The sequence below is a fragment of the Mycobacterium sp. 236(2023) genome (genome assembly GCF_029623955.1).
In the GTDB taxonomy this organism is placed as follows: Bacteria; Actinomycetota; Actinomycetes; order Mycobacteriales; family Mycobacteriaceae; genus Mycobacterium.
This window is the reverse complement of sequence record NZ_JARSBP010000002.1, coordinates 1025590-1140932: the sequence shown is the minus strand read 5'-3', so window position 1 is coordinate 1140932 and position 115343 is coordinate 1025590. Positions and strand designations below refer to the sequence as shown.

Here is a 115343-nt window from a genome sequence, read left to right as displayed (position 1 = left end):
TGGAAATGCGCGGGGTCGGCGATCACAACCCTGCCCCAGCGGAATGCCGCGATGTTCACTGCGACGGCAACGCCGTTGATCTCGATGGCCTCCTCGACCGCCGACGCCGGAATCCCCAGTGCCCCGGTCTGATACGCAGCGCCGATCAGCAGGAAGTTCGCGGCGGCGGTGTCGCCGAACAGCGTTTGGGCTGCGGCGAGCGCGTCGAACGACTGCACGGTGCGGGACACGCGGCCCAACCGTTCGAGCAGGTAGGCCGTTTCGGGGTAAGCGATCGACTTGTCGTACACCATGTCCCCGGTGGGCGTCTTGCTGGTGGAGGCGATCGACACCGTCCTGGCGGGGTCTCCGTAGCCGAGGTTCTTGACGTCGGCGGCGGCCAGCAGGTCGAAGGCCACGATGCAGTCCGCGCTGCCAGGGGTGATCCGATTGGCCGGATCCAGCTTGGCTGCGGCGAACCGCAGATGCGAGACGACCGGTCCGGCCTTCTGGCTCAGCCCGATCTGGTCCAGGCTCTCCACGTCGTAACCCGCCCGCAGCGCCGCAGTGGCGAGCACCTGGTTCACGGTGACGATCCCGGTGCCACCGATTCCGGCGAAGAACACGTTGTGCGTCGACGTGACCGGTTCGGTGTCGAGCTCCGGTAGCTCGGGCGGATTCGGCGCCGGCGCTGCGGGCTTCTTCGCGCCAGTGACCTCGACCGTCACGAAGGACGGGCAGTCGCCGTCGAGGCAGCTGTAGTCGGTGTTGCAGGAGGTCTGGTCGATCCGTGTCTTACGGCCGAACTCGGTGTCGACCGGTTGCACGGAAAGGCAATTCGACTTCACGCCGCAATCGCCGCACCCTTCACAAACAGCCTCGTTGATGACCACACGGGTGGTGCGCGTCGGCAGGCTGCCGCGCTTGCGTTGCCTGCGGGCGTCGGCGGCGCAGTGCTGGTCGTAGATAAGGACCGTGACGCCCTTGACGTCGCGCAGCCGCTTCTGCGCCTCGTCGAGACGGTCCCGGTGCCAGACCAGAGTTCCCTTCGCCAGAGCGCGCTTGGCGTGCCGCTTCGGTTCGTCGGCGCAGATGATGATCTGTTGGACGCCTTCGTATTTCAGCTTATGGGTGAGCGTGGCGACCGCGAGCGCCCCTTCGGCGTGCTGAGCGCCGGTCATGGCGACGACGTCGTTGTACAGCAATTTGTAGGTGATGTTGACCCCGGCGGCGACACAGGCCTGGACGGCGAGTTGGCCGGAGTGGAAGAAGGTTCCGTCGCCGATGTTCTGAAACAGGTGAGGAATGTCGGTGAACGGAGCCTGCCCGATCCACTGGCTGCCCTCGCCGCCCATCTGCGTCAGCCCGGTAACGGCGCTGTCCTTGCGGCCCGACATCGTGACCATCGTGTGGCAGCCGATCCCGCCCCCGGCCAGCGAACCTTCGGGGACTGCTGTCGACCGATTGTGCGGGCAGCCGCTGCAGAAGTAGGCGGCACGCCGCACGGAGAGATCCTGTGCGGGAAGGACTTCGAGCGTCAGCGCGGGCGGCGGCGGCTTCTTCAGGTCGAGGCGGCCGCCGAGCACGCGGCGCAGCGGGGCGAGCAGGCGCCCAGCGGTCAGCTCGCCCCCGGCGGGCACCAGCAGCGCACCGTGGGCGTCCTTCTTGCCGATGATGCGTGGCGCGTCCGCCGTGCCGTAGAGGATCTCGCGCATCTGTGTCTCGACGAACGCGGTCTTGTCCTCGACCACCAGGATCTCATCGAGGCCGTCGGCGAAAGCAGCCACCGTATCGGGCCCGAGCGGCGTGGGCATGCCGATCCGCAACAACCGCACCCCGGCGCGGCGCAGCTCGAAGTCGTCGGCGCCGAGGTCCGCGAGCGCCTGTCGTACCGAATCGAATGCCGTTCCGGTGGCGGCGATTCCGATGCGTGCAGCCGGCGGGTCGATCTCGACGACGTCGAGGCAGTTGGCCGCGCCGTAGGCGCGGACCACCTCTGCGCGGGGTCCGTAGAGATCCGCCTCGGCAAGCAGGCTGTCCGCGGGAGCGGCCATCGGGCGCTGCCGGTAGACGAACGGCCTTCCTTCCCAAAGGATTTCGGGAACGACGATGTCGACGTCGACGTCATGGCCGTCCACGGACCAGGCGCCGTCGGCGACATCGGCGACGATCTTGAGCGCCACCACACAGCCGGACGCTCGCGACAACGCGATGCCGTGCATCACCATCGTGACGATCTCGCGCGCGTTGCGGGGGAAGAGCACCGGAATGCCGAGCGCCGCCAAGGATCGTTCGCTGACCGCCGGGACCGTCGACGATTTCGACGCAGGATCGTCGCCGACCAGCAGAAGCATCCCGCCGCGGGCGCTGGCGCCGTACATGTTGGCGTGCCGAAGGGCATCGGTCGCCCGGTCGAGGCCCGGGCCCTTGCCGTACCAGACGCCGACGACACCGTCGTGGGTCGGCGTGCCCGCGCCGAGGTCGGCTTGGCTCCCCCACACCGACGTCGCCGCGAGTTCCTCGTTGAGGCCGGGCACGAACGTGATGTCGTTCGCGGCCAGGACGTCGGGCATTCCGGCCAGCATGCGGTCGACGCCGCCCAGGGGGCTGCCCTGATAACCCGACACGAACGTCGCTGTGCGGAGTCCGGCGCGGGCGTCGCGCTCGTGCTGTTCGACGAGCGCACGCGCGATCGCCTGCACACCGGTGAGCAACACCGCGCCTGATCCGGAGCGATACCGGTCGCCGAGTTGGTAGTCGCCGCTGTCGGGTCGGCGGACGTCGAGATCGGTCACCGGGTTTCACCACCTCAGCTGTCGATTAGCGTATTGCTCTATCAAGGGTGGCAGTCGACTACAGAGTGAGCAAGCCAACCACTTCTTTTTGAGCATGTTGCGCATAATTTGGCTAGTGTGACGTGGGATACTGCGCGACATGGCAAAACTGGACCGCACCGACGCCCGGCTGCTGCTGGCGTTGTGTGACGCACCGCGAGCCACAGGCGTTCAGCTGGCGGCGATGCTCAACCTGGCACGCAACACCGTCCAGGCGCGGCTGGCGCGATGGGACCAGGACAAGGTGCTCGCACCGATCGATCGTTGCGTCTCACCGCGCGATCTCGGCTATCCGCTTAAGGCATTCATCACCGTTGTGGTGGATCAGCACAAGCTGGAGAACGTGATCGCCGAGCTGGAAACCGTCACCCAGGTCACCCAGGTCACCGGTCTGTCCGGCGCTGCGGACCTGCTCGTCGGCGTCGTCGCGACCGATGCCGACGACCTGTACCGCGTCGCGGGCCTGATTCTCGCGGTCCCCGGCGTCGAACGCACGACGATGTCGGTGGCGATGCACGAAGTCGTCGCCTACCGCACACGCCCGCTCCTGGAGGAGCTCGCGCGGCGGGGGTGAGCCGCCGCTACAGGCGTCCGAAGCAGGGGTTGGCGTCCTCGTTCGGGATCGACGCATCCTGGCTGGAGAACGTTCCCACGACACCGGCTCCAGTGACCTCGACGCTGTCCGCGTGGATCCCGAGCGGATAGTTGTCGTTGAGCTTCTTCGTCAGATCGTTGAGCGCCGACTGCACCACATCCTTGGAGAACGGGCCGCTGACGTCGAGCACCTCCAGGTTCAGATCGCCATCCGTGACAACGGGTTTCGCGGTGATACTGGTGTCTCCGGCGTCCATCACCAGGGTTCCGGCCGCCGGGTCGGCGCGAACGCCGGTGACCAAACTGCCGACGCCCGGCAGGTTTTCGGCCACAGTGTCCTTGATGCCGGCCGACGTCCAGGTCAGCGTGGCATCCAGCGCCCCGATCGTGCCCTTGGAGTCGCCGGAATCCGCAAGCCTGACGTCACGGAGGGTGACGTCTGCCGTCATCCCCCTGGCGGACTGCACCCGATCGCCCGCCGTCTCGACGGAGATGTTCGTGTAGTGGCCGGTGATGTGCTGCCACAGGAACGGCGGATTGACCCCGTACGAGATCGTCGCGCCGTCTTCGACAACACATTCAGCAACCGCGACGAGAACACCGTCGGCGCGGTGCCGGGCGTAGAGTTCGGCCCCCGCCAATCCGCCAGCGAGAACCGCGATCACGAGGATCGCGGTCAAGACGATCGTCTGCCGATTGAAAAACGGTGCGCGACGGGGCTTTTCGGCGGGACGCTGCGCAACGGGGCCAGGTGCAGGCGGGCTCGGCAATTTGGGCGGTCCAGGCGGCCTGGGCGGAGGAGGTACGGGGCGCTGCTGCGGAGGCGGCGGGCGCCGGATCTGTTCGGTGGGGACCGCGTCGGGAGGCCGGACGGGACCGGCAGGCCGGGCCCGGATCTTCTCGGTCGGCGAATCCGGCCCGCTCGGCCTGCGCAGTCGCCGCGTCGCAGGATCAGGCGGCGGGCCCCCAGGGCCGCGCCCGCCAGGCTGTCCGGGTCGTCGCGGCGGGATCGTCACCTGCGCAATTCTGCCCCATCGCACTGGGACCGCGAGGAAAGTCCTGCAGCGCGGCTATTTTGAGCGGATGGATTCTGGACCGAGCCCATTCATCAGCACGGTGCCGAGGCCGCACCCCGCGCGACTCGACGTCGCGTCGTATCCGGTCCGCCAACCCATCGACGCGCGGTTCGGCGACATGGACGCCAACGGCCATCTCAACAACGTGGCCCTCGAATCACTGCATGAGAACACCCGCGCGACACTCAACCGGCAGGTCTTCCCGAACGTCTACGACCGGACTGAACGTCGCCTGCGCATCGTCACATCCACGATCGTCGTCCACTACCTGCGCGAAGCGCCGTGGCCATCGGTGATCGACACCGCGATCGGCATCGGCCACGTCGGCCGCACCTCGTTCGTCGCATCGACGGGGCTGTTCCACAGCGACGCGTGCGTCAGCCTGTGCGACACCGTCCTGGTCCTGCTCGACGATGACGGACCGACGCCGATCCCCGCCGACGCCCGGCAGCATCTCGAATCCCTGAGACTGCGGATCTGATTACCGCCAGCAGGTAGCACGAAGGCGTGGCCAACGTCCATGACAGCGCACCTTCGAGGGAGAAGAGTCACCTTCGACGGAGCCCACCGGTCAGGAGGACAACATGACAACGTCGTTCGCGCACAGCAGCCACACAACGTCATTGCACGAAGGAGAGATCGTCGAGGAGTCCTACCTCGGCTCCATGCGACGCGTCACCGCCGACAACCTGCCGATCCTCAAGGGTTTGTCGATCAAGCGCGTTCTGCTCAACCCCGGCGCGATGCGGACGCCGCACTGGCACGCCAACGCCGACGAACTCACCTACTGCGTCTCTGGAACCGCGCTCGTGTCGATCCTCGACGACGGCAGCACGTTCTCGACGTTCGTCGTCACCGCGGGGCAGATGTTCCACGCGGCATCGGGGTCGCTGCACCACATCGAGAACATCGGCGACGACGTGGCCGAGTTCATCATCGCCTTCCGCAACGAGCGGCCCGAGGATTTCGGGTTCGGCGCCACACTCGGAGCGTTCTCCGACGCGGTCCTGGGCAACACCTACGACCTGCCGTCCTCGGATCTGGCCAAGATTCGCCGCGACACCCGCGATCACAAACTCGCGGCCCGCAGCGGCGCCCCCGAGATCCCCGGCACCGCGTACTTCAGCAATCCGCACAAGTTCGACATCGAGGCCCAGGAGCCCGGCCTGAACTACGTCAGCGGCAACGCCCGTTTCGCGCGCAGCCAGTACTGGCCTGCGCTGAAGGACATCTCGATGTATTCACTGCGCGTCACCGAAGAAGGTATGCGCGAACCACATTGGCACCCGGTGACAGCCGAGATGGGTTACGTCCGCCACGGCGACGCCCGCATGACCATCATGAATCCCGATGGAACGCTGGATACCTGGACGATGACGACCGGGGATATGTACTTCATCCCTCGCGCGTACCCGCACCACATCGAGAACATCGGCACCGACGACTGGCATTTCCTGATCTTCTTCGACCAGCCGTTCCCCGCCGACATCGGCTACCGCGCGTCGGCGAGCGCGTACTCGCGCGAGGTTCTCGCCGCCGCGTTCAACACCCACATCGACGAGCTGCCTCAATTCCCTTTCACGCCAGCCGATCCGCTGATCGTCTCACGCAGGAACCCCGTCGACTGACCTCGTGGCCTACCAGTTGCTCTTCGCGTAATCCTTGAGGAAGCAGCCGTACAGGTCCTCGCCCGCCTCGCCGCGCACGATCGGGTCGTACACGCGGGCTGCCCCGTCGACGAGATCCAGCGGCGCGTGGAAACCTTCGTCGGCGAGCCGCAGCTTCGTCGGATGTGGCCGCTCGTCGGTGATCCAGCCGGTGTCCACGGCGGTCATCAGAATGCCGTCCTTCTCCAGCATCTCCCCCGCGCTGGTGCGGGTCAGCATGTTCAGGGCGGCCTTGGCCATGTTGGTGTGCGGGTGGCCGGGCCCCTTGTAGGCGCGGCTGAACTGGCCTTCCATCGCCGAGACGTTGACGACGTAGGTGCGGCGTGCCGCTGCGGCGGCCATCGACGGACGGAGCCGGCTCACGAGGATGAACGGCGCGGTCTGATTACACAGCTGCACCTCGAGCAGTTCCAGCGCGTCGACCTCGTGCACGCGCTGGGTCCAGCTGTTCACCGACGCGGTGTCGGGCAGCAGGCCGCCCGCGTCGATCGCGGTGCCCGCGGCGATCCGCTCCGGGGATGCGCTGCGGGCGGCCAGCGCCAACTCGGTGACGGCGTGCGGGGCGTGATGCTCGGCCAGACTTCCCGCCAGAGCCGACGGGTGGGCATCGCTGACCCGGTCGAACGTGACCACGTCCACGAGTTCCGGCGGCGGGGTGCGCTCCGCCTCGACGAGCGCCGCGTAGGAACCGGGCGATCGGCGCACCGTCTGGGCGGCGTTGTTGATCAGGATGTCCAACGGCCCCTGCGCGGCCACATTGTCGGCGAGCGCAACGACCTGGGCCGGGTCCCGCAAGTCGATGCCGACGATGCGCAACCGATGCAACCAGTCGGCGCTGTCCGGCATCGCGGCGAAGCGGCGGACGGCGTCGTTCGGGAACCGGGTCGTGATGGTCGTGTGCGCGCCGTCGCGGAGCAGTCGCAGCGCGATGTACATGCCGATTTTGGCGCGACCACCGGTGAGCAGGGCACGCCGGCCGGTGAGGTCGGTGCGGGCGTCGCGTTTCGACCGGTTCAGCGCGGCGCAGTCGGGGCACAGCTGGTGGTAGAACGCGTCGACGACGGTGTGGTGGTTCTTGCAGATGTAGCAGGCGCGGGAGCGCAGCAGGGTGCCCGCGGTGGCACCCGGCGCCGTGGAGACCAGCGGCAGGCCTGCCGTCTCGTCGTCGATGCGGCCGGGCGCGCCGGTGGCCGTGGCGGCGATGACGGCGCGGTCGGCGGCAGCCACCGCATCGCGTCGGGCGGTCCGGCGGGCCTTCTTCACCGCTTTGAAGACGCCCGCCGTGGCCCTGCGCACGGCGACGGAATCGGGGTGCTCGGGAGGCAGCCCCTCGATGTCGGCGAGCACCTGCAGACACGTGCGGAGCTTGTCGGGGTCGATCGCTGTCACCTGAAAAGGGTAAAGCCTGTTCACGCGCATCTTCACCACGCCGCATCGGACGTAGGCGGCGAACACTCGTTGAATGCGGATGCGTAACAGACTGCTCCTGGACGTGCTGCCGTGCCGCAACTGTGTAACCATCGAAACGTGGGACTGAAAGCCTGTCTAACTGATGTCACACGCCCCGGCCTCGCTGTCGCCGTCGCCGTGATGCTCTCGCCTCTTGCCGCGCCGCACGCTGTCGCCCAGCCTGCACCCGGCCCCGTCGCACCGCCGGCACCAGGGCCGGCGGGCGTCGGCCCCGCCCCTGGCCCGGTGGCCGCACCGGCGCCCGGGCCCGTTCCCGATCCGGCTGCGCCGCCGCCTCCTGTCGTGCCCGCGCCGCTGACAGCCCCCACTGCTCCTGGCTGCCCCGACGTCGAAGTCGTGTTCGCGCGCGGCACCACCGAAGCTCCCGGCCTCGGCGCGATGGGCCAGGCGTTCGTCGACGATCTGCAGGCCAGGCTGAGCGGGAAATCGGTCCGGGTGTACGCGGTCGACTACCCGGCCAGCCCTGACTTTCCCACCGCCGTGCAGGGCGTCTCCGATGCCAGCACGCACGTGCAGGAGATCGCGATGAACTGCCCCGACACCAAGCTGATCCTCGGCGGCTATTCGCAGGGCGCGGCCGTCATGGGTTTCGTCACAACGGAATTGATCCCGGACGGGGTTTCGGCGTCGCAGGTGCCCCAACCGATGCCCGCCACCATCGCCGACCACGTCGCGGCGGTCGCGTTGCTGGGCACCCCGTCCAACCGGTTCATGGACGTGATCAAGCAACCGCCCGTGACCATCGGTCCGCTGTATCAGCCCAAGACCATCGAATTGTGCGTACCCAACGACTTCGTCTGCTCGGCAGGCAACGACCTCGGCGCCCACGCGCGCTACATCTCCGACGGTCTGGTGATGCAGGCCGCCGACTTCGCCGTGAGCAAACTGGCCGAGACCCCGGCGTCCTCGTCGACGACAGAGCAGCAGCCGGGTTGATCCCGAAGCCAACCGCTTGTCTCCTCGTCCCGGTACCGCGCAAAGCCCTCGACCCCCACCGCGCGGTGATGTTGCGCGCCGTGACGGGGATACTAGCTGCGCCGGGCGTCCGCCCCGCGAACGATGAGTGCCGCCGCCGCCAGTAGTTCCCACGCGATGATCGGGTACACCGAACCGCGCTCCACCACGCCGGGCGGCAATGCATGAGAGCCGTCGGCGGCGTCGGCGATCAAGACGACCAGGCAGATGATGCCGAAGCTGCCCAGCACAATGCTGGCTCGGCGGAAGCCGTGGCCGGCACCGAATGCCCGGCTGCCGATGCCGCCGGTGATCACCGCAGCATTGCCGCCGAGGATCGCCAATCCCGCTCCGAGAACATGCCATTGCGCCTGGGCCGTCCCGCTGTGGAACAGGCCGACCATGACGTTGCCGACCATGTTCGCGGTGGCCGAAGCGACGAAGGCCCGCCCGACGCCGCTCCCCCACGCGCCCGCCCCGGCGATCACGAGGGCGCCCACCAGGAACAGCACCCCGTGGACGATGAATCCCCCGATGTTCATCACCGGGACCACGCCGAGGTCGCTGATGAAGTCGCCGGCGTAGCTGTAGCCGCCGGCGCGTGCCGCGGAGACCGCCTCACTGCCGAGATAGACGGTGGCGCCCATAATCCAAACGATCGCGGCCAGACGCGCAGAAGTCACCCAGCCATCTTTGCGTACCAAACTCGGGCGACTGTCCACTCGCGCTCCGCCGCCTGTCAGCGGTTGTCGGTGACTCGCTGTGCCCGCCGATCGAGCTTCTCGGTATCGGCCAGTTGTTCAAGTCGATCAGCCTGTACCCGTTTACTTTCGGCTACCTGGCTCTTGTTCCGGGCATTGTCGAGCTTGGTTTCGGCCGCCGAGGTGGCCTTCTTCTCCTCTGCCTGAATTCTGGACTGCTCGACGCGCCTGGCATCTTTCACCGACTTGGCGCGTGTGGCAGCCTTCGCATCGACCTGCTTCTTTGCTGCCGCTGTGCGTTTGTCAGCGGACTCCCCGCCATCTTCCTTCCGTTCCTGTGCACGTATCTGCGCATCCCGGAAATTGTGTTCCTTGTCATCGCTGGCCTGCTTCTGGTCTTTGATTGCCTTGTCGCTCTTGAACTTCAATTCAGCGTCGGCGCGCAGCTGCTTCGTCGTTGCCGCCGCGTCGAGTTTGGCGGCCCGGCTGAGCGCGTCGCTACGCTCGGCCATCGCCGCGCCACGCTGGCGCAGGCGCGGATCCCCCAGCGCGCTGCCGACAGCCGCGTCGAGCATGCCCAACATGCGCTCGTAGAACAGTCGAGCGGGAGCCTCCGACTCCATACGAGCCATCACCCCGTCTTCAATCAGATCGAGCGGGAACCTGGCGATCTTGTACTGAAATCCTAGAATTGCGAAGGGAACTGTGGTGATCTTCATCGTTGACTCCTGTGTCGCGCCGGTGCTCAAGGCAGGTCGGCTTCGTCGGTCAGACGGGCGGCGCGCGCCCTGATCCGGTCTGCTTCGTCGTGGGCGTTCTCGGCGATGTGCTCGGCGGTCTGCCGCTCGGCTTCCGCCTGGGATGCTTCGTCAGCGGCCGCTCTGATGTCGACGCGTTCCTGAGCCTCCGCCTGTTTCATCTCACGTTCAGCAACGAGTTCGGCCTGCGCTGTGGCCGCGGCGGCCTCCTCTGCTTCGGCAGTCTCCACCGCACGCTTCTGCGCGGCCTGCTCGACTCGTATGGACTCCTCGAGCGCCGCCGTTTCAGCCTGCAGCTCAGCGCGCTCCCGCGTGCTTTCCAGTCTCGCGTCAGCGGCTTCCCCGCGGGCCTGCTCCGCCTCGGCATCGGCCACCGCTTCGGCGCTGTTGGCTTCCTTGCGTTCCCGAGCCTGAGCCTGCTCAAGTTGGCCCTCCGCGGTCAGAGAGTCATTGCCGGTCACGGCCCCTGCAAGTTCCTTCGCCTTGCCCTTCACCGAGTCCATCAGTCCTTTTCGGGCCTGGTCCGCCGTGTCGCGGTTTGTCATGTGAAATTCCTGTCTCGAGTTGTTGTTGAAAGGTCGCGGCGCCCGCGCGTCGCCCACGTACGCGGCGCATCCCTCAAAGGATCTGGCCATCGTGGAAGTCGAGGGCTGCGGGCGATAACGCAACTGCGACCGTGCTTCTCGGCACAGCCGTCGTCAGCGAGGCAGGCGTGGAACGCGCGGGTTGTCGGTCGATCTAAATTACTTGTTGCTCAACATCATTGCGTCGGGAATCTCCGGCAGCGGCCGTTATCCGACCGGTCTGTTCGATGAGCTGCGCCGACCGGTGATCCCTACGTACGCCGCGATGAGAGCCATGGCGACGATGATGCCCACGAGGAACGGGATGATCTTGAATCCGCCGTTCTGGTTGGAATATCCCAATTTGTACGAAATCCAGGCCCCGAGGAAAGAGCCGACCGCGCCCAGCACCACCGTCATGATGACACCGATATTCTGCTTGCCCGGCATGATCAGACGCGCCAGAGCGCCGACTATGAGCCCGACGACAACGGCGCCGATAATGGTTCCGATCATTTTTTTCTCTGCTCTCGTTAGTGTTTGCCCGTCAGGCCAGAGAGCCTTCAAAGTCTGTTGTGATGCGGTTACCCGCATGTGCGGCGCGTAATCACGGTTGCGGGAACGGGTTTCTGGGGTCCCGATGAGTGCGGTTTCACAGAGTCTGTGCGGCAACCTCACCGTGCGCGGCTCAGCGCATCGGTGGCGGGATGGCGGCCGGGCCGAGCAGATCTTCGCTGCCGTTGGAATGGGTTCGCCGCCACCGCCCGTACAACCGCAACCCGCGCATCGGTTCGGCAACCGACCACCGGCGGGCGATGAACCGGATCACGGTGCGGATGTAGCGGTTCGTCTCGGAGTACCAGCGCCACTCGTAAAGCCAACCGCCGCAAAGGCGTTGGGCCAGCGCCTCGGATTCAACCCCCTGCAGGTAAGGTCGCACCCAGGTCACCATGACCCACGCCGCCTCGGCGTCGTCGTCGCAGAGTCGGAACGTCCATTCGACGGGGGCGTCCCCCGCGGCCATCGTGTGCCGCAATGCGGGCCGTTGCTGCGCGACACCGTCGGCGGATTCGGGCACATCGATCAGTTGCACGACGGTGTTGTGGAATACCCCGGGTCCGCCGACCTCGAACCGCACCCGGTAGTCGCGATGACCCTCAAGATCGGTGGAGTCGTCGCGGTCGATCGAAAACGCCACCAGCCCGCCCACGGCCACATACCGGGCGAACACCACATCGCCCAGCATTGTCAGGACCCGGCGTACCGCGATCAGCACTGTGAACGTCGCGACGGTCAGCGCGACCACACCCCACATCAGGTCCACACGCACAGAGTGTCAGAAGCCGACGAAGTTTCGGTGACGAACTCCTGACACTGCAGCGATCACATATCGCAACACCATGGTGCGGCGGTCCGTCAGGCGGCATCAGGTGATCGAGTAGATACGCGCATCCCACCCGAGCAGGTCAAGCGATGTCGACAGCAACGCGGGCGCAGTGCCGGGCAGGTTTCCGAGCAGCAATTCGGCCGAAACCCATCCTGGGTCGATGTCGACCGTCCGCGGCGCGCGGCCGCAGTTGGCGATCACCAACAGCTTTCGGTCCTCGGCTGTTCTGGTGTAGGCCCAGATCTGCGGGTCGTCGGCCATCAACGGGGTGAAATCGCCGTCAGCCAGGACCGGCAATTCGTGGCGCAGCCGGATCAATGCCCGATAGTGCGCGAATACCGTTTCCGGCGAGTCGATTTGGGCAGCGGCGTTGAGCCAGTGGTAGTTCGGGTTGACGGGCAGCCAAGGCTCCCCGGTCGTGAAGCCTGCGCACGGTTCAGCGTCCCACTGCATCGGTGTCCGGGCGTTGTCGCGGCTCACTCTTGCCATACCGGCCAGCGCGGCACGCTCGTCGCCGCCGAGCGCAAGCACGCTCCGGTAATAGTTGACGGCCTCAAGGTCCTTGTGGTCCTGCGGAATTCGGAAGGGATAGTTCGTCATGCCGAGTTCCTCCCCTTGATAGACGAAGGGCGTGCCGCGCATGCCGTGCAGAATCGTTGCCAGCGCTTTCGCCGAGACTGCCCACCAGCCCGGGTCGTCGTCGCCGAACCGGGACACGACGCGGGGCTGGTCGTGGTTGTTCCAGTAGAGGCTGTTCCAGCCGCAGTCCGCCAGCGCCGCCTGCCACCGGTGCAGCGCTACTTTCAACGCGACGAGGTCCAGACCGACGTAGTCGAACTTGTTCGTCGGGCTCTGGTCTACGGCCATGTGCTCGAACTGAAAGACCATGTTGAGCTCACCGCGCGCCGGATCCGTGTAGAGCCGCGCCTGCTCGGGCGTCACGCCCGGCATCTCGCCGACGGTGAGGTACTCGCCGGTGCGACTACCGAACACCTCGCGGGTCAATTCGGCGAGGTACTCGTGAACGTGGGGCCCGTCCGCGAAACCGTCGAAGGCGAGGACGAAGCGCTGCCCGGGGACGACCCGGGTGTCGGGTAGTCCGTCGACTTTGGAGATGAAGTTGATGACATCCATGCGGAACCCGTCGACACCGCGGTCGAGCCACCAGCGCATCATCTCGTGCACGGCCTGACGCACCTGCGGGTTGTCCCAGTTGAGGTCCGGTTGCTTGCGGTCGAACAGGTGCAGGTAGTACTGGCCGGTGGCCTGATCCCACGTCCACGCAGGACCACTGAAGAACGAGCCCCAGTTGTTCGGTTCGGCGCCCTCGTGGAGATCGTCACCCTTGCGACCGTCTCGCCAGACGTACCAATCCCGCTTCGGGTTGTCCCGCGACGACCGCGACTCGACGAACCATGGGTGCTCGTCGGAGGTGTGATTGACCACCAGGTCCATCACCAGCTTCATGCCGAGACCGTGCACCGTGGTGAGCAGCGTGTCGAACTCTGCGAGCGTGCCGAACATCGGATCGATATCGCAGTAGTCGCTGATGTCGTAGCCGTTGTCGATCTGCGGTGAACGGTAGATCGGCGACAACCAGATGACGTCGACCCCGAGCGCGCGCACATACTCGAGGCGATCGATGATGCCGCGCAGATCGCCGACCCCGTCGCCGTTCGAATCCGCGAAACTCCGGGGATAGATCTGATAGACGACCGCAGACTTCCACCACTCGGCGTCTGGGGTCACCTCCGCTCCCCGAGGACTTCGCGGTACACCGCGACGTACTTGTCGACCATCGCCGAGACGGTGAAGCGCTCGGCGGCGAGCGCGGCGATCGCGGCTCGGTCGAGATCACCGACCGCCGCGACCGCGGTGACCGCCGACTCGATGCCGTCGACCAGAAATCCGTTCTGGCCGTTGGCAATCAGCTCCCCCATCGAGCCTCTCGCGTTGGCAATGACCGGTGTACCGCAGGCCATCGCCTCGACGACGCTGAAGCCGAACGGTTCCTCGAAGTCGATCAGGTGCAGCAGGGCATGCGCGCCTCCCAACACCTCGGCGCGCGCATTCGCGTCGACGGCGCCGAGGTAGCGCACCCGCTCGCCGTCGACGTGCGGTGCCACCTCTTCACGGAAGTACGCCTCATCCTGAATGATCCCGGCGATGTCGAGCCTGCGACCACATCGGCGGGCGACCTCGATGGCGTGAGCCGTTCCCTTGTCCGGATGGATCCGACCGAAGAACAGCAGATGCTCACCGGGACAGGGATGTACCGCGAAACCACGCACATCGATGCCGTGGTGCACGGTAGCCGAGTAGTGCAGGTCCGGATGTCGATCCGCATCACTGATCGATACATAGGTGGTGCTGTTGCCGTAGCGCGTGTAGACGGGAACGATCCGTTCCGAGGAGAACCCGTGGATCGTGGTCACCACGGGTGTTTCGACCAGATCGCTGTACGTCAGCGGCAGGAAGTCGAACCCATTGTGGATGATGTCGAATTCGTCGGCGCGCTCGAACACCGATGCGATGTGGAGGCATTCGGCGACCTTGGCGTCGATCGTCGGGTCTTCGGACCAGCCGCCCGGCGCGGTGGCGGACAACTCGGCAGTGGTGATCGAGTCTGCGGTGGCAAACAACGTGACGTGGTGACCTGCAGCCACCAGCCCCTCGGTGAGCAATGACGCGAACAGTTCCCACGGCCCGTAGTGCCGCGGAGGTGTGCGCCACGCGATCGGCGCCAGCACAGCCACCCGGATCGGTTTGTCGGCCGCGCCTCGGATAGGAATGAACTCAGGCTACGCCCAGGCGATTTCCGGTGACGCCGGGTCTACACTCCGCGCTCTACCGGAATGCGGCCGCTGTCGACTGCGGCCACCAGCGCAGCATGGTCGGCTTCGGTCTGGTCGGCGTACCGGCGCGCGAAGGTACACAGGGCGTCGTCGACCTTGTCCGACCGACCCATGTAGCCGGCGATCATCGATGCGCCGCTGGTTCTGGCGTGGCCCTTGGCGAGCAGCTGGCCGACCACGCTCGTGTAATCGATCAGTGCCTTCGGGTGCATCGCATCCAACGGGATGGTGCCCTTCATATTGCGGAACTGACGCACGTAGAACTGCAGACCGTTCATTGTCGTCCAACCAAGCAGCGGGTCACTGACCGTCTGCAGCGCCTGCTGATACTCGACGACCCGCTGACCCTGATGTGCGTGCCACGCGGACTCACCATGCACGTAGCGCGCCAGCACGGATCGGCGGGCCTGCTTGAGTTGCAAGAACACGACATCTTCGGATGAAGAACCTTCCAGCAGAGCCACATAGGCGCGCAAGCCGACGCTGCCGACACCGACCACTTTGTGTGCGACATCGAGGAGGGTGTAGCCGCCGAGCACGCGACGCCAGTGTGTGGACAGGGTGGGGAGGTAGTCGTCGAGCGCCTCGGCCAGCGCGTCGGCCTCCTGAGAAGGCAGTCGGGTGATCAGCGGCGCTTCCTCGATGATCCTGCGGACCCCGTCGACCTCTTCGGTGAACCGAGGCAGCGCACGGTCGCTGGTGCGGTTGCGCGCCCTCTCGGCCGACCGCCTGACTTCGTCGGCCAGCGGACCCTCGGTCTCGCCTGTCAGCCGGTCGACATCGAGACGGGTGAACGACCGAGAGAACAGCGGCTGGTCTGCCAGCCTGCGGACCTCCGCCCGGTACGCCGACACACAGGAGCGCACCGCCGCGCCGCAGTCTTCCTCGGGCGCACCGTTGTGGCGTCCCGCTACCCAGATGCTGGCGACGAGCCGGCGGAGGTCCCATTCCCAGCTGCCTGGGTGCGCCTCGTCGAAGTCGTTGAGGTCGATGACGAGGTCACGCTCGGGCGAGGCGTAGAAGCCGAAATTGCCGAGATGCGAGTCGCCGCACACGACTGGCATGATCCCCGTTGCCGGCAGCCGCGCGACGTCCTCGGCCATCACCACGGCCGTGCCGCGGAGAAAGCCGTAGGGCGAGGCGATCATCCGCCCCACCCGGACCGGGATCAGCCGCTCCACCCTGCCGCGGTGGCTGGCCTCGATGAGCCGTATCGGGTCGGGCCGGCCCGCCTGCGGTGCCCAGTCGGCGAGCGTCCTACGGGGCACCCGTTTGCGCAGGCTCCTCCCGAGGGCGTACCGCTCGGCACGCGTTACGGGGCGCTGACGCAGCGAATGGTAGGCCGCGGCGTCCGCCTCAGCCAACACGGTATGTCTGGTCGGCTCGGGGGTCGCCATGCTCACCGGTGCCATGTTCCGCTGGTCGACACTGATGAGGGGCGCCTTTGGGGAATCGCTGCTGGAGATGCCAACACCGACTGTGCCGGGCCTCCATCGATGAGACTGGGTGTTGTGACGGAATACGGCGCGACCCGCGTTGCGGTGTATCTTGACTTCGACAACATCGTGATTTCGCGATATGACCAGGTCAACGGACGCAACTCCTTCCAGCGCGACAAGAGTAGAGACTTCGAGGACGGCGACAGGCTGGCTCGCGCCACCGTCGATGTCGGCTCCATCATCGACTTCGCGTCATCCTTCGGCACGTTGGTGCTGACTCGCGCGTATGCCGACTGGTCTGCCGAGATCAACGCGGGCTACCGCGGCCAGCTCGTCGGACGCGCGGTCGAGCTCGTGCAGTTGTTCCCGGCGGCGGCATATGGGAAGAACGGCGCCGACATCAGGCTGGCTGTGGACGCGGTCGAGGACATGTTCCGCCTGCCGGATCTGACCCATGTCGTGATCGTCGCCGGCGACTCCGACTACATCGCGCTGGCGCAGCGGTGCAAGCGCCTCGGCCGGTACGTGGTGTGCATCGGGGTGGCCGGTTCCTCGAGTCGGATGCTCGCCGCGGCGTGCGACGAATTCGTCACCTACGACGCGCTCCCCGGAGTGCCGGTATTCGAGCCCGACCCCGTCATCGAGGAGAAGCCCGCACCGAAGCGGCGGTCCTCGCGGGCCAAAGCCGCCGAGTCGACGGAGACGCCCGAGGAGCCTGCACCGCCGGATCCGCAGGTCACCGCGACCGGGCTGCTGACCCGCGCCCTGCGTATCGGGCTGGAGAAAGACGACGCCGACTGGCTGCACAACTCCGCGGTCAAAGCTCAGATGAAGCGGATGGATCCGTCCTTCAGCGAAAGTCCTTGGGCTTCCGGTCTTTCAGCGATTTCCTCCGCTCGCGCTCGGACATCGTCGAGCTGGACGAGAGCTCCACCACCCGGATGGTGCGTTTGCGCGACGCGGCGCCGTAGCCCGCGCAGAGGAACGACGCGTCCATTCTCACCAGCTCCATCGTGCCGCGATGCCTGCCCGGCCCGCGACTCAGACCGCGGTGCGCCCGGGGTCGGAGTGCGAAAAGCGCGCCATTCCGCGCAGGATCCACGGCGCGCGTTTCGCGACGGCGCCGACAGCGCGGTCCGCCGGTTGCATCGACACCCGGGGACCTGGAGTCGGCGTCGAGGCCAACTCCGCTTCGTAGGATCCCGCGCGAGGACCGTTGCGGTCGACGGCGAGAAGTTCCCAAACCCCGGGCACTCCACGCAGTTCCACGGTTCCGCGGTCCGCGAAGCTGGTCCCCGAGCCGACGACGAGGTCACGGACCGTCCGCGAGACGATCACGTCGCCTGCGCCTGCGTGCCCGAGAATCCGTGCGGCGATATGGACGGCGATGCCGCCGATGTCGCCGTCCATCAATTCGCACTCCCCCGTGTGTATTCCGGCACGGATGTCGATTCCCAGCTTGTCCGCCTCGATGTGGAGCGCCTCGGCGCACCGAATCGCCTGCGTCGGACCGTCGAACGTGGCGAGATGGCCGTCACCGGTGCTCTTGACGACAGTGCCGCCGAAGCGTTGCGCGAGTTCGGTGGTGATCTGACTGAAGCGCTCAAGCACTGCACGCCACTGTTCGTCGCCCACCGATGCGGCCCGCCGTGTCGAGGCGACGATGTCGGTGAACAGCACTGAGCGCAGCGCGCGATGCGACGGCGACGGGGCGGCGTGGCTTCCGGTGAGAAACTCCTCGATGCCCACCAGCACTCTGCCGGGCTCGGTGTACCAGGGGGCGTGATCGACACCCTCGACTTCGAGATACCGCGCGCCGGGAATGTGGTCGGCCAGGAACCGGCTGCACTGCACCGGCATCGTGTCCGCGCGCGCGTGGACGACCAGGGTGGGCGCGGAAATCGTTGGTAGCACCGGCCTTACGTCGATGTGCAGGTTCGACTCCAGCGTCGCCCGCGCCATCCCGGGGCTTGAACTCATCCGCTCGAACACGGCGAGCTGCCGCACCGAACGAACGGACGGGAACATGGCTTTGGCGGTCCCGCCGCTGCCCCAAGCCGATTTGGCGACCCGACCGAATTCCTGAAGGCGCGCCACCTGCTCGACCGATGGCGTGTACTTCTCCCCCAGCTCGCCGAACAACTGAGCGCAGACCTCAGCCGGATCTTTCTCGACGTCGGCCCACCCACCACCGATGAGGTAGGCGAAAGCACCGAACGTGATCAGCGCGCGCGTCCGCTGCGGACGCTTGGCGCTGAAGTACACCGATTGCGCGCCGCCTTCACTCATCCCGAAGATGACCGCTCGATCGAGACCGACGGCGTCCATCACCGCTTCGATCTCGGTCACCCGGTCGTCGAGTGTGCGCACCTGAGGGACCGGATCGGACAAGCCGACCCCCGCCTTGTCGAAGATCACGACGCGGCAGAACGTGGCGAGCTGGTCGAAGAACGACTTGAATTCGGGCACGGTCCAGAAGAGCTCGATGTGGCTGACCATCGGCCCCACGAAGACAAGGTCGACCGGCCCGTCGCCGAAGACCTGATACGCCAGGCTGAGCTCGCCGCAGGCCGCGTACGAAGTATCCGCCATGCCGCAAAAGCGTAATTGACGGGCGGGCAGACCTCGGGTTTTCTGCAGGAGTGCATCGCTACTGCGCGAGATATCCCCCGTCAACGGGCAGTACGGCGCCGGTGATGAACGAGGCGTCGTCGGACGCGAGGAAGACGACCGCACTGGCGACCTCGGCCGGCTCGCCGATGCGGCCCATCGGATGCATCTGCTCGATCGCCGCCAGGTATTCGGAGCCTCCGGGCTCGTCGGGCAGTCGCTGGACCCGTTCAGTGCGGATCGTCCCGGGCGCGACCGCGTTGACTCTGATGCCGCGATCCGCCCACTCCACAGCCAGATGCTGGGTCAGCCCGGTGGCGACGAACTTGGCGGGCCCGTAGGCCGCTTGCCGCTTCTGGCCCGCCACGCCCGAGATCGAGGACAGACAGACGATGGCGCCGCCGCCGGCCGCCGTCATCGCCTCGATCGCGTACTTGCAGGTGAGGAACATGCCGCGGCCATCGATGGCCATCACCTCGTCCCAGTCGGCGACCGTCATCTCTGTCACGTCGCCGAGCGGGATGATGCCGGCGTTGGCCACCAGGATGTCGAGTCGACCGAACCGCTCGACCGCTGCCGCGATCATCCGGCGCGCGTCCCCTTCGACCGAGACGTCGCCGACCACAGTCTCGACCTCGGCACCGGCGCCACGCAGTTCGTCGGCCACGGCCAACAAAGGGTCACCCTGGATGTCGGTCAGGATCAACCGTGCCCCCTCGCGCGCGAAGGCTTCGGCGGTTGCCCGTCCGATGCCGAACGCTGCGCCGGTGATCACCGCGGATTTCCCGTCCAGGCGTTTCGATGCGTTACTCACAGTGTCCTGTCGCCTTTGTCCACCGCCGCACGCGCTGGGCGGTGTCATCGTTGCACTGCCCGGCGCCCCCTCGTCACCTCTTGGCGCGAATCACGGTTGGCCGTCGATGACTCCGGCCAGATGTGGATTTCCCGCGGTTTGCAGCCTGCGCAGAATATTGGCGAGAACCGTCTTCTTGACTTGGACGCAACCTGCCGTGTTGTTGTTGACCCCGTCGGTGCAGTGCAAGAAGATCGCGCAGCTCTTGCCGGGTGTGTTGGTGGGGTTGTGGTCGACGAAGATCGCGAGGTCGTAGGCAGAGTTCTGTTCCTCGCCGGGCTTGGCGTTCCGGTCTTCAGGTTCCAGCGACTCGGTCTCACGTTCGGGCAGAGCATCCCCGAATTTCTTGACGCACTGGGGATTGCGGTCGGGCAGATTCCGCGATGTGACCCATTGGGTGTACGTCGATGCCGATTCAGGGACGCCCTTGCCGAGAAGAAAAGTCCAATAGTCGATGCCGGTGTCCCACCACGCATCCGCATCGGCCCACCGGTACTCGACGTGGACGGGGAACGGAAGGTCCTCTTCCAGGGTGTGCCCGAACGCGAGGCCCAGAAAAAGATTCCCTCCGGCGTACGCGACTTATTGTCTTCGACGTCTTCGAGCGGCCACATCCCGTTCTCGCCTATCTGGGCGGCTATTCCCGAGATGATCTTGTGCCAGACAGCAGGTCTGTGAACGTCGCGCTCCCAATACTCGAGAACGGCTTTGGAGCTCGTGTAGTTCGGCTTTTCCTCTTCGTCGTAGTCCGCTGTGACGACGACAAGCTGCTTGCAATCGTCTGGCGCGTTCGGAACGTCTGGCGCTTCCGCCGCTTTGGTCATGACGGAAATCGTCGCCGCAGGATGGCACTACCGTCTACAAATAGGCTGTGACGTGCATCACTGCGGTAACGAAGTCCGTTCCACCGCAGGGTAATTGGATTTGATCAATTTCGACGGCGGGCCCATGGTGACGAGGATCGGCACACAAAGGCCTTCGGCGCGGGGTTCGAGAAGTGGCACGGAGAGCGACGCATGGTTCCCAACGACCGCGTCCGCCTCCTGCGCACGCCTCCTGCGCAACGACTGCCGAACAGCCCCTTTGCTCTCGTATGTGCTTTCTATCGTGCTAGCATCTAGTGCACTATGGAATCGCGCGCTGGCTATTCATCTACGGCAAGGGCGAAGGGCCGAGACGACCGACTCGGTGAACAACTGTCGTTCGCGCTCTACGGTGCTGCGAACCGGATGGTTCGGCTACACAAGCCGTTTCTCGAGCCGCTGGGACTCACCTTCCCGCAGTACCTGGTCATTCTGGCGCTGCTCGACGGAGCACCCCAGACCGTCGGCGCGCTCGGCGCCCGATTGGACATGGACACGGGCACGATCACGCCCCTGGTGAAACGCCTGGAAGCCGCCGGAATGGTGTCGCGGGTACGAGATCGCACCGACGAGCGGCGGGTGCTGGTCGACCTGACCGAAGCGGGGCGCGGGATCGAGTCGGAGGTCCGCGGCGTCACCGACCAGATCAAGTCAGCGTGTCAACTCGACGACGCAGGCCTGCACGACCTTCGGCGCACGCTCGAAGGCCTCGCCTACCCGGCCGCCGACTGACAAACACACAACCACGAGGGAGCAAGTATGAGGATCGGCATCGTTGGCGCCGGGAATATCGGTCGGACGTTGAGTCGCAAGTTGAGCGCAGCGGGTCACGACGTCAAGATCGCCAACTCCCGTGGTCCGGGAACGATCGACCCCGAAGCGTTGTCCACCGGCGCACGCGCCGTCGACGCGGCCGACGCGGTTCGCGAGGTCGAGGTCGTCATCTTGTCGATGCCGCTGAATCGCATGCCGGCCTTCGCATCGACGCTGTCCGCGGCACCGCCCGACGCGGTTGTCGTTGACACCTCGAACTACTACCCGCTGCGCGATGAGCGGATCCGAGCCATCGACGACGGCGAGGTCGAGAGCGTGTGGTTGTCCGAGCAGATTGGACGGCCAATCGTCAAGGCGTGGAACGCCATCGGGTCGGCATCATTCGCCGAGAAAGGTGCACCCGCCGGGACGCCCGGCCGTATCGCTATCCCGGTCGCCGCCAACGATGCCGCGGCACGCCAGCTGGGAATGACGTTGGTCGATCAGACCGGGTTCGACGGCTTCGATGCCGGCCCGCTGTCGGAGTCGTGGCGTCAGCAACCCGGGGCCCCGTGCTACTGCACCGACCTCACCAGCGAGGAGATGGGCGATGCACTCGCCACGGCCGAGAAGGATCGGCTGCCCAAGCGCCGCGACATCTCCATCGCGGCCATCGCCGAACGCGTCGGCGACGGCACGACCAATCCTGATTCGGACTACGCCGTCCGGCTGACGCGCGCGATCTTCCTGTGAGCGTGCACCTAAACCATGAACAGAGGTACTGACGATGACTGAGAAGCCTGGCAACATCGATTTTTCGTCCAAGGTCGGCGTGTTCTGGAACAGCGAGCCCTGGCCGATCCGCGACGCGCAGAACATGGTGCGCGAGATCGAGGAGCTCGGTTACGGGTCGTTGTTCATGCCCGAGGGCGGCGGCAAGGACGCTCTGGTCGAATCCGCAGCCATCCTCGGTGCTACCGAGCGCCTGGTGGTCGGTACCGGCATCGCCAACATCCACGTGCGGTTGCCCTTGATGGCCGAAAGCGGCGCCCGGATCCTCACCGCCCTGTACCCGGGACGGTTCGTCCTCGGCCTGGGCGTCAGCCACGCCCCCCATGTCGAAGGCACCCTTGGCGGCGCCTATCGCAAGCCGCTGGCGATGATGCGCACCTATCTCGACGCCATGGACTCGGTGCCGGCCGACCTCGAACCCGGCGCGCGACCGACGCGTCTGCTGGCGGCGCTTGGACCCAAGATGATCGAACTCTCCGGCGAGCGCGCCGACGGCGCACACCCCTATCTTGTTCTGCCCGAACAAACCCGAACCACCCGCGCCATCCTCGGTGCCGACCGGTGGATCGTCACCGAACAAGCCATCGCCATCGGCGGCAGCACCGAAGACCAACTGCGGCGCGCCCACAACCACCTGGATCTCTACTCGCGGCTGGACAACTACCGAAACTCCTGGCTGCGACAAGGTTTCGACGAGACCGACCTGGTGATCGGCGGGTCCGATCGGCTGGCACGTGCCCTCGTCGGTACAGGAACAGCCGAGGAGGCGGCCACCTCGGTCACCGCCCATCTGGACGCCGGCGCCGACCACGTGGTGGTGCAAGTCGCCGTCGACGCGCCGACCGACGACCCGCTTCCCAACCTGCGCGCACTCGCCGAAGCATTGGACCTGTAATGCGTGTCGGAGTCACCTACCCCCAAACCGAGTTCGGCGGCGACCCCGGTGCCATACGCGCCTACGGACAGCGCGTCGAGGAACTGGGGTACAACCACATCCTGGCCTACGACCACGTGGTCGGCGCCGATCCAGAGGTCCACACCGGCTGGGACCGCGCATACGACGTGCACACCACGTTCAGCGAACCGCTGGTCATGTTCGGCTACCTCGCCGCAGTCACCCAGACGGTGGAACTCGTCACCGGGGTGATCATTCTGCCGCAACGTCAGACCGTCCTGGTGGCCAAACAAGCAGCCGAGGTGGACCTGCTCAGCGGCGGCCGTCTGCGACTCGGGGTCGGCGTCGGCTGGAACGCCGTCGAATTCGAAGCGCTCGGAGAGGATTTCACGAACCGGGGTGAACGATCAGACGAGCAGATCGACCTGCTGCGTCGCCTGTGGTGCAAGCAAAGCGTGACCTTCGTCGGCGAGTATCACCGCATCATCGGAGCCGGCATCGCTCCGCTGCCGGTGCAACGCCCGGTCCCGATCTGGATCGGCGCAGCATCGGCACCGGGTTACCGGCGGGCCGGTCGGATCGCCGACGGCTGGTTCCCGCTGATCGAGCCCGGACCCGAACTCGACGACGCGCGCGCCATCGTTGCTCAGGCTGCGCTCGACGCCGGCCGCGACCCTGCGGCGATCGGCATGGAGGGCCGCATCGTCTACGCCGGCGACCTCGAGGCCGTGGCACGCGAGCTTTCGGCGTGGAAAGACGCTGGTGCGACGCATGTTTCGATCAGCACCATGGACGCCGGCCTGGCGACCGTGGACGACCACCTCGCCGTCCTGACCTCGGTGGCAGAGTCGCTGCTCTGATGTTCGGCACACCTCCAACGGAGAGATTGACTCGTGGGAACTGACATCGATTCAACGAAGCCCCTTGTGCTCGTCGTCGGGACGACCGGCCAGGTCGGCAGACTGATCATGGCGGAGTTCGACCGCGACCCAGGCGACGTCCGAGTCCGCTACGCCGCACGCAAACCCGACCAGGTCGACAAGTTGCGCGCCGCAGGACGTGACGCGGTGCGCCTCGACCTCGATGATCCGAGCACCTTCGCTCACGCGTTGCACGGTGTGGACCGGGTGTATCTGCTGACCGGCTACACCGTTGCCATGCTGACGCAGAGCAAGACACTCGTCGACGCCGCAGTCAAAGCAGGTGTCGGCCACATCGTGCATCAGGGTGTATTCGCCAACTGGGACGTCACCGACCCGCACTTCGTCTGGCACCAGATGATCGAACGCTATATCGAAGGAAGCGGCCTGCAGTGGACACATCTGCACCCCAACGTGTTCATGGAGGGGCTCGCGTCCATGACACCGGTCGAAGACGGTGCCTTCTCCGTCTTCTGGGGTGACCGCCGCGTCGGATGGATCGCTGCACGCGACATCGCGGCCGTCGCCGCAACAGTGCTACGGGAAGGCCCCGTACGACACGGCAGCAAAGAATACTGGCTGTCCACTGAGGTCGCCTCGGGCCCTGAGGTGGCGGCCATCCTCTCCGAGGTCCTCGGCCAAGAGATCCGCTGTGACATCCGTGGGCCAGAAGAGTTCAAGGCATCCATCGCCAACGGCAGCACGACGGTGGAGTCGTGGTACGCCGACGCCGGTGTGGAATTCACCCGACAGGTCATCGATGGAAGGATGGGCTACATCGGCACCGTGCGCGACGACGTGGAGTTCGTGACCGGCCGCCCCTCGACCTCACTACAGGGCTGGGCGATCGAGAACCGTGACCGGCTCACCGCCGGCTCCTCCACATAGCGTTCGAGTCCGGCAACACGAGGTTCGCCCGCCGCCGGTGAGAGCTTCGGTCCACCTGGCTACGTGCTCACGGGTCAGCGGAAGGTCACCCAGTGCCGGTCCGATGTCTATTCAAGTACGACCGGTAGTCCCAGAGCAGCAGTTGACGGAAAAGAAAGCTGGCCAGAGAAAATTGCTCTGACCAGCTTTCTTGGGTGGAGCTGCCGGGAATCGAACCCGGGTCCTACGGCATTCCCTCGAGGCTTCTCCGTGCGCAGTTCGCTATGCCTCTACTCGGATCTCCTGATCACGCGAACAAGTCAGGATGACGATCCCAGTCGCTGTTTGATGTCCCCACGGGTCCCGCGACCGAACCCGTGGGTGGGTCCCTCTAGATGACGCCAGGGTCCGGGCCGAGGGCCCTCCCGGTCTGACGGATTAGCTTCGCTTAGGCAGCGAGAGCGTAATCGCGCTGATTGGAATCGGCGCTTAATTGGTTACAACGACGCTTACGGTGGTCAGTTGTCTGCACCGGCACGCTTCCCTTGATTCGATGCGCGAAGTCGAAACCGTTCAGCCCCTTGTCTGTGAAACTTCGTGCACAACCCCGCCGATTTCGACGGGATGAACCATCATACCGAGCGTTTCAACGCGGGCCAGTGATTAATTCATCCCCGACGAGCATGGCGAGTCGCACATCGTCGATCGACATGGGGCGCCCGAACATGTGCCCCTGCCCCAGATGGCATCCGGCGGCGAAAACGGACTGGGCCTGAGTTGGCGTTTCGAGGCCCTCGGCGATGACCGACATCCCGAGTTCACTGCACACGCCGACCACGGAACGGTAGATCGCGAAGTCACGCCCTTCGTCGGTGCCCAGCAGCAGACTGCGGTCGAGCTTGACGAACTGCACCGGCAGGGCGTGCAGGTAGGTCAGCGAGTTGAAGCCGGCCCCGAAGTCGTCGAGAGCGAACTGCACGCCGAAAGCGCTGAACCGCGCTATCTGCGCTGCGGCGTCGTCGAGATCCACGATCGGAACGGTCTCGGTGATCTCCATGACCACTCGTTCCGGCGGGATGGCGTAGGTGTCCAGGGCGCGACGCACGTTCTCCTCGAACGACGGGTTCCCCAGCCGGGCGGCGCCCACGTTCACGTGGATATCGAGTTCCAGTCCCGCCTTTGCGACCTCGGCGCACGCCATCTCCAACACCAGCGCGTCGAGCTTGGCGCCCAGTCCGGCCGCTTCGGCCACCGCCACGAACGTCTCCGGCGAGATCTGCAGCCCGTTCGGCGCTGTCCAGCGTGACAGCACCTCCACGGCGGCGAGCTGCCCTTTCGGCAGCTCCACGATCGGCTGGTAGACGAGGCTGAATCCCGCGAGGCTGCCGGTGCCCGCATTGCGCAGCGCGGTCGGGAAATCCACATGGACCCCCGACTGGGGCTGATAGACGACGGCAGTGTTCTTGCCCAGCCGTTTCCCGGCATACATCGAGACGTCGGCCTGCCTGAGCAGATCGTCGGAGGTCTGTGCAGGGTCCAGATCGGGACGGACCAGCCCCATGCTGGCGCGCACCCGGACCGACGAGCCGTGAACGGAGAACGGTGCCCGCAACGCGACCCGCAGGCGGTGCGCGACGACCTCCGGCTCCTCGACGGCATCGTCGACCAGAATCGCGAACTCGTCACCACCGATCCGCGCGAGGGTGTCGGAACCGTTGAGGCACCGCGCGAGCCGCTCACCCACCGCACACAGCAACTCGTCGCCTGCCGCGTGTCCGAACCGGTCGTTGACGTCCTTGAAGTCGTCGAGGTCGACGAAGATCAGCACAAACCGGCGATTCACCATGGCGGCGTCGAGGCGCCGCGCAAACGCCAGCCTGTTCGGCAGCCCGGTCAGGGAGTCGTGCAGGACCTGGTGGGCCAGGCCTCGCTGGGCGGTGATCAGCCGCTGGGTCAGCAGGTATTGCGCGCGCATGGCCACGACCTGTCGCACGGCGACCAGCAGCACCATCACGACCGTCACCCAGATGACCGCCGGCGACAACGCCTCGCCGATGAGCACGTGGAACGCGAAGAGCACGGCGGTCCCCAGGAAGCCGACGTAGGGCAGCAGCAGCTGCGCCCAGTCCATGCCCGTTGTCTCCGCGGTGGTCTCGGCCTGCGGTCGGGACAGATCCAGCATCGCGAACGCGATCAGCAGTGGTCCGATCACATAACCGATCCCGGCCCACAGCGCGGCGTCCACGTTGACCGACGCGAAGTAGGCGGCGATGCGTTCCGAGGACGCCACGGCGACGCAGCCGCCTGCCAGGAGCAGATAGTTTGCCCGGTCGGGACGTTCCGGGTTGTAGATCATCGCAAGGACGACGACGGCGACGATGACGATCAGTTCGGTCACGGCGTAGCCGGCGGAGATGATCGGAATACTCGTCCGCGGCAGCGATTCGAGTTCTTCGCCGACACCGAACTCACCCATGGCGACCAGGATGAAGAACGAGCATCCCGCCACGATGCCGTCGATGAGCGTGGTGACAAACGTGTAGCGGGGCCGGCCTCCCGACGGTGTCCCCACTCCCCCGGAGGCCCGCAGCAGCGTGAGGACAGCGGCGAATGCGAGCAGCGGAGCGGTGACGTAGGCGACGACGCCGACGGGTGTCGGCTCCCCGTCGCCGGCCCACCACAGGATCTGCCCGAGGAGGAAGCCCGTCATCCCGGCCACCATCAGCAGCCGCCACCGGCGTTCCAGACCGGTCATGCGGGCCGCCACGACCAGACCGCAGATCACCGCCCCCAGGCCTGTCATGAGCTGGAGTGCGATCTCGCCTCGGTGCGCCACATCCTTGCCCCACAGAGCCAGCGCGTTCACCAGCGTCAACGCGATGGCCGAGACGAGCAGCCCGACACGTATGCGGTACCCGGTTACTCCATCACCCCCTGTTACGCCAGACTTCCCGTGCCTGTCGTGTGCCCCCTCTGAGACGGTAGCTAACCGGCGGCGATCATTGCGACAGATCCGAGCGCCAAGACCATTCCGAGCGCCTGCAGTCGGCTGACACGCTCGCCGAGCACCGCGATCGCGAGCAGCACGGTCGCTGCCGGATACAGCGCGATCAGCACCCCGGCCAGCGACAGCATCGACGACTGCAGGGCGATCAGGGTGGCGACGTTGGCGACGGTGTCGAGCACGCCCGCGACGACGGCCAGCCGCATCGGTACCCCACGTTCGAGCACCAGGTTGGCGGTCACCGCCGCCGCGATCACCACGATCGCGTTGGCCGCGACCCGGCCGAGGACCAGCGGCCACAGCTTCGCCTCGGGGGGAACCTGATGCAGGATCACGAAGTTCAACCCGAAGGCGACGCCCGCTCCGACGGTCAGAGCGGCCACTTTCGGGGTGAACCGGGGCGTCGTGGCCTCGGTCCCGCCGCCGGAATCCCGGCTCACCAGCACCACCGCGAGCAGGGCCAGCGCCACGCCCGTGCCGGCGAGAACGCCCGGCTGTTCGCCCAGCGCCAGCCCAGTGGCGACGGGGACGCCGGCGACCAGCAGCGCCGTCAGCGGCGACACCACCGAGATGGGACCGGAACCCAGCGCCGCGTAGAACCACCACACGCCGAACGCCTGCCCGACCCCGGATAACAGGCCCAGCACGATCGCGGCGGTGCGGAGCTGCCCGCCCATGGGGATGGCCAGCGCGACGAGCAGAACCAGCGCGATCGGGTACGAGACGATGACAACCCGCAGCGCCGCCACGCGCCGCGACGCGATGCCCCCGACGAAATCGCTGATGCCGTACCCGAGCGCTGCGACGAGCGCGCTGAGGATGCCCGTCAGGAGGACATGCCCTTGACCCGGCGCCCGAGCTCGCGGGTCACTTCTCGCTCCGCGTCGCGGCGGGCCATGTCCTGGCGTTTGTCGTGCGCCTGCTTGCCGCGGGCCAGCGCCAGTTCGACTTTCACCTTGCCGCCGGTGAAGTAGAGCGACAGCGGGACGAGCGTCAGGTTGCCGTCACGGATCTTGCCGACCAGGTTGTCGATCTCGTTGCGGTGCAACAGCAGCTTGCGGTTACGACGAGGCGTGTGGTTCGTCCAAGTGCCGTGGTGATACTCGGGGATGTGCAGGTTGCGCAGCCAGATCTCGCCGTCGTCGACGGTGGCGAACGCATCGGCCAGCGACGCCGTCCCGTCGCGCAGAGACTTCACCTCGGTGCCCATCAGCGCGACCCCGGCCTCGTAGGTCTCCAGGATCGAATAGTTGTGCCGAGCCTTGCGATTGGACGCGACAACCTGGTTGTTGCTGTCCTTGAGGGTCTTCTTTTTCTTGGCGTTTCCCGCCATCCCGCTACCTTCGTACGTAGAGCCGCAGCGTGACGTATGACGTGATGCCCGACATCGCCAAGCCGAGGAACAGCATCCACGGCGCGCTGTAATAGAGAACGTCAGCGTAGTCGACCTTGGCAATCAAATTCGCCTGATAAAACTGGTCGAGCGCGCTCTCCAGGAACAGCGCCCGCACGAGTATCAGGCCCACGATGGCGATGGCGACACCGATGAACGCCGCCAGCATCGCCTCGAGCAGGAACGGCAACTGTGTGTACCAGCGGGTGGCACCGACCAGTCTCATGATGCCTATCTCGGTACGTCTTGTGTACGCCGCGACTTGAACCATGTTGGCGATCAACAGGACTGCGCCGACCGCCTGGACGAGAGCGATGGCGAACGCCGCGTTGCTGATGCCGTCGAGGACGGCGAAGAGTCTGTCTATCAAGTCTTTCTGATTGAGCACGTTGAGCACGCCGGGCTGACCGACCATCGATTCGTCGAAGGCCTGGTGCTGCTCGGGGTCGTCGAGCTTGACGACGAACGACGCGGGGAACGCGTCGCGACCGGCCACATCCTTGTACTGCGGGAACTTCCGGATCGCGTCCTCGTAGGCCTCGTCGCGGTTGAGGAACCGCACCGACCGCACGTCCTCCCGATCTTCGATCGTCTGACGCAACGCCTTGCACGGATCGTTGTCACATGTCGGGTCGTTGGCCGACACGTCGTCGGTGAGGAAGACCTGGCTCTCCACCCGGTCCAGGTAGATGGCCCGGGACTGGTCGGCCAGCCGCACCACCAGCAGTCCGCCACCGAACAGGCCGATCGAGATGGCCGTGGTGAGGATCATCGCGACCGTCATGGTCACGTTGCGTCGAAGCCCCGTGAGGACTTCGTTGACGAGAAAGCCGAAGCGCACTTAGCGATCCATTCCGTAGACGCCGCGCTGTTCGTCGCGAATCAGCCGGCCGAGTTCGAGTTCGACGACACGTTGGCGCATCGAGTCGACGATGTGGTGGTCGTGGGTGGCCATCACCACCGTGGTGCCCGTGCGGTTGATGCGCTCGAGCAGGTCCATGATGTCCTTGCTGGTGTCCGGGTCCAGGTTGCCGGTCGGCTCGTCGGCCAGAAGTACCAGCGGCCGGTTCACGAACGCCCTGGCGATGGCGACGCGTTGTTGTTCGCCACCGGACAGTTCGGCGGGCAGCCGGTTCGCCTTGCCGGACAGGCCCACCATCTCCAGCACGTCGGGCACCACGCGGTTGATGGTGTCGGCGCGCTTGCCGATCACTTCCAGGGCGAATGCGACGTTCTCGAACACGGTCTTCTGCTGCAGCAGTCGGAAATCCTGGAAGACGCAGCCGATGACCTGGCGCAGCCCGGGGATGTGGCGACCCGAGAGCTTGTTGACATGGAACTTGGACACGCGGATGTCGCCCGAGGATGGGTTGTCCTCTGCCAGCAGAAGCCGCATGAACGTGGATTTGCCGGAGCCGGACGGGCCGATGAGGAAGACGAACTCACCCTTGTCGATCTTGACCGACACGTTGTCGAGCGCCGGGCGGGCGGACGACTTGTACTGCTTGGACACGCGGTCGAGGGTGATCATCACGGCACGCCAGTGTAGCGGGGCCGCCTGCGCTCACCCCGGCACTAGGGGCGTGGCTGCGTCGTCGGCGGTGTCGCTCCCGGTGGGGCGACCGTTGTCGGCGTCAGGGTGACGGGTGCCTGGGTGAACGTCTGAGGGCTCAGCGGGCCGGGGCCGTCGGGGTCGATGACGGTCGTCGTCGGCCCGAACGGGACGACGGGCCCGACCGGTGTGGACGTCGGATCCTCCGGGGAGGTCGGGCTCGTCGGTGACGTCGTCTCCGGAGGCGTTGTGGTGGTGGTCGTGGTGGTCGGCGCGGTCGTCGTCGTGGTTCGCGGGTACTCGGTTTCGCGGGGCGCGACGTTGGTGCGGGGCACCCAGGTGTAGTTGGGGTCGGGCACGAAGCCGGGCGGCACCACCTGCTGCGCCGGATCGACTGCGGGTGTGGGCGGGGCGGGCTGGTAGTTCTGGTTCACCCAGAACAGTGCGACGAACGCCAGGATCAGTCCGGCCGTCGAGACGCGCATGCGTCCGCCGAGAAGGTAGTGGGGCCACACACGGTTCTCGCCTTCGCGGCGCTTCAGGGTGAACTTCACTTGTCTGCAGCCTCCGCGCGCTGCGTTTCCTTCTCGACATCGGGGGTCGAGGCGGAATGCGGGATGGCCCCCAGAACCGGCGGGGCCATCTCCCCCGGCGCGACGATGCCCGCGATACGCAGTGCCCGGATCACCAGGATGCGCAGGCGCCGACCGACCTCGAACTGCTTGCCGGGCAGGGTGCGGGCGACCATCCGCAGGTTGACCGTGTCCAGTTCGATGCTCTCCACGCCCATCAGCTGGGGTGCGTCGAGCAGCAGATCTTTCAGCTGCGGGTCGTCGATGGCCTTCTTGGCCACCTCGTGGAGCACGTCGTTGACCGCGTTCAGATCAGCCGACGAGGGCACCGGGATGTCGATGACGGCCCGCGCCCAGTCCTTGGACAGGTTCACGGTTTTGACGATCTGCCCGTTGGGGATGGTGAACATCTCCCCCTCCGCCGAGCGCAGTTTGGTGACGCGCAGCGTGACGTCTTCGACCGTGCCTTCGGCGGGTAGTGCGATACCGGAGACGGTCAGCGCTACGAGGTCACCGAAGCCGTACTGCTTCTCGGTGATGATGAAGAAGCCCGACAGGAGGTCCTGCACCAACCGCTGGGCGCCGAAGCCCAGCGCGGCACCGATGACGGCGGCGGGGGCGACGAGCGAGCCGATCGGTATCGCCAGGATGTCCGTGATCTGTACCGCCACCATGACGAACAGCAGTGCGACCGCCAGCCACGAGATGACCGAGGCGACGGCCTGGCGGTGTTTGGCGCTCTCCGAGCGCACCAGCTGGTCGCTCTCCTGATATTCGGCGTCGATGCGACGGGTGACCCGCTGGGCAACCCAGTTGATGAAACGGGCCGCCAGAAGCCCGCCGATGAGCAGGAGCGCGATCCGTACGCCGCGATCGAGAATCCACACCCCGATATCGCCTCGCCAGAAGCCGTGCCACCGCGAGGCGAAATCGAATGCCAGAAGAGTGCTATTCACCGTCGTCTTTTTGGTTGCGCCATCGGATGCCGGCCTCGAGGAAACCGTCGATGTCACCGTCGAGCACCGCGGCCGGGTTGCCGACTTCGTACTCGGTGCGCAGGTCCTTGACCATCTGGTATGGGTGCAGAACGTAACTGCGCATCTGGTTGCCCCACGAGCTGCCGCCGTCGCCCTTGAGCGCGTCCATTTCGGCGCGCTCTTCCAATCGCTTGCGCTCCAACAGCTTTGCTTGCAGCACGCGCATCGCCGAGACCTTGTTCTGCAGCTGCGACTTCTCGTTCTGACAGGTGACGACGATTCCGGTCGGGATGTGGGTCAGCCGGACCGCCGAGTCGGTCGTGTTGACCGACTGCCCGCCCGGACCGCTGGACCGGTAGACGTCGACGCGGACGTCGCCTTCGGGGATCTCGATGTGGTCGGTGGTCTCGACCACCGGCAGCACCTCGACGTCGGCGAACGAGGTCTGCCGTCGGCTCTGGTTATCGAACGGGCTGATCCGCACCAGCCGGTGGGTGCCCTGCTCGACGGACAGGTTGCCGTAGGCGTAGGGCGCATGGACGGCGAAGGTGGCGCTCTTGATCCCGGCTTCTTCGGCGTAGGACGTGTCGAACACCTCGACGGGATAGTCGTGCTGCTCGGCCCACCGGATGTACATCCGCATCAGCATCTCGGCCCAGTCGGCGGCGTCGACACCGCCCGCGCCGGAACGGATGTTGACGAGCGCCTCACGCTCGTCGTACTCACCCGAGAGCAGGGTGCGCACTTCCATCGCCTCGATGTCCTCGCGAAGCTTGTTCAGCTCGGCGTCGGCCTCGGCGAGCTCGTCCGCCCCGCCCTCTTCGGCGGCCAGTTCATAGAGCACCGGAAGGTCGTCGACCCGGCTGCGCAGCTCTTCGACACGCCGCAACTCGTTCTGGGCGTGCGACAGGTCGCTGGTGACCTTCTGCGCGTGCGTCTGGTCGTCCCACAGCTTCGGGTCGGACGCCTGTTGCTCGAGCTGTCTGATCTTCTCGCGAAGCTCGTCGACGTCGACGACGCGCTCCACTGTGGTCAGCGTTGCGTCGAGGGCGGCGATGTCGGCTTGGCGGTCGGGATCCACGGGAGATCAGGGTACTCACTCCGCCGACGGTGCTGGTCGTGTCCTCTTCGGAGACTGTTTTCGCCGCGACCTCGCCGAATGCCGTCGATCGCGATCTTGGCGTTCTAGAGTCGGGGCTGGAACCTCGTCCGGCCGCGGCGCGACAGCCCCTTGCGCGCAGCCGGGCAGCGACAGAAGGCGTATAGATGCCCCCTTTGCGGCCGTATTACGTGGCCATCGTCGGCTCGGGACCCTCCGGGTACTTCGCCGCCGCTTCCCTGCTGAAGGCCGCCGGCCCGGATGCCGAGCGCGACGTGCGGATCGACATGCTCGAGATGCTGCCGACCCCGTGGGGTCTGGTGCGTTCCGGCGTCGCCCCGGACCATCCGAAGATCAAGTCGATCAGCGGCCAGTTCGAGAAGACGTCGCTGGACCCGCGCTTCCGGTTCTTCGGCAACCTCGTCGTCGGGGAGCACGTGCACCCGTCGGAACTGGCCGAACGCTACGACGCCGTCATCTACGCGATCGGGGCCCAATCCGATCGGGCGCTCGGCATTCCCGGTGAGGAGCTTCCCGGCAGTGTGGCCGCCGTCGATTTCGTCGGCTGGTACAACGCGCACCCGCACTTCGAAGAGATGGCGCCCGACGTGTCGGGGGGCCGGGCCGTGGTGGTGGGCAACGGCAATGTCGCCATCGACGTGGCCCGCATCCTGGTCAGCGATCCCGACATCCTGGGCGAGACCGACATCGCCGACCACGCGCTGGAGTCGCTGCACGCCCGCGGCGTCGAGGAGGTCCTCGTCATCGGCCGGCGCGGGCCCCTGCAAGCCCCGTTCACGACGCTGGAGCTCCGCGAGCTCGGTGACCTCGAAGCCCTCGGCGACGTCGATGTTGTCATCGATCCCGCCGACTTCGCCGACATCACCGACGACGATCTCGAGGCCGCCGGGAAGACGGTGCGCAACAACATCAAGGTGTTGCGCGGATATGCCGAAAGGACCCCGAAGGGCGCCAAGCGCCGGATCGTCTTCCGGTTCTGCACGTCGCCGATCGAGATCAAGGGCGATACGCGGGTCCAGTCGATCGTGTTGGGCCGCAACGAGTTGATCAGCGGCGCCGACGGTCGGGTGTCGGCCAAGGACACCGGCGAGCGGGAGGAGGTGCCTGCGCAGCTGGTCGTGCGCGCGGTCGGATACCGCGGGATTCCGACGCCGGGGCTTCCGTTCGACGAGCGGTCGGCGACGATCCCGCACACCGACGGGAAGATCGAGGGCAGCCGCAACGAGTACGTGGTCGGCTGGATCAAGCGCGGTCCCACCGGCGTGATCGGCAGCAACAAGAAGGACTCGCAGGACACCGTCGACACGCTGCTGGCTGAGCTGGGCAGCGCGGAACTCGCCGATCTCGGCGCCGATCAGCCCGACACCGTCGAGCGGTGGCTGCTGGAGCGTCAGCCGAAGCTCGTCACCAACGAGCACTGGAGCCTGATCGACGCGCACGAGCGGTCGTCGGGTGAGGGGTCGGGCCGGCCGAGGGTGAAGCTGACGAGTGTCGCCGAGCTACTGCGGATCGGACACGCTTAGCTGTACGGCTGCTGATCGGGCGGCGGCGGCAGCGGCTCGGGGCGGGAACCGAACGCCCACTTCTCCGGGTTTCCCGGCGAGTACATGACGGGGATCAACTGCCCCATCGCCGGCCACTCGGTGACGTCGACGGCCATCCGGGTGTAGACGGTGTACTCGTTGACCGTGGGTCCGTTGATGACGCCGGTGATCGTCACGTACTGCGCACCGGTGACGCCGTCTGGTCGGGGGCTGACGCCGGTGATCAGCAGCGTGCCCTGCACCCAGTCATTGCCTGCACCGCGCTTGCGCATGATCCTCGGCCCGATCAGAAGCACGAACGCGCCGAGGATCAGGAGGAGTATCGCGAGTTCGCCCACAACGACATGGTAGGACGACACCTATGAGTACCCCCGTGGACGACGTGACCCTCGCGCTGCAACTCGCCGACGAAGCGGACGCGCTGACGATGCAGCGCTTCGGCGCGGTCGATCTGCGGGTCGAGACCAAGCCGGACATGACGCCGGCCACCGATGCGGATCTCGACACCGAGAAGCTGCTGCGCAACCGGCTCGGCGAGTACCGGCCGGACGACTCGGTGTTCGGTGAGGAGTTCGGCGGGACGAAGGAGTTCACGGGCCGCCAGTGGGTGGTCGATCCGATCGACGGCACAAAGAATTTCGTTCGTGGTGTTCCGGTGTGGTCGACGCTGATCGCGCTGCTCGTCGACGGTGTGCCTGTTGTCGGCGTGGTGAGCGCGCCGGCGCTCGCCCGTCGGTGGTGGGCGGCGGCCGGGCAGGGGGCGTTCACGTCGTTCGGCGGTGTGACGCGGCCGATTTCGGTCTCGGGGGTGGGCGACGTCGCGTCAGCGAGCGTGTCGTACTCCGACCTGACCACAGGGTGGGATGAGCTGCGCCCCCGGTTTGTCGAACTGCTCGACACCGTGTGGCGCGTGCGCGGCTATGGCGATTTCTGGTCGTACTGTCTGGTGGCCGAGGGTGCCGTCGACGTCACGGTGGAACCCGAGGTCAAACTGTGGGATCTGGCCCCGCTCGACATCCTGGTGCGGGAGGCCGGCGGCCGGTTCACCGATCTTTCGGGGCAGGCAGGTCCGCACGGCGGTAGTGCCGTGGCGACGAACGGGCTGCTGCACGATGCGGTGCTCACCGCGCTCAACGTCGACGGTTGACTCGGGACCTGAACTCTGGCAAGCACTTTCGCAGTTCGCGCGAACTATCCGGTTGCCACGGCCGACGCCTGCGGGCGTGTGCGGTAGGCGTGCTCCAGAAAGAGGCCGCTGGCGCGGACCGCTGCACTCGTTCTGGTTCCGTCGGTGAGGTCGAATCCGTGTCCGGCACCGGGCAATTCGACGTAACCAACCGAATTCTTCGACACCGCGCGCATCCGCTCGACGAAACTTCGCGCTTCGCCGACGGGGATGATCACGTCTTTGTCGCCATGCAGGACAAGGAAGGGCGGGGCCGATGGGTTCACCCGCGCCATCGGGGAGGCCGCCTGGAAGACGCCGGGTCGGCGCGACTGCTCGCGTTTGACGACGACACGCTCCAGGAAGTCCATGAAGCGCGCCCGTTCGGGTGTCGAGCGGTCCTCCCAGTCGTAGCGGCCGTAGACGCTGACGACCGCATCGACCGAGGTGTCCGCCGACGCAGGCAGGCCTTGCTGCCATTGCGAGTCGCCGGGCGTCAGACCGACGAGCGAAGCCATGTGCCCGCCCGCGGAACATCCTGCGACGGCGACGAATTCGCGATCACCACCGAACTGACCGACGTTCCGCCTGGCCCACGCGATCGCCGTCTTGACGTCGATGATCTGCCGCGGCCACCGGTGCTTGGGGCTGGTCCGGTACTGCACCGAAAGGCACACCCAACCCAGCTCGACAAGGTGGGCCATCAGTTCGTGGCCCTGCAGGATGCGGCTGCCGAAAATCCATGCGCCACCGGGGATGAACACGAGTACCGGCGCGGGCCCGGTCACGTCGACCCGGCGCCACACGTCGAGCACCTGCCCCGGTTCGTCGCCGTAGGGCACGGACGCCCGGTGGATGGCGCGGCGCTGCCCGGCGGCATTGCGCCACGGGGCACCGGTGTCGGAGACGGGCCACGGTTGAGCCAGTGCGTCGGCGGCGAGTACGTCCCGCATGCCTGCGGTCATGACGTCGCCGAGCCCGTGCACATGCGTCCGTCGCTGTTCGGCAGCCCCGGGTCCGACCCGGCTGCGGGCCGACGTCACGAAGTCGGGCAGGTAGCGCACGCCCCATGCGCCGAGTGTGGCGATTCCGGCGATGGGTTCGAGGTGGCGACCGATCAACGGCAGTCCGGATGTCATCGCCCCCGCGGCGACCAGGTAATCATCGAACCGTGCCCGCGCGAACCAGCGCACGTGGGCGCGGACCATCCGCGTCGCTTGCGTGCAACTCGGCGCGGAAATCACCGGTGCAGCATAAGCCGGTGGAGCCGTCTGCAAACTGATTTCGGACCAGATGTCACAAGTCAATCTTCTTGCCGCACATCAGGTCAGCCCGGTCACGCCACTACCCAGTGGCACCATCCAGCTAAGATGACTCCCACCAGCCCGTTTGTGACTTGTGTTACAGATCCAGGCAACTTACCGACGAGTCAGTTGGGATACCTTACTCTGGAGTCAGTTGCGGGTATGTGCACGTCCACGCGTCGATGAGGAAGGCGAGATGACCAACACCATTCCCTCCAAGCGAAACGGCAAGGAGAGCGCCGTCGGCCTCTACAAACAACCGCGTTCAGCTGTCTCCATCGGCATCGCCCTCCTCACGCCGCTGGTCGGCCAGGAGTTCATGGACAAGTACAAGCTGCGCGAGCCGTTCAACCGCGGACTGAAGCTCGGGGTCAAACACGCGTTCTCGGCTGCCGGTGCCTCCACCCGGCAGTTCAAGAAGATCCAGGGCCTGGGCAAGGCCCCCACGCGCTTGAAGGCCAGTGGGGCCGACTACTTCGACCTGACCCCCGACGACGACCAGAAGATGATCGTCGAAACCGTCGACGAGTTCGCCGAAGAGATCCTGCGCCCCGCTGCCCATGACGCCGACGCCGCAGCGACGTACCCGCCAGATCTGATCGCGAAGGCCGCCGAACTCGGCATCACGGCCATCAACATTCCCGAGGATTTCGACGGCATCGCCGAGCACCGCAGCACCGTCACCAATGCTCTTGTCGCCGAGGCGCTGGCGTACGGCGACATGGGACTGGCCCTGCCGATCCTGGCCCCCGGTGGCGTGGCCTCTGCTCTGACGCACTGGGGCAGCGCCGATCAGCAGGCGACCTATCTCAAGGAGTTCGCCGGCGAGAACGTGCCGCAGGCATGCGTCGCGATCGCCGAGCCCCATCCGCTGTTCGACCCCACCGCACTGAAGACGACGGCGGTCCGCACGCCCAGCGGGTACCGCCTCGACGGCGTGAAGTCGTTGGTCCCGGCGGCCGCCGATGCCGAGATGTTCATCATCGGCGCCCAGCTCAACGGCAGGCCCGCGCTCTTCATCGTCGAAGCGTCGACCGCGGGCCTGACGGTCACAGCGGACCCGAGCATGGGCATCCGCGCCGCCGCACTGGGCAGGGTCGAACTCGACAAGGTGACGGTGCCGCTGAGCGCACGACTCGGCGAGGACGAAGCCAGCGCCGCTCAATACTCCGAGGCGATCGCGCTGTCGCGCCTGGGCTGGGCCGCCCTGGCCGTCGGCACGTCACATGCGGTGCTCGACTATGTCATCCCGTACATCAAGGAGCGCACGGCGTTCGGCGAGCCGATCGCTCATCGGCAGTCGGTGGCGTTCATGACCGCCAACATCGCCATCGAGCTCGACGGGCTGCGGTTGATCACGTGGCGCGGCGCAGCCCGTGCCGAGCAGGGGCTGCCGTTCGCCCGCGAAGCCGCGCTGGCCAAGAAGCTCGGTAGCGACAAGGGCATGCAGATCGGCCTCGACGGCGTTCAGCTGCTCGGTGGCCACGGGTACACCAAGGAACACCCGGTCGAACGCTGGTACCGCGATCTGCGGGCAATCGGTGTCGCCGAAGGTGTTGTGGTTCTCTAGAAAGGCTTGTGAATCATGGCGATCAATCTGGAAATGCCCAAGAAGCTGCAGGCTGTCATCGAGAAGGGCCACGAGGGCGCGGCCGAGATGCTGCGACCGATCTCGCGCAAGTACGACCTTGCCGAACACGCCTACCCCGTCGAACTTGACACGCTCGCAACGCTGTTCGAGGGCATCACTGCGGCCAAGACGATCTCGTTCGCCGGCACCGATGCGTTCCGCGCCGGTGACGGGCCGAAGGAAAATATGAACGGCGCCAACATGTCTGCGCTGTTGAACGCTCTCGAAGTCAGCTGGGGCGACGTGGCCCTGCTGTTGTCGGTGCCGTTTCAGGGCCTCGGCAACGCCGCGATCTCCGGCGTGGCCACCGCTGAGCAACTCGAACGTCTGGGCAAGGTGTGGGCCGCGATGGCGATCACCGAACCCGAGTTCGGTTCGGATTCCGCTGCAGTCGCGACGACGGCGAAGCTCGACGGCGACGAGTACGTGATCAACGGCGAGAAGATCTACGTCACCGCCGGTTCCCGCGCGACCCACATCGTCGTATGGGCGACCCTGGACAAGTCCAAGGGCCGCGCGGCGATCAAGTCCTTCATCGTGCCGCGCGAACACCCCGGGGTCACGGTCGAGCGACTGGAGAACAAGCTCGGCATCAAGGCCTCCGACACCGCCGCGATCCGGTTCGACAACGCCCGTATCCCGAAGGAGAACCTGCTCGGCAGCCCCGACATCAACGTCGAAAAGGGCTTCGCCGGCGTCATGGAGACGTTCGACGCGACCCGGCCGGTCGTCGCTGCGATGGCGGTCGGAGTCGCCCGGGCCGCTTTGGAGGAACTCCGCAAGATCCTCACCGACGCGGGCATCGAGATCGATTACGACAAGCCGGCTCACGCGCAGAGTGCTGCGGCTGCGGAGTTCATCCGGATGGAGGCCGATTGGGAGGCCGGCTACCTGCTGACGGTCCGCTCGGCATGGCAGGCCGACAACAGGATCCCCAACTCGAAGGAAGCTTCGATGGGCAAGGCGAAGGCCGCGCGGGTGGGCAGCGACATCACCCTCAAAGCGGTCGAGATGGCAGGCACCACAGGCTATTCGGAGCAGACGCTGCTGGAGAAATGGGCGCGCGACTCGAAGATTCTGGACATCTTCGAGGGCACCCAGCAGATTCAGCAGCTGGTGGTGGCGCGGCGCCTGCTCGGGCTGTCGTCCGCGGAGCTCAAGTAGGGCTTTCGCTCAGAAGCCGTCGTGTACCGCGACGCGGGTGCGGCCGATGACGCCGCCGCCGATGATGGTGCCGAGCACGTCGGCGACCTCGCGCACCGAGACGTCTCTGGTTACCCGCGCCAAATGCTGTGGCATCAGTTCGGTTTCGATCTGCGCCCAGATCTTGCGCCGCTTGTCGATGGGCAGCAGCACCGAGTCGATGCCCGCGAGCGTCACACCGCGCAGGATGAACGGCATGACGGTGGTGGGCAGATCTGTCGATCCCGCAAGTCCTGAGATCGCCGCCACGCCATCGTATTTCAGAGTGCTGAGGGCGTAGGCCAGCGTCTTGCCGCCCACGCAGTCGACGACGGCGGCCCAGTGCGCTTTGCCGAGTGGCCGCACCTTCTCGTCGGGGCCGGGTACGCGGGCGATGACCTCGGCCGCCCCGAGATCACGCAGCAGGTCGTGGGCGTCGGTCTTTCCGGTCGAGGCGACGACTTCGTATCCGAGGCCCGCCAGCAGGTCCACGCTGACGCTGCCGACGCCGCCGGTGGCCCCGGTGACCAACACGGGCCCGTCGGACGGCGTGATCCCATGGGCGCGAACGGCGTTGACGCTCATGGCCGCCGTGAAGCCTGCGGTCCCGATGGCGGCGGCGTCGGCGGTGCTCAGGCTGTCCAGCTTGACCAGATAGTCGGCCGGGTACCGCGCGGTCTGCGCGTAGCCGCCGTGGCGGCCGGTGCCGATGTCCTGGCCGTGGGCGATGACGCGGTCTCCGACCGTGAAGTCGGGCGATGTGCTCGCGGTGACTGTCCCCGCGACGTCGATTCCCGGAATCAACGGATACGACCGGGCCACTCCTCCTTTCGGGGTGATGGCCAACGCGTCCTTGTAGTTCACGCTGGAGTACTCGACGTGGATCTCGACGTCCCCGTCTGGCAGGAATGACTCGTCGACGACTTCGTGGCGCAGCACGATTCCGCCGTCGGCATCTTCGTGGGCCACCATCGCGTTGATTTCGGTCATGACGGCCACACTAACCGCGCGTCTGGCGGAAACGAAGAAGCCCCCGACCGATTGGCCGGGGGCTCCGTTCGTCAGTTCTTAACCGATGAGGTGGGCCTGCAGGTCAGGCTTCATGGCCTGCAGTTCACGACCCCAGTACGCCCAGTTGTGCGTGCCGTTGTTGGGGAAGTTGAAGACACCGTTGGTGCCGCCCGCGGCGATGTAGTTGTCGCGGAAGGTGATGTTGGTCTTGATGGTCAGGCCCTCGAGGAAGGTGGCCGGCAGGTCGCCGCCGCCGAGTTCGTTGGGCTGGCCGTTACCGCAGTACACCCAGATCCGGGTGCCGTTGGCGACCAGGTTGGGGATCTGCACCATCGCGTCGTTGTACTTCCACGCCGGGTCCGTCTCCGCCGGGCCCCACATGTCGTTGGCCTTGTAGCCGCCGGCGTCACCCATCGAGATGTTGATGAGGAAGGGCCACCAGCCCTCGGACGGGTTCAGGAAGCCCGACATCGAGCCGGCGTACGGGAACAGCTGCGGGTGGTGCGCACCGAGCACGAGCGAGGAACCGCCGGCCATCGAGAGGCCGATCGCCGCCATACCGGTCGGCTTCACCTGCCGGTTGGCGTTCAGCCATGCAGGCAGCTCCTGGGTCAGGAACGTCTCCCAGTTGTAGGTCAGGCAGCCGCTCTTACCGCAGGCGGGCTTGTACCAGTTCGAGTAGAAGCTGGACTGGCCGCCGACGGGCATCACGAGGGACAGACCCGAGTCGAGGTACCACTCGAACGCCTGGGTGTTGATGTCCCAGCCGTTGAAGTCATCCTGCGCGCGCAGGCCGTCGAGCAGGTACACGGCGGGCGAGTTGGGACCACCGCTCTGGAACTGGATCTTGATGTCGCGTCCCATCGACGGGGACGGCACCATCAGGTACTCCACCGGCAGGCCCGGGCGGGAGAACGCTCCGGCGGTCGCCGATTGCCCTGTCAGGCCGATCACGCCGGGCAGCAGCAGCGCTGCAAGCGCGGCAACGCCGAAACGACGCGCCCACGGCGCGCGAATCCTGTCGAGAAGTCTCATACCGTCAATCCATCCATCTTCCGGTACCGCCTGGCGCGGCTTGTCCTGTGCTCCCGGGCGGACGTTTACGCCACAGACATCACAGCGATGTCTTCACCGCGTTGTCGCACCACTCCGAATCTCCCAATTGAACGACTCTGCCAATTGAACGACGGAGGGGCCCGGAAAAACTTCAGTTGTAGCGGTTGCAGTAAAGCATGTGGGCACGCTGTGAGGAACCCCTGCCACGCCGTACGGCGCGTCTTGCTGCGGGAAAGCGAATTTTACGAATACGAAAAACTCCGGTCCGAGGTGGGAGAAAGTGCCGGAACTTCTGTCGACGTCGATTCGAGTAACGAATTGCTTACAACTATTAATTTGCGCGGGAGCGAAGCGATGCCCATCACACTCCCGAGCTTCAGTAGGCTCCGGCGAATGGCGAAGAGCCGCGCAAGCACACCACGTTTGTCGATCGACGACTGGATTCACGCCGGATATGCACTGGTGGCCGACGACGGCCTTGAGGCGCTGAAGGTCGATCGCCTGTGCGCCCGCCTGGGCGTCACCAAGGGCAGTTTCTATTGGCATTTCAAGGACATCGCGGCGTATCGCGCGGCTCTCGTCCGTGCCTGGGCCGAGCTTCGCGACCTCGACCGGAGCCACTTCGGTGAAATCGGCCATCTCGCTCCCCGTGAGCGACTGGCCCAGATGATGGCGTCGCTGCTCAGTGAGCGGCAGTGGACCCTGGAGAGGGCCATGCGGGAGTGGGCGCGCACCGATCCGCTGGTCGCCGACAGCGTCCGTGCAGCCGATCACCTTGTCCTCAAGGCCGTGCGTCAGGCGTTTCACGATGCCGGGTTCGACGGGGACGACGCCGATGTCAGGGCGAACGCGACCTTCGCCGCCGGCATCGGCTTCCTCCACATTTCCGACGCGCCGCCGGGTGACATGGGGGCGCAGCACAATCGCTTCCTGGATCTGATGCTCGCGCGCTGATCGACCCTTCCATACCAAAAGGTATGGTAGCTTTCGGGCATGATCGCCGCTGCGCCGACGGAGCACTCGCCCGTCACCTCTGAACTCGTCGCCCGACTGGCCGATCGGGCGCGCGAGGCCGAGCGGCTCCGCCGGCTTCCCGCCGCCACGCTGGCCGACGCCACCGAGTCGGGACTCTTCGATCTGCTGGTGCCGGCCCGCTACGGCGGGCAGGAAGCTCCGTTCTCGGCGATCCTCGACCCGGTCCGGCGGATGGCGCACGGCTGCGCGTCGAGTGCCTGGACGCTGGGCTTCTACACGTTGCACAACTGGATGCTCGCGCTGTTCAGCGAGCAGGCGCAGACCGAAGCGTTCGCGGCCCGGCCGTTTCTGGCACCCGCCCCGCTGGCGCCGACCGGACACGGCGTCGCCTGCGACGGCGGAATCCGCCTGACGGGTCGGTGGTCGTGGGCCACGGGCGTGATGGACGGCAACTGGATCATGGTCGGCGCGCTCTGCGAACGCACCGCAGGCGATCCCAGTTCGATCTATCCGGTCCTGGCGCTGCTGCCGATCGCCGATGCCCGGATCGAAGACGTCTGGCATACCGACGGAATGCGTGCGACGGGATCCAACGACGTCGTCATCGACGGCGCATTCGTCCCCGAGCATCGGCTCGTACAGGTCGCCGACATCTATTCGGGCACCGCGCCGGGTGCGGCGCTGCACGACTCGGACACCTACCGCTGGCCGATGGTGCCTGCACTCGCCCTGCTGGCCGCGATGCCAGCGCTGGGCAGCGCGGAGCGAGCCGCCGAACTCTACACCGAACGGCTCTCCCAACGGTTCCTCGCCTATGAAGGCGTGATGCAGAAGGACAAACCGGTGGCCTCGATTCATCTCGGGGAGGCGCTTGTGCGCCTGCGGGCGTTGAGGAGCCTGCTCGCCGATACCGTCGGCGAGATCGAGTCGATCGTCGCCGCAGGCGATCCCGTGGACCTCCCGGTCCGGGGCCAGGCGCGAGTGGCCGCGGCCCACATCGTTCACGAGTCCCGCGCGGTGATCGGCGCACTTCTGGGCGCATCGGGTGCGAGTGCACATTTCGTCGACAATCCGTTGCAGCGACTGAAGCGTGACGTGGACGTCATCATCGGCCACGTCATCTTCGACTACGACACCAGTCGCGAACTCGCCGGAGCATTGACAATCGGACAGAAGATTCCGCGCACCGCGATGGTGTGACGGACCCACGGAAGGGATCCCGCATGCCCGAATCCGCGCGCGATCGCGCCACCAAGTTCTTCCAGAAGAACGTCGCCAACCGGCTGATGCGCCACATTCCGATCCAGACCCTGCTGGAGACCACGGGCCGCAAGTCCGGTCAACCGCGCACCACTCCCCTGGGCGGACGCCGCGTCGGCAACGAATTCTGGTTCGTCTCCGAGTTCGGAGACAGGTCGCAGTACATCCGCAACATCATGGCCGACCCGAAGGTGCGGTTGCGCCTGCGAGGCCGCTGGCATCACGGGACCGCGGTCCTGCTTCCCGATGACGATCCGCAGGCGCGGATGCGTGAGTTGCCCGGCTACAACAACTTCGGTGTCCGCACCTTCGGGACGAACCTGCTCACGGTTCGCGTCGACCTGGCGGACTGAGCGGCCATTTCTTAGTCGCAGGCTTGAGCGGGTGTTGACGACCCTCGGATCTAAAACTAAAGTCAGTTTTACTTTTGATCGAGGAGATGACCATGGAATCGTTCGTCCACCTTCGAAAAGGTAAGACTCCCAAGCGCGTTCACGCCGACCTCGACGGTCTCAAAGACGACGAGCTGGGCCGCGGCGGATTCGTCGGACGCACCGCGAACATGTACCGCCGCAACGATCCGACGGCCTACCGCACTGTCGGGCCGCTGCGTCCCACCGACGTGTTGAGTTCCGAACTCAAGCCCAGCGACGCCACCGACCCGCACGGCGCTCCCCTGCTGATGTTCTCCAACGCCGACTGCCTGGTGCTGCTGTCACGCCGCTCCGAGGAGATGCCGTTCTTCGTCCGCTACGTCGACGGCGACCTGCTGTCCTTCGTGCATCGCGGGTCGGGATCCCTGGAGACGGAGTTCGGTCCGCTCGACTACCGCCAGGGCGACTGGATCTACATCCCCAAGGCGTGCACCTGGCGGCAGGTGCCTGCCGAAGAAACCACCCTGCTGATGATCCAGGCGACCGACGAATTCCGTGTCCCCCCACCCGGCACGCTCGGACGGCATTTCCCATTCGACCCGGCGCAGGCGGTCATCCCGGAGCCGCAGCCGATCGAATCCGACGGCAGGGACGAGTACGAGGTTCGCCTGATGCACGAGGGCGGCCCCACTTCGCTGTTCTACCAACATCATCCGCTCGACGTCGAAGGCTGGCGCGGCGACAACTTTCCGTTCACGTTCAACATCGACGACTACACGGTCATCAGCTCGGAGAGCGTCCACCTGCCACCGACCGTGCACCTGTTCATGCAGGCCACCGGGGTTTACATCATGAACTTCCTGCCCAAGCCCGCCGAGTCGGTCCCCGGCACCGAACGCACCCCCTGGTACCACCGCAACGTCGACTTCGACGAGATCGCGTTCTTCCACGACGGGTCGCTCTACGGGATCCCGATGCCGCCGGGCCTGGTGTCCCATGCTCCGCAGGGCGTGCACCACGGCGCACCCGAGAAGGCGCGCGAGCGGGCCCGGCGCAAGTTCGACGACTACGACCGGGTGGACTGGTCGGTCATCGCGATCGACACGCGTCGCCGGCTCATTCCGTCCGCAGAAATTCTCGCCAACGATCTGGAGCAGCACTAGACATGGCAACCACAACCGAGGCTCCCGTCAAGCACGAGTACGACCGGGTCCCCTATCTGGTTGCCTACCAGAACAATTCGGCTGTGCGCGACGTCTATGGCGGTGTCGCCGAGCTGGTCGTCCTGGAGAGCTACCTTCTGCGGCCGAAGACGCCGTCCGAAACCGTCCTGGTGTTCATGCACCCGATCGGCGGCGGTGCCTACCTGCCGATGATCAATGCGCTCGCCCGTGCCGGGCACCACGTCATCTACTGCAACAGCCGGTTCCGGGGCACCGACTCGGCGTTGCTGATGGAGAAGGTCGTGGAAGATCTCGGCGAGTGCATCAAGGACGCGAAGAACCGGCTCGGCTACTCGAAGGTGGTTCTCGCGGGCTGGAGCGGTGGCGGTTCGCTGTCGGTGTTCTATCAGCAGCAGGCTCAGAATCCGACGGTCACCGCGAGCCCGTCGGGCGACGGCCCTGACCTGACCCAGCTCGGGCTGATCCCGGCCGACGGCATCATGCTGCTCGCGGCCCACATCAGCAGGCACGGCACGATGACCGAGTGGATGGACGCGTCGATCCTCGACGAGGCCGATCCCACCAAGCGTGATCCCGAGCTGGATCTGTACAACCCCGACAATCCCAACCAGCCGCCCTACACGCAGGAATTCCTCGAGCGGTATCACCAGGCCCAGATCGCCCGGAATCGCCGAATAACGAAGTGGGTCAAGGACAAACTGGCCGAGCTGAAAGCTGCCGGTCGGCCTGACGACGAGTTCGCGTTCGTCGTGCACGGGACGATGGCCGATCCGCGCTGGCTTGATCCTGCCGTCGATCCGAACGAACGCACCCCCGGCACCTGTTATCTAGGTGATCCTCAGGTGGTGAACATGAGCCCCGTCGGGCTGGCGCGGTTCTGCACGCTGCGCAGCTGGCTTTCCCAGTGGAGCTATGACGACGCCAACGGTGACGCGGTCAAGGCCGGCCCCGACATCGCGGTGCCCGCGCTGGTCATCGGCAACCTCGCCGACGATGCATGTACTCCCAGCCATACCCGCAGAATCTTCGAAGCCATCGGGCACGAAGATAAGGAGATGCACGAGATCACCGGAGCCAACCACTACTACGCCGGCGCCGACCAGCGCGACAAACTGCGCGAGGCCGTCGGCATCGCCACCGACTGGCTCACGCGACACGGTTTCGCAGGCACCCGATGACGACGGGGCCGCTGGACGGCATCCGGGTCATCGAGGTCGGCACGCTGATCTCCGGCCCGTTCGCCGGACGACTGCTCGGGGACATGGGTGCCGAGGTCATCAAGATCGAACCTCCCGGCGCACCCGACCCGCTGCGCACGTGGGGGCAGGCCGAGCTGGAGGGCCATCACTTCTTCTGGACCGTGCACGCGCGAAACAAGAAAGCGATCACGCTGAACCTCCGGGTGCCTCAGGGACGGGAACTGTTCCTCGATCTCGTCGAGCGCAGCGACGTGATCGTCGAGAACTTCCGGCCGGGGACCCTGGAGAAGTGGGACCTCGGTTACGACGTTCTGCGCGAACGCAATCGCGGCATCGTCCTGGTGCGGGTCTCCGGATACGGACAGACCGGGCCGGACGCGCACAAGGCGGGGTACGCATCGGTCGCCGAAGCGGCCAGCGGGCTCCGTCACATGAACGGATTTCCCGGCGGTCCTCCCCCGCGGTTGGCGTTGTCCCTCGGGGACAGTCTGGCCGGCATGTTCGCCGTGCAGGGCGCACTCGCGGCGCTCTACCGCCGCTCGGTCACCGGGGAAGGTCAGATCGTCGATGCCGCGTTGACCGAATCCTGTTTGGCGGTGCAGGAATCGACGATCCCGGACTACGACGTCGGTGGGGTCGTGCGGGGACCGTCCGGTACCCGGTTGGAAGGGATCGCCCCGTCGAACATCTATCCGACCGCGGACGGCAGCTGGGTGGTGATCGCGGCCAACCAGGACACCGTGTTCCGCCGGTTGTGCGGGGCGATGGATCAACCCGAACTCGCCACGGACGAGCGGTTCTCCAACCACGTTGCGCGCGGCCGTCATCAGGACGAACTCGACAAGATCATCGGTGCCTGGGCGGCCGAACGCCAGCCCGCGGACATCATCGCGACGTTGTCTGCAGCCGGCGTCATCAGCGGGCCGATCAACACCGTCGCCGAAGTCGTCGAGGACCCTCAGCTGCAGGCTCGCGGGATGATCGCCGACCATTGGGACGATCGCATCGGGCGAAACGTCAAGGGTCCCGGCGTGGTACCGGTGCTGTCGGAGACGCCGGGCACCATCCGGTACGCCGGGTCGTCGCGGCCCGGCCAACACAACAGCGACGTCTACGGCGGCCTTCTCGGACGTAGTGAGGCCGAACTCGACGAGCTCCGGGCGGAGGGTGTGCTGTGAGTGAGCTCCCCACCCACGTCGATATCCGGGACGTGTCGATGCGCGACGGTCTGCAGATCGAGGAACCGATTCCGTTGTCTGCCAAGCTCGAACTGCTGGCCGCCGTCGCCGCGACCGGGGTGCGCGAGATGGAGGCGACGGCCTTCGTGTCGCCGTCGAAAGTGCCAGCCCTCGCCGACGCGGCCGAGCTGGCGGCCGAACTCTACAACTTCCCCGGCATCGAGTTCTCGGCACTGGTCGCCAGCCCCAACGGAGCAAAGCGCGCCATCGCCGCGGGTCTGGGTTCCATCGAGTACGTGGTATCGGCGGCCGACAGTCACAGCCGCGCCAATGTCGGCCGGTCCAGCGCCGAAGCGACCGCCCAGATTCCTGAGATCGTCGCGATCGCCCACGACAGCGACGTGACCGTGGAGGTCATCGTCGCCACTGCGTGGGACTGTCCCTTCGACGGGCCGACGGCGCCTCAGCGGGTGCTCGACATCGTCACGGCCGCAGTCGAAGCCGGCGTAGACCGCGTCGCCATCGCCGACACCATCGGCACCGCCACGCCGCGCCGGGTCTCCGACCTGATCGCCTTGGTGCGCCCGCTCATCGGCGACACCCCGCTGGGTGCGCACTTCCACAACACCCGCGGCGCCGGCCTGGCGAGCGCGTACGCGGCGGTCACCGCCGGAGTCACCCGGCTGGATGCATCGATCGGCGGGCTCGGCGGCTGCCCGTTCGCCCCGGGCGCCAGCGGCAACATCGCCACCGAAGATCTCACTTACCTGCTGCGCGACAGCGGTATTCACGTCGATGTCGATCTGGGCGCGGCCATCGCGGCGGCCGGCGTCGCGCAGAGGCTCGTGAACCACGGGCTGCCCAGCGCGCTGCTGCGCGCCGGCGACCGGATTTTGGGCTAGCGATGCCGCAGGCATCGTCGGAAGCGCTGAGCGCCAAGGGCCGCCAGACTCGGGACGCGATCGAGCAAGCAGCCCGGAAGCTCTTCGCCGAACGCGGCTTTCACGGCACCACGCTCAGCGACATCACGTCGGCGGCGGGCAAGTCACCTGCGGTGTTCTATCGGTACTTCACCGACAAAGAGGACCTGCTGGCCGCACTGGCCGAACGGTTCCTGCACGAGGTGGTCGCGCCGTCGGGTCTCAGCGTGTCCCTGCCACAATCCCCCGATGACGATGCGTTCTTCACCACGGTGGTCACCGGGTACTGGACGATGTTCAAACAGAACATCGGGATCATGATCGCCGTGGCCCAACTGGCGACTACCCAGCCGCGCTTCGCGCTGGTGCAGAACGAGTTCCGGCGCTTCGGCATGGACATCGTGGCAGCCTCGGTACGGCGCGCGCAGGAACAGGGCCACGGGGCCGAGCTCAACCCGGAACACACCGCGGCAGCCATCGCCCTGCTGTTCGAGAACTTCACCACCGTGTTCGTCGGAGCGTCCGGCCTCGGCGTGGACATGAACGATCAGGATGCGATCGCGACACTGTCGCGGATCTGGAAGAAAACGCTGTACGGGTACTGACCAGCCCTGTCCCAAAGACCGAAGACGTTCAAAGGAGAACCAGTGGATTTCAGCCTTCCCGACCACCTGCCTGGACTGCTGGCAGAGATGGACGCGTTCATCGAAGCCGAGATCAAACCTCTGGAGCGGGAGAACATCCAGTACTTCGATCAGCGACGCGAACACGCCCGCACCGATTGGGACAACGGCGGTACCCCGCGGCGGGAGTGGGAGGACCTGCTCGGCGAGATGCGCAGGCGCGCCGACGCGGCGGGCTGGTTGCGGTACGGGCTGCCGTCGCAGTTCGGCGGACGCGACGGCAGCAACATCGACATGGCTGTCATCCGAGAGCATCTGGCGCACAAGGGGCTCGGCCTCCACAACGACCTGCAGGACGAGTCGTCGATCGTCGGCAACTTCCCGCAGGTGATCATGATGGACCGGTTCGGCACCGACGATCAGAAGAAGGAATGGACCGACGCGCTGATCACCGGTGAACGATCCATGGCGTTCGGGCTCACCGAACCCAACCACGGCTCCGATGCCACGTGGCTGGAGACCACCGCCGTGCAGGACGGCAGCGACTGGGTGATCAACGGCGCCAAGCGATTCAACACCGGCGTGCATCGCGCCACCCACGACCTGGTTTTCGCGCGGACGTCCGGCGATCCGGGTCAGGCGCGCGGCATCAGCGCGTTCCTGGTCCCCACGGACGCACCGGGGTTCTCGGTGCCGTACTACTGGTGGACTTTCAACATGCCCACCGACCACGGCGAGGTGTTACTGGAGAATGTGCGGGTGCCTGCCGACGCGGTGCTCGGTGAGATCGACAGGGGTCTGGAGGTCGGTCAGACGTTCCTTCACGAGAACAGGATTCGCCAGGCGGCATCCAGTCTCGGAGCAGGCCAGTACTGCATCGACCGTGCCGTCGGCTATGCCAACGAGCGCAACGTATTCGGCAAACCGCTGGCGGTGAACCAGGCGGTGCAGTGGCCGCTGGTGGAACTGCAGACCGAGGCGCAGATGGTGCGGCTGCTGGTGCGCTTCGCCGCGTCCGAACTCGATCGCAACCATCACATGGAGGTCTCCGACAAGGTCTCGATGGCGAACTACCGGGCCAACCGCCTGGTGTGCGAGGCCGCCGACCGGGCGATGCAGGTGTTCGGTGGCGTCGGGTACAGCAGACACGAGCCGTTCGAACACATCTACCGCCACCACCGCCGCTACCGGATCACCGAGGGCGCGGAAGAAATCCAGATCCGGCGGGTGGCGCAGCGACTGTTCGGGTTCGGGAAGCGCGGGTGACGGCCGAGACGGCCTCGGCTCTGGCCGCGGTGCTGGCGCCGGCGCTCGGCGCCGCCGATATCGAAGATCTGCAGCGCCTCACCGGCGGCGCGAGCCGCACGACGTGGGCGTTCACCGCCGTGAACGACGACGGCAGGCACGCACTCATCCTGCGGACCGGCGCGCGGGACGACATCCACGCCAGCATGGAGCTGGAAGCCAAGGTGCAGCAGCGCGCTGCCGCGGTGGGCGCACCCGTCCCCCACATCCTCGCCGCCGACAACTCTCCTGCGGCCCTTGGCAATCCGTACCTGATCTGCAACGCCATCGGCGGTGAGACGATCGTGCGGCGGATCTTCCGCGGACTCGACGACGACGGCCGGGCACGGTTGCTCACCCAGTGCGCGAGCGCCCTGGCCGCCATCCATCGGGCCGACCCGTCCGGCATCGGCCTCACCACCCCCGACGAACTGGCCGGCTGGCGGACGAGGCTCGACGAAATCGGCGATACCACGGCAACTTTCGAATGGACCTTCCGCCGACTGAACGACGAGCGGCCCGATCCGTCGCCGATGGTGCTGGTCCACGGCGACTTCCGGATGGGCAACCTCATCGTCGACGAGTCCGGCCTGGCGGCCGTGCTCGACTGGGAACTCACCCACATCGGGGAGATCTACGAGGACCTCGCATGGTTCTGCATCAGAGCCTGGCGTTTCGGCGCACCCGAGACGCTCGGCGCGGGTGGACTCGGCAGCGTCGAGACGTTCCTGCGGGCGTACGAGGAAGCGTCGGGGAAGGAGTTGGACCGGCATGCCTTCCGATGGTGGCTGACGGTCGCGACACTGCGGTGGGGCGTCATCTGCCGGCATCAGGCCGAACGTCACCTGTCGGGCGAGTCACCGTCGGTCGAGCTCGCAGCGATCGGCAGGCGTGTCAGCGAGACGGAGTGGGACCTGCTGGACTTGCTGTCGGGAAGGGGACCTGAGTGAGCGGGCTGACGTCACGTCCCACTGCGGCCGAACTCATCGCTGCTGTCGCGGATTTCCTCGACAGTGACGTGCGCGCCGCCGGAGGGCAGGTGGGATTTCACGCGCGTGTGGCCGCCAACGTCCTGCGCATCGTCGAGCGGGAACTGCTCGACGACAGCGGCGAATCGGTCCGGACGGCGCTGGAGGGCCTCGGCTTCGCCGACGAGAAGTCACTGGCACACGCGATCCGCGACGGGCACCTCGACGATCGCTCCGACGAGGTGCTCGAATCCCTGCGAACGCTGGTCAGGCACCGGTTGTCGATCGACCATCCGGGGTACGCCGACGGGCCGTGACGCAGCTCAGAGCCTGCGCACCCGGACGAGCCAGGCCGGCTCGTCGACACGCGCCCCGACGTCGAGCCCGAGCGCTTCGGCGTGCATCTGGGTGACCACTCCCCGGTAGGTGGTCGTCGACAGTGATTCGATGTCCCAGCCCGCGCGGAAGCCGCCACGGATGTCGGCCTCGCTGACCTGCGGCCCGAACCCGCGTCCGGCGTCGGACAACGCCAACACGTGAACGATCGATCCGGGCCTTGTCGCGGCGTGCAGACTGGCCACGTAGGTGGCGCGATCTCCATCGTCGAAGATGTGGAACAGCGCGCTGTCCACGATCGTGTCGTAGATCGGGTCGTTCCGGAGATTCAGTGCGTCCGCCACCTCGAATCGGGCATCGACACCCTGCCCTCGGGCATTACGGCGGGCCTGGTCGACGGCGGTCGGCGCACCGTCGACGCCGATGACGTCGTATCCGGCGCGGGCCAGCAGGATCGTGTGCTCACCGGTCCCGCAGCCGATGTCGAGCACACGACCCGAGATGAGTCCGGCCCGCTCGAGCTCGACGACCGCCGGCTGCGGTTCGCCGATGACCCACGGGGGTGACTGGGCGGTGTCCTTGTAGAAGTCGTCGAAACGGGAGATGGTGGGAGTCAGGTCCATGGAGCCAGTGTTCAACCTGAACCGAAGTTGAGGTCAACCCATGCTCGACATTCAGACGGACGTCGCCGACCGCCTGTTCGGCGCCATCGAGCGCAGCGACATCGACGCGGTCTCGCACTTGTTCAGCCCCGACGTGGCGGTATGGAAGAGCGGTGACACCCGCGACAACGACCATCGGCGGTCCGTGAAGATCATCGAGTGGTTCATCACCTCCACCACCGACCGGCGCTACGAGATCCTGGACCGCCGACTCTTCGACGGCGGGTTCGTCCAGCAGCACGTCCTGCATGCCACCGCACGCTCTGGGCCGTCGATCGCAATGCGCGTGTGCATCGTCATCAAGGTCGGTAGCGACGGCCTGATCACCCGGATCGACGAGTATTTCGACCCTGCGGAGATCCAGCCGTTGCTGTAAGGCTCTCCGCGACAGTCATTTTCGCCAGTCGAGAGACGGCCTTGCGGCTCACGGCTAACATCGCGCCCATGGCTGTGCCATCCTCCGGGTCGTCGCGGACGCCAGAGCCGCTGCGGATTCTCGTGTACAGCGACAACCCGCGGACCCGCGAACAGGTCCAGCTGGCCCTGGGGAGGCGGATCCACCCGGAACTCCCCGAGCTGAATTACGTGGAGGTCGCCACCGGGCCCATGGTCATCCGGAAGATGGATGAGGGCGGATTCGATCTGGCTATTCTCGACGGCGAGGCCACCCCGGTCGGGGGCATGGGAATCGCCAAGCAACTCAAAGACGAGATCAACGACTGCCCACCGGTACTGGTGCTGACCGGACGCCCGGATGACGCCTGGCTGGCCAACTGGTCACGCGCGGAGGCGGCGGTTCCCCATCCCATCGACCCGATCCGGTTGGGCGACGCCGTCGTGTCGCTCCTGCGCCCGGTCGGATAGCCCGGCGAATAGCGAAAATTACTGGTGCACTTGCCCATTCGAGGCAGTGCGCTATCGCCGAATGGCGCCAGTAGCGATACTAACCAAAATGTGTGGCTTGCATCAAAAACAGGACTAGGGTGTGGGATAGCTCACATCGACAGCCCCCGAGGGAGCCGCTGCACAGTATGAATCTGTACACGCCAATCCTGGTGCTTGGTGCGATAGCTGCTGCATTCGCCATCGGATCGGTCGGAATAGCCCTGCTCATCGGTCCCAAGCGCTATAACCGCGCCAAGCTCGAGGCCTACGAATGCGGCATCGAGCCGATGGACGCCTCCGACCCCGCCGCCGCCGCGACAGCCCAGCGGTTCCCGATCCGCTACTACCTGACGGCGATGTTGTTCATCGTGTTCGACATCGAGATCGTCTTCCTCTACCCGTGGGCGGTGGCGTTCGACAGCCTCGGACTGTTTGCGCTGGTAGAGATGCTTCTTTTCATGGTCATCGTGTTCGTGGCCTACACCTACGTGTGGCGCCGGGGAGGCTTGCAATGGGATTAGAGGAAAAGCTTCCCGGCGGCATTCTGTTGTCGACGGTCGAGAAGGTCGCCGGGTATGTCCGCAAAGGCTCGTTGTGGCCGGCGACGTTCGGCCTGGCGTGCTGCGCCATCGAGATGATGGCCACCGCCGGGCCGCGATTCGACATCTCGCGGTTCGGGATGGAGCGGTTCTCGGCGACACCGCGACAGGCGGATCTGATGATCGTCGCGGGTCGCGTGAGCCAGAAGATGGCACCGGTGCTGCGTCAGATCTATGACCAGATGGCCGAGCCGAAGTGGGTTCTGGCGATGGGTGTCTGCGCGTCATCGGGCGGGATGTTCAACAACTACGCCGTGGTCCAGGGTGTCGACCACGTGGTGCCGGTCGACATCTATCTCCCCGGTTGCCCACCCCGGCCGGAGATGTTGTTGCACGCAATCCTGAAACTGCACGACAAGATTCAGGAGATGCCGCTCGGCGTGAACCGCGAGGAAGCCATCAGGGAGGCCGAACAGGCGGCGATGGCGGTGACTCCGACGATCGAGCTGAAAGGTCTGTTGCGATGACGGAGACCACCGGAAAGGACGCCCGGGAGATCATCGGTGTGCGGCGCGGCATGTTCGGCGCCAAGGGTTCTGGCGACACGTCGGGCTACGGCAGGCTGATCCGCCCGGTCGCGTTGCCGGGCAGCACCCCCAAGCCGTACGGCGGGTACTTCGATGACGTCGTCGACGCGCTGGCCGCCGCCCTCGGCGAGGACGGATTCGCCGAATCCATCGAGCGGGTCGTGGTGTATCGCGATGAGCTCACCCTCGAAGTCCATCGAGACCGCCTGGTCGAGGTGGCGCAGGCCCTGCGCAACGATCCGGCCCTGCGTTTCGAACTGTGTCTGGGCGTCAACGGTGTGCACTATCCCGACGACGCAGGCCGCGAGTTGCATGCGGTATATCCGTTGATGTCGATCACCCACAACCGCCGGATCCGCGTGGAAGTGGCCGCCCCCGACAGCGATCCGCACATCCCGTCGTTGTTCGGCGTCTACCCGACCACCGACTGGCACGAGCGCGAAACCTACGACTTCTTCGGCATTCTCTTCGACGGGCATCCGTCGCTGACCCGGATCGAGATGCCCGACGACTGGGTGGGTCACCCCCAGCGCAAGGACTATCCGCTCGGCGGAATTCCGGTCGAGTATCACGGCGCCGAGATCCCGCCGCCCGACGAGCGGAGGGCTTACAGCTGATGACCATCTCAGAACCGCCCGAGCGGGTCGTCGTCGTCGGCGGCCAGGACTGGGACCAAGTGGTCACTGCCGCAAGGCAAATGTCCTCCCGGCCGGGCAACGCGGCGGAGAACGCCGGCGAACGCATCGTTGTCAACATGGGCCCCCAGCATCCGTCGACGCACGGGGTGCTGCGCCTCATCCTGGAGATCGAGGGCGAGACGATCGTCGAGGCGCGCTGCGGTATCGGGTATCTGCACACCGGTATCGAGAAGAACCTGGAATACCGCACCTGGACGCAAGGCGTCACGTTCGTCACCCGGATGGATTACCTGTCACCGTTTTTCAACGAGACGGTGTACTGCCTCGGCGTGGAGAAGCTACTCGGGGTCACCGATGCGATCCCGGAACGGGCATCGGTGATCCGGGTGATGATGATGGAGCTCAACCGGATCTCCAGTCACCTGGTCGCGCTGGCCACCGGCGGGATGGAACTCGGCGCGATGACCGCGATGTTCCTCGGGTTCCGGGAACGCGAGCTGATCCTGTCGGTGTTCGAGACCATCACCGGGCTTCGGATGAACAACGCCTACGTCCGTCCGGGAGGTGTGGCGGCCGACCTGCCCGACGAAGGCCTGCCTCAGGTCCGGGATCTCCTCAAGCTGCTGCCGACGCGCCTGCGCGACATGGAGAATCTGCTCAACGAGAACTACATCTGGAAGGCTCGGACGCAAGGCATCGGCTACCTCGATCTGACCGGATGCATGGCGCTGGGCATCACGGGACCGGTGCTGCGCTCCACCGGCCTACCGCACGACCTGCGCAAGTCACAGCCGTACTGCGGTTACGAAACCTACGATTTCGACGTCATCACCGACGACCAATGTGATTCCTACGGCCGCTATCTGATTCGTGTCAAGGAGATGCGCGAATCCATCAAGATCGTCGAGCAGTGTGTGGAACGTCTTGACCGACTTGCGGGGCAGCCGGTGATGATCGAGGACAAGAAGCTTGCGTGGCCTGCCGATCTGAAGGTCGGGCCCGACGGTCTCGGCAACTCCCCCGAGCACATCGCCAAGATCATGGGCCACTCGATGGAAGGCCTGATCCACCACTTCAAGCTGGTCACCGAGGGCATCCGGGTTCCCGCCGGCCAGGTCTACGTCGCGGTCGAGTCACCGCGCGGCGAGCTGGGTGTCCACATGGTCTCCGACGGCGGGACGCGACCCTATCGGGTGCACTACCGGGATCCGTCGTTCACGAATCTTCAGGCGGTGGCGGCGATGTGCGAGGGAGGCATGGTCGCCGATGCGATCACGGCGGTGGCGTCGATCGATCCGGTGATGGGCGGGGTGGACAGGTGACGGTATTCCTCGATCTCGGCCAGCGGCCCGACGAACCAGGCCCCCCGATCCACGGTCTGGCGACCTACCCTGCCGATGTCACCGAGCGTCTGGCAACCGACGCCGCGACGATCGTCGGCCGATACCCTCAGGCCAGATCGGCACTGCTTCCGTTGCTGCACCTCGTTCAGTCCGAGGACGGATGCCTGACCCCGGCCGGAATCGGCTTCTGTGCGCGCCAATTGGACTTGACCGAGGCTGAGGTCACGGCGGTCGCGACGTTCTACTCGATGTACCGCCGCACGCCGACGGGCGACTACCTCGTCGGGGTGTGCACCAACACGCTGTGCGCCATCATGGGGGGTGACGCGATTCTGGACAGTCTGGAGAGCCATCTGGACATCGCGCCGGGCCAGACCACTGCAGACGGCCGGATCACGCTAGAGCACGTCGAGTGCAACGCGGCCTGCGATTACGCGCCGGTGGTGATGGTCAACTGGGACTTCTTCGACAATCAGACCCCGTCGTCGGTACGCGATCTCGTCGATGCGCTGCGCACCGGTGAGATCCCGCAGCCGTCGCGCAGCGGTTCGCTGTGCACGTTCCGCGAGACCGCGAGAACACTTGCCGGACTGAGCGATACCGCCGCTGCCGGTGGCGGTCCGGTCGGGAACGCCACCCTCGCAGGCTTGCAATACGCGCAGGCGCACGACATGACTGCGCCCGAACCCGGCGCCGCGAGCGATTCGTCCGACGCCCCGAGCGACGAGGCGGTCGCGGCCGAGTCCACAAGAGACGAACCGGCGCCCGCGCCGGAAGCCAGTGTCCCGGCGCGCTCGTCGACACCGGAAACCGACCCCGGATCGGCGGATTCGCGATGACTCCGTTGACACCGGTGCTCAGCCGCTTCTGGGACGAACCGCAGCCTTGGACGTTGGACACGTACCGACGCCACGGCGGGTACCAGGCGCTGGAACGCGCGCTGGCGATGAGCCCCGACGACGTGATCACCACGGTGAAGGATTCCGGACTGCGCGGCCGAGGTGGCGCGGGATTCCCGACGGGCACGAAGTGGTCGTTCATCCCGCAGGGCGATGAGGGCGCTGCCGCCAAACCGCACTACCTGGTGATCAATGCGGACGAGTCGGAACCTGGTACGTGTAAAGACATTCCGCTGATGATGACGACGCCGCATTTCCTGGTGGAGGGTGCGATCATCGCGGCGTACGCCATCCGCGCCCATCACGCGTTCATCTATCTGCGGGGTGAGGTCGTGCCGGTGCTGCGGCGGCTGCAGGCAGCTGTCGCGGAGGCCTATGCGGCCGGGCATCTGGGGTCCGACATCCACGGTTCCGGGTTCGACCTGGACCTGATCGTGCATGCCGGTGCGGGCGCCTACATCTGCGGAGAGGAGACAGCGCTGCTGGACTCTCTGGAAGGCCGCCGCGGTCAGCCCCGGTTACGCCCGCCGTTTCCCGCCGTCGCGGGGCTCTACGCGTGCCCGACGGTGGTCAACAACGTCGAGTCGATCGCCAGCGTGCCGCCGATCCTGCTCAACGGCGTCGACTGGTTCCGCTCGATGGGATCGGAGAAGTCCCCCGGTTTCACGCTGTATTCACTGTCGGGTCACGTCACCACACCGGGCCAGTACGAGGCACCGCTGGGCATCACGCTGCGCGAGCTTCTCGACTACGCGGGCGGCGTGCGCGCCGGACACGAGTTGAAGTTCTGGACGCCGGGCGGCTCGTCGACACCGCTGCTGACCGCCGAGCACCTCGATGTGCCACTGGATTACGAAGGCATGGCCAAGGTCGGCTCGATGCTCGGCACGAAGGCGCTGCAGATCTTCGACGAGACCACCTGCGTGGTGCGGGCGGTGCGCCGATGGACGCAGTTCTACGCCCACGAGTCGTGCGGCAAGTGCACCCCGTGCCGGGAGGGTACGTACTGGCTGGCGCAAATCTACGAACGGTTGGAGACCGGCCGTGGCACCGAGGCCGATCTCGACAAGCTCCTCGACATCGCCGACAGCATCTTCGGCAAGTCGTTCTGCGCGTTGGGTGACGGCGCGGCAAGCCCGATCGTGTCCTCCATCAAGTACTTCCGCAGCGAGTACGAGGCGCACCTCGCAGACGGCTGCCCGTTCGACCCGTACGCCTCGATGCTGGCCGCACCGGAAGGGGTGGGTGCATGACGCTCGCTGAGAGCAGCCCGGACGCGCCGCCGGTCGAAATGGTGACGCTGACGATCGACGACCACGAGATCTCGGTTCCCAAGGGCACCTTGGTGATTCGCGCCGCCGAGCTGATGGGCGTCCAGATCCCGCGGTTCTGCGACCACCCGCTGCTCGATCCTGTCGGCGCATGCCGGCAGTGCCTGGTGGAAGTCGAAGGGCAGCGAAAGCCGTTGGCGTCGTGCACGACCACGGTCGCGCCTGACATGGTGGTACGCACCCAGTACACCTCCGAGGCGGCCGACAAGGCGCAGCACGGTGTCATGGAGCTGCTGCTCATCAACCACCCGCTCGACTGCCCGGTCTGCGACAAGGGCGGCGAGTGCCCGCTGCAGAACCAGGCGATGTCGAACGGACGCGTCGAAACCCGGTTCGAGGACGTCAAGCGCACCTTCCCGAAACCGATCAACATCTCCTCGCAGGTGCTGCTCGACCGCGAACGCTGCGTCCTGTGCGCGCGATGCACCCGATTCTCCGACCAGATCGCCGGGGACCGCTTCATCGACCTCATGGAACGCGGTGCGCTCCAACAGGTCGGCATCGCGCCCGGCGAACCGTTCCAGTCGTACTACTCCGGCAACACCGTGCAGATCTGCCCGGTCGGTGCGCTGACCGGAACGGCCTACCGGTTCCGAGCGCGGCCGTTCGACCTCGTGTCCAGTCCCAGCGTCTGCGAACACTGCGCCTCCGGCTGCGCGCAGCGCACCGACCACCGGCGCGGAAAAGTGTTGCGCCGCCTCGCCGGTGACGAACCCGAGGTCAACGAGGAGTGGAACTGCGACAAGGGCCGGTGGGCCTTCACCTACGCCACCGTCGGTGACCGGATCACCACCCCGCTGCTGCGTAACGACGACGGCTCGCTGCGTCCCGCGTCATGGTCCGAGGCACTGCACGTGGCCGGCACGGGTCTGGTGGCCGCCGGAGAGAGCACCGGTGTGCTAGTCGGCGGCCGGTCGACGTCGGAGGAGGCGTACGCGTACGCCAAGTTCGCTCGAATTGTGCTGAATACCAACGACATCGACTTCAGGTCGCGGCCCCACAGCGCCGAAGAGGCCGACTTCCTCGCCGCGCACATCGCGGGCAGGCCGATGACCGTGACGTATGCCGCGCTGGAGAAGGCACCCGCGGTGCTGCTCGCCGGGCTGGAGCCCGAGGAGGAGTCCCCGATCGTCTTCCTGCGGTTGCGCAAGGCGGTCCGCAAGCGGGGCCTTCGGGTGATGTCGGTGGCGCCGCTGGCCACCCGCAGCCTCGGCAAGCTGTCGGGACGGTTGATCAGGACCGCACCCGGGTCGGAGGCTGCGGCGCTGGACAGTCTGGCCGGCGACGAACTCCTGACGATGCCAGGGGCGTTGATCCTGCTCGGCGAGCGGCTCGCAACCTCGCCCGGTGCGCTGTCCGCCGCCGCCCGACTCGCTGAGGCGACCGGTGCGCAGATCGCGTGGATCCCCCGCCGTGCCGGCGACCGCGGCGCCGTCGAAGCGGGCGCGATGCCCAATCTGTTGCCGGGCGGTCGGCCGCTGGCAGATACGAGCGCCCGCGAACAGGTCGCTGCGGCGTGGAACGTCGACGACCTCCCCAGCGCGCCCGGACGCGATACCGCGGGAATCCTGGGGGCCGCGCGCGAGGGCACGCTGGCCGCACTTCTGGTCGGTGGCGTCGAGCTCGCCGACCTTCCCGATCCGGCCGCGGCACTGGCGGCGATCGACAACACGCCGTTCGTCGTCGCCCTCGAGCTGCGGCACAGCGCGGTCACCGAGCGTGCCGATGTGGTGTTCCCGGTCGCCCCCGTGGTCGAGAAGGCAGGGTCGTTCCTCAACTGGGAGGGCCGGATCCGGCCGTTCGAACCGTCCCTGCACACCAACGCCGTGACGGATCTGCGGGTGTTGACGTTCCTGGCCGACGAGATCGGGGTGGACCTCGGTATCCCGACCGCCGCGGCGGCCGCCGACGAAAGGGCCCGTCTCGGGCTGTGGTCGGGTGGGCGAGGCGACACGCCGCAGACCGATCCGTCTCCGGCCACACCGGCCAGCGGGCAGGCCGTGCTCGCCGGCTGGCGGATGCTTCTGGACTCCGGGCGGCTGCAGGACGGTGAGCCCTACCTGGCCGGGACGGCGCGCACGCCCGCCGCCCGGCTGTCGGAGGGCACCGCGGCCGAGATCGGGGTGCTGGACGGCCAATTGGTGACCGTCAGCACCGAGCGCGGCGCCATCACGCTACCGCTGCAGGTCACGGACATGGATGACCGCGTGGTGTGGTTGCCGTTGAACTCCCCCGGCAGCCACGTGCACGAAACGCTGGGTGTCACAGCGGGAGCCGTGGTGTCGATCGGGCAGGCAAGCGCATGACATATCCCGATCCGACACTGTTCGGGCACGACCCGTGGTGGCTCATCCTGGCCAAGTCGCTCGGAATCTTCGTCTTCCTGCTGCTGACCGTGCTCGCAGCCATCCTCATCGAACGAAAGATCCTCGGCCGCATGCAGTTGCGGTTCGGGCCGAACCGGGTCGGGCCGCGCGGCCTGCTGCAGTCGCTGGCCGACGGCGTCAAACTCGCCCTCAAGGAGGGTCTGATCCCGGCGGGTGTCGACAAGTGGATCTACCTTGCCGCGCCGGTGATCTCGGTGATCCCGGCGTTCATGGCGTTCGCGGTGATTCCCCTGGGTGGTGAGGTGTCGATCTTCGGGCACCGCACCGCACTGCAGCTGACGGACCTCCCCGTCGCGGTGCTCTACATTCTGGCGGTCACGTCGATCGGGGTGTACGGCATCGTGTTGGCCGGCTGGGCATCCGGATCGGTGTATCCCTTGCTGGGCGGGCTGAGGTCCTCGGCGCAGGTGGTGTCGTACGAGATCGCGATGGCGCTGTCGTTCGCCGCGGTGTTCATCTACTCCGGGACGATGTCGACCTCGGGGATCGTCGCCGCGCAGAACGACACCTGGTACATCTTCCTGCTGCTTCCGTCGTTCCTCGTGTACCTGACGTCGATGGTCGGCGAAACCAACCGTGCGCCTTTCGATCTGCCCGAGGCCGAAGGCGAGCTCGTCGGCGGCTTCCACACCGAATATTCGTCGCTGAAGTTCGCGATGTTCATGCTCGCCGAGTACGTCAACATGACGACGGTCTCGGCGCTGGCCACCACGCTGTTCCTCGGGGGCTGGCATGCGCCGTGGCCGATCAGCCTCTGGGAAGGAGCCAACTCCGGATGGTGGCCGCTGCTGTGGTTCACCGCCAAGGTCTGGCTGTTCCTGTTCGTCTTCATGTGGCTGCGCGCGACTCTGCCGCGGATGCGCTACGACCAGTTCATGGCGCTGGGCTGGAAGATCCTGATTCCGGCGTCGCTGGGCTGGATCGCGATCGTCGCCGCCACGCACACGTTGCAAAACCAGGGCTACCAGGCGTGGGCGACAGCGTTGATCGGCCTGGCGATCGTCGCCGTCGTTCTCGCCGCACTGATCGGTTGGAGATCTTTGCGGGCCAAACGTATTCGGAAGACTCCGCAAGCCCCGGTCCCGGTGGCCGACGATGGCGCGTTCCCCGTGCCGCCGATGCCAATGAAGGAGCATGCCGATGCCTAAGATCCGCGAGGCGCTTGCCGGGTTCGGTGTCACGTTCGGTTCGATGTTCAAGAAGCCGGTGACCGAGGAGTATCCCGAGAAGCCCGGCCCGGTGGCCAAGCGCTACCACGGCCGCCACCAACTCAACCGGTACGCCGACGGGCTGGAGAAATGCATCGGCTGCGAGCTGTGCGCCTGGGCCTGCCCGGCGGATGCGATCTTCGTCGAAGGCGCCGACAACACTGAGGCCGAACGGTTTTCGCCCGGAGAACGATACGGCCGGGTGTACCAGATCAACTATCTGCGCTGCATCGGATGCGGTCTGTGTATCGAGGCGTGCCCCACCCGGGCGCTGACGATGACCAACGAGTACGAGATGGCCGACGACAACCGGGCCGACCTGATCTACGGCAAGGACAAGCTGCTGGCCCCGCTCAAACCCGGGATGGAGGCTCCCCCGCACGCCATGGCACCTGGCTGCACCGACGACGACTACTACCGGGGCAATGTCCTGGGCAGTATCGCGCCTGCTGCGACGGAGGCCACCAATGGGTGAAACGATCCTGTTCTGGGCCCTGGCTCTGGTGTCGGTGGCCGGCGCGCTCGGTGTGGTCGCCGCTCCGAAGGCGGTGTACTCGGCGATCTCGCTGGCCACGACGATGATCGCGCTGGCAGTGCTGTATATCGCCCAGGACGCACCGTTCCTCGGCGTCGTGCAGATCGTCGTCTACACGGGTGCGGTCATGATGCTGTTCCTGTTCGTCGTGATGCTCATCGGCGTGGATTCGTCCGAATCGCTGGTGGAAACCCTTCGGGGACAACGGGTCGCGGCGATGGGGGTCGGTCTCGGCTTCGGCATCCTGCTCGTCGCGGGGATCGGCAACGTCTCGGTCGCGGGGTTCATCGGGCTCGATCAGGCCAATGCGGCCGGCAACGTCGAAGGCCTGGCCGCACTGATCTTCACGCAGTACCTGTGGGCATTCGAGTTGACCGGCGCCCTGTTGATCACGGCCGCGCTGGGCGCCATGGTGCTCGCACACCGGGAACGCTTCGAGCGCCGCAAGACTCAGCGAGAGCTGGCCGTGGAGCGCTTCGCCCCCGGCGGGCATCCCACGACGCTGCCCAATCCCGGTGTCTATGCGCGGCACAACGCCGTCGACGTGCCTGCCCGACTCCCCGACGGATCGGGTTCGGAACTGTCGGTGAGTGCGATCCTGCAGATCCGCCCGGTGCCGGCCGATAGGGGTGGCGATGAATCCCGATAACTATTTGTACCTGTCGGCGCTGTTGTTCACGATCGGCGCAGCCGGAGTGCTGTTGCGGCGCAACGCCATCGTCATGTTCATGTGCGTCGAACTGATGCTCAACGCCGCCAACCTCGCCTTCGTCGCGTTCTCCCGCATCCACGGGCATCTCGACGGCCAGGTGGTCGCGTTCTTCACGATGGTGGTCGCCGCGTGTGAGGTCGTGATCGGCCTGGCGATCATCATGACGATCTTCCGGACCCGGCGCTCCGCCAGCGTCGACGCAGCCAGCCTCCTGAAAAACTGAGGGCCGGATGACTCTTCCCGTGTGGCTGCTCATCGCGCTTCCACTCGCCGGTGCGGCCGTCCTGTTGCTGGGCGGCCGGCGAACCGACGGGTGGGGTCACCTCCTCGGCACCGCCGCATCGCTGGCGTCCTTCGTCTGCGCCGCAGTGCTGTTCACCGGCATGCTCGGTCGCGGCGCGGAGGACCGCGGCGTCCACGAGACGCTGTTCAGCTGGGTTCCGGTCGGCGAACTGCGTGTGGATTTCGGGCTCCAACTCGACCAGCTTTCGATGTGTTTCGTCCTGCTCATCACCGGTGTCGGGTCGCTGATCCACATCTACTCGATCGGCTACATGGCGCACGATGCGCAGCGGCGAAGGTTTTTCGCGTATCTCAACCTGTTCCTGGCCGCCATGCTGCTGCTCGTGCTCGCCGACAACTACCTCGGCCTCTACATGGGTTGGGAGGGTGTGGGTCTCGCGTCGTACCTGCTGATCGGATTCTGGTCGCACAAGCCGTCGGCGGCGACGGCCGCCAAGAAGGCGTTCGTCGTCAACCGGGTCGGCGACATCGGTCTGGCCGTTGCGCTGATGGTGATGTTCACCGCGATCGGGGCGGTGTCGTTCACGGCGGTGTTCGAGGCCGCACCGCAACTCGGCGAGGGCGCGCTGACAGCGATCGCTTTCATGCTGTTGTTGGCGGCGTGCGGGAAGTCGGCTCAGGTTCCGCTGCAGTCGTGGCTCGGGGACGCGATGGAAGGCCCCACGCCGGTGTCCGCCCTCATCCACGCCGCGACGATGGTCACCGCCGGTGTGTATCTGATCGTGCGGTCGGGTCCCGTCTTCGACCTCGCACCGCACGCCCAGACCGCCGTCGTGGTGGTCGGCGCCGTCACGCTGCTCTTCGGCGCGGTGATCGGTTGCGCCAAGAACGACATCAAGAAGGCGCTCGCCGCGTCGACCATGAGCCAGATCGGCTACATGGTGCTGGCCGCCGGCCTCGGACCGGCCGGGTACGCGTTCGCGATCATGCACCTGCTGACGCACGGCTTTTTCAAGGCCGGCCTGTTTCTCGGTGCGGGTTCGGTGATGCATGCGATGGACGACGAGGTCAACATGCGCCGCTACGGCGGGCTGCGCAAGGCCCTGCCGATCACGTTCGCCACCTTCGGTCTCGGATACCTCGCGATCATCGGCATCCCGCCGCTGGCCGGGTTCTTCTCCAAGGACGGCATCATCGAGGTGGCCCTGGGTGCCGGCGGCGCCAAGGGCGTGATCCTGGGCGGGGCAACGATTCTCGGCGCCGGGATCACCGCGTTCTATATGACGCGGGTGATGCTGATGACGTTCTTCGGCGAGAAGCGGTGGGCCTCCCACGTACACCCGCATGAGTCACCCGCCGTGATGACGTGGCCGATGATCCTGCTGGCGATCGGGTCGGTGACGGCGGGCGGCGCACTGGCCATCGGCGGAACCCTGGAACATTGGCTGGAACCGGTGGTCGGTTCGCACGAGATCCACCACGTCCTGCCGGTCTGGGTTGTCACCGCGATCGTGCTGTCGGTCGTTGCTGTCGGCATCGTGGTCGCGTACCGGATGTACGGATCTCGGTCGGTACCCGAGGAGGTCCCGGCCGGATCGGCGCTGACCGTCGCCGCTCGCGCCGATCTGTACGGGGATGCGTTCAACGAGAAAGTGTTGATGGGGCCCGGCTTGAACTTCACCCGCGGACTGGTCGAACTCGACGACGAGGCTGTCGACGGTGTGGCCGGGGGCCTTGCGGCCGGGGTGTCGCGTCTCTCGGAAAGGCTGCGGCAGTTGCAAACCGGCTTCGCCCGCTCGTATGCGCTGTCCATGCTGGCGGGCGCCGCGGTCGTCGTCGCCATGATCCTGGCGGTGAACCTGTGGTACTGACCGTCTTGTGGGCAATCCCGATGGTGGGCGCGGCCATCGTGATGCTGTTGCCCGCCGCGGCGCGAAATCTCGTGAAGTGGGTGGCACTGGCGGTATCGCTCGCCGTGCTCGCCGTCACCGTCGTGATCGCGGTCGGTTTCGATCCCTCGGGCGAGCAGTACCAGTTCGTCGAGAACTATCGCTGGATACCGTCTTTCGGCACCGGCTACATCCTCGGCATCGACGGCATCGCGCTGGCGCTGGTGGTGCTCACGGCGGTGCTGCTTCCCATCCTGATCATCGCCGGCTGGAACGACGCCCGCGACGAACTCAGCTGGGGCGGCCGCTCGGTCCACATCTACTTCGCGCTCACGCTGGCGGTCGAAGGCATGGTGCTGATCTCGCTGGTGTCGCTGGACATCCTGCTGTTCTACGTGTTCTTCGAGGCGATGCTGATACCGATGTACTTCCTCATCGGTGGCTTCGGCGGCGAGAACCGGAGCAAGGCCGCGGTGAAGTTCCTGCTGTACAACCTTTTCGGTGGACTGATCATGCTCGCCGCTGTCGTCGGCCTGTATGTCGCGACAGCGAACAGCGGCGCCTTCGATGCGGGCACGTTCGATTTCCGTGCGATCGTCGCCGCGGTGTCCAGCGGCGAGTTCGTCGTCAACCCTGCGGTCATGCACCTGCTTTTCGGCGGGTTCATGTTCGCCTTCGCCGTCAAGGCTCCGCTGTGGCCGTTCCACCGCTGGCTGCCGGATTCGGCCGTGGAGGCCACACCCGCCAGTGCCGTGTTGATGATGGCGATCATGGACAAGGTCGGCACCTTCGGCATGATCCGTTATTGCCTGCCGCTGTTCCCCGACTCCGCAGCGTGGTTCAGCCCCGCGATCATCACGCTCGCCGTCATCGGCATCGTCTACGGCGCCGTCGTCGCGATCGGCCAGACCGATGTGATGCGGCTGATCGCCTATACCTCGATCTCCCACTTCGGCTTCATCATTCTCGGAATCTTCGTGATGACCACGCAGGGCCAGTCCGGGTCGACGCTGTACATGGTCAACCACGGCATCTCGACGGCGGCACTGTTCCTGATCGCCGGCTTCCTGGTGTCGCGCCGGGGATCCCGGCTCATCTCCTCCTACGGCGGCGTGCAGAAGGTCGCGCCGGTGCTGGCCGGTACGTTCCTGGTGGCCGGCCTTGCCACGTTGTCGCTGCCGGGGCTGGCACCGTTCATCAGCGAATTCCTGGTTCTGATCGGCACGTTCACCCGCTATCCGGTGTTCGCGGTGCTGGCGGCCAGCGCCCTGGTCCTGTCTGCGATCTACATCCTGTGGATGTATCAGCGGATGATGACCGGCCCGGTTCCGGCGGTGCTCGTCGAAGGTGACTCCAAGATCCGTGATCTGGTCCCGCGCGAACTTGCCGTCGTGGTACCGCTGATCGCGCTGCTGCTGGTGCTCGGCATCTATCCGAAGCCGGCACTCGAGGTCATCAACCCCGCCGTCACCCACACGCTGACGACGATCGAACAGACCGACCCGGCACCCCGGATGGCGGAAGGCCCGGTGCGATGAACGTCCCCACGCCCTTGCAAACACCTTCTGTCGAATACGGTCTCATCTCGCCGATGCTCATCGTGTTGGGCGCCGCAGTGCTCGGTGTCCTCGTCGAAGCGTTCCTGCCGCGCCGTCAGCGGTACACCACCCAGGTCGTCCTCAACCTGGTCGCACTGATCGCGGCGTTCGTCGCGGTCGTTCTCGTCGCCCGGGATCTACACGGCGGCACGGGCGTTGCCGCCGTGATGGGTGCGGTGGCCATCGACATGCCCGCGCTGTTCCTGCAGGGCACCATCCTGCTGGTCGGGGTCCTGGGCATCCTGCTGATCGGCGAGAAACAGATCGGAGTGTCGGGCGAAGCCGAAAATGGCAGAGGCCTGGATGCTTTCACGCCGCAGGCATCGGCCGTCGCCGGAAGCGTCGCCGAGAAGCTGGCCACGAGAGCAGGCGTCATTCAGACCGAGGTCTTCCCGCTGACGATGTTCGCCGTCGGCGGCATGCTGCTCTTCCCCGCATCCAACGACCTGCTGACGATGTTCATCGCGCTGGAGGTCCTGTCGCTGCCGCTGTACTTGCTCTGCGGGCTGGCGCGGCGCCGTCGGTTGCTCTCGCAGGAATCCGCGCTGAAATACTTTCTGCTGGGAGCGTTCTCGTCGGCGTTCTTCCTGTACGGCGCCGCCATGCTGTACGGATACGCTGGCACGCTGAAGCTGCAGGGCATCGCCGATGCGGTCTCGTCCGGAACCGGCAAGCTGTCGCTGGCGCTGATCGGCATCGCACTGTTGCTCGTCGGGGTGCTGTTCAAAGTCGGTGCCGTGCCGTTTCATTCGTGGATCCCCGACGTGTATCAGGGCGCGCCCACTCCGATCACCGCGTTCATGGCAGCGGCCACCAAGATCGCGGCGTTCGGCGCGATGCTGCGCATCTTCTACGTGGCGCTACCCGAACTGCGCGACGACTGGCGTCCGGTGCTGTGGGCGATCGCGATCCTGACGATGGTGGTCGGCACCGTCACTGCGGTCACCCAGAACGACGTCAAACGCATGCTGGGCTACTCGGCGGTGGCGCACAGCGGCTTCATCCTCACCGGTGTGATCGCCGGCAACGAGGCGGGTCTGTCGTCGACGCTGTTCTATCTGTTCGCCTACGGGTTCTCCACTGTCGGTGCATTCGCCATCGTGAGCTTGGTGCGCGACGCCGACGGCGAGGAGGACACCGCGATGGCGCGCTGGGCCGGCCTGGGCAGACGTTATCCTCTTGTCGGCATTGCCTTTTCCCTTTTCCTACTTGCCTTTGCGGGGATTCCGTTGACGAGTGGGTTCGTCAGCAAGTTCGCCGTCTTCAAGGCGGCGGGAGAGGGCGGCGCGATCCCGCTCGTCGTGGTCGGCGTCGTCGCGAGCGCGATCGCGGCCTACTTCTATGTACGCGTGATCGTGTTGATGTTCTTCACCGACCGGCCCGACGACGCCCCGACGGTGGTGGTCCCCAGCGCGTTGACCACGGCCGTCGTCACGGTCACCGCCGCCGTCACGTTCGCGCTGGGCGCACTGCCGCAGCCGTTGCTGGACCTCGTGAATTCGGCTGACCGCTTCTTCTGATACCAACTAGGGATGACCGCTGACCTTGTGTTGACCGCCGACCGCGACGGCGTACGCGTGATCACGCTGAACCGGCCGTCGGCCAGGAACGCACTCTGCCGCGACCTGATCCGCGCGTCCTATGCGGCGTTGACCGAGGCCGATGCCGACGAAGCGGTGCGGGCCGTCGTCCTCACCGGCAGCGATCCGGCGTTCTGCGCCGGGGTGGATCTGAAAGAGGCTGCCCGCGATGGTCTCTCGTACTTCGACGAGTTCCGGTCCCAGAGCTGCATCGCCGCGGTCGCGCAGATGCGCACGCCGGTGGTCGGTGCGATCAACGGCGCCACCTTCACCGGCGGTTTGGAGATGGCTCTCGGGTGTGACTTCATGATCGCCTCGGAGCGCGCGGTATTCGCCGACACCCATGCGCGGGTCGGCATCCTGCCCGGCGGGGGCATGACGGCACGGCTGCCGCAGTTGGTCGGTGTGGCGATGGCGAAGCGGTTGTCGATGACCGGCGAGGTGGTCGACGCCGTGCGCGCCGAGCGGATCGGGTTGGTGACGGAGGTGGTCGCGCACGAGGCCCTGGTGGAGCGTGCCGTGGAACTCGCCAGGCAGATCGCCGAGGTGCCACGCGCGACGATGCGCAGCCTGAAGGAGATCTACACGTCGGGCGCCGCAGCCGTCGTCGACCCCGCACTCAAGGCCGAGGAGACGATCGCGTTCGCTCAGCACCGTGAGTTCGAGGGCCTCGGCGATAAATTCAGCGCGGTGTCGCAGCGGAACAAGGAACAGATCGACCGCGGCTGAACCACACCCCTTGCACCGCGAGCGCGCGTGTCTGCACGCAAAAACGCCGCCCAGCTTGGCATTTCGCGCACGCTCGCGGCGCGAATCTCCCGGCACTTACGGGCGGCGCTGGATGAACTCCACGGTCGGACGCCCATCGAACGAAGGCGTCGCCTCCTCGACCTGTCGGCGCGCCTGCTCGACGACGGGAGTATCGGGGTCGAGCACCCGCAGATACACCTCGTGTGCTGCCAAGGAAGCCACCGCGGTATCGACGAAGCCGTCCACCGGCTGCCCGTGGGTCGCGCCGGGTCCGTTCTCGAAGAGCCATCTCGGCGGCGAGTCCAGCGAATCGTAAGCTGCCGCAACAGCGTTCGCGAACTCGATGTGGTCGCGCTGGTTGGGCATCCCTGGCCCCCACTCCGGCCCGCTGTAGATCGTGACGACGACGTCGGGTTCGACCTCCTCGATCGCCGCCGCGATCCGGGCGCGCAGGCGTGGGGTGTCGCGCACCTCGGTGTCGGCGAAATCCCAGAACGTCACGTCGTCGACGCCGACGATCGCCGCAGAACGCCGCTGTTCGCCCTCCCGCAGCGGGCCGGCCTGGTCGGCGGGCATGCCCTCGATCCCCTGTTCGCCGCGTGTCGCCAGCGCATAGCGAACTGTTCGGCCCGCCGACGTCCACGCCGCCACTGCGGCACCGATGCCGTACTCGGGATCGTCGGGATGGGGCACGAGCACCAGCGCGGTACGCCAATCCTCGGGGAACGGTTCCAGCCCGGCCGCCACGTCCCTACGCCACGACACCGTGCAGCAGGATGTCGGTGGTCTTGTCGACCCACGCCGTGTCGGCCAGGTCCTCGGGGGTCTGCAGCAACGCCAGCAGCGTCGCGCCGCCGACGAGGTTGACGAGCCGGTCCGGATCGACGCTGTCGCGCACTTCGCCACGCTCGACCGCATCGTGGAGCCGCCCGCCGACCAGCGCGAACAGATCGGTGAAGCGGGCCCCGATCCGGCCGGTGAGCTCGGGGTTGGCCGACATGTCGGCGATCAGGCCCGGTAGGGCTGCCTGCACGACCGGGCTGAGGAAGACGTCGCGCGCGGCTTCGATCATCGCGCGCAGATCAGCCGCGATGTCGCCGGGCGGCGCCTGGATGGCTGTCGGAGTCACCGGAAAGGCCGCCTCGTGGACGAGCTCGGCCTTGCTCGACCACCGGCGGTACAACGCTGTCTTCGTGGTGCCCGCGCGTTCCGCGACGGCCGCCATCGTCACGTTCGAATATCCGATTTCGACAAGTAGATCCGCGGTGGCTTGCAATATGGCAGCGTCAATCCGCGGATCCCGCGGGCGTCCGGCGCCCGGGGTCTTGCCTACCGGAGACGGGTCTGATTTCATATCGCTACCCACGGTATCGTATTAGTGCCGTGCCGTGACCGCGTTGCGGCAGGAAGGACTGTTTCTGTGTCCAACGAACCCGCCGTCGACAACGTGGACCGGCTCCAGCGCTCCAGCCGCGACATGTCCCACGTGCCGACGGCCCTGTCACAGTGGCTGTCGACACTGCTGCCGAACACCACTCCCGATATCACCGTGGAGAGCGGCATCGATGCCAACGGCATGTCCTCCGAAACGATTCTGTTGCAGGGGCGCTGGCTGCAGGCCGGCAGCCCGGTCGAGCACAAATGGGTCGCACGGGTCGCGCCCGCCGAAGCGGACATCCCCGTGTTCAAACACTACCGTCTCGACCACCAGCACGAGGTGATGAGGCTGGTCGGTGAGCTGACGGATGTGGCGGTTCCGCCCGTGCGCTGGCTCGAGAGCACCGGCGACGTGCTGGGCCGCCCGTTCTTTCTGATGGATCGCGTCGACGGTGTCGTCCCTCCCGACGTGATGCCCTATACGTTCGGCGACAACTGGTTGTTCGACGCTCCCGCCGAGCAGCAGCGCAACCTTCAGGACCGCACGGTCGAGGTGCTCGCCAAGCTGCATTCAATCCCGAACGCACAGCAGGTCTTCAGCTTCCTGCAGGACATCGATCCGCCCGGTGAGACGGCACTGCACCGCCACTTCGGATGGCTGAAGGACTGGTACGCGTTCAGCGTTCCCGACATCGGGAGCTCCCCGCTGGTCGAGCGGGCGCTCGCATGGCTGGAGGACCACTTCCCCGACGATGTCGCCGCCACCGAACCTGTTCTGGTGTGGGGAGATTCGCGCATCGGCAACGTCATGTACGAGGACTTCACCCCCGTCGCCGTCCTCGACTGGGAGATGGCGACCGTCGGACCCCGGGAGTTCGATGTCGCGTGGATCAGCTTCGCGCACATGGTCTTCCAGGAGCTCACCAAGCTGGCCGGGATGACGGGGATGCCGGACTTCCTCCGCGAGGACGATGTCCGCGCCACCTACCGCGACCTGACGGGTGTCGAGCTCGGCGACCTCGACTGGTTCTACGTGTACTCCGCAGTGGTCTGGTGCTGTGTCTTCATGCGCACAGGGGCCCGTCGCGTGCATTTCGGGGAGATCGAGAAACCTGACGACGTCGAATCGCTGTTCTATCACGGATCGCTGCTCAAACGACTGATCGGAGAGACCGCCTGATGCTCGGACCGATGGACGAATACCCGATTCACCAGGTGCCGCAGCCGATCGCCTGGCCGGGGTCGTCGGATCGCAACTTCTATGACAGGTCCTACTACAACGCCCACGACCGCACCGGCGACATCTTCGTCGTCACCGGTATCGGCTACTACCCCAATCTCGGGGTGAAGGACGCCTTCCTGCTGACGAGGCGCGGGGACACCCAGACGGCGGTGCACCTGTCCGACGCCATCGACGGCGACAGGCTCAACCAGCACGTCGGCAACTACCGCGTCGAGGTCGTCGAACCACTGCGCAAGCTGCGCATCGTCCTCGACGAAACCGAAGGTATCGCAGCCGATCTCACGTGGGAAGGCCTGTTCGACGTCGTCCAGGAACAACCCCACATCATGCGGCGCGGCAACCGGGTGACGCTGGACGCACAGCGCTTCGCGCAGGTTGGTACATGGAGCGGCCAACTCTCCATCGACGGGCAGGACATCGCCGTGGACCCCGCGCAGTGGCTCGGCACCCGGGACCGGTCATGGGGCATCCGGCCGATCGGCGAAGCCGAACCCGCGGGCCGTCCCGACCACCCGCCGTTCGAGGGCATGTGGTGGCTGTATGTGCCGATGGCGTTCGACGACTTCGGCATCGTCGTCATCATCCAGGAGGATCACCTGGGCTTCCGTTCGCTCAACGACTGCACGCGGATCTGGAAGGACGGCCGCGTCGAACAGCTGGGCTGGCCGCGCGTCCAGATCCACTACCGATCTGGCACCCGCATCCCGACCGGCGCGACGATCGATGCGACCGCATTCGACGGCAGCCCAGTCCACTTCGAGGTGGAGTCCAAACTGCCCGTGCCGATTCACGTCGGCGGCGGCTACGGCGGTGACTCGGACTGGATCCACGGCATGTGGAAGGGCGAGAACTTCACCGAGCGCTTCACCTACGACATGACCGATCCCGCGATCATCGGGCGCGCAGGGTTTGGCGTCATCGATCACGTCGGCCGGGCAGTGTGCCGCGACGCCGCCGGCGTCGAGCACGAAGGGTGGGGCTTGTTCGAGCACGGAGCGCTGGGCCGCCACGACCCGTCCGGTTTCGCCGACTGGCTGACCGTCGCCCCCTAGCTATCAACCGGAATTGCGTTCCAGCAGAACTTCACTCGATCTATTGCTGCTGCGATGCAATTCCGTCGAGGCACGGCCGAACACCATCGATTCGTCGATGCGGTCGAAGCGCGCGTCGATCGCGTCGAGCACAAAGTTGTGCCGCACGTTCCACGGCCGGTGCGTGCCGGACTTCGGCAGTACGTGCGGAGCGCGATGCACGTAACCCGCATTGATGTTCCAGGCCGGCTTCTCCTCCATCGTCACCCCACCAAGATGCGGGTAGGCGTGGGTGTAACCATGAGAGTCCATGTGCGCCAACAACTTCGCCACCGCACGCGCGGTGAGGTCGGCTCGCAGCGTCCACGACGCGTTGATGTAACCCACGCACCAGGCCAGGTTCGGGATGTCTTCGAGCAGATGTTCTTTGTAGACGAACCGGTCGGCCGGCTTGACCTCCTGGCCGTCGACACGCAAGGCGATGCCACCCAAAGCCTGCAGCTGCAGACCGGTCGCGGTGACGATCACGTCGGCGTCGACCCGGTCACCGGACTTCAGCACCACGCCGTCGGCGTCGATGTGGTCGATCTGATCGGTGACGACCTCGGCGCGGCCATCGGCGATCGCCTCGTAGAAGTCGCCCTCCAGGATCAGGCACAGCCGCTGGTCCCACGGGTCGTATCGGGGCTTGAAATGCGTGTCCACAGGATAGTTTTCGGGCAGATGACTCTTCGCGACCGTCCGGATCAACCGTCTGGTGAAGCGTGGCGCTTTCCTGGCGAGACCGTAGAACGCCACGATGAACATCACGTTGTAAAGCCACGCCAGGCGGTAGCCGAGCTTGCGCGGTGGCACCCTGCGCAACAGGTTGACGACGGCGTTGACCCGTTGACCGGACATCAGATACGTCGGTGAGCGCTGCACCATCGTGACATGGCCGGCGGTGCGCGCCAGGGCCGGAATCATGCTGATCGCCGTGGCGCCGCTGCCGATGACGGCGACCCGCTTGCCGGTGTAGTCGAGGCCCTCGGGCCACAGCTGTGGATGCGCCACCGTCCCGCCGAACGTGTCGATGCCGGGGAACTCGGGCCGGTACGGGTCGTCGTAGTTGTAGTAGCCGGTGCCGAAGAACAGGAACCTGGCCCGATACACCCGCGGGCCGCCCGTGTCCTCGACGTGCACCGTCCACGCGTCGGTCGAAGAGTCCCAGTCGGCCGAGGTGACCCGGGTGTCGAACCGGATGTGTTCGTCGATGCCGTGCTTGCGGGCGGCGTTCGTCAGGTACATCCGGATATCTTCGCCGTCGGCGACGTTCTCCGGGCGATCCCACGGCTCCCACGGGAACGACAGCGTGAAGATGTCGCTGTCGGACCGAATCCCGGGATACCGGTGCAGGTCCCAGGTCCCGCCGATGCGTGAACGCCGCTCCAGGATCGTGTATTTCAGCTGGGGATTGCGTTCCTGGATCCGGTAGGCAGCACCGATTCCGGAAATGCCCGCACCAATGATCAGAACGTCAGAGAACTCGTCGTCGCGAATACCACCCTGCACCCGCAACCTCCTTTGGTCCGGTCACGTACCACCCTAGAACGATTTCGGCGTGAATATCGGCGCTCAGCGACGAGAACCACGCCGAATCCGCGAGGATGGGCCGATGGTCGACGTCGTGGTCGTGGGCGCGGGATTCGCAGGGCTGGCAGCGGCGCGGGAACTGACCCGCCTCGGGCGCGACGTGACGGTGCTGGAAGGCCGCGACCGCGTCGGCGGTCGGTCCTATACCGGGTTCGTCGGCGGTGTGGCCGTCGACTTCGGCGCGACGTTCGTCGGGCCGACGCAGGACGCGGTGTTGACGCTGGCCAAGGAGCTGGGTGTCGAGCCGGTGCCGACGTACGGCCGCGGCAAGAACCTGATCCGGTGGCGCGGCCGGGTGCGCTCGTATCGCAGCACGATCCCCCGGCTGTCGATCCTCGAGCTGCTCGACGTGTCGCGGATCCAGTGGCGCTTCGACCGCATCCGCACGAAGGTCCCGGTGGACCAGCCGTGGACGTCGCCGATCGCCGCGGACCTCGACGCCATCTCGCTCGATGACTGGCTGCGCTCGGTGCACGCGGGTGCGTCCACCCGCGATCTGATGGCGATCATGTCGCGGGTGACGTGGGGCGCCGAGCCCGATGCGGTGTCGATGCTGCACGCGGTCCGCTACGTCGGGGCTGCCGGCGGCCTCAACCGCATGCTCGACGTGGAAGGCGGTGCGCAGCAGGACCGCTTCGTGGCAGGAACCCAGCAGATCGCGCAGCTGATGGCCGACGAGCTGGGCGAACGCGTAGTCCTGAATACCCCGGTCCGGCGCATCGCGCGCCGTCCCGATCGCACGCTGACCGTGACGACGGATCGCGGTGAGTTCTCGGCGGGCGCGGTCGTCGTCGCGGTCCCGCCCGAGCATCGCGCCGGCATCGCCTTCGATCCCGCGCTGCCCGCCGAGTATGACGAGCTGAACCGGCACTGGCCGCAAGGTCATCTGAGCAAGGCCTACGCGGCGTACTCCACCCCGTTCTGGCGCAGCGACGGCCACTCCGGTGAGGCGCTGTCGGACGAGGGCCCGGTGTTCATCACGTTCGACGTCAGCCCGGGCGATGCCGGCCCCGGCGTGCTGCTCGGCTTCACCGACGCCCGCACCTTCGATCCGCTGCCGCCGCAGCAGCGACGCGAAGTCGCGCTCGCCGGATTCGCCGCCCTGTTCGGCAACGCTGCGCTACAGCCGCTGGACTACGTTGATCATTGTTGGGGTGCAGAACCTTTCGCGCCCGGCGGCCCGACGGCGGCGGTGCCGCCCGGCTCGTGGACCACGTATGGCCGCTGGCTCAAGGCACCGGTCGACGGCATCTTCTGGGCGGGCACCGAGACGGCGGACAGGTGGACCGGCTTCCTCGACGGCGCGGTGCGCTCAGGAGTTCGCGCCGCAGGCGAAGCCCATCAGGAACTGACGCGGCGCTTCTCCTGAGCAGTCACCGACTCGACCAGCCACCGCAACTGCGCGTTGACATCGTCGGGCCGCTCCAGGATCGCGCAATGGCCCCCGGACAACTCCACAAAGCGGGCCAGGTTCGGTGCGGTCGCGGCGATGCGGCGCGACGAGACCATCGGCAGCAGCCGGTCTTTCTCGCTGCCGATCACCAGCGTGGGCACCGTGAGGTTCTTCAGCGCGATGTGCCGCGGCCCGAGGTTGTCGATCAGCACGCGGGCCCAGGCGCCGCGGCCCGCCGGCGGGGTGCCGTTGAACAGCTCGAAGACGAAGTCGACGATCGCCGGGTCGGCATCGCGGCCCACCGCGATCACCGACACGAAGCGGCGGCTCGGCCGGTCCGCGGCGCGCATCAGCGGAGCGCCGCCGAATGTCCGCAGCATCCCGCCCGCCGCGCGCACCCTGGCGTCGGCGAAACGGGCGGGCACGGGCAGCAGGTTGACATTGCGCAGCAGGTCACCGGTCGTCGTGTTGATCAGCGCCACGGCGTCCGCGCGCTGGGCGACGCGCTGCGGAAGACGCTCGGACCACGCCGAGATCGCGATGCCGCCCATCGAGTGTCCGGCGATGACGGCCCGCTCCCCCGGCGCCAGCGTCGCCTCGAGCACCGCGTCCAGGTCGGCGGCGAGGTAGTCCAGGCTGTAACCGCCGCGACGGGGCGGCACTCCGCTGCGGCCGTGGCCACGATGGTCGAAGGCGATGACCCGGTAATCCCTTGCCAGGTCCGCGATCTGGTAGGCCCACACCCGGATGGCGCAGGTGATGCCGTGCGCCAGCACGATCGGATAGCCGTCCTCGGGACCGAACACCTCGGTGTGGATCCGGACGCCGTCCTTGGACCGCACGTCGACCACCCGGCCCGGCGGCAGGGCTTCGGCGGGACCGAATCCCCCACGCCGCAGTCGGGTGCTGCTGCCTCGTGCCATCTGTGCTCCTCGGGTTCGGCGACGGTGCCGGGTACGTGACTGTACCCGGCGGGCACCACCGGCAACCTCGGATCGCCGGGTGGGTTAAATGGTCTGCGGCGACGACACAGGAGGCCGACCATGCGTGCAATTCAGATAGCCGAGCTCGACGGGCCGCAGGCCGCGAAGGTCGTCGATATCGACGAACCCACCGGCGACGACGGCACGGTGCTCGTCGACGTCCACGCCGCCGGGGTCGCGTTCCCGGACGCGCTGCAATCTCGCGGGCTCTACCAGTACAAGCCCGAGATGCCGTACACGCCGGGCGCCGAGATCGCCGGCGTGGTGCGCAGCGCGCCCGACGGTGCGCACGTGCAGCCAGGCGATCGGGTGATCGGTCTGACGATGCTGTGCGGCGCGATGGCCGAAGTCGTTGCGCTGCAGCCAGAACGGGTGTTCAAGCTCCCCGATTCGCTGTCGTTCGAGGCGGGCGCAGGCGTGCTGTTCAACGACCTGACAGTGCAATTCGCGCTGCGTACCCGCGGCCGGTTGGCACCCGGTGAGACGGTGCTCGTGCATGGCGCCGCCGGTGGTATCGGAACATCCACGCTGCGCATGGCGCCCGCGTTCGGCGCGTCACGCACCATCGCGGTCGTCAGCACCGAGGAGAAGGCGGCCGTCGCTCGCGCGGCGGGCGCGTCGGACGTCGTGCTTGCCGACGGTTTCAAGGATGCGGTCAAGGAACTGACCGGGGGCCGCGGTGTGGACATCGTCGTCGACCCGGTCGGCGGCGACCGGTTCACCGATTCGCTGCGCTCCCTGGCGCCGGGCGGGCGGTTGCTGGTCGTCGGTTTCACAGGCGGCGAGATCCCGACGGTCAAGGTGAATCGTCTGCTGCTCAACAACGTGGACACCGTCGGCGTGGGCTGGGGCGCGTGGACTATGACACATCCCGGCTACCTGCAGGAACAGTGGGCCGATCTGGCCCCGCTGCTGGCTTCCGGCGCGGTGCCCGCACCCGAACCCGTGGTGTATCCGCTCGAGAAGGCCGCCGAGGCGATCGCGTCGCTGGAAGATCGCTCGGCCAGGGGCAAGGTCGTCGTCGCCGTCCGCTGACACATTTTCGTCCGGTAAGAGACGGAAGTGGTGCGCGGGGTTTTGCCCACTGCGATGATGAGTGGCATGTCCAGCGCTAGTTCGGGAGCAGGTGACGATCCGCGCGTTGCTGGGTTCCTGCAGTCGGCGGCGTCAACGCCGACGGGCCTGGTCATCGAGGGTGAAGCGGGCATCGGCAAGACCACGCTGTGGCTGACGCAGTTGCAGCGCGCGAAAGAACTCGGTTTTCGGGTGCTGACGGCGCGCGTCGGGCAGGCCGAATCCGTGATGGCGTTCGCGGCGCTGGCCGACCTGCTCGACGACGTGGAGGACGAGCACTTCGTGTCGCTGCCCGGACTGCAGCGTCTTGCCCTGGACCGCCTGCTGCTCCGCGCGGGCAGTGACGGTCCGCCGACCGACCAGCGCGTGGTCGCGGCCGGTTTCGTCGCGGTACTGCACGCACTCGCCGAGAAGTCCCCGGTCCTCATCGCGATCGACGACGCCCAGTGGCTGGACACGTCCAGTCGCGTGGCCATCGAGTTCGCGGTGCGCCGCCTGCACGGCCCGTTCGGCGTCCTGGTGACGGAGCGGTGCGCGCCCGGCGAGTCCACGACGATGGGCTGGTTGCGGCTCGACCGCCCCGACGGGGTCGGCCGGGTGTGCGTGCATCCGATGAACACCGCGCAGGTGCACACGCTCATCTCGGAGCGGCTGGGCCGCAAACTCACTCGGCCCGTGGTGCTACGGATCGCCGAAACATCGGGCGGCAACCCGTTTTTCGCCCTGGAACTGGCGCAGGCGGTCGGTGATGGCGCGGTAGGGCCCGAACTGCCCCTGCCCGCCACCCTGACCGATGTGGTGCGCCGCAGGATCGGTCAGCTCGACAGCGATACCCGCGAGTTGCTGCTCAGCGTTGCCTGCGTGGCCAATCCGACCACGGAGCTGCTGGCTCAGGCCGGCGGCACCACGGTCGAGGATGTGGCGGAACGGCTGGAGCGTGCCGAAGCGGCGGGCATCGTCGTCCTTTCGGGTCATCGGGTCCGCTTCACGCATCCCCTGCTGGCCAGTGGCGTCTACACCGACGCCGGCCCCACCGCGCGCCGCGCGATGCACCGCACGATGGGTCTGCTGGAGACCCAGCCGGAACTGCGGGCCAGGCATCTGGCGCTGGCGTCGGCGAGTGGTGACGAGCAGATCTTCACCGCCCTCGATCAGGCGGCCGACGCCGCCCGGGCCCGCGGCGCGCCCGCGGCGGCCGCCGAGCTGGTGGACCTGGCGATCGGGCTGGGCGGAGACGGCCCCATGCGTCGGATGAAGTCCGCGGAGAATCACTTCCTGGCCGGCAACACGGCAAAAGCCGCTACGGCACTGGGCCGCATCGACTCGTTCGAGCCCGCAATCCTGCGTGCTCTGGCGGCGAGTCAGCTGGCCACGGTGCGCATGTACGAGAACGAACACAGCGGGGCGGTCGAGCTGTTACGGGCCGCACTGGACGACGCGGCGGGCGCCGCACCGGTCCAGGTGCAGGTGTTGCTGCGACTGTCCTTCGCGCTGAACAACATCGGCGAACTGGACGAAGCGCTGCGGTACGCGCGCGACGGCGTGAAACTCGCCGAGGAACTCGGCATACCCGGGGTCACCAGCGCCGCACTGGCTTGGTCGGTCCACGTCCGGTTCCAGAGCGGACGCGGCCTCGACGAGGAATCGCTGACCCGGGCGCTGACGCTCTACGACAGCGCATTCGATGTGCCGATCATCTTCCGCGCCCCGTTCGTGAACGCGCTCGCGATGTCGTGGACGGGTCGGCTCGAGCAGGCGCACCGGGAACTGACGGAGTTGCGCAGTGTCTGTGTCGAGCGCGGCGCCGAAAGCGACATGATGGCCATCGCCGGGTTTCTTGCGATCAATCACCTGTGGCGTGGCCAGCTCGCCGAGGCCGAGACCGAAACCGCCGAGGCCGTGGAACGCGCCGAACAGCTCGGCGGCGATGACGTCCTCATCATCCCGATGACGGTGCGCGGCGCGATGTCGGCGTTCGCCGGCAGGGTCGAGGACGCGCGGGCCGACGCCCGGTGGGTTCTCGGTGCGGTCAGGAACCGCCAGGCGTCCCACATCGCCGACTGGCCCGGTATGACACTGTGCTTCCTCGAGGAGTCACTGGGAAATCACCGGGAAGCCCTTGAGGCGCTGGATACTTCGTTCCTGGAGCGAGGCCGGGTGCCGTCGACGGAGCTGATGTATGCCTGGCACCTCCCGGACGTGATCGAGGCGATGGTGGGCGTCGGCCGGCTCGACGACGCCGAGTTTCTCACGGCGGCACTGGAACTCAACGGCGCCGAGCATGACCGGCGCTGGATGAAGGCGGTGGGGTCTCGGTGCCGGGCGATGCTGCTCGCCGCCCGCGGAGATATCAGTGCCGCAGAGCTGGAGGCGCATCGAGCGATGGCCGAGCACGACCAGCTTCCGATGCCGTTCGACCGGGCGAGAACCCAGCTGTTGCTCGGCCAGCTTCAGCGGCGGCTGCGTCAGAAGCACACGGCAGCAACCAACTTGACCGAGGCGCTGCAGGAGTTCGAACGGTTGGGTATCCCGCTCTGGGCGGCGCGAGCCAAGGCCGAGCTGGCCCGCACCATCGTCGCCTCGGCGGACAGTCTGAGCCCGTTGACGCCGTCGGAGCAACGCGTCGCCGAAATGGCGGCCTCCGGTGCGACCAACAAGGACATCGCGGCCGCGATGTTCATCAGCGCCAAGACGGTCGAGCACAACCTGACGAAGATCTATCGCAAGCTGGGGATCAACTCGCGCGCCGAGCTGGGCAGGCGGATGGACCGCGACAGTACAGCGAACGACACGGGCGCCGCCCCCCTTAGGTGATCCACTCCGGCTGCTGGTCGACGTCCACGGCGGAGAAGTCCTTGTGCGCGAGGCCGGCGATGGTGCCGCCGTCGACGACGAACTCCGCGCCGGTCGAGTAACTGGACTCGTCGCCGGCGAGATACACCACGAGGTTGCTGACCTCGTGGGGCTGCGCGATCCGGCCCAGCGCGGACTGGAAGATGTCCTCGGGAACCCAGTCGGCCATCGGGGTCTTGACCAGGCCGGGGTGTACCGAGTTGACCCGAATTCCGAAGGGCCCCAATTCAAGTGCCGTTGACTTGGTCAGACCGCGGACGGCGAACTTGGTGGCGGTGTAGCCGTGGCAGCCGACAGTGCCCGCCATGCCCTCGATCGAGGAGATGTTGACGATCGACCCGCGCCCTGCGGCTTTCATCGTCGGCGTCACCGCGCGGATTCCGAGGAAGACGCCGGTGAGGTTGATGTCGAGGATGCGCTGCCATTCGGCGAGGTCGTAATCCTCGACGGTGCCGATGTTGAGGATGCCCGCGTTGTTGACGAGGATGTCGAGTCCGCCGAATTCGTCGACGGCCGTCGTGACGGCCGCATCCCAGTCCTCAGTGCGCGTCACGTCGAGGTGGACGTAGCGGGCGGCGTCTCCGAGTTCCTCGGCGACGAGTTCGCCGTCGGCATCGAGGACGTCGCCGCACACCACCTTCGCCCCGTGGCCGACCATCACCCGGGCGTGCGATGCGCCCATCCCTCTGGCGCCGCCGCTGATGAGAGCGACCTTGCCCGCCAACCGTCCTGACATCAATCCTCCTGAGCTCAAGGCTTTTCGGCCCACACCATACGCTTGGCACCTAGTGGATGGTCACGGTTTCGCCACATCGTGGCGCGCGAGGAAGTCGAGCACCGCATCGGCAAACAGGTCGTTGCGATCGCCGGCCACCATGTGACCCGCACCCTCGACGTCCACGAAGTCGATCTGAGGGAAGCGCTCAAGAAACTCCGCGGCGCGATCGCGGCTGACGAGGTCACTGACCTGTCCGCGGACCAGGAGCACGGGGACTCCGTCGGCGACGACCCGCGCCACCGCAGCGTGGAGACGATCGGTGTCGACGACCTCCATCGGCGGATACGCGGCGGTGCCGTCGATGAACTGCGGATCCCAGTGCCAGTACCAGCGATCTCCCCTGCGCCGCAGGTTATTTCGCAGACCGTCGAGGTCGCTCGGCCTCGGCCGGTGCGGGTTGTACTCGGCGATCATGTCGGCGACCTCGTCGAGCGAGGCGAAACCGTCCGCCATCTTGTCGGCCATGAACGCATGGATGCGCTCGGCTCCCGTCGGATCCATGTCGGGCACGATGTCGACCAGCACCAGCGCGGCCGCGATACCGGGCGACAATTCGCCTGCCAGCAGTATCGACGTCAGTCCGCCGAGCGACGCGCCGACCAGGACAGGGTGCGGCGGCAACTGTTGCAGAAGTTCCCGGATATCGGCGGCAAAGCTCATCACCCGGTAGTCGCCCTCGGACGACCAGTCCGACTCACCGTGCCCGCGCATGTCGACCGTCACGGCCTGCCATCCGCGCTGCGCGACGGTGGCTGCCGCGCGGCCCCACGACCGACGGGTCTGGCCACCGCCGTGGAGGAACACCACGGCGCGCGCGTCGGGCCGACCCTGCCGGTCGGCCACGATCCGGACGCCGCCGTGGCCGCCGGCGAGGAGGGGCACCGGCGCCCCCGTCATCTCCGTCATCTTCGGATGGTAGCGAGGATCCTGTCGGTGATCCCGTAGGCCATACTGTCCCGATGCTCAATGGTCTTGCCGGCAAGGGTGTTCTGGTCACGGGTGCCGCGTCGGGTATCGGCGAAGCCACCGCACGGCGGCTGCTCGACGAAGGTGCCACGGTCGTCGGCATCGACCTCGCATCCGCCGCTCCGCCCGAACTGTCCGGCACGTTCGAGTACGTCACCGGAGACGTCCTCGACAGCGCGACGATCGAGCGGGCGGTGGCGGCTGTCGTCGCCAGTGCCGGCCGGCTCGACGGCGTCGTCCATTCAGCCGGGGTCGGCGGCGGTGGACCCATCCACCTGCTGCCCGACGACGAATGGGATCGCGTCGTCGACGTCAACCTCAAGGGCACGTTCGTCGTGATGCGTGCCGCGCTCGCGCAGATGATGACGCAGGACCGCCTCGACGGTGAACGCGGTGCGATCGTCACACTGTCCAGCATCGAGGGGTTGGAGGGCACCGCCGGTGGCAGCGCCTACAACGCGTCCAAGGGCGGCGTCGTGCTACTGACCAAGAATGCTGCGATCGACTACGGCCCCAGCGGGATTCGGGTCAACGCCATCTGCCCCGGCTTCATCGAGACACCGCTGTTCGACTCGGTGATGGGCATCCCCGGCATGGAGGGACCCCGGGACGGACTGCGCCACGAGCACAAGCTGCGTCGCTTCGGCCGCCCACACGAGGTCGCCGCCGTCGCCTCGTTCCTCGTGTCCGCCGATGCCAGCTTCGTCAGCGGCCAGGCCGTTGCCGTCGATGGTGGCTACACCGCCGGCCGCGACCACCACGTCACGGAGTTGATGGGCCTCGGCGAGCAGTAGTCACCAGATCACTGCGATGCCGGCGGCGGTGAAGGCGAGCGCGCCGACGGCGAAGAACAGCGGTCGCGGCACCGCGTTCCCGGTGCGGCGCTGGCGCGCGTTGCCCATGCCCAGCAGTCCGCCCAGTGTCACCAGGATCGCCAGTTTGATCCCGATCTTCGGATAGTTCAGTTCGATCCCCGCCGGCCAGGGCGCCGCGAGCACGAACCCGGTGAGCAGCGAGACCAGCAGGCCGTAATCCATCAGGCGCGTCGTCCGGAAGCGGCCGGCCACCGCTTCGGCGGCCCACGCCCCGAACGTGACGGCGAAGCCGACGATGTGCAGCAGAACAACTACAGACCGTAGTACTTCCATGGGCTGAGGCTACAACACTCGCGCATACCGTCAACCCTCGAATTCCGCCTCGTTCCGCTCGGATCGCGCCATCCGGCAGCGCCCGTGAGTTACGGGCTCAGGCAAGGCATTCGGAAGACGAGCAGAGCTCCGCCCTCATGTTCTGCTTCATCATCTGCAGCGCCGCGCTACCGAGTTCGGCGTCGATGTGCGCCACGGCGTCAGCGGCGACCACCACGTCGTAGTGCCGCACGTACCCGTCGAGGGCCGTGTAGAGGATGCACTGCTCGGTTACTTGTCCACTGAGGATGATGCGCTGGGCCCCCAGACGACTGAGCATGTAGTCCAGCGGGGTCGCATAGAACGCGCTGTGACGCACCTTCGTCAGGAACCGGCTGTCGGGGCCCGGCGTCAGCGGTCGCACCAGCTCCGGGCGCGCCCCATCGAGCGCGGCGTTGACGATGTCGGACGGTTCCGCCGTGAAGTCGCCGTAGTTGTCGTTGACGTACACGAGGTCGGTGTCGTCTCGATTCCGCGCTTGCTCGACCAGGCGGGTCAACGGTTCGATGACCTCTTCGGCGCTGGCGGCGAGCGCGTCGGCATCGGGGTGGTTGTAGCTGTTGAACATGTCGATCACCAAAAGCGCGGTCTCACTCATGAAGGTCGAATTACCCGGTGCGGGCGCATCTAGTCAGGGCGGGGTCAGCGCTGCGGCCAACATGCGTGCGGTCAGCGCGACCATCGCGTCGCGGTCCGAGTCCGGCGGGCGTTGCAGCGCGATCCGCAGGCAGGCACTCGACGTGACCCCCATCGTCAGGAACACCAGATCGTGCAATTCGGCCGGCGACAGGTCCGGCCGGGCCCGTCCGGGGATCGCCGAACCCAGCGGCAGAAGGCTGCGCTCGATCTCGTCCATAGCGGCGTGATTGAGGTACGGCGGCACGTCAAAAGATGAGGATGTCAACGCTGCCTGCAACACCGGCGCATGCTTTTCGTAGGCGGTGGTCAACGTGTCCACCACCGCAAGAGATGCGGTGTCGACGTCGAGATCGAGGGCCTTGCCGACGCCGCGGACGAGTTCGAACGAGATGTCGCGGGCGGCCTCGTCGACGAGCTCGGCGAGGATTGCGGCACGGTCGGGAAAGTACCGATATACAGTGCCGATGCTGACGTGGGCAGTGTCGGCGATGGCCTGGGTGGTCAGCGTCGCGACGCCGTGGCGGGACACGATCCGCAATGCGCTGTCGAGCAGGCGCCTGCGCATCTCCCTGGCGCGCTGCTGCTGAGGTCGGGACCGCATCTGTGTGGCCATCGGCCACCTCCCAGAAGGTGAGTAGTAAGTGAGTGATTCTCATGTTTGCATAGACTCATGACACAGGTGAGCAGCTCGGTCCCCAATGCCGACGTCGCGGTGCGCCGGTACGGACAGTTCGGCCGCGACTGGGTCGCCGGAGCGGGCATCGCCGACCCGCTGGCGGACGCGGTCGTCGAGGACTTCGCCTCGCTGCCTCCCGGGGCGGGGATGGTCATGTTCCGCGCCGCTGTCGCCGGCGGTATCGACTCGGCCGCCGGGGCGCCGCCATCGCTGCGCGCCTTCTTCGCCGAGGTGGACGCCGAACCGGACTGGCTCGACCGCGGGCGCCTCGATCGTGCGGCCGGGCACCTCGTGCGTCACATGGCGTCGTACGGCATCGTGCTCGGCGCCGCGTCGCTGACGGCCGGGGCGATGAATTCGACTGCCGGGATGCCGTTGGTGATGACCGGGCGCTACACCAGCCAGGCGGCGGTGCGGTCTCTGGAAGTCGGGTCGTGGATGGAGACGATCCTGACCCCGGGCGGTCTGCGCCGGGACGGCGCGGGTTTCGCGACGACGTTGCGGGTCCGCATGATCCACGCGTCCGTTCGCCGTCACCTGTGGCAGAGCGGCGACTGGGACGAGCGGGCATGGGGTGCACCGATCCCGCAGAGCTTCATGGCGTTCACGATCGCCGAATTCGGCCACGTCGCCCTGGCGGCCATGCGCAAACTCGGCATCCGCTACACCGCAAGCGAACTCGACGACATCTACCACTTCTGGCGCTATGTCGGCTTCCTCAACGGTGTCGGCCCCGAGCTGAACCCCACGAGCGAAGCCGACCACGTCCGGATCGAGAAGCTTTACGTGCTCACCGCCACCGATCCCGACGACGGCGACAGGGACTTCGTCCGGGCGTTGAATCGCGACTACCTCGCCGTCGAGATCGCCGATCTGCTCCCGTTCGGCGGCGGCCGCAGGCACGGGTTCGCGGTCTCGGTGGTGGACGGGCTTACCCGTGCATTCCTGGGTGACGCCGCTGCGACGAAACTCGGCGTCCCCGACACGCCGTTCAAGCACCTGCCGTCTTTGCTCAGCCCGGTGATCGGCACGGTGAATCTGGCACTTTCGGCCATTCCCGGGGTGACCGATCTGCGAACAAAACGGGCCCTCGCCGGCTATCCCCGGGTAATGACTCAGCAAAGGTTACGCTATGGAATGGCGCATGACCTGGTCGATGAGGCGCCGGACAGCAGTGCACACCCCGCCTCGGTGTGAGGTAAACGACTGAATAAATCTCTTCAGAAATACCCATGTTCACGATCAGCCTTTTGTCGGCCGTGTAAGATTTGCTACTGGTGAGTTCGTCGAGACGCGGCGAACAGTTTTACACGGAGGTTGGGCAATGAGCGCCACGCCTTTGACTTCAGTACCGACCGCGGCACTACCGACGGCGCCGGTCGTGGCACATCCCGACACCTGCGACGCCGAGTACGTCCGCGGTATGACGCGGCTCATGCAGGCCGTGCAGGAGCTGTCGCTGGCCCGCAGCCTTAACGACATCATGCGCATCGTCCGCACCGCAGCCCGTGAGCTCACCGGTTGTGACGGCGCGACGTTCGTGCTGCGCGACAACGGCAAGTGCTACTACGCCGACGAGGACGCCATCGCTCCGCTGTGGAAGGGCAGTCGGTTCCCGATGGAGATCTGCATCAGCGGGTGGGCAATGCTCAACAAGGATGCCGCCGTCATCCCCGACATCTACGTCGATGAGCGCATCCCCCACGAGGCGTACCGCCCGACCTTCGTCAAGAGCCTGGTGATGGTGCCGATCCGCACCCTGGACCCGGTCGGCGCGATCGGTAATTACTGGGCGCACGAGCGTCAGCCCACGCCGCGCGAGATCTCGCTGCTGCGTGCGCTGGCCGACTCGACGTCGATCGCGATGGAGAACGTCGCGGTGTACTCCGAACTGGAACAGCGGGTGACCGACCGCACCGCCGCTCTCGAGCAGGCGAACGACGAGATCCGCCACCTGTCCCTGACCGATGACCTGACCGGGCTCTACAACCGCCGCGGGTTCCACCTTCTTGCCAATGCCGCGCTGCTCGCTGGGCGGACCCACGGCCATGACAGTGCGCTGGCATTCCTCGATGTCGACGGCCTCAAGCGCATCAACGACGAGGACGGTCACGATGTCGGTGACGTCCTCATCGGCGACGTCGCAGAGGTGCTGCGGGACGCTGTGCGCGCATCCGACATCGTGGGACGTTTGGGTGGTGACGAATTTTCCGTGCTGGTACCGGAATTCACCGACGGTGCGGCGGCACTGCACGCGCGGCTGCTGGATGCCTTCCGACGGTTCAACGACACCGGCGCGCGGCACTACCGTCTGGCCGCGAGCATCGGCGTGATCGATGTGCCACACGACGACATCAGCACCCTGGAACAACTGCTGGCCCGCGCCGATGAGCTGATGTACGAGGACAAGAAGGCCAAGTCCGGCGGTGCGGAAGTCATCGCGGGCTAGTCGGTGCGTCCGAGCTCGGCGTGTACCAGATCGACTGCCCGCGAAGCGCTTTGCGCAGCACCCTCCATGGTGGTCGGCCAGTCGTTGTGGGTCCAGTCGCCCGCGAGCACGAGATTCGGCAGTGCCGTGCGGTTGTCCGGCCGGATCGTGGACATGCCCACGCGGGACGAGAACGTGGCCTTGGGCCACGGCACCACGGTGACGTCCAGCACCTCGGCGTCACGCGCGGCGGGATAGCTGACCCGCAGCGCTGCGACCAGCCGGTCGCCGGCCTCCCCGTTCTTGAGCGACATCAGGTCGTAGGCGGCGCACGTCGTCAGGGCATACAGATGCTTGCCGTCCTCGCGGGGACCATGCATGTGGTCGCGGTCGAAGACCCAGCCGATGTCGCTGTCCAACAAGGATTCCCACGGGGCGACGGTGCCGAGCGGGCGATCGAGGAGCACGTAGGCGTTCATGATCGGGATCGGCTCGAGCTTCTTGGCGGACAACCGGACATCCTCTGAACTCGGCACCTCGTCCAGCAACGTACGCAGATTCCACGACGGAACGGCGAGGATGACGGCGTCGGCGTCGAGCGTGGATCCATCGCCCAATCGGACGCCGGTGGCCCGGCCCTCCTGCGTGGTCACCGACGTCGCGCGGGTGCGCAGACGCACGTCTACCCCGCGTTCGATCATGACCCTGCGCGCACCGTCGAGATAGAGGGTGTCCAGATCGACGGTCGGGTAGCCGATCCGCACCGCTGTGCTTCCCATCCGGCGCGCGCGATCCGCACCGGTACGCAGCAGCGCCGCGAACGCATGAGCCGACGCCAGGTGGGGCAGCTCGTTGAGAAGCCCGATCACCATCGAGTTCAACACGACCCTGCGAACTTCGCGGGGCATCCGGACGCGGTCGAACCACTCGTCGACGGTGATGTCATCGAGCGAGTCGTCGAAACCGATGACGTCGCGCACCAGCCGCGCCCATGCGGGCGCCGCGCGGAGCATGGTTCCGATCCCCAACCCCTTGACCCGGCCGAGCATGACGCGGCGCAGGTTCGCGGGCCGGATGCCGAATCTCTCGGCGTGCCCGCCGGGGTAGCGAACGCCGAACTGGTCGGGGAACTCCAGAAGGTGGCGGGTGCCAATGGAATCCAGATAGCGGAACACGTTCTCGTAGGAACCGGCGAAGACATGCTGCCCGTTCTCGATCGCGTCGCCGTGGCCCGACGTCAGCCCGATGGTGCGGCCGCCGAGCGAACCGTTGCTCTCCAGCAGTGTGACGCGGTAGCCGAGTTCGGACAGCCAGACCGTGGCTGCCAGGCCCGCCAATCCGCCTCCCACGACGACGACGCGCTTCACCGCGACTGTGGCCATAACGGAATCGTAGGGGGCTGCTCGTATCGGCGACGTTGCGCTACGGTCGACCAGCGATATACGTTACCGCTCGTAGCGTATTGGACGAGAGGACACCAATGACGCGCACGTTTCACGCCGGGCAGCGCTTCTCCACGTCGACGTCCGAGATCGCCGACGCCCTGGAGCAGGTCAGCATTCCGACGCTGCTGCTGTCGATGGTGCACATCACGGGCGACCCGGCGTTCATCCGCGACTTCGCGCAGGCCGGCCTGTTCCTCAACGAAGTGCAGGGGTTCATGTCCGAGGAGGACAAGGCCCGCGCCCGCGCGGCCGCCCTGCCCGCCATCGTCGACTACCGCGATCGCGGTTGTCCGCCGCCTGCTCCGTTACCTGCCGACCTCGTCAGGGAGATGCTCGATTGGGCGGCCGCTGAACCGGTGGACGACGCCAATCTCCCGTTGGTGCTCGAGGAGCTCGACCTCGACGGCGCCGATCCGCGCCGCCCGGCCCCGCTGGATCCCGTGCGGGCCGAGAACTTCCGGGTGATCGTCATCGGCTGCGGCGAGTCGGGGGTGCTCGCCGGGCTACGGCTCAAACAGGCAGGTGTGTCGTTCGAGATCATCGAGAAGAACGGCGGTCCCGGCGGAACCTGGTGGGAGAACACCTATCCCGGGGCGCGCGTCGATGTGGCCAACCATCTCTACTGCTACAGCTTCGAACCGAGTAACCACTGGCAGCACTTCTTCGCCGAGCAGCCGGAGCTCGCGGGGTACTTCGACGACGTCATGAACCGCCATGGGCTGCATGCCCACACGCGCTGGAACACCGAGGTGCTGTCCGCGGCATGGGACGACGCGACGGGCCTGTGGACGGTGACGGTACGCACGGACGCGGGCACGCAAACCTTGACCGCGAATGCTGTCATCTGCGCAGTCGGACAGTTGAATCGGCCGAACATGCCGGATTTCCCCGGGCAGGACACGTTCTCGGGCCCGGCGTTCCATTCCGCGGCGTGGGACCACTCGGTGGACATCGACGGTAAACGGGTTGCGTTGATCGGGGCCGGCGCCAGTGGATTTCAGATCGCCCCCGCCATCGCGGACAGGGTCGACTGCCTGGATGTCTTCCAGCGCACCGCCCAGTGGATGTTCCCGAACCCCGCCTATCACGAGGCCGTCCCCGACGGCGTCCGGTGGGCGATGGAGAATCTGCCGTACTACGCCCGCTGGTACCGCTTCCTGCTGATGTGGCCCGGCGCCGACAAGGGACTCGACGCCGCGAGGGTGGATCCGGATTACACCGATCCGTCCGACGAGAAGAACTACGCCGTCAGCGAGATCAATGCGCTCGCGCGGATGATGTTCACCGACTGGATCACCACTCAGGTGGGCGATGACGCAGAGCTTCTGGCCAAAGTCCTGCCCGACTATCCCGCGACGGGCAAGCGCACGCTGCAGGACAACGGCAGCTGGTTGTCGACGCTGAAACGACAGAACGTCAACCTCATTCGCACGCCCGTGCGTGAGATCACCCCGCAAGGGATCGTGACCGAGGACGGCCTGGCCTACGACATCGACGTGATCGTCTACGCCACCGGGTTTCGTGCCACCGAGATTCTGGCGCCGATGACCGTGACCGGTCGCGGTGGCGCCGATCTGCACGCCGAGTGGGGCAGGCGGCCGTTCGCCTACCTCGGCATCACGGTCCCGAAGTTCCCGAACTTCTTCATGATCTACGGCCCGGGAACGCATCTGGCCCACGGCGGCAGCCTGATCATGCATTCCGAACTTGAGATGCAGTACATCAATGCGTGTCTCGAACACCTCGTGTCGACGGGCGCGCGGTCGATGGAGCCGAGGCCCGAACCGACCGAGGCATGGCATGAGCGCACGCAGGAGGGGATCAAGCAGACCGTGTGGGCCCACCCCGCGGTGAAGCACTCCTATTTCAAGAATCCCTCCGGCGAGATCCACACCGTAAGCCCCTGGCGTCTCTGCGAATATCGGGCTGCGCTGCAAGATCCCGACTGGTCACAGTTCCGTTTCACCGAGGAGGTCTGATGCGTGCGGTGGTCATCGACAGCGAGCGCCGGATCAGCGTCGCCACTCGTCCCGACCCGGAGCTGCCTGCGGCCGACGGCGCCATCGTGGAGGTGTCGGCCACCGCGATCTGCGGATCGGATCTGCACTTCCTGGAGGGCCACTATCCCATCGATCAACCGGTGTCGATCGGCCACGAGGCCGTCGGCGTGGTCGTCGAGACCGGTTCGGAGGTCACCGGTTTCCGTTCCGGCGACCGCGTGCTGGTGTCATCGGTCTCGGGATGCGGCCGCTGCGCGGGATGCGACACGCAGGACCCGGTGAAGTGCGTCCGCGGTCCGCAGATCTTCGGTTCGGGTCTGCTCGGCGGCGCGCAGGCGGATCTCCTCGCGGTGCCGGCCGCCGATTTCCAGCTCCTCGCGATCCCGGACGGTATCGACACCGAACAGGCGCTGCTGTTGACCGACAATCTCGCCACCGGGTGGGCCGCGGCCAAGCGGGCCGACATCCCAATGGGGGGCACCGTGGTGGTGATCGGCGCGGGAGCGGTCGGTCAGTGCGCAATACGCAGTGCCTTCACCCTGGGGGCGGCAAGGGTTTTCGCGGTCGACCCGGTCGAGGCGCGTCGCGCCCGCGCGACCGCCGTCGGCGCACAGGCACTGGAAACCCCCGCCGCACAGGCTGTCCTGGAGGCCACCGGTGGACTGGGTGCCGACGCGGTGATCGACGCCGTCGGCACGGACACGTCCCTCGACGACGCCATGACATGTGTGCGCACCGGTGGCACGCTGTCGGTCGTGGGGGTGCACGATCTGCAGCCCTATCCCCTACCGGCACTGGTCGCCTTGCTGCGCAGCCTGACGATCCGGTTCACCACCGCGCCCGTGCAGCAGACGTGGCCCGAACTTATTCCCCTGCTGCAGGCGGGCCGCCTGCGCGTGGACGGGATCTTCACCGGTGCGATGCCGTTGGACGATGCGGCCCAGGCTTACGCCGCGGCGTTCTCCCGGTCGGCAGAGCACCTCAAGGTTCAGCTCATTCCCTGATCCCCCTGCACCGCGAACAACGCTGCGGCAGCCACAGATTCGACGAGGAAGTAGAACCAGTTGGGATAGAAGCGCGTCGGGCCGTCGAGCGCGGAGATCAGCCGCCCGAACGCCATCCCCGCCAGCGCTGCGCCGACGGCGACGACGATGCCGGTCCGCAGTGCCTGGTCGGTGGCGGCAAGGACGAGGATCGCCGCGATCGCCAGGCCGAAGCCACCGTAGACGGCCCGAACCTCCGACCGCGCTGCCGCCGACCCGAGTGTGATGCCGAACGGAGCGACCAACCTGGCGGGTACGGCGAGCGCGTAAACCCCCATCCCCGCGAAGAACACCGCGGCGACGGCAATGACGACAGTGGCGACCACGCTAACCTCCTAGTTGACGTCCAGGAGATCACCATGACAGCTGCGGAAGTCTCGGCGCTTCCACGAACCTGCTATCCGGCGGTGTGGCTGTGGCCGGGCCAGGCGCTCTACGCCGGTCCGAGCCTGAATCTCGAACCTCATTCCGGGTCCGTCTGGTGCCTGGCCGTCGGCGTCGACGGCGATCTCACGGTCACTTCCGGCAAGAGCCGGGTCGTGGCGCGTAGCGTTCTGATTCCACCGCGACTCGTCCACCATCTCGACACGCACGGCGGCGGCTTGGTGTCATGCTATTTCGACGCGTCCTCGGACCGGGTGGCTGGATGCCGCGCGAAATGCACAGGGGCGACGGGTCAGTTCGCCACTGAACACGCCGATTCAGCTGTGCTGGCGCAGGTTCCACGTGACGACGCCTCGGCACTGCGATGGCTTGATCTCGCCGCGCCCGCGTCGAGACGCGGACTCGACCCACGAATCGCTGAGGCCATCGCGCGGATCGCGGCGGATCCCGCCGGCGCACCAGCGGCCCGAGAACTCGCGGCCGAACTCGGGCTGTCGGAATCGCGTTTCCTTCACCTGTTCCGCGCCGCCGTCGGCACCAGCCTTCGCCGCTACCGGATATGGATGCGGTTGATCGGCGTCGGCGTCGCGCTCGCGGCGGGCACGAACCTGACGGATGCCGCAGCCGATGCGGGCTTCGCGAGCCCGTCACATCTCGCGGACCGTTTCAAGTCGACGTTCGGCCTGACCGCCACCGACTTGCTCAGTCGCGGTACCGCCCTTCATCTTCCGGATGCCGGCGCCCGCTCACGCACTGGGTGACGCGCCCTGCCGGAGATACCACGATGCCCCGGCCAGAAGGCCGGGGCATCGGGTCAGCGGAGCCCGGGGAGGTTACTCCGAAGATCCTGCGGATGTTCCGCTGTCGTTCGATGAGTCGGACTCGGTCGAGCCGGCGTCATCGGACTCCCCGCCGTCCTCGTCGTCCCCGTTCGAGGACGAGACGGCGGAGGTGTCGCTGTCGGCTGCCTCGGCCTCGGCCGCTGCATCGGCTTCCGCGGCTGCTTCGGCGCTCTCCGCGACGGCAGCCTCGTCGGCCTTGTCGTCGGCCTTGTCGTCGACCTTGACCTCGTCTTCGGCGGCAACGCGCAGCGATGCCACAGCGGTGCTCGGCACCTCGGCCGGCGAGCCGGAGACGACCCGCGCGTTGGTGGCCTTGGTGGTGGCTTCGGCGGCCGGCGCCGCGACCACGACCGGAGCGGCGGCTGCGGTGACCGGTGCAGCCAAGGTCGCGACCCGTGCAGTCGGCGCGGTGAGGGCGACGGGAGCCGCGGAGACGAGAGACTTCGGCGCAGCCTTGGGAGCATCGTTGCGGATGTAGGCCGCATCGATCTTCGCCTTGAGCTCGGCTTCCTTCGACGCGAGCGACGGGAACATCCGCACCAACGGCAACTTCTCGGCTGGAACCAGGTAGTGAGTCGTCTTGCCGCCCAACGAGTTCACGTCGACGTCGATGTTCTTGGCCGGCACCTTCGACAGGTCTGCATACATCACGGGCACGTGCTGGTAAAGGGCACCGGCGATGGCGTTGGTGACGGCGAGTGTGTTCCACCAGCGGTCCGGGAAGTCGGCCATGCCGTCGTACTCGCCCGTGATGACGATGACGTCGTACTTGGTCTCGGGCGCGGGGCGGTAGGTGTAGTCGAACTTCTTGTTGTACTTGGCGTTGTCGTCAATGATGTTCTGGCGGCTGGAATCTGCGACCACGACGAACGTGATCTTGTCCTTGCCCGGCGCAGTGGCGCTGGACGCGAGATCGCGCAGCACCTCGTTGACGACGAGGGATCCAGCCGACAGCCCGACGACGGTGACCTTTTCACCGGCCTTGAGTTGTCCCAGCGAGGAATTGATCTGCGTGGTGAGGTTGGTCTTGCCCACGTTGATGGACTGACCGAGCGTCAGGTGGTTCTTGCCGGTCATCGGGCCCGCCTGGGCCGGCCAGTTGATGCTCACGCGCTGCTGGTTCTTGAAAGTGCCGCCGAGCAGCGGAGCCATGATGACGTCGCTCATCGACGGTGTCGAGATGCCGCCGATGACGAGGGCCTGGTTCGCCGCGTGCCCCGCGGTGGCGGTGGACAGCGCGACGGCCGCCGAAGCAAAGAGGGTGCCGCAGGCGACACCGGTTTTGCGCAGAGTGATTCCCATGAGTTCTCCCCGGATTAAATGCGATGTTGGTTCGCCGGATCACCGGCGCCAGGGAAGCATATGGGTCCGGTTGACTTCGGCGATAGCAAAATTTTTCAAATTCTAATGAATGCACCTTTAGCAAAGCTCGTTAACTTCGCCTTTTCGAGCATTTTCGCGCAATATGCACGCGCACCGGCGCGGCAAACGACAAAATGCGGTTTGAGTCGATGATCATGGCCAGTCACATAAGTTGCTGTTGAAAGGCTGTAATCGAGCTACCCGCTTCACCGGCCCCTCCGGCTTTGATCACTTCAGTATCACTAATCCCATCAGCAACTTCGCAAACGCTGATAGCGTCAATTTTGCCAGCAGCAGCTGAAGGCTAATAAAAGTTCCTTGCACTTTAACGATCAAGAAGCACACGTATCTGAGCGGTTAACGACGTTACGCAGCAACCTTCTTCGAAGGGCTTACCTTCGGGCAGATCCAACTTGATCAGCGGCGGGTAAATTTACACATAAGTGAATTTATGTCGTTAACACAGCAAAGCAATGACAGAAGAGCTGTCACGGGCGCTGCACACGACGTGCGTCGCCTGCCCGGCACCAACAGTCACCGCGAGATTGTGAGATACCGCTAAACCCTTGAGCACCTGCGGATTTGAGAGACGAAACGTGCGCGTGTCAGGCTCTGCGCAGCGTGACGACGGTGACGTCGTCGTCGACGAAACCGGCCGCCGTCGCCGTCCAGATCGCGGACGCGGACATGTCACCGGCGCCACCGAGCCGTGTGGCCAGCCGGTGGAGCCCGTCGTCGATCGCCTCGCCGCGCCTTTCGACCAGCCCGTCGGAGTAGAGGACCAAACCATGTCCCGGCTCGACGACGAACTCGCTCTGTGCGTATGTCGCCCTGGTGACCCCGATCGGGGGTGACAACCGAATCGGTGCCGGCTCCGCGATCGGCGCCGAGTTCGTCAGATACGGCATCAGGTGCCCCGCCGACGTCGCTTCCACTGCACCCGAACCAAGATCTACCCGAGCCACCAACACTGTCGCGAAAGCACCGACCAGCATGTGCAGGGCGAAATCGTTGAGCTGGCTGACCGCATCGCCGGGCGCGGCACCCATGAACAGGTGCGCTCGCAGGGCGTTTCGCAACTGCGCCATCGTCCCCGCGACGGTCACGCCGTGACCGGCGACGTCGCCGACCACGACGACCAACCGGCCGTCGCGCAGTTCGAAAGCGTCGTACCAGTCGCCGCCGACGCGACCACCCGCGGCAGGCTCGTAGTGGGCCGTGAGGTGCCAATCGGTCAGTGTCGGAATCGTTTCGGGGATCAGGCTGCGCTGCATTATCTCCGCAACCCGCAATGCGCCACGGGTGCGTTGATAGAGCGACTCCACCAGATGGCGCCGTAGCGCGTCGGCCGAGTCGGTCTCCGTCTGCCTCCACGGCTCGCCGCGCTCGCGCACGGTTTCGCGCCAACGCTCGAAAGACTTGCGGGGGCTGAGCCGGACTTCGTCACCCTCACTGACGGCGATGGCCTTGTTGTGCGGGTCGCCGCCCCAGTCGACCGAGCGGAGCACTTCGCGCCGGAACCACACGACGAACTGGCCGTCGGGGAGGTTGAGGGCCAGCGCTCCGGCGGCCAGCCGAGGATCGACGTCCAGGTCCGGCAGCGTCCGCGAAAGGCTCTCGGTCCACGCGATCTCAGCCCCCGAGGAACGGGCCCATGCAGCGACCGCGGCGACCACCCCGTCGGGCGGGATGGTCCCGCGCACCTGACGGTTTTCTCCGATGTCGGCCACGACGCCGTCGGCCGGCACCAGATCGAGCAGATCGGGCGCCCCGAACAGCGCCGCCGTCAACGGCTTTCTGTCATCCATCGTGGCGGCGGTCAGTTTTGTCAGCATGGCCTGCGCATCGAGGCGTCGGTGCAGCTCGTCGTCCTCGAACTGGTCGACCAGGCGCAGCGACAGCGTGGACCCGAGGAACTCAGCGGCGGCCCTGGCACCGAACGGCGGCACATGCGGACCGGCGTAGTGGTGACACGCGATCAACCCCCACAGCTTTCCGTGCCTCAGCAGCGAAATCGACATCGACGCCTGCACACCCATGTTGTGCAGATATTCGATGTGGATCGGCGAGACGCTGCGCAGCGTCGCGTGCGTGAGGTCTTGGGGTGTACCGACGGCCGGGTCGATCGACGGGACGAGAGGAGCGGGCACGTAGCTGACATCGGAGATGAGCCGCAACCAGTTCTTCTCGTACAGCGCCCGCGCCTGCGCCGGGATGTCTGTCGACGGGTAGTGCAGGCCAAGAAACGAGTTGAGATCGTCGCGCCTCGCCTCGGCGACCACCTCGCCGTTGTACTCCTCGTCGTAGCGGTACACCATCACACGGTCGAACCCGGTGAGTTCACGCACCGCCCGGGCGGTGGTGTCGTAGAGCTCGGTCAGCGTGGCGGCCTGATTGAGCTCCTCGACCGAACTGCGGACGGCTTGGTAGGTGTTCGGGAACGAGTACGGGCGCTCACCGTAGGCGATCTCCAATTCGACGAGCAGTACCCCGCCGGGTTCGCGGTGCAGGATCGCGTCGAATTCGCGCAACTCGCCCCGCACGTCGATCGAGCATTCGACAGGGTTGCGGCGATGCAGGTCGCCGAAGATCGACGCCGCTGTCTCGACGAGGGCCGCCTGGTCGGCGCCCATCAGTGCCGACAGATGGTTGCCGAGCACGGTATCCACGGGACGACCCAGCAGTTCGTCGACGTTCGCGCTGACCTGCCGGACCTCGAAGTCGGGCTCACGAACGACGGCGAGTACACCGCGCGGCTGGATGCTGCCCGGGATGTGGATCGGCTCGCGGGCACAGTTGTCGAGATCGATCGGCGTCCCGACGGGGACGAGGTCGTCGCCGTCGGTCACGCGATCAGCGCCGCCGGTTCGGTGATGAGCAAGTGCGCCTCCCCCGTTCCACATGTCCGACAGCCGATCGTGCCGAACCCCCACGTCGACGAAGCTGTTCATCAACCTTTACCACTGATCATCCAACCAGTAGGGCCATGTGACGACATCTCCGGTGGGTGCGCGCGTCCGGACACCAGTCGGCCCCTGGCGCGAGACCAGGGGCCGACGGCGGGAAGCGTTGTGTCAGTTCATATTCCATGGAGTTCCATAGGTACTGACGCTGTCGCCGTTTTTCGAGATCAGTCGCGCGTAGGGTCGCAGCAGCACGCCACCTGCCGCACCGGTCACCGTGCCGTGGGCGTTGGATACCGCGACGGAGCCGCCGGCGCCGGAGACGTCGACCGAGAAGGTCGCGACTTCCTGGATACCCGGACCGTTTCCGAGGTCTGCCGAGATCGATACACCGGGCAGCAGCGGCGGAGTCACGATGGAGTTCAACAGACCTCCGTCCGGGTCGGTGCCGTCGTACACCGCGCCATAGCCGTCGTAGGCGATGTTCGGGGTGGTGTAGCTGAAGTTGATCGCGACGCCCAGTGACCAGGGGAAGCCGACCTGGTAGCCCAGCTCCATCGTGCCCTCGAACTCGTCGGCGCCCTCACCGGCCACGATGTAGGTCGCCTTACCGGAGTGGAACCACTCGCGGGTGAGGCGGTTGCGGTCGAGCGGAAACACTCCGTTTAGGAACGTGTCCCACTGCTGGATCGTCAGCGTTCGGCCTTGCCCGTCGACCAGGCTCAGCTCGTTGTCCAGTCCCGCGTGGGAGGTGCCGGTGCCCACGAACAACGCCGCGACGGCCGTCGCCATCGCGATCAGCACCCGACTGATTGCCTTCATGTTTCCCCTAGTTGGTATTCGGCGGCGTGATGACCGCCGGTGATGTGGTCGCCTGGCACCGTGGCGATCGGCATTGACCCGGGTGTAGGAGTTCCTGCTGCGCAAGCGTGGTTTTGTCGGGCTCAACGTAAAGCATCGATGGCGCGACACAGCCGCAGCGCAGTCGGCATTGGGCGGTCAGGGGAAGCCGCTGAACGTCAATTCGGCAGGTCGGACGGACCAGCAAACTGGCAGCACACTAGCAGCGCTAAACGATCTGATACCGCCGGTGAGAGCGTTTCCGGCGCGCGCGGCCGCTATTGCTGGAGGGCTTTGTCGATCGCCGCGCCGAGGTCTCCGTAGGAGCGGATCGTCAGCTGCTCGCCGTTGAGGAAGAAGGTGGGGGTGCCCTGGACCCCGAGCGCCGTACCGTCCGCGACGTCTTCCCTGATGCGCTCCAGCGTGGCGGGGGCGTTGTAGGCATGCTCGAAAGCAGCCATGTCGAGCCCCAGATCGCGTGCGAATCCTGTGAAGACGTCGTCGGCCGGCGCCTGCTGTTCGCCCCATTGGCCCTGTGTCTCGAACATCCTGGTGTACATCTGCTCGAACCGGCCTTGCTGGGCTGCCGCCTCGACGGCGCGGGCCGCGCGTTCTCCGTTGACGTGGCCGGGCATGGGAAAGTACCGGGCGACGAAGTTGACGCGCGTCCCGTATTCGGCCCGCAACTGTTCGACGATCGGGTAGGCGGCGCGGCAGCCTTCACATTCGAAGTCGAGGAATTCGACCAGCGTCACGTCGCTGTCCGGTACCGAATTGAGCCGGTGGCTGTTCTCGCGGACTACCGGGGTCGATCCGTCGGCCGACGCAGCATTGCCGGCGCCGTCCCTGCTGGAGAAGTAGATGCCGGCGCCGATCGCGGCCGTGACGGCGACGAAGAGTGTGGCCAGAATCCGCGTGAAGGGAGCCATGCGTCGGGTCCTTTCCTGCGCCGTGCCGACTATCTACGTAGTAACTACGTAGATAGTTCTACCAGGCGACACCGGTTGCCACTGCGCCGACGGCAGACGCGTGCGACTGCCGCGCCCCGTCGGCGGTCCTACCGAATCAGACCCGTTCGACCGGCAGGCCGTACTGAGCAGCTATGCCGTTGAGCAGCATCGTGATTCGATGCTCGAAGGCTTCATCACCGAAGGGGTCGTAGCCGGACTGGGCGACCGCGCGCAGTGTTGGGTACGTCGACGGGCCGCGTCGGCTCACCAGCCGCGCGATGCGCGCAGGCCACGGCTGACCGGTTTCGGCCTGCAGATGTTCCCGGTGCGCCTCACTCACGCTCCCGATCGCCAGCGCACTCACGGCGGCCCACACCGCGATCGCGTCGTCGGGCTCCAACCCGACGCTGTTGAGCGCGTCGAGTGCGGCTCCGATGTAATCCATCTCGTCATCGTCGGTCACGGCCCCACTCACGAACTTCTCCAGCAGTGCCGGCTCGGCCGCCAGCACGGTCCGGATATAGGTGGCATAAGTGTATAGCCATGTCGCCCAGTGCCCACCGTCGTAGCGCGGCGGCGGCGATTGCGTCAGCGCTCCCCTGGCGGCCAGCCGCAGCAGTTCGTCCTGATTCTTCACATGGTGGTACAGACCCGGCAGGCTGATCCCGAGGTGGTCGGCCACCCGACGCATCGTGACGTTGTCGGCGCCGATGTCGAGGACGGCGTTGACGATCGCGTCTCTGTCCACTCGCGGTGGTCGGCCCCGGCGTGGCGCCCTCTCGTCGCCGCTCACTCGCCGGGTCCCACCGCTGTGACCCGGCAGGCAATTCCGTTGGTGGCGTGGGTATTACTGGGGACATCGATGACGTCGACAGGGTTGAGCAGGTTGTTGTTGACCCCTGGGTGGGCGTTGGCGATGTCCAGTTCCGTACCGGGCACGCCATGTCCCCACCCGTGCGGCAGACTCACCACACCCGGGGTCATCTCGTCGGACACCTCGACGAGGACGCGGACGGCGCCCTCGGTGGTACTGACCGTCGCGGTGGAACCCGAGCTCACGCCGACGCGATCGGCGTCGTCGGGGTGGATGAGCAATGTACAGCGATCGCGACCCTTCATCAGTGCCGGCACGTTGTGCAGCCACGAGTTGTTGGAACGCAGATGACGCCGGCTGGTCATCACCAGATCGGTTGTCTCACGGTCCATCCGCGCGATCAGCCGCGGGATGTCGTCGGTGATGTGGCGGTGCAGCAGCTCGACTTTGCCCGACGGGGTGGTCACCGTGTCGTCGAGTCGGCCGCCGTCGAGCTCACCGAGCCGCAGGCCGTCGGGGTGGCGTTTCACCTCCGCCAGCGTCAGGCCGTCGGGGCGCTCCCCGAACCGGTCACCCCACGGCCCGACGCGAATACTCAAGTCGGCCAGACGTTCCGGGCCCCGACCCGTCAGCACCCCCATGACCTTTTCCGCGTCCAGACCGGTGAGTGGATTGTCCGGCAGCCCGGCGAAGGTCGCGATCGTGCCTGCCGTGTAGAGATCGTCGAGCGCGTGGACGTCCACGTCGGGTACCGGGGTACCGAACAGCGAACCGCCCAGACGCAACAACAACTCCCACTCGTGTGGGCGGTCCGCGTCCGGCTGTGGTTCGAACACCGCCTCGGAGTACTTGACGCAGGAGGCGATCGCGTAGATCCAGTACAGATCGTCGATGTGGACGTGCTCCAACGGAGACAAGCCCGGGAAGATCACGTGTGCATGCCGGGTGGTCTCGTTGAGCCAGTTGTCGATCGAGATCATCGCGTCGAGGTTGCCCAGAGCTGTCGTCAACCTGCCCGCTCCCGGGACCGACACCGCGGGGTTTCCCGCCACGGTGATCAGAGCGCGTATCCGGCCGTCTCCCGGGGTGTCGATCTCCTCGGCCAGACAACCGACCGGGAAGCAGCTCAGGACTTCCGGCGCTCCACGCACCCGGCTGTGGAAGCGCCCGAACGTGTAGCCCGCGCCGTCCTGGTCGGGCGGCTTGCCGAACATGGGCACCCATACCGGCGGCTTGGCGAACACCGCACCGCCCACGCGGTCCAGGGCTCCGAGCGCGGTGTTGATGACGAAGACCAGCCAGGTGGCAAGCGTGCCGAACTCTTGGGCGCACGTACCGATTCGCCCATACACCACAGGGTTTCGCGCATGTGCGAGATCATGTGCGAGGCGGCGGATCTCCTGGGCGCTGATCCCGGTGGCACCGGCCACCCGCTCCGGAGTGAACGGTGCCGCCAGTACGACAACCTCGTCGAGGCCCAGCACGCGGTCGCGGAGATGATCAGGCTTGCGCACCCAGCCGTTCTCGCCGAGCGTGCGGAGGATCGCGAAGAGCAGCAGCGCGTCGGTGCCCGGCTGGATCGGCACCCATTCGCTGGCCCGCTCGGCGGTGCGGGTCCGGCGCGGATCGACAACAACGACCTTGCCGCGCTGGGTGATCGACTTCAGCAGCCCCATGATGTCGGGTGCCGACAGCATCGAGCCCTGCGATTCAGCAGGGTTCGCGCCGAGCATCAGGAGGTGGTCGGTGCGGTACAGGTCGGGGACCGGCCCGTTCCACATTCCGCCGAAAAGTAAGCAGGACACCACATTCAGGGGCCACTGGTCGACGGTACCGGGCGAGTAGTACCCCTGCATTCCGCCCGCCTGCGCGAAGCCGAGCAATGAGCCAATGTAAGTCGCGAGATCGCTGTTGTGCGCCACCGGATTTCCGATGTACACGGTCAGCGCGCGAATGCCGTCGGTGTCCAGCACGGGCCGCAATACCCGTTCGGCCTCGACGTAGGCGTCTTCCCAGGAGACCTCGACATGACGGCCGTCGTCGCGGCGGATCAGTGGGCGGCGCAACCGGTTCGGGTCTTCGTGGAGTTGACCGAGCGCTGCGCCTTTCGGGCAGATGTGACCGGCCGACCAGACGTCATTCTTGTTCGGACGCACGCGCGCCACCCGTCCGCTGTCGACCTCGACGCGCAGTCCGCACATCGCCTCGCAGAGGGGGCAGGTCACGAGATGCTCACTGCGTGCCATCGACACCTCCCGGGACGCCTACCAAAACTATTTTGATAATTACTATCAAAATAGTCGGTGTCAACGGTCGACCTCAGCATCGGATGCACGATGAAGACCGTGACAACGCCACCCGGCGTCGCTGATCTCGTCCAAGTCAGCCTGCGCGCGTCGGCGGGCGTCGCACCTGCGCTGTGATGTGATCACGTCATGACCGTTGATTTCGCCACCGCATGCCGGATGGTCGCGGCCGCTCACGCCGAGGCGGAGAAGCGATCGGTTCTGGTGTCCGCAGCCGTCGTGGATGCCGGCGGGCACCTCGTGGCGTTCGGCAGGATGGACGGTGCGGAGATCGCGGGACCCGTTCTCGCCGTGGACAAGGCGTACACGGCCGTGGCCAACCGCATCGCCACATCCGAGCTCGCGGTGCTGGCCGCGCCGGGCGGAGAACTTTTCGGCCTGCACGCCAATGGTGGCGGTCGCTTCGTGATCTTCAGTGGTGGCGTCCCGGTGTGGAGCGACGGCGTCGTGGTCGGCGGGGTGGGGGTCAGTGGCGCGAGTGCCGCCGATGACGACGCGTGCGCACGTGCGGCTATCGGGCTTCTCGGCTGACGGCATCTTCCCACACCTGGTCGCTGTCCAGGTCGACATTCTGGTCGCGGATGGCCTGGGCCACCAGAAGCTTTCCCGTCGATGTGAGGTGAATGCGCATCGCGCTCAATGCATCCGACGGTCGGTTGGCGACGATGGCGTCGATGATCGGATGATGCTCGGCATCGATCTCGGCCAAAGTCCGCGCGGTCGTGGCACCGAGAAGCCGTGTGGACTCGCGAAGGGATCGCACGATGGCACGGGCGCGGGCATTGCCTGCGGCGTCGAGGATGTCGTCGTGCAGCAGTTGGTCGTGGCGAGCGAAGGCGCGCGGGTCGGCTGCCCGCATAGCGTTCGCCAGTTGGCGCATCCGGTCGCGCAGGCGTGAGGCCAACGCGTCATCGCAGATCTGTGCGGCCCGTGCGGTGGCGGGCAGTTCCAGTGCGAGCCGGATCGCGAAGATGTCGGCGATCTCGCACGGGTCGGGCACCTGGATGCGGAAGCCCTGCCTGGCCTCGAAACGAATGAGACCGACCTCCTCGAGACGCAGCAGCGCATCGCGCACCGGGGTTCGCGAGATTCCGAGCGCGTCGGCCAGCTGGTACACCGAGTACTTCTCACCGGCACGCATCACTCCGGCGTCGAGCGCCGCGCGCACCGCCTCCATGACCTGCTCGGTGCGCCTGCCGCCGGAGGCCGGGAGCGGCGGCATGCGCAGCTTTGCGCTCTCCCCCACGTCGGCCGCCATCTCCGCACTGTAACAAGGCAGACCGGCTCGTAGCATGCTAGGTTTGTAGCATGCTACGCAGCTCGCCGGTGCAATCTCTGCAGCGTGCGTTGAAGTCAGCAGGCATCGGGGACGTTCGCGTCGACACCACCTCCCGCGCCGCATACTCGTCCGACGCGTCCCTGTACCGCGTCGTGCCGACCGCGGTGGTCTTCCCCAGGGGCGCCGACGACGTGGCGCAGACCCTGGCCGTGTGCCGCGGCGAAGGTGTCCCCTTCACCGCCCGCGGCGGAGGCACATCGATCGCCGGAAACGCCGTCGGCACCGGGGCGGTCCTGGACTTCAGCCGTTACATGAACGCCGTTCTCGACGTGGATCCGGACACTCGCACCGCCGTCGTTCAACCGGGTGTCGTGCAGGCAGCGCTCCAAACGGCCGCGGCGCCGTACGGGCTGCGGTTCGGTCCCGATCCGTCGAGCCACACCCGCTGCACGATCGGCGGGATGATCGGCAACAATGCCTGTGGCTCAAGAGCTTTGGGATACGGCCGGACGTCCGACAACGTTGCCGCACTGCACGTACTGACCGCAGCCGGCGACCACCTTCGGCTCGACGCTGCTCAGCCGTCAGTACCCATTCTCGACGAGCTCGCCGCCGTGACCCGCGCCGGGCTGGGGACGATCCGCACCCAGTTCGGCAGATTCGGACGCCAGGTGTCGGGCTACGCGCTGGAAACCCTGCTCCCGGAAAACCGCTTCGACGTCGCCCGACTGATGGCGGGCAGCGAGGGCACCCTGACGGTGATCACCGAGGCCACAGTGCGATTGGTCAGCGAACCGGCGCATCGCATGCTGGTGGTGCTCGGATACCCCGACATCGCATCCGCCGGCGACGCCACCCCACTGATTCTCGAGCATCGCCCCACCGCGTGCGAAGGGATCGACTCGCGCATCGTCGACGTGGTTCGCGAACGGAAGGGGCCGGCCTCGGTGCCCCCGCTGCCCGACGGAGCGGCATGGGTGTTCGTCGAAGTCGTCGGCGACAACGTCAAAGAGGCGCGCGATCGCGCCGCCCGCGTCGGAACATCCTGCGCGGCAGCGGACTACCTCGTCGTGGAGGACACATCCCGCGCCGCCGCGCTGTGGCGAATCCGCGAGGACGGCGCCGGCTTGTCCGCGCGCAGCATCAGGGACCGCCCCGCCCATGCGGGGTGGGAGGACGCCGCCGTGCCCCCGGAGCGACTGGGCGACTACCTGCGCGACTTCGACGCGCTGATGGCGGACTTCGACGTCACCGGCATGCCGTACGGACACTTCGGTGACGGGTGCATGCACGTCCGGATCGACTTTCCACTCGATCGCCCCGGCGGCAATACGGCGTTTCGTGAATTCCTCTTCGCCGCAGCCACATTGGTGGCCGGGTACGGCGGTTCGCTGTCCGGCGAGCACGGTGACGGCCGTGCGCGCTCCGAACTGCTGCCGCTGATGTACTCCCCCGAGGCGCTGGCGCTGCAGGCGGCGGTCAAGCACGTCTTCGATCCCGGCAACCTGTTGAACCCTGGCGTCATCGTCGACCCCGCGCCACTGGACGCCGACCTGCGCGTGGCGGCAGCACCGGCGATCCGGCGCAACCTCGCACTGGCCTACCGGCACGACGGCGGCGACTTCACCCAGGCCGTCCACCGATGCACCGGGGTCGGAAAGTGCCGCGCCGACAACACGGCGATCGGCGGGGTCATGTGCCCGTCCTATCTGGCCACGCGTGAAGAGAAGGATTCGACGCGCGGGCGTGCCCGGGTTCTGCAGGAGATGATCAACGGCACCGAGGTGCGCGGAGGTTGGCGCTCCCCCGAAGTTCACGAGGCACTCGATCTGTGCCTGTCCTGCAAGGGATGTGCCTCCGACTGCCCGACCGGTGTCGACATGGCGACCTACAAGTCCGAGGTGCTGCATCAGAGCTACCGGCGACGCATCCGGCCCGCGTCGCACTATTCGCTCGGATGGCTCCCGCGGTGGGCGAAGATGGCGAGCATTGCCCCGGGCATCGTCAATGGGGCGGCCCGCCTGGCGGGTCCGGCCGGGATGTCACTCGCGGGCGTCGATCGGCGGCGCCACATACCTGCGTTCGCACGCACGACATTCCGATCTTGGTTCGCCGGGAATGTCCCGGCCACCGCACCGGGTGACGATGTGGTGTTGTTCGTCGACACGTTCACCAACCACTTCTCCCCCGAGGTCGGTGTCGCTGCGGTTCGGGTGCTTCAGGACGCCGGGTACCACCCGCGACTGACCGCGCGCCAGCAGTGCTGCGGCCTGACGTGGATCTCCACCGGTCAGCTCGATACGGCGCGCCGGATCCTCGGCCGCACGGTCTCGGCCCTGACGCCGTTCGCCGAGGAGGGCGTCCCGATCGTGGGTGTCGAACCGTCCTGCACTGCGGTATTGCGTTCCGACGCTGCCGAACTCGTCGGCACCGACGCCGCAGACGCCGTGGGAGGCGTGACGCGAACCCTCGCGGAACTGCTCACCGAACGAGGTTGGCAGCCTCCCTCGCTGGCCGGTCAGAAGGTCGTCGCGCAGCCGCACTGCCACCACCACTCGGTGATGGGGTGGAGCCCGGACGCCACGTTGTTGGCGTCAGCGGGTGCCGAGCTGACCAGACTCGGCGGATGTTGCGGTCTTGCAGGCAATTTCGGTGTCGAGAAGGGGCACTACGAGGTGTCGGTGACCGTGGCCGAACAACAACTGCTCCCTGCGGTGCGTGCCGCGGATCCCGGCACCGCAGTCCTGGCCGACGGGTATTCGTGCCGCACCCAACTCGACGACCTGTCCGACCGCAGCGGCATACACCTGGCGCAACTACTGGCCGGCCGACTGACCGGCTGACACGACGCTCAGCTGATTCGGGGTTCCGGCTTTGGGATGAACACCGCGATGGCGGTGCACAGTATCGCCGCTCCCAGGCCGAAGAAGAAGGCCACCTGAAAGCCGTCTGCGCTGGGGACAGGCGTGCCGCCGACCTCGACCGTCGACCGGGCGAGGACCACGGCGATCACCGCCGCGGCCGTGGCCGTTCCCAAAGACCGCATCAACGTGTTGAGGCCGTTGGCCGCACCCGTCTCGGACTCCGGCACTGCGCGGATGATCAGCGTCGGCATCGCGGCATAGCCCAGTCCGATGCCCACGCCGATGAACACGTTGATGAGCAGGATGTGCCATACCTGCAGGTCCGACAGCACCGCGATGGTGTAACCGGCGGCGATGACCGCCGCCCCCGCGACCAGAAGCGGTTTGGGACCCCAGCGTCGTTCGAGGCGACCGGAGACCGGTGACATCGCGAGCATCGCCAACCCGGCAGGCATCAGGATGACGCTGGCCTGCAGCAGCGAACGGCCGAGTCCCCCTGCCTCCGTGGGCAGCTCGAGGAGTTGTGGAAACGCGATCTGCGACGAGAACAATGCGAATCCCATGGCGATCGAGGCAAGATTCGTCAGCAGCACCGGTCCGCTGGCGCTGACGCGCAGGTCGACGAGCGGCTCGCGAATGCGCAACTCCAGCCAGCCCCAGACGAGCAGGACGAGGATGCCGCCGATCAGCAGTCCGAGGGTGCGCGACGACGTCCACCCCCAGTCGTTGCCCCGCGAGATGGCCAGCAGCACACCGGACAAACCGACGGCCAGCCCGACCACGCCGACGACGTCCACCCGACCGCCGGCCCTCAGTGCGCTCTCGGGCACGATCGAAGCCATCAGCGCGAACGTGGCCACACTGAGCCCTGCGGCCAACCAGAACAGCATGTGCCAGTCGAAATGCTCGGTGACCAAAGCACTTATCGGAAGGCCCAACGCTCCGCCGACACCCAGCGTGGCACTGACCAAGGCGATCGCCGAGCCGAGCCGGTCTGCGGGAAGCGTGTCGCGGAGGATCGCGATGCCGAGCGGAATGACACCCATCCCCATGCCCTGCAGGCCGCGGCCGACGATCAACGGAACCACAGTCGGCGAGAGTGCAGCGACGACCGACCCCGACGCCAGCACCCCGAGTAGGCAGAGGGCCACACGGCGCTTGCCGTACATGTCGCCCAACTTCCCCGAGATCGGTGTACAGATCGCGGCGACGAGCAGGGTGATCGTGATGACCCATGCCGTGTCGCCACTGGACGCATTGAGGAGCTGCGGCAGTTCGCCCTGGATCGGGATCAGAATGGTCTGAGTAAACGAGGCGCACATGCCGGCCAGGGCCAACACGGCCACCACCCCGCCGGTTCGGGCCGGGCGCATCACCAGCTCCGCCTCGACCTGGTTTGTGACAGCCATCAGCGCGCCCTCCTTCGTGATGCCGACCAACATAGCGCGGACTGAGACTCGGTATCAATTTCGATCTGGTGTTGCTTCGGTGATATCGAAGTTCACCTGCGGTACGGTGGGCGCATGGCCGCAGGAATCCGCGAACGGGCCAGACAGGCCTTGCGTACCGAGATCGCCCAAGCGATGAGCGACCTGTTCGCCCAGCGCGGCTTCGACACCGTGACCGTCGACGAAGCGGCCGCCGAAGTCGGCATTTCGCGAGCCACATTCTTCCGGTACTTCGGCTCGAAAGAAGACGCCGTCCTCGCGGCGATAGAGGCGTCGTCGATCGACTACGCGGCCATCCTCGCGTCGATGCCCGTGGTCGACGGCGAGTCGCCCTGGCAATTGATGCTGCGCGCATTCAAGAGTGCGCTCGCCGACGCGGAGGAGTCGTCCGATTTCGATCGCGCCCGGCTCAGGATGATCACCACGACGATTTCATTGCGGACCCGCATGGCGCAGCGGCGGTTTGCCCACGAGGAGGCCTTGACCCCGGTCGTCGCTGAACGCATCGGTTCCATCGACGCCGCCCGGTCGATCACAGTCGCCGCTCTTGCCGCCCTCGATCTGGCATGGCGGCGTTGGGCAGAGGACGAACAACTCACGTTGACGAGTTCGCTGGACTACGTGTTCGAGCATCTGATGTCTGCCAATGATCCGCCAGGGTAGAAATCAGACCGCAGGTGTCGGCCCCGTGTGGACCCCGCGCTGCTCGCCGGCGGGTCCGAACGTCGAACCGGACAGCCGAAGGCGTCGCTCGAACAGTCGCTGAAGCGGAGTGGCGACGAGCGTGGTCACGATTGTCATGAGTGCCAGCACGGTGTAGAGCTTGCCGGAGATGAGCCCGGCCTCGAATCCGATGTTGAGCAGGATGAGTTCCATCAAGCCACGGGCATTGGCGAGCGCGCCCATCGAGCCGGCCTCATACCAGCTCATTCCCTGCCAGCGTGCCGCCAGCCCGATCGCACCGAATTTCGCGGCGAACGACACGACGAGCACGATGGCCGCCATGGTCAATGTCGCGGGGTCGAGGATGAGGTTGAGCTGCGTGTTGAGACCCGAGTAGATGAAGAACGCCGGCAGTAGCAGGTAGGCCACCAGCGGCTCGAACCGCTCGCGGATCTTGGCCAGCAGTGGCCCTCGGGGCATCACCGTACCGGCGACGAAAGCACCGAACACCGAATAGATTCCGACCACATCGGTGAACCAGCTCGCCAGCAGCACCACCAGGAGTATGGCGCTGAGGTGGGCGATCGGTATGCCGCCGGTCTGTTCGGCCTCGGCTCGAGGCGGCGTCCACGCCGGCAATCGGGCCAGCAGCGGGCGGCCGACGAACAGCATGAACAGCAGGTAGGCCAGTCCTCCTCCGACCGCGAGCAGCGCGCCGAACAGACTCCCCTTCGCCGTGGCCACCACGGTCGCGAGCAGAACCCACGAGCAAGCGTCGTCGATGGCGGCACACGACAGCGCCATCGTCCCGAGCCGCGTATTCAGGAGACCGGAATCGGTGATGATCCACGCCAGCATCGGAAACGCTGTGATAGCCACGGCGGCGGCGACGAAAAGCCCACCCTGCCAATGCACGACCTTGTCAGTGAAGTATCCGCCGACGCTCACCATCCACCATCCGACGAGACCGCCCATGACGAGCGGAACGCCGATCCCGGCCGCCGACGTGACGCCGGCCTGCCGCACATGCGCACCGAGGATCTCCAGCTTGAACGACGCGCCGACGAGGAACATGTAGAGCACGAGTCCGAGCTGACCGACGACGTAGATGACGGTCAGGTTCGGGTGCGGAATGGTTTCGGATCCGATCGTCAGCGTGGTCGGGAACAGCCACTGCTGTCCACTGGGCCAGATCCATCCCAAACCCGAAGGCCCGAGCAGGAACCCGGCCACCATGATCGCGACGACCTGTACCTGGGCGAGCCGGCGGAACAGCGGCCACAGCAGCCGGTAGGCCACCAGGATGACGACGATCTGAAGAAAGAAATGGGCCGAGATCGACAGCAGGGAGGGCATCGGCGTCAGTCCCGGTCCGACCAGCGGAACACGTAGAGACAGGCCAGCAGACCTCCGATGCTCCACGCCGCCAACACCAGAAATATCCGGCCGTGCTCCCAGGAGCCGGCGGGTTCGAAGAACACCATCTGCGGCGGCAGCAGCACCGAGCGGAAGCCCTGTGCCATCCATTTGACGGGAAAGATCGAGCCGATGGTGAGCATCCAGGTCGGTAACACCATCAACGGGACGTAGGTGCCCGACACGAACTGCAGCCCGACGGCCGGCCCGTTGGTCAGCGTGGCTGCCGATACGGCATTGCTCGCGTAGTTGCTGACGAGGATTCCCAACAGTGAGCAGCTGATGGTGCCCAGCACGAAAACCCAGACGAGAGTGAACCATCCCGACATCGCGGTGGGCAGGTGGAGGCCGAAGACCATCACACCCAACGCGAGAATGATGACGGCCTCGGCGATGCTGGCGATGGCGACCAGCATGATCTTGCCGATGAAGTACGACGATGCAGTGGCCGGTGTCCCCCGAAGACGCCGCAGCGCACCGGTTTCCCGGTCGGCGGCGATACCGATGCCGAGGTTGATGAACGACGTCGACAGAATTCCGTAGGCAAGCATGCTTGCCGCGATGACCGAGCCGGTACTGGTTGGCGTGCCGGGAACTTCGGCGGTGAAGATCGATCCGAGAAGCAGGCAGATGACGGCGGGCATCGAAAATGTCAGGACCAGCTGTTCGGGCCGGCGGTAGAACATCTTGAGCTCAGGCACGACGCGCGAGAAGCCGATGCGGACGGCGGAGGGCAGCGCCGAATCTGGATTGCGGGCGCGGTGTTTCGACGTTTCGGCCGATGGTGTGGAATCGACGGCCATCATGCGTGACCGATCAACTGCAGGTACGCGTCTTCGAGGGTGGGCCGCGTGACGGTGAGCTCCGCCAGCTCCGATCCGTCGGCGGAGCGCTGCCGAATCAATGCGGTCGGATGGTCGGTCTCCTCGAAGCGCGGAATGCCACCCTCCACCCACCGCACGGTCGCGGCCGTGTTGACGTGTGCGGTCAGACGGGCCGGTGAGTCGACCGCTGCGACCCGGCCGTCGGCGATCACCGCGACCCGGTCGGCCAGAGCCGCCGCCTCTTCCAGATAGTGAGTGGTGAGCACGATGGTGGTCCCGTCGGCGGCCAGCAACCGGATGAGATCCCAGAATTGCCGCCGCGCTTCCGGATCGAAACCCGTCGTCGGTTCATCCAGGAACAGCAGTTCTGGCTTGGCGATGATTCCGAGAGCGACATCGAGGCGGCGGCGCTGCCCACCCGACAGCGTCCTGACCCTCGACGCCGAGGTGGATTGGAGACCGACGAGCTCGAGGAGTTCCTCAGGGCCACGGGCCTTTCCATAGCATTTCGCGAACATCCGAACCGTCTCGAGCACCGTGAGCATCCCGAAGTCACTGCTCTCCTGAAGCACGACACCGATCCTCGCGCGCCAGGTGCGTCCCGCAGTCGCCGGGTCGTCGCCGAGAACGTTCACCTGCCCCGCATCGCGGCGGCGGTGCCCTTCGAGGATCTCGATGGTCGTCGACTTGCCCGCACCGTTGGGCCCCAGAATCGCGACCACCTCACCGAAGCCGACGTCGAGATCGAGTTCCTGTACGGCTTGCCGCCGCCCGTAGCTCTTGGACAGGCCGCGCACGTGAACGGCATGGGTCTCGCGCGTCATCGATTCGCCTCCCCCGGTCCGCTATCCGCGTCGGGCTCCAGTTCACCGAGCAACTCCAGAAGCTCTGCCTCTGTCAGGCCCTCCATCAGCCGATCGGCATCGTCGTCGCCTCCAACCGGAGCCGGTTCGACCACTTCGGTTGTCTCGGTTGCCTCGGCGTGTCCGTGGATCGAATTAAGCTCGGCCAGAATGCGTTCGGACAGCGAATTCACGCTGACGCCTTTGAGGATCTCCAGCACCGGAAGATCGATCGAGAAGGTCATGTTGATCCGCACCCGGAATTCCATCGCCATCATGGAATCCAGACCGATGTCTTCGAGCAGCGCATCCGAGGCGAAATCGTCCTCCCCGCAATCGAAGACGGTGGCCACAAGGCTACGGATGAGGTCGCCGACGACCGCCAACCGGTCGCTCTCCGGCGTGGACGCCAGGATGGTCAGCACAGAAGCGCCGTCGTCCGCGCCGGCGAAATCCTGTTCGGGACTTTGCAGATCGGAGAACATCAGTGGCAGATGCGCGCCGAGGCCGGCCTGACGCGCACGGTTCCAGTCGGCACTGATCGCGACGACGGCGGCGACGTCCTGGTTGATCAGCCGGTCGAGGATCCGCACGCCGACGGCGGGGCTGATCAGATCGATGCCTCGCTGGGCATACATCTTCTCCAACCCGAGTTCTTCGACCATTCCGACCGACCATGGTCCCCAGCCGATCGTCAGCGCCGGCAGACCCTGGGCCCTGCGGTGATGGGCGAATGCGTCCAGGAAGGCGTTGGCGGCGGCGTAATTGCCTTGACCTGGCGAGGCTATCGTCGAGCCCGCAGACCCGAACATGACGAAGAAATCCAGATTGTCGCCAAACGCCTTGTGCAACAGCATGGTTCCCGTGATCTTCGGGCCGACCACCGAGGCGTAGTCGTCTTCGCTCATGTTCACCAGAAGCTGGTCGTGGACCGATCCTGCGGCGTGGATGATGCCGCGGATGGGTCTGCCGCCCTCCCGCTCGTGGTCGGCCAACCACGCGTCGATCTGGCCGCCGTCGGTGATGTCGAGACTACGGACCGTGACGGTCGCGCCGAGTTGCTCGATCGCGCGGATGGCGTCGACAGTCGAACGGTGCGGGTCGTCGTCGGGCAGGGCCGACCACTGATCGCGGTGCGGAAATCGGCGCCTGCCCAGCAGCGTCAGGTGCTGGGCGCCCCGTTCGGCGAGATAGGTGGCGGCGATGCGGCCGAGCGCCCCCATGCCTCCCGTCACGACGTAGGTGGCATCGGGGGCGAGCTTGGCGGGGAACGGCTTGGTCAGGCGGGTGCAGGGGCGCAGCCGCGGGACATAGGTCGTCGCCGACCGGATCGCGATCTGGTCCTCGGACTCGTCGTCGAGAACGTGGCGGCGGATGCGGGCGACGGTCTCTGCGGTGTTGTCCGAGGTCTCGATGTCGATGAGGCCACCCCAGTACTCGGCGAGTTCCTGGTGTCCGATCACCCTCCCCAGCCCCCAGAGGGCAGCTTGGTCGACGTCGCGAACCACACTGCCGGGGGTTGGCTGCGAGTTCGACGTGACGACGTACATGAGGGGTTTGACGGTGTCGTTCTCGGCGAGAGTCTTGACCAGCCGGAGCATGGTGAACGCACCCAGATGGTGGCCTGGGACGGGCCCTCCGATGTCGAGCGGCCAACAGTTGATGATGCCCGCGAGGTCCTGCTCGTTGTCGAGGTGTTCGGTGATGAGCTGTGTCATCTGTTCGGGGCGTTGCGGATTCATCAGCCAGCCGTCGTCCACCACCGTCAGCACATCCACCGCGTGGTGGCGTACGGTGCGGGCGCGCTGGTCGTAGCGGCGCAGTTCCTCTGCCAGCAGTGCGCCGATGCCGGAGTCGTCGTCGAGGATCAGCCAGGACCGCTTATCGGCGAACGGTTCGCGCTCGTCGTGGGAAGCGTAGTCCATCGCGCACCAGTGGATTTCGAGGATCCCCTTGTCGATCCGCTCCGAGGACATTCGCGATGAGGTGGCCAGCGATTGGACGATGAAGCCCTCGATGGCGACGAGCGCGCGGCCCGACAGGTCGCTGATGACGAGGTCGCATTCGATCCGCTCGGCGGTGGCCGACACGACATCGGCGCGCACCGTCATGTGTTGTTCGGGCTGACCGTAGATCGCACACCGCCGGATGCGCGTCGGCAGATACGGGTCGCTGCCCTCCTCCTGCCCGAGAAACGGTGCACCGAACAAGGTTTGGAAGGCCCCGTCGATCAGCGCGGGATGGAAGTCATAGTCGGCGACCTCGTCGACGAGGGTGGCCGGGATGTTCAGTTCGGCGACTGCCCAGTCGTGCCCGGCGGTCACGCCGCAGATCGGGCGGAACGCGGCGCCGTAGTCGAATCCCAGAGCCTCGGTGCGGGCATAGAAGTCTGCGCCGTCGAGGGAGGTGACCGCCTCCTCGACCGACGGGT

General features: G+C 66.4%; 104 protein-coding genes, 1 other RNA gene and 2 pseudogenes (2 of these 107 only partly in view). 57 read left to right on the top strand and 50 right to left on the bottom strand.

The genetic code is table 11. The annotated features are described in order from the left end of the window. Positions 1-2774 carry the 5' portion of an indolepyruvate ferredoxin oxidoreductase family protein gene (locus tag P9A17_RS07990; RefSeq protein ID WP_278038013.1) on the bottom strand. It extends 685 nt beyond the left edge of the window, so 2774 of the gene's 3459 nt are visible here — the first part of the coding sequence; its start codon is at positions 2772-2774; its stop codon lies beyond the left edge, outside the window. A 139-nt stretch (positions 2775-2913) separates the two neighbouring features. Here P9A17_RS07990 and P9A17_RS07985 point away from each other — a divergent pair, with 139 nt between their 5' ends. Continuing rightward, on the top strand, positions 2914-3387 hold the full coding sequence (locus P9A17_RS07985) for an Lrp/AsnC family transcriptional regulator (RefSeq protein ID WP_278038012.1): 474 nt from the start codon (positions 2914-2916) through the stop codon (positions 3385-3387). Positions 3388-3394: 7 nt separating this feature from the next. Here the strand turns inward: P9A17_RS07985 and P9A17_RS07980 are convergent, their stop codons facing one another. Next, positions 3395-4087, bottom strand: a complete 693-nt coding sequence (locus P9A17_RS07980) for a DUF2993 domain-containing protein (RefSeq protein WP_347403829.1) — start codon at positions 4085-4087, stop codon at positions 3395-3397. Positions 4088-4490: 403 nt separating this feature from the next. On the opposite strand from P9A17_RS07980, the gene P9A17_RS07975 reads away from it, so the two are divergent. Both P9A17_RS07975 and P9A17_RS07970 read left to right on the top strand, forming a co-directional pair. Then, positions 4491-4964, top strand: a complete 474-nt coding sequence (locus P9A17_RS07975; RefSeq protein ID WP_278038010.1) for an acyl-CoA thioesterase — start codon at positions 4491-4493, stop codon at positions 4962-4964. 103 nt (positions 4965-5067) lie between these two features. Continuing rightward, entirely contained in the window at positions 5068-6111 is a 1044-nt protein-coding gene (locus tag P9A17_RS07970) for a cupin domain-containing protein (RefSeq protein ID WP_278038009.1), read from the top strand. 9 nt (positions 6112-6120) lie between these two features. On the opposite strand, the gene P9A17_RS07965 is transcribed toward P9A17_RS07970, so the two are convergent. After that, a complete protein-coding gene (locus P9A17_RS07965; RefSeq protein WP_278038008.1) occupies positions 6121-7539 on the bottom strand; it encodes an SDR family oxidoreductase in 1419 nt (472 codons plus the stop codon). A 138-nt stretch (positions 7540-7677) separates the two neighbouring features. On the opposite strand from P9A17_RS07965, the gene P9A17_RS07960 reads away from it, so the two are divergent. Continuing rightward, positions 7678-8556, top strand: a complete 879-nt coding sequence (locus tag P9A17_RS07960; protein ID WP_278038007.1) for a cutinase family protein — start codon at positions 7678-7680, stop codon at positions 8554-8556. A 92-nt stretch (positions 8557-8648) separates the two neighbouring features. Here the strand turns inward: P9A17_RS07960 and P9A17_RS07955 are convergent, their stop codons facing one another. From P9A17_RS07955 to P9A17_RS07920, 8 genes are all read right to left on the bottom strand, one after another. Next, positions 8649-9257 (bottom strand): DUF998 domain-containing protein, encoded by a 609-nt coding sequence (locus P9A17_RS07955; protein WP_278038006.1) that lies wholly within the window; start codon positions 9255-9257, stop codon positions 8649-8651. Between the two features lie 56 nt (positions 9258-9313). Continuing rightward, on the bottom strand, positions 9314-9994 hold the full coding sequence (locus tag P9A17_RS07950) for an IF2 family translation initiation factor (RefSeq protein WP_278038005.1): 681 nt from the start codon (positions 9992-9994) through the stop codon (positions 9314-9316). Positions 9995-10020: 26 nt separating this feature from the next. Further along, entirely contained in the window at positions 10021-10578 is a 558-nt protein-coding gene (locus P9A17_RS07945; RefSeq protein WP_278038004.1) for a CsbD family protein, read from the bottom strand. 246 nt (positions 10579-10824) lie between these two features. After that, the gene (locus P9A17_RS07940; RefSeq protein ID WP_278038003.1) at positions 10825-11112 is read right to left on the bottom strand and encodes a GlsB/YeaQ/YmgE family stress response membrane protein; all 288 of its coding nucleotides are present in this window, start codon (positions 11110-11112) and stop codon (positions 10825-10827) included. A 172-nt stretch (positions 11113-11284) separates the two neighbouring features. Next, complete coding sequence (locus P9A17_RS07935) at positions 11285-11920, bottom strand: hypothetical protein (protein WP_278038002.1); 636 nt, start codon at positions 11918-11920, stop codon at positions 11285-11287. Between the two features lie 102 nt (positions 11921-12022). Then, a complete protein-coding gene (locus tag P9A17_RS07930) occupies positions 12023-13732 on the bottom strand; it encodes an alpha-glucosidase (protein ID WP_278038001.1) in 1710 nt (569 codons plus the stop codon). Continuing rightward, a complete protein-coding gene (locus P9A17_RS07925; protein WP_278038000.1) occupies positions 13729-14739 on the bottom strand; it encodes a glycosyltransferase family 4 protein in 1011 nt (336 codons plus the stop codon). Before P9A17_RS07925 ends, P9A17_RS07930 begins: the two co-directional genes overlap by 4 nt. A 77-nt stretch (positions 14740-14816) precedes the next feature. Continuing rightward, positions 14817-16235: a DUF2252 domain-containing protein gene (locus tag P9A17_RS07920; RefSeq protein WP_278038653.1), complete on the bottom strand. Its 1419-nt coding sequence runs from the start codon at positions 16233-16235 to the stop codon at positions 14817-14819. A gap of 99 nt (positions 16236-16334) precedes the next feature. Here P9A17_RS07920 and P9A17_RS07915 point away from each other — a divergent pair. Continuing rightward, positions 16335-17248, top strand: a pseudogene (locus P9A17_RS07915) (NYN domain-containing protein). A 70-nt stretch (positions 17249-17318) separates the two neighbouring features. On the opposite strand, the gene P9A17_RS07910 reads toward P9A17_RS07915, so the two are convergent. Together P9A17_RS07910 and P9A17_RS07905 are read right to left on the bottom strand one after the other, a co-directional pair. Next, positions 17319-18869 carry an adenylate/guanylate cyclase domain-containing protein gene (locus P9A17_RS07910; RefSeq protein ID WP_278037999.1) on the bottom strand — a complete coding sequence of 517 codons (1551 nt, stop codon included), beginning with the start codon at positions 18867-18869 and terminating at the stop codon, positions 17319-17321. 58 nt (positions 18870-18927) lie between these two features. Beyond that, positions 18928-19701, bottom strand: a complete 774-nt coding sequence (locus tag P9A17_RS07905) for an SDR family NAD(P)-dependent oxidoreductase (protein ID WP_278037998.1) — start codon at positions 19699-19701, stop codon at positions 18928-18930. 96 nt (positions 19702-19797) lie between these two features. On the opposite strand from P9A17_RS07905, the gene P9A17_RS07900 reads away from it, so the two are divergent. The 6 genes and pseudogenes from P9A17_RS07900 to P9A17_RS07875 all read left to right on the top strand — a co-directional run bounded on the left by P9A17_RS07900 (position 19798) and on the right by P9A17_RS07875 (position 24851). Then, positions 19798-20418, top strand: coding sequence for a hypothetical protein (locus tag P9A17_RS07900; RefSeq protein ID WP_278037997.1), 621 nt, complete (start codon positions 19798-19800; stop codon positions 20416-20418). Between the two features lie 449 nt (positions 20419-20867). Continuing rightward, positions 20868-21335, top strand: a complete 468-nt coding sequence (locus P9A17_RS07895; RefSeq protein ID WP_278037996.1) for a MarR family transcriptional regulator — start codon at positions 20868-20870, stop codon at positions 21333-21335. Between the two features lie 24 nt (positions 21336-21359). Further along, positions 21360-22109: pseudogene (locus P9A17_RS07890) on the top strand (NAD(P)-binding domain-containing protein); the annotation flags it as partial. 34 nt (positions 22110-22143) lie between these two features. Continuing rightward, positions 22144-23043, top strand: a complete 900-nt coding sequence (locus P9A17_RS07885; RefSeq protein WP_278037995.1) for a TIGR03620 family F420-dependent LLM class oxidoreductase — start codon at positions 22144-22146, stop codon at positions 23041-23043. Then, positions 23043-23903, top strand: a complete 861-nt coding sequence (locus P9A17_RS07880) for an LLM class F420-dependent oxidoreductase (protein WP_278037994.1) — start codon at positions 23043-23045, stop codon at positions 23901-23903. Before P9A17_RS07885 ends, P9A17_RS07880 begins: the two co-directional genes overlap by 1 nt. A gap of 33 nt (positions 23904-23936) precedes the next feature. Beyond that, positions 23937-24851: an NmrA family NAD(P)-binding protein gene (locus P9A17_RS07875; RefSeq protein ID WP_278037993.1), complete on the top strand. Its 915-nt coding sequence runs from the start codon at positions 23937-23939 to the stop codon at positions 24849-24851. Between the two features lie 192 nt (positions 24852-25043). On the opposite strand, the gene ssrA is transcribed toward P9A17_RS07875, so the two are convergent. The 9 genes from ssrA to prfB form a co-directional block, all read right to left on the bottom strand. Then, positions 25044-25411, bottom strand: a transfer-messenger RNA (tmRNA) gene (ssrA, locus tag P9A17_RS07870). A gap of 65 nt (positions 25412-25476) precedes the next feature. Further along, on the bottom strand, positions 25477-27696 hold the full coding sequence (locus P9A17_RS07865) for an EAL domain-containing protein (protein WP_278037992.1): 2220 nt from the start codon (positions 27694-27696) through the stop codon (positions 25477-25479). Between the two features lie 119 nt (positions 27697-27815). Beyond that, on the bottom strand, positions 27816-28664 hold the full coding sequence (locus tag P9A17_RS07860) for an EamA family transporter (protein ID WP_278038652.1): 849 nt from the start codon (positions 28662-28664) through the stop codon (positions 27816-27818). Then, entirely contained in the window at positions 28661-29167 is a 507-nt protein-coding gene (gene smpB, locus P9A17_RS07855) for an SsrA-binding protein SmpB (RefSeq protein WP_278037991.1), read from the bottom strand. The genes P9A17_RS07860 and smpB overlap by 4 nt, the downstream gene beginning before the upstream one ends. A gap of 4 nt (positions 29168-29171) precedes the next feature. Continuing rightward, complete coding sequence (ftsX, locus tag P9A17_RS07850) at positions 29172-30068, bottom strand: permease-like cell division protein FtsX (protein ID WP_278037990.1); 897 nt, start codon at positions 30066-30068, stop codon at positions 29172-29174. Further along, positions 30069-30758 carry a cell division ATP-binding protein FtsE gene (gene ftsE, locus P9A17_RS07845; RefSeq protein ID WP_278038651.1) on the bottom strand — a complete coding sequence of 230 codons (690 nt, stop codon included), beginning with the start codon at positions 30756-30758 and terminating at the stop codon, positions 30069-30071. A gap of 44 nt (positions 30759-30802) precedes the next feature. Continuing rightward, a complete protein-coding gene (locus P9A17_RS07840) occupies positions 30803-31264 on the bottom strand; it encodes a hypothetical protein (protein ID WP_278038650.1) in 462 nt (153 codons plus the stop codon). Positions 31265-31329: 65 nt separating this feature from the next. Beyond that, a complete protein-coding gene (locus P9A17_RS07835) occupies positions 31330-32307 on the bottom strand; it encodes a mechanosensitive ion channel family protein (RefSeq protein WP_278037989.1) in 978 nt (325 codons plus the stop codon). Continuing rightward, positions 32300-33409, bottom strand: a complete 1110-nt coding sequence (gene prfB, locus P9A17_RS07830) for a peptide chain release factor 2 (protein WP_278037988.1) — start codon at positions 33407-33409, stop codon at positions 32300-32302. Before prfB ends, P9A17_RS07835 begins: the two co-directional genes overlap by 8 nt. Positions 33410-33594: 185 nt before the next feature. Between prfB and P9A17_RS07825 the strand changes: the two genes are divergently transcribed. After that, positions 33595-34971: an FAD-dependent oxidoreductase gene (locus P9A17_RS07825; protein ID WP_278037987.1), complete on the top strand. Its 1377-nt coding sequence runs from the start codon at positions 33595-33597 to the stop codon at positions 34969-34971. Here the strand turns inward: P9A17_RS07825 and P9A17_RS07820 are convergent. After that, entirely contained in the window at positions 34968-35330 is a 363-nt protein-coding gene (locus P9A17_RS07820; RefSeq protein WP_278037986.1) for a hypothetical protein, read from the bottom strand. The two genes, P9A17_RS07825 and P9A17_RS07820, sit on opposite strands and share 4 nt — an antisense overlap. A gap of 23 nt (positions 35331-35353) precedes the next feature. Here P9A17_RS07820 and hisN point away from each other — a divergent pair, with 23 nt between their 5' ends. After that, the gene (hisN, locus tag P9A17_RS07815; protein WP_278037985.1) at positions 35354-36139 is read left to right on the top strand and encodes a histidinol-phosphatase; all 786 of its coding nucleotides are present in this window, start codon (positions 35354-35356) and stop codon (positions 36137-36139) included. Positions 36140-36183: 44 nt separating this feature from the next. Here hisN and P9A17_RS07810 read toward each other — a convergent pair whose 3' ends face one another. Beyond that, positions 36184-37365: an alpha/beta hydrolase gene (locus P9A17_RS07810; protein WP_278038648.1), complete on the bottom strand. Its 1182-nt coding sequence runs from the start codon at positions 37363-37365 to the stop codon at positions 36184-36186. 292 nt (positions 37366-37657) lie between these two features. Here P9A17_RS07810 and P9A17_RS07805 point away from each other — a divergent pair, with 292 nt between their 5' ends. Next, positions 37658-39031, top strand: a complete 1374-nt coding sequence (locus tag P9A17_RS07805) for an acyl-CoA dehydrogenase family protein (protein WP_278037984.1) — start codon at positions 37658-37660, stop codon at positions 39029-39031. Between the two features lie 15 nt (positions 39032-39046). Further along, on the top strand, positions 39047-40255 hold the full coding sequence (locus P9A17_RS07800; RefSeq protein ID WP_278037983.1) for an acyl-CoA dehydrogenase family protein: 1209 nt from the start codon (positions 39047-39049) through the stop codon (positions 40253-40255). Positions 40256-40264: 9 nt separating this feature from the next. On the opposite strand, the gene P9A17_RS07795 is transcribed toward P9A17_RS07800, so the two are convergent. Together P9A17_RS07795 and P9A17_RS07790 are read right to left on the bottom strand one after the other, a co-directional pair. Beyond that, positions 40265-41263 (bottom strand): MDR family oxidoreductase, encoded by a 999-nt coding sequence (locus tag P9A17_RS07795; protein ID WP_278037982.1) that lies wholly within the window; start codon positions 41261-41263, stop codon positions 40265-40267. A 78-nt stretch (positions 41264-41341) separates the two neighbouring features. Then, positions 41342-42319 carry an alpha/beta hydrolase family protein gene (locus tag P9A17_RS07790; protein ID WP_278037981.1) on the bottom strand — a complete coding sequence of 326 codons (978 nt, stop codon included), beginning with the start codon at positions 42317-42319 and terminating at the stop codon, positions 41342-41344. Between the two features lie 414 nt (positions 42320-42733). On the opposite strand from P9A17_RS07790, the gene P9A17_RS07785 reads away from it, so the two are divergent. The 11 genes from P9A17_RS07785 to P9A17_RS07735 all read left to right on the top strand — a co-directional run bounded on the left by P9A17_RS07785 (position 42734) and on the right by P9A17_RS07735 (position 52622). Beyond that, entirely contained in the window at positions 42734-43294 is a 561-nt protein-coding gene (locus P9A17_RS07785; RefSeq protein ID WP_278037980.1) for a TetR/AcrR family transcriptional regulator, read from the top strand. Between the two features lie 39 nt (positions 43295-43333). Next, positions 43334-44515 carry an acyl-CoA dehydrogenase family protein gene (locus P9A17_RS07780; RefSeq protein WP_278037979.1) on the top strand — a complete coding sequence of 394 codons (1182 nt, stop codon included), beginning with the start codon at positions 43334-43336 and terminating at the stop codon, positions 44513-44515. A 23-nt stretch (positions 44516-44538) separates the two neighbouring features. After that, entirely contained in the window at positions 44539-44928 is a 390-nt protein-coding gene (locus P9A17_RS07775) for a nitroreductase/quinone reductase family protein (protein WP_278037978.1), read from the top strand. Between the two features lie 92 nt (positions 44929-45020). Then, complete coding sequence (locus tag P9A17_RS07770; protein WP_278037977.1) at positions 45021-46112, top strand: homogentisate 1,2-dioxygenase; 1092 nt, start codon at positions 45021-45023, stop codon at positions 46110-46112. Positions 46113-46114: 2 nt separating this feature from the next. Next, positions 46115-47311, top strand: coding sequence for an alpha/beta fold hydrolase (locus tag P9A17_RS07765; RefSeq protein WP_278037976.1), 1197 nt, complete (start codon positions 46115-46117; stop codon positions 47309-47311). Then, entirely contained in the window at positions 47308-48510 is a 1203-nt protein-coding gene (locus P9A17_RS07760; protein WP_278037975.1) for a CoA transferase, read from the top strand. The genes P9A17_RS07765 and P9A17_RS07760 overlap by 4 nt, the downstream gene beginning before the upstream one ends. Continuing rightward, on the top strand, positions 48507-49412 hold the full coding sequence (locus P9A17_RS07755; RefSeq protein WP_278037974.1) for a hydroxymethylglutaryl-CoA lyase: 906 nt from the start codon (positions 48507-48509) through the stop codon (positions 49410-49412). The genes P9A17_RS07760 and P9A17_RS07755 overlap by 4 nt, the downstream gene beginning before the upstream one ends. A gap of 2 nt (positions 49413-49414) precedes the next feature. After that, a complete protein-coding gene (locus tag P9A17_RS07750; RefSeq protein ID WP_278037973.1) occupies positions 49415-50035 on the top strand; it encodes a TetR/AcrR family transcriptional regulator in 621 nt (206 codons plus the stop codon). Between the two features lie 42 nt (positions 50036-50077). Then, the gene (locus tag P9A17_RS07745; RefSeq protein ID WP_278037972.1) at positions 50078-51319 is read left to right on the top strand and encodes an acyl-CoA dehydrogenase family protein; all 1242 of its coding nucleotides are present in this window, start codon (positions 50078-50080) and stop codon (positions 51317-51319) included. Then, positions 51316-52287 (top strand): phosphotransferase family protein, encoded by a 972-nt coding sequence (locus tag P9A17_RS07740; RefSeq protein WP_278037971.1) that lies wholly within the window; start codon positions 51316-51318, stop codon positions 52285-52287. Before P9A17_RS07745 ends, P9A17_RS07740 begins: the two co-directional genes overlap by 4 nt. Then, the gene (locus P9A17_RS07735; protein WP_278037970.1) at positions 52284-52622 is read left to right on the top strand and encodes a DUF6285 domain-containing protein; all 339 of its coding nucleotides are present in this window, start codon (positions 52284-52286) and stop codon (positions 52620-52622) included. The genes P9A17_RS07740 and P9A17_RS07735 overlap by 4 nt, the downstream gene beginning before the upstream one ends. Before the next feature lie 6 nt (positions 52623-52628). On the opposite strand, the gene P9A17_RS07730 is transcribed toward P9A17_RS07735, so the two are convergent. Further along, entirely contained in the window at positions 52629-53264 is a 636-nt protein-coding gene (locus tag P9A17_RS07730) for a class I SAM-dependent methyltransferase (protein ID WP_278037969.1), read from the bottom strand. 40 nt (positions 53265-53304) lie between these two features. Between P9A17_RS07730 and P9A17_RS07725 the strand changes: the two genes are divergently transcribed. From P9A17_RS07725 to P9A17_RS07645, 17 genes are all read left to right on the top strand, one after another. Then, entirely contained in the window at positions 53305-53679 is a 375-nt protein-coding gene (locus P9A17_RS07725) for a nuclear transport factor 2 family protein (RefSeq protein ID WP_278037968.1), read from the top strand. 68 nt (positions 53680-53747) lie between these two features. Continuing rightward, complete coding sequence (locus P9A17_RS07720) at positions 53748-54167, top strand: hypothetical protein (protein WP_278037967.1); 420 nt, start codon at positions 53748-53750, stop codon at positions 54165-54167. 167 nt (positions 54168-54334) lie between these two features. Continuing rightward, complete coding sequence (locus P9A17_RS07715) at positions 54335-54709, top strand: NADH-quinone oxidoreductase subunit A (protein WP_278037966.1); 375 nt, start codon at positions 54335-54337, stop codon at positions 54707-54709. Further along, positions 54700-55254 carry an NADH-quinone oxidoreductase subunit B gene (locus tag P9A17_RS07710; RefSeq protein ID WP_024444722.1) on the top strand — a complete coding sequence of 185 codons (555 nt, stop codon included), beginning with the start codon at positions 54700-54702 and terminating at the stop codon, positions 55252-55254. The genes P9A17_RS07715 and P9A17_RS07710 overlap by 10 nt, the downstream gene beginning before the upstream one ends. Beyond that, positions 55251-55931 carry an NADH-quinone oxidoreductase subunit C gene (locus P9A17_RS07705; RefSeq protein ID WP_278037965.1) on the top strand — a complete coding sequence of 227 codons (681 nt, stop codon included), beginning with the start codon at positions 55251-55253 and terminating at the stop codon, positions 55929-55931. Before P9A17_RS07710 ends, P9A17_RS07705 begins: the two co-directional genes overlap by 4 nt. Continuing rightward, positions 55931-57274, top strand: a complete 1344-nt coding sequence (gene nuoD / locus P9A17_RS07700; protein ID WP_278037964.1) for an NADH dehydrogenase (quinone) subunit D — start codon at positions 55931-55933, stop codon at positions 57272-57274. The genes P9A17_RS07705 and nuoD overlap by 1 nt, the downstream gene beginning before the upstream one ends. Beyond that, positions 57271-58134: an NADH-quinone oxidoreductase subunit NuoE gene (gene nuoE / locus P9A17_RS07695; protein WP_278037963.1), complete on the top strand. Its 864-nt coding sequence runs from the start codon at positions 57271-57273 to the stop codon at positions 58132-58134. The genes nuoD and nuoE overlap by 4 nt, the downstream gene beginning before the upstream one ends. After that, entirely contained in the window at positions 58131-59447 is a 1317-nt protein-coding gene (gene nuoF / locus P9A17_RS07690) for an NADH-quinone oxidoreductase subunit NuoF (protein ID WP_278037962.1), read from the top strand. The genes nuoE and nuoF overlap by 4 nt, the downstream gene beginning before the upstream one ends. Next, a complete protein-coding gene (locus P9A17_RS07685; protein ID WP_278037961.1) occupies positions 59444-61831 on the top strand; it encodes an NADH-quinone oxidoreductase subunit G in 2388 nt (795 codons plus the stop codon). Before nuoF ends, P9A17_RS07685 begins: the two co-directional genes overlap by 4 nt. Further along, positions 61828-63060, top strand: coding sequence for an NADH-quinone oxidoreductase subunit NuoH (gene nuoH / locus P9A17_RS07680; RefSeq protein WP_278037960.1), 1233 nt, complete (start codon positions 61828-61830; stop codon positions 63058-63060). The genes P9A17_RS07685 and nuoH overlap by 4 nt, the downstream gene beginning before the upstream one ends. Continuing rightward, complete coding sequence (gene nuoI, locus P9A17_RS07675) at positions 63053-63595, top strand: NADH-quinone oxidoreductase subunit NuoI (RefSeq protein WP_278037959.1); 543 nt, start codon at positions 63053-63055, stop codon at positions 63593-63595. Before nuoH ends, nuoI begins: the two co-directional genes overlap by 8 nt. Beyond that, on the top strand, positions 63588-64304 hold the full coding sequence (locus P9A17_RS07670; RefSeq protein WP_278037958.1) for an NADH-quinone oxidoreductase subunit J: 717 nt from the start codon (positions 63588-63590) through the stop codon (positions 64302-64304). Before nuoI ends, P9A17_RS07670 begins: the two co-directional genes overlap by 8 nt. Next, a complete protein-coding gene (nuoK, locus tag P9A17_RS07665; RefSeq protein WP_278037957.1) occupies positions 64291-64590 on the top strand; it encodes an NADH-quinone oxidoreductase subunit NuoK in 300 nt (99 codons plus the stop codon). Before P9A17_RS07670 ends, nuoK begins: the two co-directional genes overlap by 14 nt. 7 nt (positions 64591-64597) lie before the next feature. Further along, complete coding sequence (gene nuoL, locus P9A17_RS07660) at positions 64598-66481, top strand: NADH-quinone oxidoreductase subunit L (protein WP_278037956.1); 1884 nt, start codon at positions 64598-64600, stop codon at positions 66479-66481. A 20-nt stretch (positions 66482-66501) separates the two neighbouring features. Next, positions 66502-68037 carry an NADH-quinone oxidoreductase subunit M gene (locus P9A17_RS07655; RefSeq protein ID WP_278038647.1) on the top strand — a complete coding sequence of 512 codons (1536 nt, stop codon included), beginning with the start codon at positions 66502-66504 and terminating at the stop codon, positions 68035-68037. After that, positions 68034-69617, top strand: coding sequence for an NADH-quinone oxidoreductase subunit NuoN (gene nuoN / locus P9A17_RS07650; protein ID WP_278037955.1), 1584 nt, complete (start codon positions 68034-68036; stop codon positions 69615-69617). Before P9A17_RS07655 ends, nuoN begins: the two co-directional genes overlap by 4 nt. A 12-nt stretch (positions 69618-69629) precedes the next feature. Beyond that, positions 69630-70406, top strand: coding sequence for an enoyl-CoA hydratase (locus tag P9A17_RS07645; RefSeq protein ID WP_278037954.1), 777 nt, complete (start codon positions 69630-69632; stop codon positions 70404-70406). A 96-nt stretch (positions 70407-70502) separates the two neighbouring features. Here the strand turns inward: P9A17_RS07645 and P9A17_RS07640 are convergent, their stop codons facing one another. Beyond that, on the bottom strand, positions 70503-71192 hold the full coding sequence (locus tag P9A17_RS07640) for a PIG-L family deacetylase (RefSeq protein WP_278037953.1): 690 nt from the start codon (positions 71190-71192) through the stop codon (positions 70503-70505). Beyond that, positions 71179-71781, bottom strand: coding sequence for a TetR/AcrR family transcriptional regulator (locus P9A17_RS07635; protein WP_278037952.1), 603 nt, complete (start codon positions 71779-71781; stop codon positions 71179-71181). Before P9A17_RS07635 ends, P9A17_RS07640 begins: the two co-directional genes overlap by 14 nt. Positions 71782-71847: 66 nt before the next feature. Between P9A17_RS07635 and P9A17_RS07630 the strand changes: the two genes are divergently transcribed. Together P9A17_RS07630 and P9A17_RS07625 are read left to right on the top strand one after the other, a co-directional pair. Then, entirely contained in the window at positions 71848-72984 is a 1137-nt protein-coding gene (locus tag P9A17_RS07630) for a phosphotransferase family protein (protein WP_278037951.1), read from the top strand. Beyond that, positions 72984-74099 carry a hypothetical protein gene (locus P9A17_RS07625; protein WP_278037950.1) on the top strand — a complete coding sequence of 372 codons (1116 nt, stop codon included), beginning with the start codon at positions 72984-72986 and terminating at the stop codon, positions 74097-74099. Before P9A17_RS07630 ends, P9A17_RS07625 begins: the two co-directional genes overlap by 1 nt. 3 nt (positions 74100-74102) lie before the next feature. Here the strand turns inward: P9A17_RS07625 and P9A17_RS07620 are convergent, their stop codons facing one another. After that, entirely contained in the window at positions 74103-75629 is a 1527-nt protein-coding gene (locus P9A17_RS07620) for an NAD(P)/FAD-dependent oxidoreductase (RefSeq protein ID WP_278037949.1), read from the bottom strand. Between the two features lie 103 nt (positions 75630-75732). Here P9A17_RS07620 and P9A17_RS07615 point away from each other — a divergent pair, with 103 nt between their 5' ends. After that, entirely contained in the window at positions 75733-77079 is a 1347-nt protein-coding gene (locus P9A17_RS07615) for a flavin monoamine oxidase family protein (protein ID WP_278037948.1), read from the top strand. Here the strand turns inward: P9A17_RS07615 and P9A17_RS07610 are convergent. Continuing rightward, a complete protein-coding gene (locus P9A17_RS07610) occupies positions 77052-78026 on the bottom strand; it encodes an alpha/beta hydrolase (RefSeq protein WP_278037947.1) in 975 nt (324 codons plus the stop codon). The two genes, P9A17_RS07615 and P9A17_RS07610, sit on opposite strands and share 28 nt — an antisense overlap. Positions 78027-78146: 120 nt before the next feature. Here P9A17_RS07610 and P9A17_RS07605 point away from each other — a divergent pair, with 120 nt between their 5' ends. Both P9A17_RS07605 and P9A17_RS07600 read left to right on the top strand, forming a co-directional pair. Further along, on the top strand, positions 78147-79121 hold the full coding sequence (locus P9A17_RS07605; RefSeq protein ID WP_278037946.1) for an NADPH:quinone oxidoreductase family protein: 975 nt from the start codon (positions 78147-78149) through the stop codon (positions 79119-79121). 66 nt (positions 79122-79187) lie between these two features. Further along, a complete protein-coding gene (locus P9A17_RS07600) occupies positions 79188-81974 on the top strand; it encodes a LuxR family transcriptional regulator (RefSeq protein ID WP_278037945.1) in 2787 nt (928 codons plus the stop codon). On the opposite strand, the gene P9A17_RS07595 is transcribed toward P9A17_RS07600, so the two are convergent. Continuing rightward, the gene (locus P9A17_RS07595; protein WP_278037944.1) at positions 81967-82749 is read right to left on the bottom strand and encodes a glucose 1-dehydrogenase; all 783 of its coding nucleotides are present in this window, start codon (positions 82747-82749) and stop codon (positions 81967-81969) included. The genes P9A17_RS07600 and P9A17_RS07595 overlap by 8 nt on opposite strands. A 60-nt stretch (positions 82750-82809) precedes the next feature. Continuing rightward, positions 82810-83697 carry an alpha/beta hydrolase gene (locus tag P9A17_RS07590; protein WP_278037943.1) on the bottom strand — a complete coding sequence of 296 codons (888 nt, stop codon included), beginning with the start codon at positions 83695-83697 and terminating at the stop codon, positions 82810-82812. A 53-nt stretch (positions 83698-83750) separates the two neighbouring features. Between P9A17_RS07590 and P9A17_RS07585 the strand changes: the two genes are divergently transcribed. Next, the gene (locus tag P9A17_RS07585) at positions 83751-84551 is read left to right on the top strand and encodes an SDR family NAD(P)-dependent oxidoreductase (protein WP_278037942.1); all 801 of its coding nucleotides are present in this window, start codon (positions 83751-83753) and stop codon (positions 84549-84551) included. Here the strand turns inward: P9A17_RS07585 and P9A17_RS07580 are convergent, their stop codons facing one another. From P9A17_RS07580 to P9A17_RS07570, 3 genes are all read right to left on the bottom strand, one after another. After that, positions 84552-84905 carry a Fe-S protein gene (locus tag P9A17_RS07580; protein ID WP_278037941.1) on the bottom strand — a complete coding sequence of 118 codons (354 nt, stop codon included), beginning with the start codon at positions 84903-84905 and terminating at the stop codon, positions 84552-84554. It abuts the gene before it with no gap. 97 nt (positions 84906-85002) lie between these two features. Then, positions 85003-85542 carry an isochorismatase family cysteine hydrolase gene (locus P9A17_RS07575; RefSeq protein ID WP_278037940.1) on the bottom strand — a complete coding sequence of 180 codons (540 nt, stop codon included), beginning with the start codon at positions 85540-85542 and terminating at the stop codon, positions 85003-85005. A 33-nt stretch (positions 85543-85575) separates the two neighbouring features. Continuing rightward, the gene (locus P9A17_RS07570; protein WP_278037939.1) at positions 85576-86196 is read right to left on the bottom strand and encodes a TetR/AcrR family transcriptional regulator; all 621 of its coding nucleotides are present in this window, start codon (positions 86194-86196) and stop codon (positions 85576-85578) included. Positions 86197-86253: 57 nt separating this feature from the next. On the opposite strand from P9A17_RS07570, the gene P9A17_RS07565 reads away from it, so the two are divergent. Both P9A17_RS07565 and P9A17_RS07560 read left to right on the top strand, forming a co-directional pair. Then, the gene (locus P9A17_RS07565; protein WP_278037938.1) at positions 86254-87456 is read left to right on the top strand and encodes an oxygenase MpaB family protein; all 1203 of its coding nucleotides are present in this window, start codon (positions 86254-86256) and stop codon (positions 87454-87456) included. 226 nt (positions 87457-87682) lie between these two features. Continuing rightward, positions 87683-88708, top strand: coding sequence for a sensor domain-containing diguanylate cyclase (locus P9A17_RS07560; protein WP_278038646.1), 1026 nt, complete (start codon positions 87683-87685; stop codon positions 88706-88708). Here P9A17_RS07560 and hpnE read toward each other — a convergent pair. After that, a complete protein-coding gene (gene hpnE, locus P9A17_RS07555; RefSeq protein ID WP_278037937.1) occupies positions 88705-90069 on the bottom strand; it encodes a hydroxysqualene dehydroxylase HpnE in 1365 nt (454 codons plus the stop codon). The two genes, P9A17_RS07560 and hpnE, sit on opposite strands and share 4 nt — an antisense overlap. A gap of 98 nt (positions 90070-90167) precedes the next feature. On the opposite strand from hpnE, the gene P9A17_RS07550 reads away from it, so the two are divergent. Next, positions 90168-92111 carry an NAD(P)/FAD-dependent oxidoreductase gene (locus P9A17_RS07550; RefSeq protein WP_278037936.1) on the top strand — a complete coding sequence of 648 codons (1944 nt, stop codon included), beginning with the start codon at positions 90168-90170 and terminating at the stop codon, positions 92109-92111. Beyond that, positions 92111-93136 (top strand): alcohol dehydrogenase catalytic domain-containing protein, encoded by a 1026-nt coding sequence (locus tag P9A17_RS07545; RefSeq protein ID WP_278037935.1) that lies wholly within the window; start codon positions 92111-92113, stop codon positions 93134-93136. Before P9A17_RS07550 ends, P9A17_RS07545 begins: the two co-directional genes overlap by 1 nt. Here the strand turns inward: P9A17_RS07545 and P9A17_RS07540 are convergent. Further along, positions 93121-93501, bottom strand: a complete 381-nt coding sequence (locus tag P9A17_RS07540) for a DUF4345 domain-containing protein (RefSeq protein ID WP_278037934.1) — start codon at positions 93499-93501, stop codon at positions 93121-93123. The two genes, P9A17_RS07545 and P9A17_RS07540, sit on opposite strands and share 16 nt — an antisense overlap. A 33-nt stretch (positions 93502-93534) precedes the next feature. On the opposite strand from P9A17_RS07540, the gene P9A17_RS07535 reads away from it, so the two are divergent. Then, on the top strand, positions 93535-94320 hold the full coding sequence (locus P9A17_RS07535; RefSeq protein WP_278037933.1) for a helix-turn-helix domain-containing protein: 786 nt from the start codon (positions 93535-93537) through the stop codon (positions 94318-94320). 72 nt (positions 94321-94392) lie between these two features. On the opposite strand, the gene P9A17_RS07530 is transcribed toward P9A17_RS07535, so the two are convergent. From P9A17_RS07530 to P9A17_RS07505, 6 genes are all read right to left on the bottom strand, one after another. Beyond that, positions 94393-95703, bottom strand: coding sequence for a PE-PPE domain-containing protein (locus tag P9A17_RS07530; RefSeq protein ID WP_278037932.1), 1311 nt, complete (start codon positions 95701-95703; stop codon positions 94393-94395). Positions 95704-96368: 665 nt separating this feature from the next. Next, the gene (locus P9A17_RS07525; protein ID WP_278037931.1) at positions 96369-98714 is read right to left on the bottom strand and encodes a SpoIIE family protein phosphatase; all 2346 of its coding nucleotides are present in this window, start codon (positions 98712-98714) and stop codon (positions 96369-96371) included. A gap of 123 nt (positions 98715-98837) precedes the next feature. Further along, the gene (locus P9A17_RS07520; RefSeq protein ID WP_278037930.1) at positions 98838-99488 is read right to left on the bottom strand and encodes an MspA family porin; all 651 of its coding nucleotides are present in this window, start codon (positions 99486-99488) and stop codon (positions 98838-98840) included. Between the two features lie 296 nt (positions 99489-99784). Beyond that, on the bottom strand, positions 99785-100435 hold the full coding sequence (locus tag P9A17_RS07515; protein ID WP_278037929.1) for a thioredoxin domain-containing protein: 651 nt from the start codon (positions 100433-100435) through the stop codon (positions 99785-99787). Between the two features lie 136 nt (positions 100436-100571). Next, the gene (locus P9A17_RS07510; protein ID WP_278037928.1) at positions 100572-101204 is read right to left on the bottom strand and encodes a TetR/AcrR family transcriptional regulator C-terminal domain-containing protein; all 633 of its coding nucleotides are present in this window, start codon (positions 101202-101204) and stop codon (positions 100572-100574) included. Positions 101205-101245: 41 nt separating this feature from the next. After that, positions 101246-103516 carry a molybdopterin-dependent oxidoreductase gene (locus P9A17_RS07505; RefSeq protein ID WP_278037927.1) on the bottom strand — a complete coding sequence of 757 codons (2271 nt, stop codon included), beginning with the start codon at positions 103514-103516 and terminating at the stop codon, positions 101246-101248. A 189-nt stretch (positions 103517-103705) separates the two neighbouring features. Here P9A17_RS07505 and P9A17_RS07500 point away from each other — a divergent pair, with 189 nt between their 5' ends. Further along, positions 103706-104107, top strand: a complete 402-nt coding sequence (locus P9A17_RS07500) for a heme-binding protein (RefSeq protein ID WP_278037926.1) — start codon at positions 103706-103708, stop codon at positions 104105-104107. Here the strand turns inward: P9A17_RS07500 and P9A17_RS07495 are convergent. After that, positions 104088-104834 (bottom strand): GntR family transcriptional regulator, encoded by a 747-nt coding sequence (locus tag P9A17_RS07495; RefSeq protein WP_278037925.1) that lies wholly within the window; start codon positions 104832-104834, stop codon positions 104088-104090. The two genes, P9A17_RS07500 and P9A17_RS07495, sit on opposite strands and share 20 nt — an antisense overlap. A gap of 50 nt (positions 104835-104884) precedes the next feature. Between P9A17_RS07495 and P9A17_RS07490 the strand changes: the two genes are divergently transcribed. Beyond that, positions 104885-107698, top strand: coding sequence for an FAD-binding and (Fe-S)-binding domain-containing protein (locus P9A17_RS07490; protein ID WP_278037924.1), 2814 nt, complete (start codon positions 104885-104887; stop codon positions 107696-107698). An 8-nt stretch (positions 107699-107706) separates the two neighbouring features. Here the strand turns inward: P9A17_RS07490 and P9A17_RS07485 are convergent, their stop codons facing one another. After that, entirely contained in the window at positions 107707-109128 is a 1422-nt protein-coding gene (locus tag P9A17_RS07485; protein WP_278037923.1) for an MFS transporter, read from the bottom strand. A gap of 114 nt (positions 109129-109242) precedes the next feature. Between P9A17_RS07485 and P9A17_RS07480 the strand changes: the two genes are divergently transcribed. Beyond that, positions 109243-109830, top strand: coding sequence for a TetR family transcriptional regulator (locus tag P9A17_RS07480; protein WP_278037922.1), 588 nt, complete (start codon positions 109243-109245; stop codon positions 109828-109830). A 3-nt stretch (positions 109831-109833) separates the two neighbouring features. On the opposite strand, the gene P9A17_RS07475 is transcribed toward P9A17_RS07480, so the two are convergent. The 4 genes in view from P9A17_RS07475 to P9A17_RS07460 are tightly spaced (at most 5 nt apart) and all read right to left on the bottom strand, a layout consistent with a single transcriptional unit that may run on beyond the window. Further along, positions 109834-111186 carry a cation:proton antiporter gene (locus P9A17_RS07475; protein ID WP_278037921.1) on the bottom strand — a complete coding sequence of 451 codons (1353 nt, stop codon included), beginning with the start codon at positions 111184-111186 and terminating at the stop codon, positions 109834-109836. A 5-nt stretch (positions 111187-111191) separates the two neighbouring features. Further along, positions 111192-112049, bottom strand: coding sequence for an ABC transporter permease (locus P9A17_RS07470; RefSeq protein WP_278037920.1), 858 nt, complete (start codon positions 112047-112049; stop codon positions 111192-111194). Continuing rightward, positions 112049-112894: an ABC transporter ATP-binding protein gene (locus tag P9A17_RS07465; protein WP_278037919.1), complete on the bottom strand. Its 846-nt coding sequence runs from the start codon at positions 112892-112894 to the stop codon at positions 112049-112051. The genes P9A17_RS07470 and P9A17_RS07465 overlap by 1 nt, the downstream gene beginning before the upstream one ends. Beyond that, a protein-coding gene (locus P9A17_RS07460) for a type I polyketide synthase (RefSeq protein WP_278037918.1) crosses the window boundary here: on the bottom strand, positions 112891-115343 show its 3' portion. Its footprint extends 3082 nt past the window's final position; the window shows 2453 of its 5535 coding nt (coding positions 3083-5535); the start codon falls outside the window, past its right edge — the gene reads right to left on this strand; the stop codon is at positions 112891-112893. The genes P9A17_RS07465 and P9A17_RS07460 overlap by 4 nt, the downstream gene beginning before the upstream one ends.

Coding starts and splice junctions, on each gene's coding strand:
- P9A17_RS07780 (WP_278037979.1), top strand. CDS start 43,334: ATGATCGCCGCTGCGCCGACGGAGCACTCGCCCGTCACCTCTGAACTC.
- P9A17_RS07950 (WP_278038005.1), bottom strand. CDS start 9,994: ATGAAGATCACCACAGTTCCCTTCGCAATTCTAGGATTTCAGTACAAG.
- P9A17_RS07515 (WP_278037929.1), bottom strand. CDS start 100,435: ATGGCTCCCTTCACGCGGATTCTGGCCACACTCTTCGTCGCCGTCACG.
- P9A17_RS07920 (WP_278038653.1), bottom strand. CDS start 16,235: ATGGCGACCCCCGAGCCGACCAGACATACCGTGTTGGCTGAGGCGGAC.
- nuoI (WP_278037959.1), top strand. CDS start 63,053: ATGCCTAAGATCCGCGAGGCGCTTGCCGGGTTCGGTGTCACGTTCGGT.
- ftsE (WP_278038651.1), bottom strand. CDS start 30,758: ATGATCACCCTCGACCGCGTGTCCAAGCAGTACAAGTCGTCCGCCCGC.
- P9A17_RS07945 (WP_278038004.1), bottom strand. CDS start 10,578: ATGACAAACCGCGACACGGCGGACCAGGCCCGAAAAGGACTGATGGAC.
- P9A17_RS07775 (WP_278037978.1), top strand. CDS start 44,539: ATGCCCGAATCCGCGCGCGATCGCGCCACCAAGTTCTTCCAGAAGAAC.
- P9A17_RS07495 (WP_278037925.1), bottom strand. CDS start 104,834: ATGGCGGCCGACGTGGGGGAGAGCGCAAAGCTGCGCATGCCGCCGCTC.
- P9A17_RS07635 (WP_278037952.1), bottom strand. CDS start 71,781: ATGAAATCAGACCCGTCTCCGGTAGGCAAGACCCCGGGCGCCGGACGC.
- P9A17_RS07470 (WP_278037920.1), bottom strand. CDS start 112,049: ATGGCCGTCGATTCCACACCATCGGCCGAAACGTCGAAACACCGCGCC.
- hpnE (WP_278037937.1), bottom strand. CDS start 90,069: ATGGCCACAGTCGCGGTGAAGCGCGTCGTCGTCGTGGGAGGCGGATTG.
- P9A17_RS07895 (WP_278037996.1), top strand. CDS start 20,868: ATGGAATCGCGCGCTGGCTATTCATCTACGGCAAGGGCGAAGGGCCGA.
- P9A17_RS07520 (WP_278037930.1), bottom strand. CDS start 99,488: ATGAAGGCAATCAGTCGGGTGCTGATCGCGATGGCGACGGCCGTCGCG.
- P9A17_RS07985 (WP_278038012.1), top strand. CDS start 2,914: ATGGCAAAACTGGACCGCACCGACGCCCGGCTGCTGCTGGCGTTGTGT.
- P9A17_RS07505 (WP_278037927.1), bottom strand. CDS start 103,516: ATGGCACGCAGTGAGCATCTCGTGACCTGCCCCCTCTGCGAGGCGATG.
- P9A17_RS07910 (WP_278037999.1), bottom strand. CDS start 18,869: ATGGCGGATACTTCGTACGCGGCCTGCGGCGAGCTCAGCCTGGCGTAT.
- P9A17_RS07600 (WP_278037945.1), top strand. CDS start 79,188: ATGTCCAGCGCTAGTTCGGGAGCAGGTGACGATCCGCGCGTTGCTGGG.
- P9A17_RS07580 (WP_278037941.1), bottom strand. CDS start 84,905: ATGGAAGTACTACGGTCTGTAGTTGTTCTGCTGCACATCGTCGGCTTC.
- nuoH (WP_278037960.1), top strand. CDS start 61,828: ATGACATATCCCGATCCGACACTGTTCGGGCACGACCCGTGGTGGCTC.
- P9A17_RS07720 (WP_278037967.1), top strand. CDS start 53,748: ATGGCTGTGCCATCCTCCGGGTCGTCGCGGACGCCAGAGCCGCTGCGG.
- P9A17_RS07975 (WP_278038010.1), top strand. CDS start 4,491: ATGGATTCTGGACCGAGCCCATTCATCAGCACGGTGCCGAGGCCGCAC.
- P9A17_RS07880 (WP_278037994.1), top strand. CDS start 23,043: ATGCGTGTCGGAGTCACCTACCCCCAAACCGAGTTCGGCGGCGACCCC.
- P9A17_RS07490 (WP_278037924.1), top strand. CDS start 104,885: ATGCTACGCAGCTCGCCGGTGCAATCTCTGCAGCGTGCGTTGAAGTCA.
- P9A17_RS07595 (WP_278037944.1), bottom strand. CDS start 82,749: ATGTCAGGACGGTTGGCGGGCAAGGTCGCTCTCATCAGCGGCGGCGCC.
- P9A17_RS07610 (WP_278037947.1), bottom strand. CDS start 78,026: ATGGCACGAGGCAGCAGCACCCGACTGCGGCGTGGGGGATTCGGTCCC.
- P9A17_RS07615 (WP_278037948.1), top strand. CDS start 75,733: ATGGTCGACGTCGTGGTCGTGGGCGCGGGATTCGCAGGGCTGGCAGCG.
- P9A17_RS07785 (WP_278037980.1), top strand. CDS start 42,734: ATGGCGAAGAGCCGCGCAAGCACACCACGTTTGTCGATCGACGACTGG.
- P9A17_RS07790 (WP_278037981.1), bottom strand. CDS start 42,319: ATGAGACTTCTCGACAGGATTCGCGCGCCGTGGGCGCGTCGTTTCGGC.
- P9A17_RS07750 (WP_278037973.1), top strand. CDS start 49,415: ATGCCGCAGGCATCGTCGGAAGCGCTGAGCGCCAAGGGCCGCCAGACT.
- P9A17_RS07525 (WP_278037931.1), bottom strand. CDS start 98,714: ATGAACAGCTTCGTCGACGTGGGGGTTCGGCACGATCGGCTGTCGGAC.
- P9A17_RS07770 (WP_278037977.1), top strand. CDS start 45,021: ATGGAATCGTTCGTCCACCTTCGAAAAGGTAAGACTCCCAAGCGCGTT.
- P9A17_RS07575 (WP_278037940.1), bottom strand. CDS start 85,542: ATGAGTGAGACCGCGCTTTTGGTGATCGACATGTTCAACAGCTACAAC.
- P9A17_RS07705 (WP_278037965.1), top strand. CDS start 55,251: ATGACGGAGACCACCGGAAAGGACGCCCGGGAGATCATCGGTGTGCGG.
- P9A17_RS07500 (WP_278037926.1), top strand. CDS start 103,706: ATGACCGTTGATTTCGCCACCGCATGCCGGATGGTCGCGGCCGCTCAC.
- P9A17_RS07545 (WP_278037935.1), top strand. CDS start 92,111: ATGCGTGCGGTGGTCATCGACAGCGAGCGCCGGATCAGCGTCGCCACT.
- P9A17_RS07670 (WP_278037958.1), top strand. CDS start 63,588: ATGGGTGAAACGATCCTGTTCTGGGCCCTGGCTCTGGTGTCGGTGGCC.
- P9A17_RS07465 (WP_278037919.1), bottom strand. CDS start 112,894: ATGACGCGCGAGACCCATGCCGTTCACGTGCGCGGCCTGTCCAAGAGC.
- hisN (WP_278037985.1), top strand. CDS start 35,354: ATGAGTACCCCCGTGGACGACGTGACCCTCGCGCTGCAACTCGCCGAC.
- nuoD (WP_278037964.1), top strand. CDS start 55,931: ATGACCATCTCAGAACCGCCCGAGCGGGTCGTCGTCGTCGGCGGCCAG.
- nuoK (WP_278037957.1), top strand. CDS start 64,291: ATGAATCCCGATAACTATTTGTACCTGTCGGCGCTGTTGTTCACGATC.
- P9A17_RS07765 (WP_278037976.1), top strand. CDS start 46,115: ATGGCAACCACAACCGAGGCTCCCGTCAAGCACGAGTACGACCGGGTC.
- P9A17_RS07590 (WP_278037943.1), bottom strand. CDS start 83,697: ATGACGGAGATGACGGGGGCGCCGGTGCCCCTCCTCGCCGGCGGCCAC.
- nuoL (WP_278037956.1), top strand. CDS start 64,598: ATGACTCTTCCCGTGTGGCTGCTCATCGCGCTTCCACTCGCCGGTGCG.
- nuoN (WP_278037955.1), top strand. CDS start 68,034: ATGAACGTCCCCACGCCCTTGCAAACACCTTCTGTCGAATACGGTCTC.
- P9A17_RS07605 (WP_278037946.1), top strand. CDS start 78,147: ATGCGTGCAATTCAGATAGCCGAGCTCGACGGGCCGCAGGCCGCGAAG.
- P9A17_RS07530 (WP_278037932.1), bottom strand. CDS start 95,703: ATGGGAATCACTCTGCGCAAAACCGGTGTCGCCTGCGGCACCCTCTTT.
- P9A17_RS07645 (WP_278037954.1), top strand. CDS start 69,630: ATGACCGCTGACCTTGTGTTGACCGCCGACCGCGACGGCGTACGCGTG.
- P9A17_RS07560 (WP_278038646.1), top strand. CDS start 87,683: ATGACGCGGCTCATGCAGGCCGTGCAGGAGCTGTCGCTGGCCCGCAGC.
- P9A17_RS07485 (WP_278037923.1), bottom strand. CDS start 109,128: ATGGCTGTCACAAACCAGGTCGAGGCGGAGCTGGTGATGCGCCCGGCC.
- P9A17_RS07825 (WP_278037987.1), top strand. CDS start 33,595: ATGCCCCCTTTGCGGCCGTATTACGTGGCCATCGTCGGCTCGGGACCC.
- P9A17_RS07760 (WP_278037975.1), top strand. CDS start 47,308: ATGACGACGGGGCCGCTGGACGGCATCCGGGTCATCGAGGTCGGCACG.
- P9A17_RS07800 (WP_278037983.1), top strand. CDS start 39,047: ATGGCGATCAATCTGGAAATGCCCAAGAAGCTGCAGGCTGTCATCGAG.
- P9A17_RS07805 (WP_278037984.1), top strand. CDS start 37,658: ATGACCAACACCATTCCCTCCAAGCGAAACGGCAAGGAGAGCGCCGTC.
- P9A17_RS07585 (WP_278037942.1), top strand. CDS start 83,751: ATGCTCAATGGTCTTGCCGGCAAGGGTGTTCTGGTCACGGGTGCCGCG.
- P9A17_RS07970 (WP_278038009.1), top strand. CDS start 5,068: ATGACAACGTCGTTCGCGCACAGCAGCCACACAACGTCATTGCACGAA.
- P9A17_RS07535 (WP_278037933.1), top strand. CDS start 93,535: ATGACAGCTGCGGAAGTCTCGGCGCTTCCACGAACCTGCTATCCGGCG.
- P9A17_RS07710 (WP_024444722.1), top strand. CDS start 54,700: ATGGGATTAGAGGAAAAGCTTCCCGGCGGCATTCTGTTGTCGACGGTC.
- P9A17_RS07475 (WP_278037921.1), bottom strand. CDS start 111,186: ATGCCCTCCCTGCTGTCGATCTCGGCCCATTTCTTTCTTCAGATCGTC.
- P9A17_RS07840 (WP_278038650.1), bottom strand. CDS start 31,264: ATGCGCGTCTCGACGGCCGGACTGATCCTGGCGTTCGTCGCACTGTTC.
- P9A17_RS07550 (WP_278037936.1), top strand. CDS start 90,168: ATGACGCGCACGTTTCACGCCGGGCAGCGCTTCTCCACGTCGACGTCC.
- P9A17_RS07885 (WP_278037995.1), top strand. CDS start 22,144: ATGACTGAGAAGCCTGGCAACATCGATTTTTCGTCCAAGGTCGGCGTG.
- P9A17_RS07480 (WP_278037922.1), top strand. CDS start 109,243: ATGGCCGCAGGAATCCGCGAACGGGCCAGACAGGCCTTGCGTACCGAG.
- P9A17_RS07940 (WP_278038003.1), bottom strand. CDS start 11,112: ATGATCGGAACCATTATCGGCGCCGTTGTCGTCGGGCTCATAGTCGGC.
- P9A17_RS07810 (WP_278038648.1), bottom strand. CDS start 37,365: ATGGTCCGCGCCCACGTGCGCTGGTTCGCGCGGGCACGGTTCGATGAT.
- nuoF (WP_278037962.1), top strand. CDS start 58,131: ATGACTCCGTTGACACCGGTGCTCAGCCGCTTCTGGGACGAACCGCAG.
- smpB (WP_278037991.1), bottom strand. CDS start 29,167: ATGGCGGGAAACGCCAAGAAAAAGAAGACCCTCAAGGACAGCAACAAC.
- P9A17_RS07795 (WP_278037982.1), bottom strand. CDS start 41,263: ATGACCGAAATCAACGCGATGGTGGCCCACGAAGATGCCGACGGCGGA.
- P9A17_RS07730 (WP_278037969.1), bottom strand. CDS start 53,264: ATGGACCTGACTCCCACCATCTCCCGTTTCGACGACTTCTACAAGGAC.
- P9A17_RS07625 (WP_278037950.1), top strand. CDS start 72,984: ATGCTCGGACCGATGGACGAATACCCGATTCACCAGGTGCCGCAGCCG.
- P9A17_RS07565 (WP_278037938.1), top strand. CDS start 86,254: ATGACACAGGTGAGCAGCTCGGTCCCCAATGCCGACGTCGCGGTGCGC.
- P9A17_RS07570 (WP_278037939.1), bottom strand. CDS start 86,196: ATGGCCACACAGATGCGGTCCCGACCTCAGCAGCAGCGCGCCAGGGAG.
- P9A17_RS07725 (WP_278037968.1), top strand. CDS start 53,305: ATGCTCGACATTCAGACGGACGTCGCCGACCGCCTGTTCGGCGCCATC.
- P9A17_RS07715 (WP_278037966.1), top strand. CDS start 54,335: ATGAATCTGTACACGCCAATCCTGGTGCTTGGTGCGATAGCTGCTGCA.
- P9A17_RS07655 (WP_278038647.1), top strand. CDS start 66,502: ATGGTGGGCGCGGCCATCGTGATGCTGTTGCCCGCCGCGGCGCGAAAT.
- P9A17_RS07685 (WP_278037961.1), top strand. CDS start 59,444: ATGACGCTCGCTGAGAGCAGCCCGGACGCGCCGCCGGTCGAAATGGTG.